General features: G+C 68.2%; 105 protein-coding genes, 1 pseudogene and 6 riboswitches (2 of these 112 only partly in view). Of the genes and pseudogenes, 48 read left to right on the top strand and 58 right to left on the bottom strand.

Annotated features, from left to right (window positions below):
- Window positions 1-376, bottom strand: the 5' portion of a protein-coding gene (locus ACKY0W_RS16995; RefSeq protein ID WP_409435030.1) for a TetR/AcrR family transcriptional regulator. 227 nt of this gene lie to the left of the window's left edge; 376 of the gene's 603 nt are visible here — the first part of the coding sequence; it begins with the start codon at window positions 374-376; the stop codon falls past the left edge of the window.
- Window positions 354-1,208: an oxygenase MpaB family protein gene (locus tag ACKY0W_RS16990; protein WP_409435029.1), complete on the bottom strand. Its 855-nt coding sequence runs from the start codon at window positions 1,206-1,208 to the stop codon at window positions 354-356. The genes ACKY0W_RS16995 and ACKY0W_RS16990 overlap by 23 nt, the downstream gene beginning before the upstream one ends.
- A gap of 195 nt (window positions 1,209-1,403) precedes the next feature.
- Between ACKY0W_RS16990 and ACKY0W_RS16985 the strand changes: the two genes are divergently transcribed.
- Both ACKY0W_RS16985 and ACKY0W_RS16980 read left to right on the top strand, forming a co-directional pair.
- A complete protein-coding gene (locus ACKY0W_RS16985) occupies window positions 1,404-2,117 on the top strand; it encodes a hypothetical protein (RefSeq protein WP_409435028.1) in 714 nt (237 codons plus the stop codon).
- An 11-nt stretch (window positions 2,118-2,128) separates the two neighbouring features.
- Entirely contained in the window at window positions 2,129-3,724 is a 1,596-nt protein-coding gene (locus ACKY0W_RS16980; protein ID WP_409435027.1) for a DNA polymerase Y family protein, read from the top strand.
- A 75-nt stretch (window positions 3,725-3,799) separates the two neighbouring features.
- Here ACKY0W_RS16980 and ACKY0W_RS16975 read toward each other — a convergent pair whose 3' ends face one another.
- From ACKY0W_RS16975 to ACKY0W_RS16960, 4 genes are read right to left on the bottom strand one after another with little or no spacing between them, the layout of a single operon-like run.
- Window positions 3,800-4,816 (bottom strand): nucleoside hydrolase, encoded by a 1,017-nt coding sequence (locus ACKY0W_RS16975; RefSeq protein WP_409435026.1) that lies wholly within the window; start codon window positions 4,814-4,816, stop codon window positions 3,800-3,802.
- A gap of 10 nt (window positions 4,817-4,826) precedes the next feature.
- Window positions 4,827-6,845, bottom strand: coding sequence for an SDR family oxidoreductase (locus ACKY0W_RS16970; RefSeq protein WP_409435025.1), 2,019 nt, complete (start codon window positions 6,843-6,845; stop codon window positions 4,827-4,829).
- 31 nt (window positions 6,846-6,876) lie between these two features.
- On the bottom strand, window positions 6,877-7,542 hold the full coding sequence (locus tag ACKY0W_RS16965) for a TMEM175 family protein (protein WP_409435024.1): 666 nt from the start codon (window positions 7,540-7,542) through the stop codon (window positions 6,877-6,879).
- Window positions 7,543-7,554: 12 nt separating this feature from the next.
- Window positions 7,555-8,271, bottom strand: coding sequence for a histidine phosphatase family protein (locus ACKY0W_RS16960; RefSeq protein WP_409435023.1), 717 nt, complete (start codon window positions 8,269-8,271; stop codon window positions 7,555-7,557).
- Between the two features lie 87 nt (window positions 8,272-8,358).
- On the opposite strand from ACKY0W_RS16960, the gene ACKY0W_RS16955 reads away from it, so the two are divergent.
- Window positions 8,359-9,228: a MaoC/PaaZ C-terminal domain-containing protein gene (locus tag ACKY0W_RS16955; protein ID WP_409435022.1), complete on the top strand. Its 870-nt coding sequence runs from the start codon at window positions 8,359-8,361 to the stop codon at window positions 9,226-9,228.
- A 5-nt stretch (window positions 9,229-9,233) separates the two neighbouring features.
- Here the strand turns inward: ACKY0W_RS16955 and ACKY0W_RS16950 are convergent, their stop codons facing one another.
- Window positions 9,234-10,709, bottom strand: a complete 1,476-nt coding sequence (locus tag ACKY0W_RS16950; protein WP_409435021.1) for an ATP-binding protein — start codon at window positions 10,707-10,709, stop codon at window positions 9,234-9,236.
- Window positions 10,706-11,386 (bottom strand): response regulator transcription factor, encoded by a 681-nt coding sequence (locus ACKY0W_RS16945; protein ID WP_409435020.1) that lies wholly within the window; start codon window positions 11,384-11,386, stop codon window positions 10,706-10,708. The genes ACKY0W_RS16950 and ACKY0W_RS16945 overlap by 4 nt, the downstream gene beginning before the upstream one ends.
- Window positions 11,387-11,805: 419 nt before the next feature.
- Here ACKY0W_RS16945 and ACKY0W_RS16940 point away from each other — a divergent pair, with 419 nt between their 5' ends.
- Window positions 11,806-11,970 (top strand): hypothetical protein, encoded by a 165-nt coding sequence (locus ACKY0W_RS16940; RefSeq protein WP_409435019.1) that lies wholly within the window; start codon window positions 11,806-11,808, stop codon window positions 11,968-11,970.
- Window positions 11,967-12,188: a hypothetical protein gene (locus ACKY0W_RS16935; protein ID WP_409435018.1), complete on the top strand. Its 222-nt coding sequence runs from the start codon at window positions 11,967-11,969 to the stop codon at window positions 12,186-12,188. Before ACKY0W_RS16940 ends, ACKY0W_RS16935 begins: the two co-directional genes overlap by 4 nt.
- Before the next feature lie 12 nt (window positions 12,189-12,200).
- Here the strand turns inward: ACKY0W_RS16935 and otsB are convergent, their stop codons facing one another.
- Window positions 12,201-13,310 carry a trehalose-phosphatase gene (gene otsB, locus ACKY0W_RS16930; RefSeq protein ID WP_409437829.1) on the bottom strand — a complete coding sequence of 370 codons (1,110 nt, stop codon included), beginning with the start codon at window positions 13,308-13,310 and terminating at the stop codon, window positions 12,201-12,203.
- An 88-nt stretch (window positions 13,311-13,398) separates the two neighbouring features.
- Between otsB and ACKY0W_RS16925 the strand changes: the two genes are divergently transcribed.
- Window positions 13,399-14,262, top strand: a complete 864-nt coding sequence (locus ACKY0W_RS16925; protein ID WP_409435017.1) for a universal stress protein — start codon at window positions 13,399-13,401, stop codon at window positions 14,260-14,262.
- Window positions 14,263-14,271: 9 nt separating this feature from the next.
- On the opposite strand, the gene ACKY0W_RS16920 is transcribed toward ACKY0W_RS16925, so the two are convergent.
- Together ACKY0W_RS16920 and ACKY0W_RS16915 are read right to left on the bottom strand one after the other, a co-directional pair.
- On the bottom strand, window positions 14,272-17,172 hold the full coding sequence (locus ACKY0W_RS16920) for an RND family transporter (protein ID WP_409435016.1): 2,901 nt from the start codon (window positions 17,170-17,172) through the stop codon (window positions 14,272-14,274).
- The gene (locus tag ACKY0W_RS16915) at window positions 17,169-17,600 is read right to left on the bottom strand and encodes an MmpS family protein (RefSeq protein ID WP_409435015.1); all 432 of its coding nucleotides are present in this window, start codon (window positions 17,598-17,600) and stop codon (window positions 17,169-17,171) included. Before ACKY0W_RS16915 ends, ACKY0W_RS16920 begins: the two co-directional genes overlap by 4 nt.
- A gap of 113 nt (window positions 17,601-17,713) precedes the next feature.
- Between ACKY0W_RS16915 and ACKY0W_RS16910 the strand changes: the two genes are divergently transcribed.
- Window positions 17,714-20,980, top strand: a complete 3,267-nt coding sequence (locus ACKY0W_RS16910; RefSeq protein ID WP_409437828.1) for an error-prone DNA polymerase — start codon at window positions 17,714-17,716, stop codon at window positions 20,978-20,980.
- A 23-nt stretch (window positions 20,981-21,003) separates the two neighbouring features.
- Complete coding sequence (locus ACKY0W_RS16905) at window positions 21,004-21,651, top strand: nitroreductase family protein (protein ID WP_409435014.1); 648 nt, start codon at window positions 21,004-21,006, stop codon at window positions 21,649-21,651.
- A 61-nt stretch (window positions 21,652-21,712) separates the two neighbouring features.
- On the opposite strand, the gene ACKY0W_RS16900 is transcribed toward ACKY0W_RS16905, so the two are convergent.
- The 4 genes from ACKY0W_RS16900 to ACKY0W_RS16885 all read right to left on the bottom strand — a co-directional run bounded on the left by ACKY0W_RS16900 (window position 21,713) and on the right by ACKY0W_RS16885 (window position 23,964).
- The gene (locus ACKY0W_RS16900) at window positions 21,713-22,195 is read right to left on the bottom strand and encodes a hypothetical protein (RefSeq protein ID WP_409435013.1); all 483 of its coding nucleotides are present in this window, start codon (window positions 22,193-22,195) and stop codon (window positions 21,713-21,715) included.
- Window positions 22,196-22,219: 24 nt separating this feature from the next.
- On the bottom strand, window positions 22,220-22,624 hold the full coding sequence (locus ACKY0W_RS16895) for a hypothetical protein (protein ID WP_409435012.1): 405 nt from the start codon (window positions 22,622-22,624) through the stop codon (window positions 22,220-22,222).
- A 46-nt stretch (window positions 22,625-22,670) separates the two neighbouring features.
- The gene (locus ACKY0W_RS16890; protein ID WP_409437827.1) at window positions 22,671-23,387 is read right to left on the bottom strand and encodes a DUF1326 domain-containing protein; all 717 of its coding nucleotides are present in this window, start codon (window positions 23,385-23,387) and stop codon (window positions 22,671-22,673) included.
- 124 nt (window positions 23,388-23,511) lie between these two features.
- Window positions 23,512-23,964: a tRNA (cytidine(34)-2'-O)-methyltransferase gene (locus ACKY0W_RS16885; protein ID WP_409437826.1), complete on the bottom strand. Its 453-nt coding sequence runs from the start codon at window positions 23,962-23,964 to the stop codon at window positions 23,512-23,514.
- A 271-nt stretch (window positions 23,965-24,235) separates the two neighbouring features.
- Here ACKY0W_RS16885 and ACKY0W_RS16880 point away from each other — a divergent pair, with 271 nt between their 5' ends.
- The 6 genes from ACKY0W_RS16880 to ACKY0W_RS16855 all read left to right on the top strand — a co-directional run bounded on the left by ACKY0W_RS16880 (window position 24,236) and on the right by ACKY0W_RS16855 (window position 29,900).
- Complete coding sequence (locus ACKY0W_RS16880; RefSeq protein WP_409435011.1) at window positions 24,236-24,568, top strand: DUF732 domain-containing protein; 333 nt, start codon at window positions 24,236-24,238, stop codon at window positions 24,566-24,568.
- Between the two features lie 459 nt (window positions 24,569-25,027).
- On the top strand, window positions 25,028-27,880 hold the full coding sequence (locus tag ACKY0W_RS16875) for an ATP-binding protein (protein WP_409435010.1): 2,853 nt from the start codon (window positions 25,028-25,030) through the stop codon (window positions 27,878-27,880).
- Window positions 27,877-28,320, top strand: a complete 444-nt coding sequence (locus ACKY0W_RS16870) for a roadblock/LC7 domain-containing protein (RefSeq protein ID WP_409435009.1) — start codon at window positions 27,877-27,879, stop codon at window positions 28,318-28,320. The genes ACKY0W_RS16875 and ACKY0W_RS16870 overlap by 4 nt, the downstream gene beginning before the upstream one ends.
- 17 nt (window positions 28,321-28,337) lie before the next feature.
- Window positions 28,338-28,745, top strand: coding sequence for a DUF742 domain-containing protein (locus ACKY0W_RS16865; protein ID WP_409437825.1), 408 nt, complete (start codon window positions 28,338-28,340; stop codon window positions 28,743-28,745).
- 55 nt (window positions 28,746-28,800) lie between these two features.
- Window positions 28,801-29,334, top strand: a complete 534-nt coding sequence (locus ACKY0W_RS16860) for an ATP/GTP-binding protein (RefSeq protein WP_046283462.1) — start codon at window positions 28,801-28,803, stop codon at window positions 29,332-29,334.
- Window positions 29,331-29,900 carry a pentapeptide repeat-containing protein gene (locus ACKY0W_RS16855; protein ID WP_409435008.1) on the top strand — a complete coding sequence of 190 codons (570 nt, stop codon included), beginning with the start codon at window positions 29,331-29,333 and terminating at the stop codon, window positions 29,898-29,900. Before ACKY0W_RS16860 ends, ACKY0W_RS16855 begins: the two co-directional genes overlap by 4 nt.
- Window positions 29,901-29,906: 6 nt before the next feature.
- Here ACKY0W_RS16855 and ACKY0W_RS16850 read toward each other — a convergent pair whose 3' ends face one another.
- Window positions 29,907-32,609, bottom strand: coding sequence for an ATP-binding cassette domain-containing protein (locus tag ACKY0W_RS16850; RefSeq protein WP_409435007.1), 2,703 nt, complete (start codon window positions 32,607-32,609; stop codon window positions 29,907-29,909).
- A gap of 11 nt (window positions 32,610-32,620) precedes the next feature.
- Complete coding sequence (locus ACKY0W_RS16845) at window positions 32,621-33,805, bottom strand: NADH:flavin oxidoreductase (protein ID WP_409435006.1); 1,185 nt, start codon at window positions 33,803-33,805, stop codon at window positions 32,621-32,623.
- Window positions 33,806-33,917: 112 nt separating this feature from the next.
- Here ACKY0W_RS16845 and ACKY0W_RS16840 point away from each other — a divergent pair, with 112 nt between their 5' ends.
- The 7 genes from ACKY0W_RS16840 to ACKY0W_RS16810 all read left to right on the top strand — a co-directional run bounded on the left by ACKY0W_RS16840 (window position 33,918) and on the right by ACKY0W_RS16810 (window position 40,152).
- Window positions 33,918-34,766, top strand: coding sequence for a bifunctional methylenetetrahydrofolate dehydrogenase/methenyltetrahydrofolate cyclohydrolase (locus ACKY0W_RS16840; RefSeq protein ID WP_409435005.1), 849 nt, complete (start codon window positions 33,918-33,920; stop codon window positions 34,764-34,766).
- Window positions 34,763-35,053 carry a DUF3017 domain-containing protein gene (locus ACKY0W_RS16835; protein ID WP_409435004.1) on the top strand — a complete coding sequence of 97 codons (291 nt, stop codon included), beginning with the start codon at window positions 34,763-34,765 and terminating at the stop codon, window positions 35,051-35,053. Before ACKY0W_RS16840 ends, ACKY0W_RS16835 begins: the two co-directional genes overlap by 4 nt.
- A 220-nt stretch (window positions 35,054-35,273) precedes the next feature.
- Window positions 35,274-36,164, top strand: a complete 891-nt coding sequence (locus ACKY0W_RS16830) for a cyclopropane mycolic acid synthase family methyltransferase (RefSeq protein ID WP_409435003.1) — start codon at window positions 35,274-35,276, stop codon at window positions 36,162-36,164.
- A 29-nt stretch (window positions 36,165-36,193) separates the two neighbouring features.
- Window positions 36,194-37,054: a cyclopropane mycolic acid synthase family methyltransferase gene (locus ACKY0W_RS16825; protein WP_409435002.1), complete on the top strand. Its 861-nt coding sequence runs from the start codon at window positions 36,194-36,196 to the stop codon at window positions 37,052-37,054.
- A 23-nt stretch (window positions 37,055-37,077) separates the two neighbouring features.
- Window positions 37,078-38,340, top strand: a complete 1,263-nt coding sequence (kasB, locus tag ACKY0W_RS16820; protein ID WP_409435001.1) for a 3-oxoacyl-ACP synthase KasB — start codon at window positions 37,078-37,080, stop codon at window positions 38,338-38,340.
- 40 nt (window positions 38,341-38,380) lie between these two features.
- Window positions 38,381-39,244, top strand: a complete 864-nt coding sequence (locus ACKY0W_RS16815; RefSeq protein WP_409435000.1) for a cyclopropane mycolic acid synthase family methyltransferase — start codon at window positions 38,381-38,383, stop codon at window positions 39,242-39,244.
- An 8-nt stretch (window positions 39,245-39,252) separates the two neighbouring features.
- On the top strand, window positions 39,253-40,152 hold the full coding sequence (locus tag ACKY0W_RS16810) for a cyclopropane mycolic acid synthase family methyltransferase (RefSeq protein ID WP_409434999.1): 900 nt from the start codon (window positions 39,253-39,255) through the stop codon (window positions 40,150-40,152).
- Here ACKY0W_RS16810 and ACKY0W_RS16805 read toward each other — a convergent pair.
- Window positions 40,149-40,586, bottom strand: a complete 438-nt coding sequence (locus tag ACKY0W_RS16805) for a DUF732 domain-containing protein (RefSeq protein ID WP_409434998.1) — start codon at window positions 40,584-40,586, stop codon at window positions 40,149-40,151. The two genes, ACKY0W_RS16810 and ACKY0W_RS16805, sit on opposite strands and share 4 nt — an antisense overlap.
- A 261-nt stretch (window positions 40,587-40,847) precedes the next feature.
- Between ACKY0W_RS16805 and ACKY0W_RS16800 the strand changes: the two genes are divergently transcribed.
- On the top strand, window positions 40,848-43,016 hold the full coding sequence (locus ACKY0W_RS16800; protein ID WP_409434997.1) for a cellulase family glycosylhydrolase: 2,169 nt from the start codon (window positions 40,848-40,850) through the stop codon (window positions 43,014-43,016).
- Window positions 43,017-43,254: 238 nt separating this feature from the next.
- Window positions 43,255-44,757: a PE-PPE domain-containing protein gene (locus ACKY0W_RS16795; protein ID WP_409434996.1), complete on the top strand. Its 1,503-nt coding sequence runs from the start codon at window positions 43,255-43,257 to the stop codon at window positions 44,755-44,757.
- A 35-nt stretch (window positions 44,758-44,792) separates the two neighbouring features.
- Here the strand turns inward: ACKY0W_RS16795 and ACKY0W_RS16790 are convergent, their stop codons facing one another.
- From ACKY0W_RS16790 to ACKY0W_RS16775, 4 genes are all read right to left on the bottom strand, one after another.
- On the bottom strand, window positions 44,793-45,656 hold the full coding sequence (locus ACKY0W_RS16790; RefSeq protein WP_409434995.1) for a cyclopropane mycolic acid synthase family methyltransferase: 864 nt from the start codon (window positions 45,654-45,656) through the stop codon (window positions 44,793-44,795).
- 114 nt (window positions 45,657-45,770) lie between these two features.
- Entirely contained in the window at window positions 45,771-46,523 is a 753-nt protein-coding gene (locus tag ACKY0W_RS16785) for a class I SAM-dependent methyltransferase (protein ID WP_409434994.1), read from the bottom strand.
- Window positions 46,520-47,659, bottom strand: a complete 1,140-nt coding sequence (locus ACKY0W_RS16780; protein WP_409434993.1) for a homoserine O-acetyltransferase — start codon at window positions 47,657-47,659, stop codon at window positions 46,520-46,522. Before ACKY0W_RS16780 ends, ACKY0W_RS16785 begins: the two co-directional genes overlap by 4 nt.
- Window positions 47,660-47,670: 11 nt before the next feature.
- Window positions 47,671-49,011, bottom strand: coding sequence for a bifunctional o-acetylhomoserine/o-acetylserine sulfhydrylase (locus ACKY0W_RS16775; protein ID WP_409434992.1), 1,341 nt, complete (start codon window positions 49,009-49,011; stop codon window positions 47,671-47,673).
- 139 nt (window positions 49,012-49,150) lie between these two features.
- A riboswitch (SAM riboswitch) is annotated at window positions 49,151-49,270 on the bottom strand.
- Between the two features lie 143 nt (window positions 49,271-49,413).
- On the opposite strand from ACKY0W_RS16775, the gene ACKY0W_RS16770 reads away from it, so the two are divergent.
- Entirely contained in the window at window positions 49,414-51,648 is a 2,235-nt protein-coding gene (locus ACKY0W_RS16770) for an NADP-dependent isocitrate dehydrogenase (RefSeq protein WP_409434991.1), read from the top strand.
- 123 nt (window positions 51,649-51,771) lie between these two features.
- A riboswitch (cobalamin riboswitch) is annotated at window positions 51,772-51,923 on the top strand.
- A gap of 54 nt (window positions 51,924-51,977) precedes the next feature.
- Window positions 51,978-53,576, top strand: coding sequence for a PPE domain-containing protein (locus tag ACKY0W_RS16765; protein WP_409434990.1), 1,599 nt, complete (start codon window positions 51,978-51,980; stop codon window positions 53,574-53,576).
- Window positions 53,577-53,590: 14 nt separating this feature from the next.
- Here the strand turns inward: ACKY0W_RS16765 and ACKY0W_RS16760 are convergent, their stop codons facing one another.
- The gene (locus ACKY0W_RS16760) at window positions 53,591-54,247 is read right to left on the bottom strand and encodes a pyridoxamine 5'-phosphate oxidase family protein (protein ID WP_409434989.1); all 657 of its coding nucleotides are present in this window, start codon (window positions 54,245-54,247) and stop codon (window positions 53,591-53,593) included.
- Between the two features lie 40 nt (window positions 54,248-54,287).
- Between ACKY0W_RS16760 and ACKY0W_RS16755 the strand changes: the two genes are divergently transcribed.
- A complete protein-coding gene (locus ACKY0W_RS16755) occupies window positions 54,288-55,595 on the top strand; it encodes an aminotransferase class I/II-fold pyridoxal phosphate-dependent enzyme (RefSeq protein ID WP_409434988.1) in 1,308 nt (435 codons plus the stop codon).
- Window positions 55,596-55,616: 21 nt separating this feature from the next.
- A riboswitch (cobalamin riboswitch) is annotated at window positions 55,617-55,800 on the top strand.
- A gap of 74 nt (window positions 55,801-55,874) precedes the next feature.
- Window positions 55,875-57,605, top strand: a complete 1,731-nt coding sequence (locus tag ACKY0W_RS16750) for a PPE family protein (protein ID WP_409434987.1) — start codon at window positions 55,875-55,877, stop codon at window positions 57,603-57,605.
- Between the two features lie 124 nt (window positions 57,606-57,729).
- Here ACKY0W_RS16750 and ACKY0W_RS16745 read toward each other — a convergent pair whose 3' ends face one another.
- From ACKY0W_RS16745 to ACKY0W_RS16730, 4 genes are read right to left on the bottom strand one after another with little or no spacing between them, the layout of a single operon-like run.
- A complete protein-coding gene (locus ACKY0W_RS16745) occupies window positions 57,730-58,308 on the bottom strand; it encodes a hypothetical protein (protein WP_406757957.1) in 579 nt (192 codons plus the stop codon).
- Between the two features lie 14 nt (window positions 58,309-58,322).
- Window positions 58,323-60,080 (bottom strand): ATP-binding cassette domain-containing protein, encoded by a 1,758-nt coding sequence (locus tag ACKY0W_RS16740; protein WP_409434986.1) that lies wholly within the window; start codon window positions 60,078-60,080, stop codon window positions 58,323-58,325.
- Window positions 60,077-61,117 carry a FecCD family ABC transporter permease gene (locus ACKY0W_RS16735; RefSeq protein WP_409434985.1) on the bottom strand — a complete coding sequence of 347 codons (1,041 nt, stop codon included), beginning with the start codon at window positions 61,115-61,117 and terminating at the stop codon, window positions 60,077-60,079. Before ACKY0W_RS16735 ends, ACKY0W_RS16740 begins: the two co-directional genes overlap by 4 nt.
- Window positions 61,114-62,310, bottom strand: coding sequence for an ABC transporter substrate-binding protein (locus ACKY0W_RS16730; RefSeq protein WP_409434984.1), 1,197 nt, complete (start codon window positions 62,308-62,310; stop codon window positions 61,114-61,116). Before ACKY0W_RS16730 ends, ACKY0W_RS16735 begins: the two co-directional genes overlap by 4 nt.
- A 36-nt stretch (window positions 62,311-62,346) precedes the next feature.
- Window positions 62,347-62,536: riboswitch (cobalamin riboswitch) on the bottom strand.
- Window positions 62,528-62,664, top strand: a riboswitch (cobalamin riboswitch). It overlaps the preceding riboswitch by 9 nt.
- 28 nt (window positions 62,665-62,692) lie before the next feature.
- Between ACKY0W_RS16730 and cobN the strand changes: the two genes are divergently transcribed.
- Genes cobN through ACKY0W_RS16710 form a run of 4 tightly spaced genes read left to right on the top strand, consistent with a single transcriptional unit; the run spans window position 62,693 to window position 69,199 of the window.
- Window positions 62,693-66,283: a cobaltochelatase subunit CobN gene (gene cobN / locus ACKY0W_RS16725; protein ID WP_409434983.1), complete on the top strand. Its 3,591-nt coding sequence runs from the start codon at window positions 62,693-62,695 to the stop codon at window positions 66,281-66,283.
- Complete coding sequence (gene cobF, locus ACKY0W_RS16720) at window positions 66,280-67,017, top strand: precorrin-6A synthase (deacetylating) (RefSeq protein ID WP_409434982.1); 738 nt, start codon at window positions 66,280-66,282, stop codon at window positions 67,015-67,017. Before cobN ends, cobF begins: the two co-directional genes overlap by 4 nt.
- Entirely contained in the window at window positions 67,017-68,468 is a 1,452-nt protein-coding gene (locus tag ACKY0W_RS16715; protein WP_409434981.1) for a cobyric acid synthase, read from the top strand. The genes cobF and ACKY0W_RS16715 overlap by 1 nt, the downstream gene beginning before the upstream one ends.
- Window positions 68,465-69,199, top strand: coding sequence for a cobalt-precorrin-6A reductase (locus tag ACKY0W_RS16710; RefSeq protein WP_409434980.1), 735 nt, complete (start codon window positions 68,465-68,467; stop codon window positions 69,197-69,199). The genes ACKY0W_RS16715 and ACKY0W_RS16710 overlap by 4 nt, the downstream gene beginning before the upstream one ends.
- Here ACKY0W_RS16710 and ACKY0W_RS16705 read toward each other — a convergent pair.
- Entirely contained in the window at window positions 69,185-69,631 is a 447-nt protein-coding gene (locus ACKY0W_RS16705; RefSeq protein ID WP_409434979.1) for a hypothetical protein, read from the bottom strand. The two genes, ACKY0W_RS16710 and ACKY0W_RS16705, sit on opposite strands and share 15 nt — an antisense overlap.
- A gap of 121 nt (window positions 69,632-69,752) precedes the next feature.
- On the opposite strand from ACKY0W_RS16705, the gene ACKY0W_RS16700 reads away from it, so the two are divergent.
- Together ACKY0W_RS16700 and ACKY0W_RS16695 are read left to right on the top strand one after the other, a co-directional pair.
- Window positions 69,753-70,043, top strand: coding sequence for an antibiotic biosynthesis monooxygenase family protein (locus ACKY0W_RS16700; protein ID WP_409434978.1), 291 nt, complete (start codon window positions 69,753-69,755; stop codon window positions 70,041-70,043).
- Between the two features lie 15 nt (window positions 70,044-70,058).
- Window positions 70,059-70,484, top strand: coding sequence for a nitroreductase family deazaflavin-dependent oxidoreductase (locus ACKY0W_RS16695; protein ID WP_409434977.1), 426 nt, complete (start codon window positions 70,059-70,061; stop codon window positions 70,482-70,484).
- Window positions 70,485-70,490: 6 nt separating this feature from the next.
- On the opposite strand, the gene ACKY0W_RS16690 is transcribed toward ACKY0W_RS16695, so the two are convergent.
- Complete coding sequence (locus tag ACKY0W_RS16690) at window positions 70,491-71,870, bottom strand: DUF222 domain-containing protein (RefSeq protein WP_409434976.1); 1,380 nt, start codon at window positions 71,868-71,870, stop codon at window positions 70,491-70,493.
- 111 nt (window positions 71,871-71,981) lie between these two features.
- Here ACKY0W_RS16690 and ACKY0W_RS16685 point away from each other — a divergent pair, with 111 nt between their 5' ends.
- On the top strand, window positions 71,982-72,344 hold the full coding sequence (locus tag ACKY0W_RS16685) for a hypothetical protein (protein ID WP_409434975.1): 363 nt from the start codon (window positions 71,982-71,984) through the stop codon (window positions 72,342-72,344).
- A 5-nt stretch (window positions 72,345-72,349) separates the two neighbouring features.
- Here the strand turns inward: ACKY0W_RS16685 and ACKY0W_RS16680 are convergent, their stop codons facing one another.
- From ACKY0W_RS16680 to ACKY0W_RS16660, 5 genes are read right to left on the bottom strand one after another with little or no spacing between them, the layout of a single operon-like run.
- Window positions 72,350-72,787: a GNAT family N-acetyltransferase gene (locus ACKY0W_RS16680; RefSeq protein ID WP_409434974.1), complete on the bottom strand. Its 438-nt coding sequence runs from the start codon at window positions 72,785-72,787 to the stop codon at window positions 72,350-72,352.
- Between the two features lie 2 nt (window positions 72,788-72,789).
- Window positions 72,790-73,722: a cobalamin biosynthesis protein gene (locus tag ACKY0W_RS16675; protein WP_409434973.1), complete on the bottom strand. Its 933-nt coding sequence runs from the start codon at window positions 73,720-73,722 to the stop codon at window positions 72,790-72,792.
- Entirely contained in the window at window positions 73,719-76,073 is a 2,355-nt protein-coding gene (locus ACKY0W_RS16670) for a cobyrinate a,c-diamide synthase (RefSeq protein ID WP_409434972.1), read from the bottom strand. The genes ACKY0W_RS16675 and ACKY0W_RS16670 overlap by 4 nt, the downstream gene beginning before the upstream one ends.
- 5 nt (window positions 76,074-76,078) lie before the next feature.
- Window positions 76,079-76,693 carry a cob(I)yrinic acid a,c-diamide adenosyltransferase gene (cobO, locus tag ACKY0W_RS16665; protein ID WP_409434971.1) on the bottom strand — a complete coding sequence of 205 codons (615 nt, stop codon included), beginning with the start codon at window positions 76,691-76,693 and terminating at the stop codon, window positions 76,079-76,081.
- Complete coding sequence (locus ACKY0W_RS16660; protein ID WP_409434970.1) at window positions 76,693-78,690, bottom strand: magnesium chelatase subunit D family protein; 1,998 nt, start codon at window positions 78,688-78,690, stop codon at window positions 76,693-76,695. The genes cobO and ACKY0W_RS16660 overlap by 1 nt, the downstream gene beginning before the upstream one ends.
- A 27-nt stretch (window positions 78,691-78,717) precedes the next feature.
- Window positions 78,718-78,866, bottom strand: a riboswitch (cobalamin riboswitch).
- 25 nt (window positions 78,867-78,891) lie between these two features.
- Here ACKY0W_RS16660 and ACKY0W_RS16655 point away from each other — a divergent pair.
- The 3 genes from ACKY0W_RS16655 (at window position 78,892) to ACKY0W_RS16645 (ending at window position 82,020) form a co-directional block, all read left to right on the top strand.
- On the top strand, window positions 78,892-79,689 hold the full coding sequence (locus ACKY0W_RS16655; RefSeq protein ID WP_409434969.1) for a dienelactone hydrolase family protein: 798 nt from the start codon (window positions 78,892-78,894) through the stop codon (window positions 79,687-79,689).
- Window positions 79,690-79,703: 14 nt separating this feature from the next.
- Complete coding sequence (gene cbiE, locus ACKY0W_RS16650; protein ID WP_409434968.1) at window positions 79,704-80,918, top strand: precorrin-6y C5,15-methyltransferase (decarboxylating) subunit CbiE; 1,215 nt, start codon at window positions 79,704-79,706, stop codon at window positions 80,916-80,918.
- A 262-nt stretch (window positions 80,919-81,180) separates the two neighbouring features.
- Entirely contained in the window at window positions 81,181-82,020 is an 840-nt protein-coding gene (locus ACKY0W_RS16645; RefSeq protein WP_409434967.1) for an alpha/beta fold hydrolase, read from the top strand.
- Window positions 82,021-82,164: 144 nt separating this feature from the next.
- On the opposite strand, the gene cobM is transcribed toward ACKY0W_RS16645, so the two are convergent.
- The 6 genes from cobM to ACKY0W_RS16615 form a co-directional block, all read right to left on the bottom strand.
- Window positions 82,165-82,935: a precorrin-4 C(11)-methyltransferase gene (gene cobM / locus ACKY0W_RS16640; protein ID WP_409434966.1), complete on the bottom strand. Its 771-nt coding sequence runs from the start codon at window positions 82,933-82,935 to the stop codon at window positions 82,165-82,167.
- Complete coding sequence (gene cobJ, locus ACKY0W_RS16635) at window positions 82,923-84,431, bottom strand: precorrin-3B C(17)-methyltransferase (RefSeq protein ID WP_409434965.1); 1,509 nt, start codon at window positions 84,429-84,431, stop codon at window positions 82,923-82,925. Before cobJ ends, cobM begins: the two co-directional genes overlap by 13 nt.
- Before the next feature lie 10 nt (window positions 84,432-84,441).
- Window positions 84,442-85,107 (bottom strand): precorrin-8X methylmutase, encoded by a 666-nt coding sequence (locus ACKY0W_RS16630; protein ID WP_409434964.1) that lies wholly within the window; start codon window positions 85,105-85,107, stop codon window positions 84,442-84,444.
- Window positions 85,104-85,946, bottom strand: coding sequence for a nitrite reductase (locus tag ACKY0W_RS16625; protein ID WP_409434963.1), 843 nt, complete (start codon window positions 85,944-85,946; stop codon window positions 85,104-85,106). Before ACKY0W_RS16625 ends, ACKY0W_RS16630 begins: the two co-directional genes overlap by 4 nt.
- A gap of 175 nt (window positions 85,947-86,121) precedes the next feature.
- Window positions 86,122-86,769 (bottom strand): enoyl-CoA hydratase-related protein, encoded by a 648-nt coding sequence (locus tag ACKY0W_RS16620; protein ID WP_409434962.1) that lies wholly within the window; start codon window positions 86,767-86,769, stop codon window positions 86,122-86,124.
- Window positions 86,766-87,377 (bottom strand): TetR/AcrR family transcriptional regulator, encoded by a 612-nt coding sequence (locus tag ACKY0W_RS16615; RefSeq protein ID WP_409434961.1) that lies wholly within the window; start codon window positions 87,375-87,377, stop codon window positions 86,766-86,768. The genes ACKY0W_RS16620 and ACKY0W_RS16615 overlap by 4 nt, the downstream gene beginning before the upstream one ends.
- A gap of 78 nt (window positions 87,378-87,455) precedes the next feature.
- On the opposite strand from ACKY0W_RS16615, the gene trpS reads away from it, so the two are divergent.
- The 3 genes from trpS to ACKY0W_RS16600 all read left to right on the top strand — a co-directional run bounded on the left by trpS (window position 87,456) and on the right by ACKY0W_RS16600 (window position 90,409).
- The gene (trpS, locus tag ACKY0W_RS16610; RefSeq protein WP_409434960.1) at window positions 87,456-88,475 is read left to right on the top strand and encodes a tryptophan--tRNA ligase; all 1,020 of its coding nucleotides are present in this window, start codon (window positions 87,456-87,458) and stop codon (window positions 88,473-88,475) included.
- Window positions 88,472-89,368, top strand: coding sequence for an inner membrane protein YhjD (yhjD, locus tag ACKY0W_RS16605; RefSeq protein ID WP_409434959.1), 897 nt, complete (start codon window positions 88,472-88,474; stop codon window positions 89,366-89,368). Before trpS ends, yhjD begins: the two co-directional genes overlap by 4 nt.
- A gap of 99 nt (window positions 89,369-89,467) precedes the next feature.
- Window positions 89,468-90,409 (top strand): DUF5996 family protein, encoded by a 942-nt coding sequence (locus ACKY0W_RS16600; protein WP_409434958.1) that lies wholly within the window; start codon window positions 89,468-89,470, stop codon window positions 90,407-90,409.
- Between the two features lie 13 nt (window positions 90,410-90,422).
- Here ACKY0W_RS16600 and ACKY0W_RS16595 read toward each other — a convergent pair whose 3' ends face one another.
- The 8 genes from ACKY0W_RS16595 to ACKY0W_RS16560 form a co-directional block, all read right to left on the bottom strand.
- On the bottom strand, window positions 90,423-91,028 hold the full coding sequence (locus ACKY0W_RS16595; RefSeq protein ID WP_409434957.1) for a class I SAM-dependent methyltransferase: 606 nt from the start codon (window positions 91,026-91,028) through the stop codon (window positions 90,423-90,425).
- Window positions 91,025-91,441, bottom strand: coding sequence for a PPOX class F420-dependent oxidoreductase (locus ACKY0W_RS16590; protein ID WP_409434956.1), 417 nt, complete (start codon window positions 91,439-91,441; stop codon window positions 91,025-91,027). The genes ACKY0W_RS16595 and ACKY0W_RS16590 overlap by 4 nt, the downstream gene beginning before the upstream one ends.
- Window positions 91,438-91,908 (bottom strand): MarR family winged helix-turn-helix transcriptional regulator, encoded by a 471-nt coding sequence (locus tag ACKY0W_RS16585; protein WP_409434955.1) that lies wholly within the window; start codon window positions 91,906-91,908, stop codon window positions 91,438-91,440. Before ACKY0W_RS16585 ends, ACKY0W_RS16590 begins: the two co-directional genes overlap by 4 nt.
- A 179-nt stretch (window positions 91,909-92,087) precedes the next feature.
- Window positions 92,088-92,543, bottom strand: a complete 456-nt coding sequence (locus tag ACKY0W_RS16580; protein ID WP_409434954.1) for a carboxymuconolactone decarboxylase family protein — start codon at window positions 92,541-92,543, stop codon at window positions 92,088-92,090.
- Window positions 92,540-92,830 carry a GNAT family N-acetyltransferase gene (locus ACKY0W_RS16575; RefSeq protein ID WP_409434953.1) on the bottom strand — a complete coding sequence of 97 codons (291 nt, stop codon included), beginning with the start codon at window positions 92,828-92,830 and terminating at the stop codon, window positions 92,540-92,542. Before ACKY0W_RS16575 ends, ACKY0W_RS16580 begins: the two co-directional genes overlap by 4 nt.
- Window positions 92,831-92,839: 9 nt before the next feature.
- Window positions 92,840-93,967: an N-acetylglucosamine-6-phosphate deacetylase gene (gene nagA / locus ACKY0W_RS16570; RefSeq protein WP_409434952.1), complete on the bottom strand. Its 1,128-nt coding sequence runs from the start codon at window positions 93,965-93,967 to the stop codon at window positions 92,840-92,842.
- Complete coding sequence (locus ACKY0W_RS16565; RefSeq protein WP_409437824.1) at window positions 93,964-95,382, bottom strand: sugar porter family MFS transporter; 1,419 nt, start codon at window positions 95,380-95,382, stop codon at window positions 93,964-93,966. Before ACKY0W_RS16565 ends, nagA begins: the two co-directional genes overlap by 4 nt.
- A 51-nt stretch (window positions 95,383-95,433) precedes the next feature.
- Window positions 95,434-96,690 (bottom strand): PucR family transcriptional regulator, encoded by a 1,257-nt coding sequence (locus ACKY0W_RS16560; protein ID WP_409434951.1) that lies wholly within the window; start codon window positions 96,688-96,690, stop codon window positions 95,434-95,436.
- Window positions 96,691-96,814: 124 nt separating this feature from the next.
- Here ACKY0W_RS16560 and ACKY0W_RS16555 point away from each other — a divergent pair, with 124 nt between their 5' ends.
- The 3 genes from ACKY0W_RS16555 (at window position 96,815) to ACKY0W_RS16545 (ending at window position 101,479) form a co-directional block, all read left to right on the top strand.
- A complete protein-coding gene (locus tag ACKY0W_RS16555; RefSeq protein ID WP_409434950.1) occupies window positions 96,815-98,323 on the top strand; it encodes a flavin-containing monooxygenase in 1,509 nt (502 codons plus the stop codon).
- Between the two features lie 70 nt (window positions 98,324-98,393).
- Complete coding sequence (locus ACKY0W_RS16550; RefSeq protein ID WP_409434949.1) at window positions 98,394-100,367, top strand: hypothetical protein; 1,974 nt, start codon at window positions 98,394-98,396, stop codon at window positions 100,365-100,367.
- The gene (locus ACKY0W_RS16545; protein WP_409434948.1) at window positions 100,364-101,479 is read left to right on the top strand and encodes an NDMA-dependent alcohol dehydrogenase; all 1,116 of its coding nucleotides are present in this window, start codon (window positions 100,364-100,366) and stop codon (window positions 101,477-101,479) included. The genes ACKY0W_RS16550 and ACKY0W_RS16545 overlap by 4 nt, the downstream gene beginning before the upstream one ends.
- Window positions 101,480-101,483: 4 nt before the next feature.
- On the opposite strand, the gene ACKY0W_RS16540 is transcribed toward ACKY0W_RS16545, so the two are convergent.
- The 3 genes from ACKY0W_RS16540 to ACKY0W_RS16530 form a co-directional block, all read right to left on the bottom strand.
- Entirely contained in the window at window positions 101,484-101,873 is a 390-nt protein-coding gene (locus ACKY0W_RS16540; protein ID WP_409434947.1) for a DUF4345 domain-containing protein, read from the bottom strand.
- Window positions 101,867-103,090 carry a D-alanyl-D-alanine carboxypeptidase family protein gene (locus ACKY0W_RS16535; RefSeq protein ID WP_409434946.1) on the bottom strand — a complete coding sequence of 408 codons (1,224 nt, stop codon included), beginning with the start codon at window positions 103,088-103,090 and terminating at the stop codon, window positions 101,867-101,869. Before ACKY0W_RS16535 ends, ACKY0W_RS16540 begins: the two co-directional genes overlap by 7 nt.
- 81 nt (window positions 103,091-103,171) lie before the next feature.
- Window positions 103,172-104,164: an SMP-30/gluconolactonase/LRE family protein gene (locus tag ACKY0W_RS16530; protein ID WP_409434945.1), complete on the bottom strand. Its 993-nt coding sequence runs from the start codon at window positions 104,162-104,164 to the stop codon at window positions 103,172-103,174.
- A gap of 52 nt (window positions 104,165-104,216) precedes the next feature.
- Here ACKY0W_RS16530 and ACKY0W_RS16525 point away from each other — a divergent pair, with 52 nt between their 5' ends.
- Complete coding sequence (locus ACKY0W_RS16525) at window positions 104,217-105,140, top strand: sigma-70 family RNA polymerase sigma factor (RefSeq protein ID WP_409434944.1); 924 nt, start codon at window positions 104,217-104,219, stop codon at window positions 105,138-105,140.
- A gap of 37 nt (window positions 105,141-105,177) precedes the next feature.
- Window positions 105,178-105,621, top strand: coding sequence for a PPOX class F420-dependent oxidoreductase (locus ACKY0W_RS16520; protein ID WP_409434943.1), 444 nt, complete (start codon window positions 105,178-105,180; stop codon window positions 105,619-105,621).
- Here the strand turns inward: ACKY0W_RS16520 and ACKY0W_RS16515 are convergent.
- The 6 genes and pseudogenes from ACKY0W_RS16515 to sdhC form a co-directional block, all read right to left on the bottom strand.
- Window positions 105,609-106,235 (bottom strand): annotated as a pseudogene (locus ACKY0W_RS16515) (carboxymuconolactone decarboxylase family protein); the annotation flags it as partial. The gene ACKY0W_RS16520 and the pseudogene ACKY0W_RS16515 overlap by 13 nt on opposite strands.
- 94 nt (window positions 106,236-106,329) lie before the next feature.
- Window positions 106,330-107,121, bottom strand: a complete 792-nt coding sequence (locus ACKY0W_RS16510; RefSeq protein WP_409434942.1) for a 3-oxo-5-alpha-steroid 4-dehydrogenase — start codon at window positions 107,119-107,121, stop codon at window positions 106,330-106,332.
- 140 nt (window positions 107,122-107,261) lie between these two features.
- A complete protein-coding gene (locus tag ACKY0W_RS16505) occupies window positions 107,262-108,131 on the bottom strand; it encodes a succinate dehydrogenase iron-sulfur subunit (RefSeq protein ID WP_406758001.1) in 870 nt (289 codons plus the stop codon).
- On the bottom strand, window positions 108,131-109,885 hold the full coding sequence (gene sdhA, locus ACKY0W_RS16500; protein WP_406758002.1) for a succinate dehydrogenase flavoprotein subunit: 1,755 nt from the start codon (window positions 109,883-109,885) through the stop codon (window positions 108,131-108,133). Before sdhA ends, ACKY0W_RS16505 begins: the two co-directional genes overlap by 1 nt.
- A gap of 33 nt (window positions 109,886-109,918) precedes the next feature.
- Entirely contained in the window at window positions 109,919-110,386 is a 468-nt protein-coding gene (locus ACKY0W_RS16495; protein ID WP_409434941.1) for a succinate dehydrogenase hydrophobic membrane anchor subunit, read from the bottom strand.
- On the bottom strand, window positions 110,383-110,817 hold the full coding sequence (gene sdhC, locus ACKY0W_RS16490) for a succinate dehydrogenase, cytochrome b556 subunit (protein ID WP_406758188.1): 435 nt from the start codon (window positions 110,815-110,817) through the stop codon (window positions 110,383-110,385). Before sdhC ends, ACKY0W_RS16495 begins: the two co-directional genes overlap by 4 nt.
- 240 nt (window positions 110,818-111,057) lie before the next feature.
- Between sdhC and ACKY0W_RS16485 the strand changes: the two genes are divergently transcribed.
- The 3 genes from ACKY0W_RS16485 to ACKY0W_RS16475 are packed head-to-tail and all read left to right on the top strand — an operon-like array spanning window position 111,058 to window position 113,844.
- A complete protein-coding gene (locus tag ACKY0W_RS16485; RefSeq protein ID WP_409434940.1) occupies window positions 111,058-111,450 on the top strand; it encodes a cytidine deaminase in 393 nt (130 codons plus the stop codon).
- Window positions 111,447-112,748, top strand: coding sequence for a thymidine phosphorylase (locus ACKY0W_RS16480; RefSeq protein WP_409434939.1), 1,302 nt, complete (start codon window positions 111,447-111,449; stop codon window positions 112,746-112,748). Before ACKY0W_RS16485 ends, ACKY0W_RS16480 begins: the two co-directional genes overlap by 4 nt.
- 7 nt (window positions 112,749-112,755) lie before the next feature.
- Complete coding sequence (locus ACKY0W_RS16475; protein ID WP_409434938.1) at window positions 112,756-113,844, top strand: adenosine deaminase; 1,089 nt, start codon at window positions 112,756-112,758, stop codon at window positions 113,842-113,844.
- A gap of 71 nt (window positions 113,845-113,915) precedes the next feature.
- Here the strand turns inward: ACKY0W_RS16475 and ACKY0W_RS16470 are convergent, their stop codons facing one another.
- Window positions 113,916-113,976 carry the 3' portion of an LGFP repeat-containing protein gene (locus ACKY0W_RS16470; RefSeq protein WP_409434937.1) on the bottom strand. The gene runs 506 nt beyond the window's last position, so 61 of the gene's 567 nt are visible here — the last part of the coding sequence; the start codon falls outside the window, past its right edge — the gene reads right to left on this strand; the stop codon is at window positions 113,916-113,918.

The following is a 113,976-nucleotide window of genomic DNA, read 5'->3' as shown; positions in this document are numbered from 1 at the left end:
CGATCGCGTCGTAGTGCCGTCGGCCCAGTTCCAGGGCCAGTGCCGGCTCGTCGGTGATCATCCGGTTGAGCACCCGATGCCGGCGAAACTGCATGATCGCCGAGGTGAACGCCTCGACATAGTAATTCGATTGGGCGCCAGAGCTTTTCAGCTCGGCCGCGATCTCGTCGTAGAGCGCGGCATTCTCCCGGTCGATGACCGCGGCGACCAGCTCATCGCGGCCGGCGAACCGGCGGTAGATGGTGGTGCGGCTGACCTTGGCGCGGCGAGCGACGTCGTCGAGTGCGACCCGCCGGAAGCCATGCTGCTCGAACTCGACGACCGCGGCATCGAGGATGGCGGTGGTCGCCGAGTCAGTCCCGGGTGTAGCCGGCATAGGCGAATTGGTTGTAGCGCAGTCGCATCGGCAAATGATCCCATGCCCAGTTGACCGGCCGCGACCGACAGGCCGCAGCGAACCGCTGATAGCGACGCTCTTGTCGAGCACTCCACGGCAGGCCCAGTTGGGCACGGGTGCTCGGCGGCATACCGCCGGTGGTGAGAAACGCCGCGAGCGGATTGAAGACCACCGAGATCGCCCGCCACAGCGCCGGCGGCATCCCCTTGGGGCAGGGGAAGCCCTTGGTGACATAGCCGACGCCGTACTTGGCGGTCGGGTGGTCGACGAGAACCTTGTCCAGCATCTGATTCCAGTAGCGCTCGAACTCGGCATAGTCGGCCGGCATCGCCCGGTCGCTGACACCGTAGCGGCGATACCAGGTCTTCGATTCGAGGTAGATCCGCTCCTTGTCGGCGGGGGTCAGCCGCTTGACGAAGGTGTCGGCGAAGTACAGCACCTGCTCGACGAAGGTGGCGTGCGCCCAGAAGTAGGTCTCGGGATCCAGGGCGTGATACCGGCTTCCGTCGGGCATCGTCCCCTTGATGCCACGGTGGAAGTCGCGTACCTGCTGGCCAGGGTTGTCGGACTCGGCGCCGTAGACGGTCATGAAGATCGGCGGCAGGGAACGTTTGATGCGGGCGGCGGTGTCGGTGAAGAACACCGAGTGATCCAGCACGCCCTGGCCGAGTTCGGCGAGCATGTTCTGCAGCACCGCGGGCCGCGGCCCGATCAAGAACATCCGGTTGTCGCCGAAGTAGCGCCACACCAGGGATTGCGGCCCCAACGGCAGGGCGTCGGTAGCCGCGTCGGACTCCACGGATTGGGTCATGCGGAACAGTGTTACATATTTTGAACTATGTACCAACCCTGGTGGCTGACAGCCTTGGCGGCGGTGCTGATGGGGCGCGCGAGGCCGTTGATGCGCCGCCGGGAGATCCGGCTTGACGGTTGTCGGTGGGGGAGTGTTCACTCGGGTCAATCGAACATAGTTTCGAACATATTCGAGTGTTTTCCGGAGGCGATCATGACGGCGGCAGTGGACTTGGGGCAACGTCATAGCTCCGGAGAAAATCGCGCCGACCAGCTGGAACAACTGCGTCGGCAGATGGCGGCGGTGGCGGGCAAGGTGGGTGCGGGCCGGCGGGGGGCCGGACCGTCGGCGGCGACCTCTCCGGCGGCCCCGGCCGCCGACTCGGTGCTGCCGGTCCCGTCGCTGCTGGCCGAGGTGCTGCCCGTCGGACTGCCGCGTGGCACGGTGGCAGTGCTCTCGGGGGCCCGCTCGCTGATGCTGAGCATGGTGGCCACGGTGACGGCGGCCGGGGGTAATGCGGCCATCGTCGGTCAGCCGGACCTCGGGCTGCTGGCCGCATCCGAGATGGGCGCCGATCTGAGCCGGCTCGCGGTGATTCCCGACCCGGGCCACGACCCGGTGGAGGTGGCCGCGGTGCTGATGGACGGCATGGATCTGGTGGTGCTCGGACTGGGCGGCCGATCGGTGCCGCCGGCACGCACCCGGGTGGTGCTGGCCCGCGCCCGTCAGCGGGGCTGTGCCCTGCTGGTCTCCGGCGGCACCTGGCAGGGCGCGGCGCTGCAGCTGGACGCTCGGGTGAGCGGCTACGAGACCGTAGGCGACAAGATGACGGGCTGCGGCGCTATGTCCGGGTTCGGCCGGATCGGCGCGGTGCGGCTCGAGGTTCGGGCTGCCGGACGCGTGGCCGGTCGAACCAGGGCCGGGTAGCGAGTCCTCTCATGGCCGACTCTCGAGTACTGGCGCTGTGGTGCATGGACTGGCCCGCGGTTGCCGCGGCGGCCGCGGCGGGGCTGCCGGCCACCGCACCGATTGCGGTCACCCTGGCCAACCGGGTGATCGCCTGCTCGGCGGGCGCCCGTGCGGCGGGGGTGCGGCGCGGGCTGCGGCGCCGAGAAGCGGCGGCGCGCTGTCCGGCACTGCACGTGGTGGCCGCCGACACCGATCGTGATGCCCGGCTGTTCGAGCCGGTCCTGGCTGCGGTCGACGAACTGATGCCGGCCGCCGAGGTGCTGCGGCCCGGACTGCTGGTGGTGTCGGTGCGCGGTGCGGTGCGGGCCTTCGGCTCCGAGGAGCAAGCCGCCGAACGTCTCGTCGACGCAGTGGCCGCGACCGACGTCGAATGCCAGGTCGGGATCGCCGACGGGCTCTCCACCGCGGTGCTCGCCGCGCGTGCCGGCGCCGTGGTGCCGCCTCGGGGAGACGCCCGGTTCCTGTCGGCACTGTCGATCCGTCAGCTGGCCGCCGAGCCCAGCCTGTCCGGGCCGGGGCGTGACGGCCTGGTCGATTTGTTGTGGCGCTTGGGTATTCGGACCATCGGGCAATTCGCGGCGCTACCTCGTCCGGATGTCACTTCGCGGTTCGGCCCCGACGCGCTCACCGCGCACCGGTTCGCCCGCGCCGAGCCGGAACGTGGGCCGTCCGGGCGGGAACCCACGCCGGATCTCGAGGCCGTGCTGCACTGCGATCCGCCGATCGACCGGGTCGACGCTGCGGCGTTCGCCGGCCGCTCGCTGGCCGGTGTGTTGCACCGGACGCTGATGGCCGCCGGGGTCGGCTGCACCCGGCTGGCCATTCACGCCGTCACCGACACCGGGGAAGAGCTGACCCGGGTGTGGCGGTGCGCCGAGCCGTTGACCGAGGACGCCACCGCGGATCGGGTGCGTTGGCAGCTGGATGGCTGGCTGAACAGCCGCGTCGGCTCCGACCGGCCGACCGGTCCGGTGACGCTGTTGCGGCTGGAGCCGGTGGAGGTGCTCTCGGCGACCGAGGCGCTGCAGTTGCCGCTGTGGGGTGGCCTCGGGGAGGAGGACCGGTTGCGTGCCCGCCGTGCCCTGGTACGGGTGCAGGGCTTGCTCGGCCCCGAAGCGGTGCGGGTGCCGGTGCTCTCCGGCGGCCGCGGGCCCGCGGAGCGCATCACCTTGACCCCGCTGGGGGATGAGCCGGTGCCGCTGGCCGACCCGCGCCAGCCGTGGCCCGGCCGGCTCCCCGAGCCGTCGCCGGCGGTACTGCTCGACGACCCGGTGGAACTGCTTGACGCCGAACGCAATCCGATCCGGGTGACGGGCCGGGGATTCTTCTCTGCCGACCCGGCGTGGCTGGTCGCCCGGGGCCGCGACGATCGGCTGCGCTGGTGGGCCGGCCCCTGGCCGGTCGACGAGCGGTGGTGGGACTCGCAGCGGGAGGGGCCGGGCTCCGGGCGCACCGCCCGGGTTCAGGCGCTGCTGGAGAACGCGTCGGGAAGTGCGGCACCCGGGCAGGCGCTGCTGCTGTGCTACCGGCTGCGGCGGTGGTATCTGGAGGGGGTGTACGAGTGAACCGGGTCAATTGCCCGATCGGAGTCCCCGCGCCGAACGTGTACTCAGGACGAGAAGTCGGCTCCGAAATCGCCCTCAGTACACGTTCGGTGGGAGAGCGCCGGCGAATGCGCTGACCCGCTGCACGAACCGGTCGAAGAACGCCGCCGGGTCGACGCCCACCCCGATCAGCGCGTTGGGCTGTGCGGCATCCCAGTCGGGGATCGTCCTCCCGCGTGTGTCTCCGGGCGCAAGCTCGACCCGCACCGCAGCCGGGCGGGTCGTCACCAGCGTGGGTTCCAGCGCGACCGCCGCGGCCAGCGGGTCGTGCAGATACGCCAGATAGCCGTAGCCGCGCGCCTCGTGTGCCTCGAAATAGAACCGCAGCGCGTCGTTGAGCATCCGGACCATCGGGTTGATGCTTCGCCTCTCCTTCGTCGAGCCTCGCTGAACCGCCGGGTTTATGCGGCGGTTCGGTGCGGCCAGCCGCGCCAGGATCGCCGGCGTGATCGCGATGTGCCGGGTCAGATCCAGGCCGCACACGATCGGGAGCCGTTGCGGTGCAACTGCTCCCCACGCCGTGAACACCTGCGCGGCCGCCTCCGGATCGAATCCGATGTTGAACTCGGCCCAGCCGGACCGGTCACCGGAGAACGCGCCGCCCATGATCACCAGCCGACGCAGCAGTGTGGGCAGTGCGGGTTCGGTCCGCAGTGCCAATGCCAGATTGGTCAGCGGGCCGGTGGCTAATCCGATCAACTGCCCCGGGTGTTCCCGTGCGGCGGCGACCCAGGCTGCGGCGGCGTCGTATCCGGTGAGCTGTCCGGTGCCGGGCGGCAACTCGGCGTACCCCAGCCCCTGCGGCCCGTGGATGTTCTCCGCGGTGTGGGCCGGGCCGTTCAACGGCACTTCGGCGCCCCGCGACACCGGGACTCCGGTCGTCCCGCACAGTTCCAACAACGCCAGGTTGTTGTGGCAGACCTGTTGCACCGCAACGTTTCCGCCGGTCGACGCGATCCCGACAAGTTCGGCATCCGGGCTGGCCAGCAGGTACACCAGTGCGACCGCGTCGTCGACGCCGGTGTCGAAGTCGGCGAAGACGGGCAGCGTCACGAGGGCAGGCTCACCAGTACACGCCCGGAACCAACCGCACCGCCCGCTTGACCGGGCGAGGCACCCGCACCCGCGGGATCGCCCGCGCCGGCCGCTTCGGTCGGCGTCGAGTCGGGTGCGCCGCAACGGCTTCGGTCGGTGTCACGCCGCGCGCGGCGGCCGAGTCCGGATAGCCAAGGTAAAGCTGGTGCAGGATCCGGCGCGACAGCCGGGGTGTGAAGTAGTTGCCGGCCTGGCCCAGCGTGCCCGACGGGGTGTCGATCCGGTCCGGCTTCTCGACCAGGCCGCGTACCACCATGGCCGCCGCGTGTTCGGCGCTGATCGCCCCCATCGGCACCAGTTTTCCGGTCGGCGCGATCATCGGGGTGGCCACCAGCGGCATGTGGATGGTGGTGAACGTGATGTGGTCCGACAGGGTTTCGGTCGACACCACGTCGGCGAACGCGTCCAGCGCCGCCTTGGTGGGCACGTACGCGCTGTACTTGGGGCTGTTCGCCTGTACCCCCACGCTGGAGACGTTGACGACATGCCCGAACCGGCGTTCCCGCCAGTGCGGCAGCAACGCCAGCACCATGCGCACCGCACCGAAGTAGTTGACCGCCATCGTGCGCTCGTAGTCGTGCAGCCGGTCGGTGGAGTTCACCACCGAGCGGCGGATCGACCGGCCGGCGTTGTTGACCAGGTAGTCGACGTGGCCGAATCGGCCCAGGATGTCCTTGACTGTGTGCTCGACCGACGCCGAATCGGTGACGTCGCAGCTGAATGCGTGCGCCTGTCCGCCCTCGGCGCGGATCTCGGCCACCAGCTCGTCGAGGGCGCCGGCGCTGCGGGCCAGCGCGAACACCGTGGCGCCGCGCTCGGCCACGGCGATCGCAGAGGCCCGGCCGATCCCGCTGGACGCCCCGGTGATGATGACGTGCCGCCCGACCAGGGGCCCGGCCGGATCGTCACGGCGGGCGCGGTCGGGATCCAGATGCTGCGCCCAATACCGCCACAGCCCCGGTGCGTAGTCGGCGAACTCGGGCAGCCGGACGCTACCGCCCAGCGCCGCGCGGGTGGCGTCGGCGACGAACGTCGGTCGCAGGTTCACCAGGTCGAGCACCTCGGCGGGAAGGCCCAGCTGGGTGGCCATCATGTTGCGCCACACCCGGGCCAGTCCGCGGACGTTGAGCACCGGCGCCGCCACGGCCCCGGGCAGCGTGGCGCGCAGCGGCGGAAGCCCGGCCTCTCGGGCAACGGCCCGGTAGATGTCGGGCAGCCCGATGGAGCGCGGCGCGGTGAGGTGGAAGGTGCGCCCGTCATATCCGTCGGCGTGCATCAACTCGATCAGCGCATCGACGACGTAGTCGACCGGAACGACGTTGGTGCGTCCGGTGTCCGGCACCGCCATCGGGCTGAGCCGGGGCAGCGCCGCCAGCTTGGCCAGCAGCGGAAAGAAGTAGTACGGCCCGTCGACCTTGTCCATCTCGCCGGTGCGGGAATCACCCACCACCACCGCCGGCCGGTACACCCGGTAGCGCAGTCCCGGTGCCGAGCGCACCAGCGCTTCGGCCTCGAACTTGGTCTGGTGATACGGGGTCGGCAGCTTCTGGCCGATGTCGAAGTCGTCTTCGGTGAACTCGCCGGCGAAGTCGCCGGCCACCGCGATCGACGACACATGCGACAAGGTGGCGTTGAGCCGTCGCGCCAGCCCGATCACCGCGCGAGTGCCCTCGACATTGGCTGCTTGCTGTTCGGCCGCACCGGCGGTGATGTCGTAGATGGCCGCGCAGTGCAGCACGTGATCGATGTCGCCCAGTTCGGCGAGCACCGAGTCGGTCAACCCGAGGTTCTCTTCCGTCAGGTCGCCGACCAGCGGATTCACCCGCTCGTCCCACGCATGTCCGTGCTGAGAGGCCAGGGCTTCGAAGCGGCCCAGCGACGCGCGCCGCACCAGCACCCACACCTGCGCATCGGGACTGTGCTCCAGAATTCGGGCCACCGCTCGCCGTCCAATAAACCCGGTACCGCCGGTAACGACATAACGCATGCGGTCATGGTGGTCGCTCGGGTCGGCTACGTCAATGGTGAGTTGAGTCTCGCCGTCCGATGCCCGGGATATTGATTGCGTAGAACGCCGGCATCACGACGAACACCGCCAGTGCCAGCAGGGGCGACCACACGACGCCGATCGCGCCCGCCACCAGGTAGGCGACGATCCCGGTCATCGACCGGAACCGTTGCGCGGCGAACACGCGCGGATCCGTCTCGTCGGCGGCCAGCCGGTCGGGGCATCGGCCGACCTGGTCGAACAGCAGCAGCCAACTCGCGCACATGGCCGCCAGAATGCCGGCGTACAGGGCCACGGCGGTACGGGCGTCGTGGGCGTCGGCGCCGTCGATGAACGCGCGGGAGAGCACCGCGGTCGGAAAGGGGATGAGCGCCGTGGTGAACAGCAGCGCGATGTTGGCCAGGTGTACGCCCTTGTTGACCTGTTTGATCGCGGTGAACGCCTGGTGGTGGTTGAGCCAGATCACCGCGACGTAGCCGAACGACGCGAGGTAGCCGAGGTAGGCCGGCCACTGCCGGATCAGACCCTCCAGCAGCTGACCGGGGGCGTGCTCGGGTGCCTTGAGGTCGAGCACCAGCAGGGTCACCGCGATCGCGAAGACGCCGTCGCTGAACGCCTCTACGCGTCCGGTGTCGGTCAAACCGGCCGGGGCATCGGAGCCGTCAGACGTGCTCATCGGCGCCTGAGGTCAGAATGCGCGAATTCCGTCCCAATCCAGCAGTTTCCAGCCGGTGGCCGGGTTGCCGGTGATCACCACCTTGCCGAGGTTGGGCAGTGGATGGTCGATCAACAGTTCATCGCGGGGGTTCTTGACATTCATCAGGGTCCACGTCGCGATCGACGCCCCGTGTGCGAACGCCACCGGGTTGGTGTCGCCGGAGTCGTAGATCTGCTGGATCGCGGCGCCGAACTCGTCGTTGAACTGGTTGCCGTCGATCGAGCCGGGGATGGCCGCGGTCCGGTCACCGTGCAGCCATGCCTGCGGGGCAAGCCAATACGCCGAATTGGCCACCGATCGGGGCTTGTCGCCGAACCAGCCGGCGCTGATCTCCCGCAGGCCCGGCAGGATCTGCACCTGCCGGCCGAGTTCGCGGGCCAGCGGGGCGGCGGTCTGCTGAGTGCGCACCATCGACGAGGCGTAGACACCGTCGTGGTGGCCGCGGGAGAGCTGATCTGCGATTTCCTGAGCCTGGACGCGGCCCTTGTCGGTCAGTCCCGGGCCGGGCACCGACGTGTCGAGGATTCCGGCGGCGTTGGCTTCGGATTCCGCGTGCCGGACCAGCGTCAGGGTGATGTTGCGCGGGTGCGGTGTCCCCGAACAGCCGCTGAGCACCACGACCGCGGCCAGCGCCGCCGCCAGCAGTGCGAACAGCGTGCCGGTGCGGTCCCAGATGTGCTTCCCCATGCCGACAGCCTGCCGTGTGGATGGCGCTGACGCGACCGGTTCTGCTGAAATGGTGGGGGCCCATTCGTCCCTGGTGAAGGAGAATCCGTGGCACTGGATCCGACGGCCATTGGCGCGACCGCTGACCCGATGCCGTTCGCATGGACCGAGCGCGACACCATGCTCTACGCGCTCGGGGTCGGCGCCGGAACAGCCGATCTGGCATTCACCACCGAGAACAGTCACGACATCCCGCAGCAGGTGTTGCCCACCTACGCCGTCATCTGCTGCATGGGCTTTGCGGCCGTCGGCAAGATCGGCACGTTCAACCCGGCGCTGCTGTTGCACGGCTCCCAAGAGGTGCGACTGTTCGCCCCGCTGCCGCCCGCCGGAAGCCTGCAGGTGGTGGCCGAGGTGGCTGACATCCAGGACAAGGGCGAGGGCAAGAACGCCGTCGTCATGCTGCGGGCGCGTGGCACCGATTCGAAGACCTCCGAACTGATCGTCGAGACGTTGACCACCCTGGTCATCCGCAAGGCCGGTGGCTTCGGCGGGGAACCCGGGCGACGGGCGGTCGCGCCGCAGATCCCCGACACGCAACCGGATTCACGCGTCGCGTACGCGACCCGGGACGACCAGGCGCTGCTGTATCGGCTTTCCGGCGACCGCAATCCACTGCACAGCGACCCGTGGTTCGCCACCACGCTGGCCGGCTTCCCCAAGCCGATCCTGCACGGGCTGTGCACCTACGGTTTCGCCGGTCGTGCCCTGGTCGCCGAGCTTGGTGGCGGCGACGCCAGCCGGGTGGGCGCCATCTCGGCGCGGTTCACCGACCCGGTGTTCCCGGGGGAGACGCTGACCACCTCGATCTGGCGGACCGAGCCGGGCAAGGCGGTGTTCCGCACCGAGGCGGCCGGTCCCGACGGCGCCAACCCGCGAGTGGTGCTCGACGACGGCGCGGTGGAATACCAGGACTGACGCTTCTAGTCAGCGCTCTCACCGGGTGCCAGGGGCAGGCTGAGCCGGAATGCCGCACCGGTCTGGCTGGGCAGACATTCGAGGCTGCCATGATGCGCCTGTGCCAGTGCTCTGGCGATCGACAGGCCCAGACCGGCTCCGCCGGAGTCGCGATTGCGCGCGTCGTCGAGGCGGACCAGCCGATCGAAGATCCGCTCGCGGTCGGAGTCCGGGACGCCCGGGCCGGTGTCGACGACGGTTACCTCGGCGTTGTGCTTGCGGCGGCCGGTGCGCACGATGATCTCGCCGCCCTGAGGGGCGTGCCGACAGGCGTTGTCCAGCAGGTTGGACAGGATCTGCGCGATGCGTTGCGGGTCGGCATGGACCGGTAGCGGCACGTCCCCGCTGAGGTGAACGTCCAGGTGGGGTGCCAGCATGGCGGCACGGTCGACTTCGGCGGCTGCGATCTCGACTAAGTCAACGTCTTCGCAGCGCAGGGCCACCCCGGCGTCAATGCGCGCGATATCGAGCAGGTCACCGACCAGCCGAGCCGCGCGGCGGGTTTCGCCCGTCAGCAGCGTTGCGAAGCGACGCCGACGCGCGGCGTTTCCGGTGTCGGTGGCGAGCTGCTGTGCCAGCGCCTGTATCCCGGCGATCGGGGTGCGCAACTCGTGTGCGGCGTCGGAGAGGAACCGGCGGGTATTCGCCTCGGCCCGCTGCGCGGCATCCGCGGCTTGGCGGGCGTCACTCTCGGCGGTCTCCAGCGCGTCGAGCATGCTGTCGAACGCGGCGGCAGCCTGCCCGAGCTCGGTTTGCGGCCGATCCGGGCGCAGTCGACGGCCCCGGTCGCCGTGGGCGATCAGCAGCGCCGTCGCGGTCATCCGTTGCAGCGGGGCCAGTGCCTGGGCAGCGGCCAGGCCGACGAGCAACGCGACCAATCCGAGCCCGATCGCGCCGCCCACGAGCAGGTCGTACCGCAGCTCCGAATGGCGCGCCGTGATTCCCGAGGTGTCCGCCACCAGGGTGAGCGTCGAGCCGTCCGGCAGCAGGCGGGTCACCGTGGTGCTGGTCCACTGGCCGGGCGGGGGTGGAGGAGGGGGCCCGCCGAGCGCTGGGTGATGAGGCGGTGGGTGATGAGGCGGTGGTGGGGGTGGAGGTGGCGGCCCCCCGGGCGGGGGCGGGGGGCGATGACGAGGTGGCGGTGGAGGCGGAGGCGCGGGCCGGAGAGTCAGATCGCCGAAGGCAGTGCCGTCCTGGTCGATCACCTGGACGCGGATGTCGTGTCCTTGCAACTGGGTGACGAGAGCTGCGGGACTCACCCCGGCCTCGACCAGATTCGCGGCACGAACAGCGGTGTCGTCGAGCCGCGCCCGGAGGTCACGGCCCAGTTGTGCACCGAGCAGCTGGTCGCCGGCCACGCCGAGCACCACCAACAGTGCAGCGATCACGCCGACCGTGGCCGTAGTCGCCCGCCGGCGCAGCGATGGCGTAGGAGTGCTCATGGACGGGCGGCCGCCAGCCGATAGCCAACACCGCGGACGGTGTGCAGCATTCGAGGGCCGTGGGCCTCCAGTTTGCGGCGAAGACCGCTGACGTAAACCTCGACGAGGTTGGCGTCGTAAGCGTCGTAGCCCCACACTGCCGCCAGGATCCGGTCCTTGCTCACTGTCCGGCCACGCTGTTCGGCGAGATAGCCGAGCAACTTGAGTTCGGTGCCGGTCAGCTCCAGTACTGCACCGGCACGGCTCACTACGCCGGCTTCCAGATCGACCACCAAGTCGCCGACCTGAATCGCAGATGGCACTCGTCCACGCCGTCGTAGCACCGCTGCGATACGGGACAGTAGTTCGGCCAATTCGAATGGCTTGACCACATAGTCGTCCGCGCCGGTGTCCAGCCCGCGCAGGCGGTCGTCGAGTGCATCTTTGGCGGTGAGAAGGATGATGCCGGTGTCGCCGTAGTCGCGCACCACGTCGATCAGGGTGAATCCATCTCGGCCCGGCAGCATCACGTCGAGCACCACCAGGTCCGGGCGGAATGCCGGTAGCACGTCTTCCAGACCGCGCCCGTCGACCCGCCCGCCGCTGACGAATCCGGCGTCGGCGAGCGCCACCACGAGGGTCTCGCGGATCGCGTCGGAATCCTCTACCACCAGCACCCGGGGTGCGCTGTTGTGCACCTTGCCATTGTGACCGCCCGATTACTGAAGCGGGGCTGAGCAAACCGGGCCCAGGCGGATGTTTTCAGCTGCGCTTCAGCGTGGCCTCGCAGCGTGGGGTCTGACAGCAGTGCACGACGACGCACGGAGGAGACCATGACTGAATCCGAACAGGTCGAACCGTCGACCTCGATCCCCAGCCCGACACCCACGCCCGAGGGGCCGGCGCGACGGCTGATCAAGCGACCCTGGTTCGCCACGGTCGCAGCCGGTGTCGGGGGCCTGATCGTCGGCGGATCGGCCGTGGCGGGCTGCGCCGGGCTGATAGGCCTCGGGCCGGGGCCGGTGCCCCCTATGCCGGCGTCGATTGCGGCTCCGGCTCCTCATTGGCCGGCGCCGCCACCCCCTCCGTTGCCGCCGGGACCTCCGCCGGCTCCGGCATGGGGGGCCCCGCCACCTCCGGCGTGGGGACCGCCGCCCCCTCCGGCGTGGAAGGCGCCGCCCCCGCCGGGGCCGGGCACACCGCCGCCGCCTCCGGCGTGGGGACCTCCGCCTCCGGCGGGGCCGGCGGGACCGCCCGGGCCATCGCGGTGATCCGGTCATGATGATGGTGCTTTTGCTCGCGGCGGTGGCTGCCCTGGCCTACTGGCTGGGCACCCACCGCCGGGCAGATGACGACAACCCGGCGGCCTGGCGGCCCTGGCTACTGGTCGTCGGGACGGTGTTGGGTGTCATCGTGCTGGCCAGCCTGCTCACCGGCGGTCCGGGGCCGATCGGCGGCCCCGGACCGCTGTGGGGCCCGGGCCCGATCTTCGGGCCGTGACCGGCGGTGCGCTCAGCCGGCCAGGTGCTTGGCTAACTGCGCGGTGAACTCGGCCGCCTGCGCCGGACTCTCCAGTGCATAGCGCGCCGCGGTCGCGCGGTCGCCGTCGTCGTTGTGCCGCACCACTATTCCGGCGCCCGACAGTTCGGCAACCGCGTCGAATGCGTCCTCGTCGGTGATGTCGTCGCCGAGAAACAGTGGTGCGGCCACCCCGGTCATCCGATCCAGCAGCCAGTGCAGCGTACGGCCCTTGTCCCAGTCGATCTCGGGACGCAGCTCGATCACCTCGCGCCCGGTCGTGACCCGCAGCCCGCGGCGCCGGCCGGTCTCGCGCACCGCCGCCAGTACCTCGCCGACCCGATCCCTGGCGGCGTTGCGGTAGTGCACGGCGACGGCGAAGCGCTTGTGTTCCACCATGATTCCCGGGATCGCGCCGAGTTGCTCGGTGAGCGAGCCGGCCGCGGCGGCCAGCACCAGCACGGCATCGACGGCGGCGTCGTTCTGGTGGTGTGAGCCGTCCGGCCCGATCAGCTCGAAGCCGTGGCTGCCCGCATACCAGATCCCGTCCAGCCCCACCCGGGTCCGCACATCGGCCAGGTCGCGACCGGACAGCACCGCGACCGGGCATTGGGCGGCCAACGCGGCCAACGCATCCACCGCGCCGGCCACCGGCCGGGCCGCGTCGGGATCGTCGACGATGTCTGAGAGGGTCCCGTCGAAGTCGAAGAACACCGCCGGGTGATCGAGGCCGCGCAACTCCGCAGCCGTCATCGCATCCGGCAACGCCGACATCGGCCGGTCGCCGGTTCGCACCTGCACCGCGCTCGCGTCAGCCACCACTGCGTCACCGCCATCGCGCGCCACACTGATCACCAGGGCGAATCCAGCACTGCGAGCGGCGATTACCCCCGATTCGGAGTCGGTGAGCACCACGCAGCGGCCCGGCCGTACCGCTAACCCGGCGGCGGCAGTCACCAGTTCGGCGACGGAACTGTCGGAGCCCACCGCGGCCACCCGCACGCCGGCCTCTCGCAGGCGTTCGGTCAGTGCCGCCGTGTCGGCACCACCGTCGAGCCGCAACAGCACCGCGTCATGCCGGCGCGGGTCGATCGTGACCGACATGCCAACCATGTCCACCACGGTGCCACAGCCGCGCTCCGATTAGCGTAGTAGGGGTCTAGAGAGTTCCCCGAACACAAGGAGAGCCCCGATGTCGTCCACTCCCGGAATCCTGGTCGGTGTCGACGGATCGCCGTCGTCGGTAGCGGCCGTCGACTGGGCGGCGCGTGACGCCGCGCTGCACAACTTGCCGCTCACCCTGGTGCACGTGCTGGCCTCCCCGGTGGTGATGACGTTCCCTGAGACACCGATGCCGCCCGGCTACACCGAGTGGCAGCGTGACCAGGGCGAACACCACCTGCGTGAGGCCGTCGAGATCGCCGAGGCGGCCGGCGCGACGCGGGTCGCCGCCGAGACCGTCGTGGGTTCCACGGTGCCGATGCTGGTGGAGATGAGTCGCGAGGCCGCCCGCCTGGTGGTCGGGTCGCGCGGGCACGGGCGGATGCGCCGGCTGTTGCTCGGCTCGGTCAGCTCGTCGCTGGTGCGTCACGCCCACTGCGCGGTCGTGGTCATTCACGAAGACCATCTGCGTCCCGACACCGCGCCGGTGGTCGTCGGTATCGACGGGTCCCCGGTGTCGGAGGCCGCAACGGCGCTGGCGTTCGAAGAGGCCTCGCTGCGCGGGGTGGAACTGGTCGCGGTGTATGCCTGGCATGACACCGGCCTGATGGACTTCCCCGGCATCGACACCGCGGCGATGGCCTCGGAAGGTGAACTGGCCCTGGCCGAGCGGTTGGCGGGCTGGCGGGAGCGCTACCCCGACGTCACCGTGCGCCGGGTGGTCGTCGATGACCGACCGGCCGACCAACTCGTCGACCAATCCCAGCAGGCTCAGCTGGTGGTGGTGGGAAGCCACGGCCGCGGCGGCTTCACCGGCATGCTGCTGGGCTCGGTCAGCCAGGCGGTGGTGCAGTCGGCGCACACACCGGTGGTCGTCGTCCGCCCGCCGTCATAACGGTCGGCGTCAGCTGACCGACGCCGGCTCGCTCGCCCGTGCCACGGCCTGCTGCGCCACCGGACTCGGCCGCAACGGCACCCGCTGCGGCCACCAGAACCAACGGCCCAGCAGCGCGGCGATCGACGGCGTCATGAACGAGCGGATCACCAGGGTGTCGATGAGCAGACCCAGTCCGATGGTGGAACCCACCTGACCGATCACGCGCAGGTCGGAGACCAGCATCGACATCATGGTGAACGCGAACACCAGACCCGCCGAGGTGACCACGGAACCACTGCCTCCCATGGCGCGGATGATGCCGGTCTTGAGTCCGCCGTGCAGCTCTTCCTTCATCCGGGAGACCAGCAGCAGGTTGTAGTCCGAACCCACCGCCAACAGGATGATCACCGACATCGCCAGCACCATCCAGTGCAGGTCCAGGCCGATGATGTGCTGCCAGATCAGCACCGAGATACCGAACGACGTGCCTAGCGAGAGCAGCACCGTGCCGACGATCACCGCCGAGGCCACCACGGCCCGGGTGATCAGCAGCATGATGATGAAGATCAGGCACAGCGAGGCGATGCCGGCGATGATCAGGTCGTAGGCCGACCCGTCCTTCATGTCCTTGAACATGGCCGCGGTGCCGCCGAGATAGACCTTGGAGCCCTCCAACGGGGTGCCCTTGAGTGCTTCGTGCACGGCGTGCTTGATCGGCGCGATATGCGAGACGCCCTCCGGCGACATCGGGTCGCCCTCATGGCTGATGATGAACCGCACCGCGTGCCCGTCGGGGGACAGGAACATCTTCATGCCGCGCTTGAAGTCGGGGTTGTCGAACGCCTCGGGCGGCAGGTAGAACGAGTCGTCGTTCTTGGAGTCGTCGAACGCCTTGCCCATGGCGTTCTGGCCTTCCATCATCTTCTCCATCTGAAGCTGCAGGCCCTCCATGGTGGACTGCATCTTCAGCTGGGTGGTCCGCATGTTCGACATCGTCTCGATCATCGGCGGCATGATCTCGAGCATCCGCGGGATAAGTCGGTCGAGGTTGTCGATGTCGGGGAGCACCTGTTCGAAGTCCTCGGTCATCTGGTCGAGGCCGTCCATCACGTCGAAGATCGACCGGATCGACCAGCAGATCGGGATGTCGAAGCAGTGCGGCTCCCAGTAGAAGTAGCTGCGCATCGGGCGCCACATGTCGTCGAAGTCGGCGATGGAGTCGCGCATCCGCTGGATGTCATCGAGCATGTGGTGCATCTTGAGGTCCATGCTGTGGGTGGTCTCCGACATCGCGCGGGTGACCTCGAGCATCTGCTTCATGCTCTCGATCGAGACCGCCATGTCGTCGCCCATCTTGAGCATGTTCTTCATGCTGTCGAGCTGGTACTTCATGTTCAGCTGCTGGGTGGTGCCCTGCATGCTCATCGCGAACGGGATCGTGGTGTGCTCGATCGGCGTGCCCAGCGGCCGGGTGATGGTCTGCACCCGCCCGATACCCGGAACCTCGAACACCCGCTTGGCGATTCGGTTGATCACCAGGAAGTCGGCCGGGTTGCGCAGGTCGTGGTCGGTCTCGATCATCAGCAGTTCCGGACTCATCCGGGCCTGGGAGAAGTGCCGGTCCGCGGCTGCGTAGCCGATATTTGCCGGCACGTAGTCCGGCAGATACTGCCGGTCGTTGTAGTTGGTCTTGTACCCCGGCAGCGTGAGCAGGCCGATCAGGCAGACCGCCGTGGTGGCCACCAGCACCGGCCCCGGCCAGCGCACGATCATCGCGCCGATCCGCCGCCAGGTGCGGATTCGCATCGCCCGCTTGGGTTCCAGCATGCCGAAGCGGCTGGCCACCGCAACGACCGCCGAGCCGAAGGTGAGGGCGGCCAGCACGATGACCAACATGCCGATCGCCAGCGGAACGCCCAGCGACTGGAAGTAGGGCAGTCGAGTGAAGTGCAGGCAGAAGGTCGCACCGGCGATGGTCAGACCCGAGCCCAGGATCACGTGCGCGGTGCCGTGATACATGGTGTGGAAGGCCGATTCTTTGTCCTCGCCGAGCGCGCGGGCCTCTTGATAACGGCCCAGCAGGAAGATCGCGTAGTCCGTCGAGGCGGCGATGGCCAGTGTCACCAGCAGGTTCACCGCGAACGTCGACAGGCCGATGATGTTGTAGTAGGCCAACACGGCCACCACACCGCGGGCAGCGCTCAGCTCGAAGACCACCATGCCCAGCACCAACAGCACGGTGCCGATAGAACGGTAGATGGACAGCAACATCGTGATGATCACCACGAACGTCAGCGCGGTGATGATCTTCAGGCTTTTGTCGCCGGCGATGTGCTGATCGGCGTTGAGGGCGGCCCCGCCGGTGACGTAGGCGTGCACCCCCTCGGGCGCCGGAGTGTCGGCGATGATCTGCTGGACGGCCTCGACCGACTCGTTGGCCAGGGTCTCGCCCATGTTTCCGGCCAGATACACCTGAACGTAGGCGGCTTTGCCGTCCGGACTCTGTGACCCCGCCGCGGTCAGCGGGTCGCTCCAGAAGTCCTGGATGTGCTCGACGTGGGTGTGGTCGGCCTCCATCTTGGTGACCAGCTGGTCGTAATACTTGTGCGCGTCGTCGCCGAGCGGCTGGTCGCCTTCGAGGACCACCATCGCCGAGCTGTCCGATTTGAACTCGTCGAACACCTTGCCGATGCGCATCATCGCGATCATCGACGGAGCGTCGCGGGGGGCCATCGAGACCGCGCGCATCTTCCCGACCTCGTCGAGCTGCGGCACGATGACGTTCACCAGGACGGTGATCGCCAACCAGGCCAGGATGATGGGCACCGCGAGCCGGCGGATCCACGCCGGGATACCGCCGCGCTTGGGCGGCGGCTGCGTGGCCGGCAGCGTGTCGGTCGGGGTCTCGTCGCTGGTGTGCTTGCTCATGCGGATTTCACAATGCAGAAGGTCTGGGCGCTCACGGGGCCGGTGGCGATTCTTTCTTCTTTGATGACGCCGTCGATGGTGACGCGGCAGCCGATGGTGGCGCCGTCACCTTGGGCGACGATGTTGGGGCTCACCGCCGGGTTGGTGGTCGACAGGGTCAGCGACCACGGCAGGCTGGCGCCGTCGATCCGCTGCGGGGTGGCATCGAGGTCCAGATAGTTGATGTCGGCGTAGGTGCCGTCCGGGCTGAAGATGTCGTAGACCACGACTTTGGGGTGAAACGGCTTGGTGTCCTCGAACGGGACAGTCCCATTGCCGCTGTCGTCGGCTCCGAAATAGCCGCGGACTCGCTGCACGGTGAACCCCCCTACCGCGACGACTACAACGATGAGCAGGGGTAACCACGCGCGTCTGAGAGCGCCGAACATGAAAGCAGTGGCCCTTTCGCATCGTGCCGGAACTGACACAGATTAGTGCATCAAAGTTCTTTTTCACACCCTTCCCAGGGTGTTTCGCACATATGTTCGATATCTTGGGGGGTGTGGGCTGGGGTAGCGGGCCGCCGAGCTGGGCGGAAATGGAACGTGTTCTAGATGGTAAGCCTCGTCACACCGGTATTGCCGCCGGTGTGTCGACGGATCACGGCTCGTCGTCCCCGCAGGTCGAGTCGCTGCGGCCGGCTGGGCGGACAGTGCCTTATGCCGAGCTGCACGCGCACTCGGCGTACAGCTTTCTGGACGGGGCCAGCAACCCGCAGGAGCTGGTCGCCGAGGCTGCCCGGCTGGGCCTGCGGGCGATCGCGCTGACCGATCACGACGGTTTATACGGGGTGGTGCGGTTCGCTGAGGCGGCGGCCGAGCTGGATATGGCCACCGTCTTCGGCGCCGAGTTGTCGCTGGGGAGGGTGGCGCGCACCGACGACCCGGACCCGCCCGGCCCGCACCTGCTGGTGCTGGCCCGCGGCCCGGAGGGCTACCGGCGGTTGTCGCGACAGATCGCCGCCGCGCACCTGGCCGGCGAGAAGGGCAGGCCGCGTTTCGATCTGGATGCGCTGACCGAGGCGGCGGGCGGGCACTGGCACATCCTGACCGGCTGCCGTAAGGGGCACGTCCGTCACGCGCTGGCCACCGGCGGCCCGGATGCGGCCGCCGCCGCGCTGGCCGATCTGGTGGACCGATTCGGGGCCGGGCGAGTCAGTGTGGAGCTGACCCGGCACTCCGATCCGTGCGACGACGAGCGCAATGCGGCGCTGGCCGGTTTGGCGCCCCGGTTCGGGGTGGGGCTGGTGGCCACCACCGGCGCGCACTTCGCCCGACCGGATCGGGGCCGGCTGGCGATGGCGCTGGGTGCGGTGCGCGCCCGCCAGTCGCTGGACGCCGCCGCCGGCCGGCTGGCTCCGCTGGGCGGCTCGCATCTGCGGTCCGGCGCCGAGATGGCCCGATTGTTCGCGGCGCATCCGGCGGCCGTGCCGGCGGCAGCCGAACTCGGTGAACAGTGCGCCTTTCCGCTGGCGCTGATCGCCCCACGGCTGCCGCCGTTTGCCGTCCCGGACGGTCACACCGAGGACAGCTGGCTGCGGCGGCTGGCCCTGGACGGCGCGGTGGGGCGCTACGGCCCGCCCGGGCGCATGTCGGCCGCTTACGCCCAGATCGAGCGTGAGCTGGAAGTCATTGCCCAGCTTGGTTTTCCCGGATATTTCCTGGTGGTACACGACATCACCCAGTTCTGCCGGCGCAGCGACATCTTGTGCCAGGGCAGGGGATCGGCGGCCAACTCCGCGGTCTGCTACGCCCTCGGTATCACCGCGGTGGATCCGGTGGCCAACGGACTGCTGTTCGAGCGCTTTCTGTCTCCGGCCCGCGACGGCCCGCCCGACATCGACATCGACATCGAGTCGGATGAGCGTGAAAAGGTGATCCAGTACGTCTACGACAAATACGGCCGAGATCACGCCGCCCAGGTGGCCAACGTCATCACCTACCGGGGACGCAGTGCCGTGCGGGACATGGCCCGCGCGCTGGGCTATTCACCGGGACAGCAGGACGCCTGGAGCAAGCAGTTGAGCCGATGGGGCTCGCCCGGCCGGGAGGACTCTGATCTTCAGGGCATCCCCGAACAGGTGATCGAGCTGGCCAACCAGGTCGCCGACCTGCCCAGACATCTGGGCATCCACTCCGGCGGCATGGTGATCTGTGACCGCCCGATCGCCGACGTGTGCCCGGTGGAATGGGCCCGGATGCCTGGACGAAGCGTGCTGCAGTGGGACAAAGACGACTGCGCGGCAATCGGTTTGGTGAAATTCGACCTGCTGGGGCTGGGGATGCTCTCGGCGCTGCACTATGCGATCGACCTGGTGGCGCAGCATTGCGGCGTCAAGGTGGACCTGGCCGCGATCGACCTGTCCGAGCCGGCGGTGTACGAGATGCTGGCGCGCGCCGACACCGTCGGGGTATTTCAGGTGGAATCGCGCGCGCAGATGGCCACCCTGCCGAGGCTGCGCCCACGGGTGTTCTATGACCTGGTGGTGGAGGTGGCGCTGATCCGCCCCGGGCCGATCCAAGGCGGATCGGTGCATCCCTATATTCGCCGCCGCAACGGTATCGACCCGGTGACCTATGAGCATCCGTGCATGGCCAGGGCGCTGGAGAAAACCTTGGGAATTCCGCTGTTTCAAGAACAGTTGATGACGCTGGCGGTGGACTGTGCCGGGTTCACCGCGGGCGAAGCCGACCAACTGCGCCGTGCGATGGGCTCCAAGCGGTCACCGGAGCGGATGCGCCGGTTGCGCGACCGGTTCTACTCCGGCATGGCGCAGTGCCACGGCATCACCGGAGAGGTGGCGATGCGAATCTACGAGAAGCTGGAAGCCTTTGCCAACTACGGATTTCCGGAGAGTCATGCGATGAGCTTCGCATCGCTGGTGTTCTACTCGGCCTGGTTCAAGCTGCACTACCCGGCGGCGTTCTGCGCCGCGCTGCTCCGGGCCCAGCCGATGGGCTTCTATTCTCCGCAGTCGCTGGTCGCCGACGCCCGCCGGCACGGAGTCGTTGTGCATCGCCCAGACGTCAATGCCAGTCTGGCGCACGCCACGCTGGCCGAAGCCGGAACGCAGGTACGGCTGGGGCTGGGTGCCGTCCGTGGCATCGGTACCGACCTCGCCGAGCGGTTGGTGGCCGACCGCGAGGCCCATGGCCCATTCGCTTCGATGCTGGACCTGACTGCGCGGGTTCAACTTTCAGTGCCCCAGACTGAGGCGCTGGCGACGGCCGGCGCGTTCGCCGGTTTCGGCGTGTCACGCCGGGAGGCGCTGTGGACGGCCGGCGCAGCGGCGGGGCAGCGGCCGGACCGGCTGCCCGGGGTGGGGGTCGCGACGCATACCCCGGCCCTGCCCGGGATGAGCGAGATCGAGTTGTCGGCTGCCGACGTTTGGGCCACCGGGGTCTCCTGCGACAGCTTCCCGACCCAGTTCCTGCGCGCCGACCTCGATGCGCTCGGGGTGATTCCGGCCGTGCGGCTGACCGCGGTTCCCGACGGCACCCGGGTGCTGGTGGCCGGGGCGGTGACGCACCGGCAAAGGCCGTCGACCGCTCGGGGGGTCACCTTCGTCAACCTCGAGGACGAGACCGGGATGGTCAACGTGCTGTGCACACCGGGGGTGTGGGCTCGGCATCGACGGCTGGCGCAGACCGCGACGGCACTACTGATCCGCGGACGGGTGCAGAACGCCAGCGGGGCGGTCACCGTGCTGGCCGACCGGCTGGGCGCCCTTGAGTTGACTGTGAGTTCGCGCTCCCGGGACTTTCGGTAGCCGCCGGCGGTAACCTCCAGGCCATGAACCTCAACTTGTCCGCCGACGAAGTCCTGACCACCACCAGATCGGTCCGCAAGCGTCTTGATCTCGACAAGCCGGTTCCCCGCGAGGTGCTGATGGACTGTCTCGAGATCGCCCTGCAGGCACCCACCGGATCCAACGCTCAGGGCTGGCAGTGGATGTTCGTCACCGACCCGGTCAAGAAGCAGGCGCTCGCCGACATCTACCGCGCGAACGCCATGCCGTATCTGAACCGAATGAAGCCGGACTACGGCGAGGGTGACGTGCGCAGTGAGCGGATGGAGTTCGTCAGCGGCTCGGCCAGATATCTGGCCGAGAACCTGCAGGACGTACCGGTGCTGATGATCCCCTGCCTGGAGGGCAAGCCTGAGACGGCGTCGCTGGGGTTCGGCGCATCGTTCTGGGCGTCGCTGTTCCCGGCTGCGTGGAGCTACTGCCTGGCGTTGCGTAACCGTGGACTGGGTTCCTGCTGGACCACCCTGCACCTGCTCGAGGACGGCGAGCAGCAGGCCGCCGACGTCCTCGGCATTCCCTACGAGAAGTACAGCCAGGGTGGACTGTTCCCGATCGCCTACACCAAGGGCACCGACTTCAAGCCGGCCAAGCGGCTGCCGGCCGAGCAGGTGGCGCACTGGGACAGTTGGTGAGGTCCGGGTCTGGGTGCGTATCCCAACCAGGTTCCGGGCCAAGCGAACCCAACACTTATCGTCAACATCCCATGCCGCCCCACGTTGACTGAGCGCCGGTGTGGCCGATGCGGATGACCAGCCACGTCGACACGGCGGCGAATGCCAGAGTGCCTGCTCCGGTGACGGTGATGCCGATGCGACGGATCGCCGGTGACATCGCGCCCACTTCGTCGGCAAACAGTGGGGTATGCAGCGCCCACCACCCGATCATGGCGACGGTGAGCAGCGCGGACCAGAGGACCAGCTGAGCACCTAACGCGGCGTGACGCTGGAGGATCTCACCTCCCATCACCCGTTGCTGGAGCCAGCTGCCGGCCGTCGTGGTCAGCGGGATCGCGATCAGCGTGCCCATAGCGACGACCGACGCGGCGCCACTGATGCGGCGTCGTGCGCCGGGCCAGAGCACGGCAAGTACGGCCAGTAGGGCGGTCACGGGCACCAAGGCCGCGACCAGGTGTGCGAGCAGCGGATGTGCCGGTAGGCCATTGATGGTGTCAAGCACGAGGACTCCCTTTCCGGCCGCGAATCACGGCTTGTCGCAGCACTTCTTGTCCGACTTGTGCATGGGCATGCTCGGCTTCATGGGCTTGTTCGGCCCCATTTCGTCGCGGGGCATCTCGCCGTGCTTCTTCATGTTCGGCCCCATCTCGCCGTGGCCCATCTCGCCGTGCTTCTTCATTCCCGGGCCCATCTCGCCGGCGGGCATCGGCTTGTCGCAGCATGATTCCTCGGGCTCATGGCCGTTGGCTCCGGGTGCATGCATGGCGTGCGACGTCACGGCCGGAGTCTGGCCCAAGGTGAGTGCTCCGGAGGATCCTGCCCAGGCTCCGGTGACGAAGACTGCCACCGCGATGCCGGTGAAGGCCAAGGTGGCGGCAACTCGGCGCTTGTGCTCGCCGAACTTGGTGCTGAGTTTGCGGAAGATTCCCATCGTCTGTTCCTTTCAGTGGTGGTGAAATCGCTTCTTCTACGGTGCTTTAGGTGCCGCAATGGCAGCCTGAACGGCTGTCAACGCCCACACTGTCCTGCTCAGCTCCTGGGCTATCCGCGTGCGGTTGCCAGTCGAAGGGGAAGTGTTTGCTTGAGCCGCCGCGGTATTCGTGGGAGTAGTCGAAACCCTTCGCCTGGTCGCGTTTGACTACGCCCCACGTCGCCACCTGGCCCGGGCCGACCTCCGCGCCTGGTGCGTTGGCGGTGGTGACCCGCCGGTTCGGATCCGACGTCGGGCCCGTGAGCGCCTCGACACGTACGTCGACCTTGCCCGGTATCTCCGCGCGCCAGTACGCCAGATCGTCGGCGGCTTCGAAGGTGATCGGCGCGTACTCGATCTTGTCCAGCGTGCCGATCAGGCTGCCGAATTCGCCCGGCCAACCGCCCTCTTTCCCGGTGAAGATGCGCTCGAGGGCGTAGCGCTGGTCCGTGTCCGCCTTGGCGTCGATGTAGAACATCAATTTCATCGTGGCGTTGGGATCGTCGACCCACATGTTTCCCTCGAACTCACCCAGGGCGATCACGCCCAGGCCGGCGAGTTCAATGTCGCCGTAGTGCCCCTCGTGGATCTGCCAAACCAGGGTGAACAGGCAGTCTCCGTGGGTGGGCTCCTGGGCGAAACTGCACGGGCAGGGCAGTTTGCAGCTGCACACGTCAAACCACTCGCCTCGCAAGTGCCAATCCACTGTTGTCGCCGACGCCATGAGTTCCTCCCTTGGTAAATACCCATAGGGGGTATGGGTATAGGCAGGACGGTACACGGTCTCGCCGAGTGGTGACAAGTGCGTCGGGGAAGCGGCCTCACTCGGAGGCTGGGCTGAAGGGTGACTACACCCCGTCGGCGAACCCGTGCTGGCGCCACGCCTCGTAGACCGCGACGGCGGCGGCGTTCGACAGATTCAGTGACCGCCGCCCGGCCAGCATTGGGATGCGCACTCGCGCGGTGATGTGTGGGTCGGCCAGGGTCGCCTCGTCGAGGCCGGTGGGCTCGGGGCCGAACATCAGCACATCGCCGGGCTGATAACTCACATCGGTGTAGGGGATGTGGGCGCCGGCGGTGAACGCGAACACCCGGGCGTCACCCAGCGCCTCCCATGCCGCCGGCAGCGACGCGTGCACCCGCACCCAAGCCAGATCGTGATAGTCCAAGCCGGCCCGCCGAAGCTTCGGTTCGGACAGGTCGAAACCCATGGGTTCCACCAAATGAAGCTCCGCACCGGTCGCCGCCACCATCCGAATCGCGTTGCCGGTGTTGGGCGGGATGCGGGGCGAATAGAACATCACTTTGAACACAACGGCATCCTCGTATGGCGGCAAGTGGGAAGCGACCGATCTCCGGTCGTCGCGGTACCAGGCAGGCTATGCCCGGTGCGGATTGCCGCGCCGGGCCGGGGCGCCCAGCCGTCGTCAACAAACTCACGCAATGATTGTCCGAAACTGAACTTTGGCTTTCGCTTCGAGATGAATTCTCCAGACAAATCGCGCGCCTTGTCTGGGAGCGGTAATCTCGCACTCCGAACCATAGTGATCACAAAAAGAATAGGGAATCGAAATGCTTTTTGGTAAAGCGGGGGTAGTTGCTCCCATTGCAGCGATAGGACTCTCGGTTGGAGTTCTGACTGCGCCCGCGGCTCACGCCGATGAGCAGACCTTCGTTGACGCGTTGCGCGAAAAGGGTTGGTCGGCAATGAGTTTCGGTGCAACAGGACACCCGTTGGCGCCGGGGCTCATCACGCGTCCGGACGTGGCAATCGCGAACGGTCACGACGTGTGCAACCAGCTGCAGTTGGGGTTGACGCCAGACCAGATGGTTGCAACCACACTCCCGGCTGCTCAGGATAATTATCGGATTTTCATAACAGCCGCGCAGGGGCATTTGTGCTGAGGGGCTAGCGCCTGTTGTTATGGCGCGCCCTTTTCTTTGTGCGGGGCGCTAGAACCCGGCTCGTCGGGTTCTAGCGCCCGCGTTTATTCGGTTGTGTGACGCGACCGCCGGCGCCCCCTGCACGTTCTCGGTGACCTCTGCGAAGTACTCCGGGCGTTGTCCCGCAGGACAACGCCCGGATTGGGGGGTCGGTCATGGCTCGTCGGTCTGTTTGCTCGACCGGAGTTCGCCAAGACACGCGAAGGTCTCGGAAAGTGTTCTGTTCAGTAAAAATTCTGGTCATGCCTGCAGCCGACTGTCATACTCGTCGAATTGCTATGCCGTGAAACGCACCGCAACCCGCTGTGTGGGTGCGATGTCCCCGGAGAGTCCGATGAATGAGGCGCAGACGGTGAATTTCAGCCGAGCGGTCGGCGAATCGGCCGCTGACCGGTGACGCTCTTTGACCACCCAGAAGGGGTGGACCAGGTCCTGGACGAATCGGCCGAGGACGGCCACCAGCCGGAGACTGCGGCGGTAAAACGTCCATCGCGATGGTCGGTACGCAACTGGCCGGTGCGGTGGAAGGTGCTGGCGATCGCGTTGCTGCCGCTGGCGCTGGCCGGGCTCTTCGGTGGGCTGCGGATCTCCAATGCGCTCACCGAGGCCAACCGGCTGCGCCTGGTCGCCGACCGCGCCGAGATGATCCCGGCGGTCACCAATTACATGTCGGCGCTGGGCGACGCGTTGGTGGCCGCATCCTCCGACGGCGATGCCGAGGGTGCCCGAAAGAACTTCGAAAACCGCAAGTACGAGCTCCAGTCCCGGCTGTCGCACACCGATGTGGCGACCGATGTCCGCTCCGGGGTGGAGACGCTGATCGAGCGTGGCCAGGGGCTGTTGAGCTTGGTCTCGACCACCGGTGTGGGCTTGCGCGACGAGGTGACCGGCTACGCGCCGATCCTGCTGACCGCCGAGGACGCCATCAATGGGTCGGTGCGGGTGGACAGCGAGCGGATCCGGGCTCAGACCGAGGGCCTGAGCCGTGCGGTCGGCGCACGGGGCCAGATGATGATGCAGGAACTGCTGGTCAATCGGGGTGGCGAGCTTCCCGATCCCGAGTTGCGCAGCTCGATGATGACGCTGGCCGGTACCGAGCCGTCGACCCTGTTCGGGATGTCCGAGGTGCTCGGTGTGGACTCCCCGGACGCCAAATCGTTGCAACAGCAGCTGGTGACCCGGATGTCGATCATGTCCGACCCCGAACAGGTGCTGCCCAACAATCCGGTGCTGCGCGACTCGATCCGTACCACCGACCAGATCGCCGCCCGGCTGATCAGTGAGAACACCGGTGCGGTCACTGCGGCGGTGGAAGACCGGGCCGCGGACCGGCGCGCCGCCGCCCTGCGCGACATCGTGCTGGTGCTGGCCGCGATCACCGCCACGCTGCTGGCGGTGTGGTTGGTGGCGCGCTCGCTGGTGCGCCCACTGCGCACCCTGCGCGACAGCGCGTTGCAGGTCGCCCACACCGACCTGGAACAGGAGATCGCCCGGCTGCGTGCCGGCGTGCCCGGTTCAGACCGCGACCCCGACCCGCTGCCCGTCTACACCACCGAGGAGGTGGGGCAGGTCGCCCACGCCGTCGACGAGCTACACGCCCAAGCGCTGCTGCTCGCCGGTGACGAGGCACGGTTGCGTCGCCTGGTCAACGAGATGTTCGAGACGATGTCGCGGCGCAACCGATCGCTGGTGGACCAGCAGCTGGCCCTCATCGACCGGTTGGAGCGCAACGAGGACGACCCCGACCGGCTGGAGAGCCTGTTCCGGCTGGACCACCTGGCCGCCCGGATGCGGCGCAACGGCGCGAACCTGCTGGTGCTGGCCGGTGCCCGGGTTCCGCACGAGCGGGGCCGGCCGGTTCCGCTGGCGACCCTGATCAGCGCGGCCGCTTCGGAGGTGGAGGGCTACGACCGGGTGCAGACCGTGCTGGTGCCCGACACCACCGTGATCGGCGGCGCCGCGGCGGATTGCGTGCACCTGCTCGCGGAACTGATCGACAATGCGCTGCGCTATTCGGCGCCGACGGAGCCGGTGCGGGTGGTCGCCGGTTTCGAGAACGACGGCGGGGTAGTGGTCGAGGTCGTCGACGTCGGATTGGGGATGACCGACGCCGACCTGCGAATGGCCAATATGCGGCTGGCGGCCGGCGGTGAGTTCAGTCCGGAGAACGCCCGCCACATGGGCCTTTTCGTGATCTCGCGGCTGGCGGCCCGGCACGAGATCGAGGTTCGGCTCTTCCCGGCGTCGCAGGGATCTCGCGGTATCACCGCCGAGGTGTACTTGCCGCCGCATCTGCTGACCGTCAGGCCCGCCGTGGAGTCCGAGCGATCGCCGATGCTCGCGCCGCCCGTCCAGCCGTATTTCGCCCCGGCCGAGCCGGCGCAGCCCGAACCGGCGCCGTACGAAGCCGAACCGTACGAAGCCGAACCGTACGACTACCAGCCCGAACCCGAGCCCTACCAGTCCTATGAGTCCGCCGAGGACGTCGATACGGCCGAGCCCGGTCCCGTCGTATCGCTGCTGCCGCGGCGCACTCCGGGGTCCAGCGGCATCACCGGTGTGCCCTCAGAAGAGCCGGCACAACCCGAACCGCCAGCACAACCGGCGGCGGCCGAACGCGGACGCCGCGAGCTGCCGCAACCGTGGTGGGAAGCCGAGGAGCAGGGCGGGGGACAGGGAGTCCCGGGCCCGCAGCCGGCGCCCGAACCGATGGCCGAAACATTTGCTCCGGCTGACACGTCAGGGTATTTCGCGGCGCGCTCCCGAGTCGGCGCTACAACTTCCGAGACCACCGAGCCCGAGACCGACTCGATCTACCAGCGGATGCTCTCGGAATCGGTGGGCAATGACCCCAACGAGGCCAGCCTGCGCGCCGACCTGGACTGGCAATCGGTGTGGGACCGGGGTTGGTCGGTAGCCGCCGAAGCGGAGAACGTGCCGGTGGTCGACCACACCGAACACGGCCTGCCGGTCCGTGAACCCGGCGCTCGACTGGTGCCCGGCTCGGCCGTGGAGGAGGAACCGCCGGCGGTGCAGGACAACCCCCATGCCACGGCGGACGATCCGGCTTCCCCGGAACAGCCGGTAACATCGAACGGCGTGCCGCCTGAGCCCGCCCACGAGCAACTGGAACGGGATCCCGCGGCGATCCGCACGTCGATCAGCAGCCACTTCGGCGGGGTGCATGCCGCACGATCGCATTCCCGGGAGAACGGCCGAGACAAAGGCTCAGAAATGGGCTTCGACACCGACCAGGGACAGAACCAGCAATGACTTTCCCAACCGATCCCACCGCAGCGCGCCGTACCGCCGAAAGCTCGTTGGACTGGCTGGTATCCAATTTCGCCCGCGAGGTGCCCGGGGTGTCGCATGCGGTGCTGGTGTCGGTCGACGGTCTGACGGTGGCGGCCAGCGAGCACCTGCCCACCGAGCGGGCCGACCAGTTGGCCGCGGTGGCGTCCGGATTGGCCAGCTTGGCAACCGGGGCGTCGCAGTTGTTCGAAGGCGGCCGGGTACTGCAGTCGGTGGTGGAGATGGAGCACGGCTACCTGCTGCTGATGCGCGTCGGGGACGGCTCGCACCTGGCGACGTTGGCGAGCACGTCCTGCGATATCGGCCAGATCGGATACGAGATGGCGGTTCTGGTGGAACGAGTCGGAGCGGTGGTCCAGTCGTCGCGCCGATCGGCGCCGTCGCGGGGCGGCCACTCGTGAGGTGCCGGTGAATGGTGATGGACATCCCCGAGAGCTGGGCGCGCCCGCAGCCGCCAGAGGCCCTGCACACCCTGGAACCTGAGGCCAATCTGGTCCGCCCGTACACGCTGACCGCCGGGCGGACCCACACCGACGTGCCATTGCCGCTGGAGGCCCCAGTACAGACCCTGCGAGTAGCCCAGCCCAATCAATGGCCGGTCAGCGATCCGCGCGGCCGGATCGTCGAACTGTGCCAGGGCGCGCCGTCGGTCGCCGAGATCTCTGCCCGGCTGAACCTGCCGCTGGGCGTCGCGCGGGTGCTGGTGGGTGATCTGGTCACCTCGGGATACCTTCGAGTACGTGCCACACTGACCGAGGCATCCACCCGGGACGAACGCCGAGACCTGATAGGAAGGACCCTTCGTGGCCTACGAGCGCTCGGATAGGCCCTCGGACAGGTCCTGGGACAGGCCAGCTCCGCGAGACTCGGCGTCGACGAAGATCGTCATCGCCGGCGGATTCGGGGTCGGCAAGACCACGTTCGTCGGTACGGTCTCGGAGATCATGCCGTTGCGCACCGAGGCGCTGGTCACTGATGCTTCGGCCGGTGTCGACGGTCTGGAGGCCACCCCCGACAAGCGGACCACCACGGTGGCGATGGACTTCGGTCGCATCACGCTGGCCGAGGACTTGGTGCTGTATCTGTTCGGTACGCCGGGCCAGCGTCGGTTCTGGTTCATGTGGGACGACCTGGTGCGCGGTGCGATCGGTGCGATCATCCTGGTCGACTGCCGCCGGTTGCAGGACAGCTTCGCCGCGGTGGATTTCTTCGAGCATCGCAATCTGCCGTTCCTGATCGCGGTCAACGAGTTCGACGGCGCGCCGCGTTATCCGGTCGCCGCGGTCCGCAAGGCCCTGGCGCTGGCCGAACACATCCCGGTGATCGCCGTCGACGCGCGCGATCCCCGGTCGGCCCGCGATGCGCTCATCGCGATCAGCGAATACGCGCTGTCCACCCTGGCGCCGCAGGCTTGAGCGATACACACGAGTGGACCGGGCGTGAGTTCACCGGCCACGATTTTCGTGACGCGGACCTGTCGCGGTTGCGCACCGAGCGGGTGGTGTTCGACGAGTGCGACTTCACCGGTGCCGACCTCGGTGAGTCGGTGCATCGCGGATCGGCGTTCCGCAATTGTCGCTTCGAGCGGGCTTCGCTGTGGCATTCCGAGTTCGTCCAGTGCAGCATGCTCGGCTCGCAATTCGTGCAGTGCCGGATGCGGCCGCTGGTGTTCGACGAAGTGGACTTCACCCTGGCCGGGCTCGGCGGTGCTGACCTGCGGGCGGTGGACCTGAGCGGTTGTCGGCTGCGAGAGGCCAACCTGGTGGAGGCAGACCTGCGCAAGGCGGTGCTGCGGGGCGCCGACCTGACCGGCGCCCGGACCGTCGGCACCCGGCTGGACGAGGCGGACCTGCGGGGCGCTCGGGTCGATCCCACGCTGTGGACCACGGCCTCGCTGACCGGCACCCGGATCGACATCGCCCAGGCTCTGACCTATGCCGCCGCCCACGGGCTGCGCCTGGACGGCGGAGAGGACTCGTGAATCCGGCTAGCGCTTGAGCCGGATCTTCCACCACACCAGCACGGTGTAGAACACCGACAGCAGCCCCAGCATCCCCATGTCGAGCAGCCAGATGCCCTTGGTGTGGTCCCACAGGTGGTCTTTGGGGATCTGCGGCACGTTCACCAGCTTGTTGAAGTCGATCGCCGATGCGCCCGCGGCATATCCCCACCGGCCCGGTGTCACCCAGGCGGCCTCCGCCAGCCCGGCGCGCCCGGTCACCGGGATCATGCCGCCGGCCAGCACCAGCTGCGACATGATCGAGACCACCAGCATCGGCATGATCTGCTCGTTGGACTGCGCGAACGCCGACAGGGCCAACCCCAGGACCGCCGAGGCCACACAGGTACCGGCCACGGCCAGGAACAGGTCGAAATTGGCGCTGCCGAACATCACGGCGCCCTGCGTCGGCCCGCCCTTGCCCAGGATCACGATGGTGGTGGCGACCGCCCCCTGCACCGTGGCGAATGCGCAGAACACCGTGACCTTGGCCAGCAGATACGCCACGGTCGACAGGCCCACGGCCTGTTCTCGTTTGAAGATCGGGCGTTCGCCGATCAGATCTCGAATGGTCAGCGCGGTGCCCATGAAGACCGCGCCGATGATGAGCAGCACCATGATGTACTGCGGCTCGGTCGGCGCATCAGGCCCGGGCATCCCGAGCCCACCGTTGCCCTTCACCGTCAGCGACAGTGCGCCCACGATGAAGGGAAGCACGGCCAAGAAGACCGAATAGCCGCGGTCGGAGATGATCAGCCGGACCTGCCGGCGCGCGATCGTCGACAGCTGCTTGCGCAGGCTTTCCGGGGGCGGGCTGCCCAAGTCGGCCGGGGGCGTCGAGGGGACCGCAGCGGCCGGGCCCTTGGGTCCGCCGTCGCGCTCCAGGAATCGCCGGTTGGCTTCGTCCGGGTCGGCCCCGACGTTGGCGAAGATGTCGGCGTAGTTGTCGGCCCCCATCGCCGGAAAGACCTCTTTGGGCGGGCCGGAGAACGCAGTCTTGCCGCCCGGGGCGATCAGCAGAATCTGGTCGCACACGTCGAGGTAGGACACCGAGTGGGTGACCACCATGACCACGCGGCCGGCGTCGGCCAGACCGCGCAGCATCAGCATCACCTGACGGTCCAGGGCAGGGTCCAGCCCCGAGGTCGGCTCGTCGAGCAACAGCAGCGACGGTCCGGTCAGCAGCTCCAGGGCCACCGAGGCGCGCTTGCGCTGGCCGCCGGAGAGCTTGTCCACTCGGGTGTCGGCATGCTTGGTCAGCTCGAGTTCCTCGAGCACCTGCGCCACGGCCTTGTCCCGGTCGGCTTTGCTGCTGTCCGGCGGCAGGCGCAGCTCGGCGGCGTAGCCCAGGGCCTGGTTGACGGTGAGCTGCCGGTGCACCACATCGTCCTGCGGCACCATCCCGATCCGGCTGCGCAACGAGGCGTACTCGGTGTGGATGTTGTGGCCCTCGAAGGTGACCGAGCCGGCGGTGGGCTTGGTGTAGCCGGCGATCAATCGTGACAGCGTCGTCTTGCCGGCACCGGAGCCGCCGATGATCGCGGTCAGGGTGCCCGGGCGGGCCGTCAGCGTGATGTCATTGAGCAGCCGCTTGCCGCCCTCGACGTCGAAGCAGACATCGCGGACTTCCAGGCCACCGGTGCGGCTGGCGGCTTCGGTGCGGCGCAATAGGGTGCCGCCGGTGAATTCCAGGTCGACGTTGCCGATCGTGACCAGGTCGCCTTCGGACAGTATCGCCGAACCGATCCGAACGCCGTTGACGAACGTGCCGTTGATGCTTCGGCTGTCGCGGATCTCGGTGCCCAGCGGCGTAGCGATCAGCATGGCGTGGTGGCGCGAGGCCAGCACGTCGGAGATCACCACGTCGTTGTCGGTGGCACGGCCGATGGTCAGCGCCCCGACCGGTGCGTCCGGCGCGGAGCTGGAGGCCGGCCGCAGGATGTCGATCATGCGGGTGGCGATGTTGCCGACCTCGGGCGGCGTCGCCGACACCGGTGCCATCCGGGTGGAGGGCTGGTGCGGGGGGAACACCTCGGCGGGGGCCACCGGCGGCGCGGGCGGTTGGTAGCCGGGGCGCAATGCCGCATCGGAGGCCGGGCTGGGAGGACCGGACTGATATGCCGGCGGCCGGTGCGGGGCGGGCGGCGGTGGATACGGGGCCGGGCCGGATTGCGGCCGGTAGGGCTGTTGCACGCCGGGGTGCCCGGCCGACCGCAGGTCCGGGTGGTGCCCGAGATCGGGAGCAGCCGCATACGGCGCGGGTTCGGGCGGTGACGGCCAGCCCGACGGCTGTGGCGGCCGGGCCGGACGTGCTATTCCTGGCTGGCCGGGCTGCGGCACCTGAATCGAGACGGTCTGTGGCGGCCGGCCGGCCTGGCCCTGGTGTCGGCCCACCTCGAAGGAGACCCGCGGGCCGTCCGGGTTGCCGAGGTTGACGGCCTGGCCGTCGCGGATATCGACGACGGGAACCCGCTGGCCGTTGACGTAAATGCCGTTCAGGGAGCCGTTGTCGATCCCCAACCACCGACCCTGCTCGAAGCGCAGCAGTAGGTGAGCGCGGGATACCAAGGGATGTGGGATGCGGACGTCAGCCCGCAGGTCGCGCCCGATGACCACGTCGTGGCCTGCGGAGAACGTGCCTTGCGACCCGTCGTGGCGGACGGTCAGCACCGGCGGGGCTGGGTGACTCATTGACGTCAACTCTAGCGAGTTGCGTCCGGGGCGCCCGTAACGACGCAGTGCGTGCGCCGGTAGATGGTCGGCATGCACTGGTTGCAGTGGTTGCACTCCGACAGCGTCGTGGACTCGTCGGCGATCCGGTTGACCAGGTCCGGTTCGGCCAGCAGCGCCCGGGCCATTGCGACGAACTCGAACCCCTCGGCCATCGCCTGATCCATCGTCGCGCGGTTGGTGATGCCGCCCAGCAGGATCAGCGGCAGCGACAGCTCGGCGCGGAACAGCCGGGCGTCATCCAATAGGTAGGCGTCGGTGTAGGGGTATTCGCGCAGGAATCTGTTGCCGGTCATCCGCATGCCCCAGCTCAACGGCGGAGGGAAGACGCTCGCGAATTCTTTCACCGGGGCGTGTCCGCGGAACAGGTACATCGGGTTCACCAGCGAGCTGCCCGCGGTCAGCTCCAACGCGTCCAGGCCGCCGTCGTCCTGCAGCCATTTTGCGGTGGTCAGCGACTCGTCCAGACTGATGCCGCCGCGCACCCCGTCCGACATGCTCAGTTTGGCGGTGATCGCGATCTGTCCGCCCACCGCGCGATGAACGGCCGCCACGATGCCGCGGGCCACCTTGGCCCGGTTGGCCAGCGATCCGCCGAACTCATCGGAGCGGCGGTTGATCAGCGGGCTCAGAAAGGAACTCGCCAGGTAGTTGTGGCCGAGATGGATCTCGACGGCATCGAACCCGGCGTCCACGGCGTAGCGGGCGGCGTCGGCGTGCTGGGCGATGACCTGGTCGATGTCGTCGCGGGTGGCCTTCTTGGCGAAGCGCATGCCGATCGGGTTGAAGAACCGCACCGGGGCCAGGGCGCGGGCCTTGTTGGAGCGTGCGTCGGCGACCGGGCCGGCGTGGCCGATCTGAGCACTGACCAACGCTCCCTCGGCGTGTACCGCGTCCGTGAGTCGGCGCAGGCCGGCGACCGCCTCCGGGCGCATCCACAGCCCGTCGTTGGAGGTGCGACCGCCCTGCGAGACCGCGCAGTAGGCCACGGTGGTCATGCCCACCCCGCCGGCGGCCGGCAGCCGGTGATACTCGATGAGATCGTCTGAGGCCAGTGCACCCGGCGTCCGGTTCTCGAACGTCGCAGCCTTGATGATCCGGTTGCGCAATGTGAGCGGGCCGAGTTTGGCGGGACTGAAGACGTCGGGAACTCCCATAGCGGGAGCCTACAAGTGGCGCGCGGGGAATAGTCGCTCTGTCGCATTGGAAGAGCCGTGCCGTCGCCTCCAACAGGCCGGAACTCGGCGGCGACATGCCACAATGTCCGGCGTGGGTGCGATTACGTTGGACGGCAAGGCCACGCGCGACGAGATCTTCGTCGACCTTCAGGCACGGGTGGCGGCTCTGTCCGCCGCCGGGCGTACGCCCGGTCTGGGCACCATCCTGGTCGGCGACGACCCCGGCTCGCACGCCTACGTGCGCGGCAAGCACGCCGACTGCGCCAAAGTCGGCATCACCTCGATCCGCCGTGACCTGCCCGCGGACTGCAGTCCGGCCCAGCTCAACGACACGATCGACGAGCTGAACGCCAACGACGAGTGCACCGGCTACATCGTGCAGCTGCCGTTGCCCAAACACTTGGACGAGAACGCCGCGCTTGAGCGCGTCGACCCGGCCAAGGATGCGGACGGGCTGCATCCGACCAATCTGGGCCGGCTGGTGCTGGGCACCCCGGCCGCGCTGCCGTGCACCCCGCGCGGCATCGTGCACCTGCTGCGTCGCTACGAGGTGCCGATAGCCGGCGCCCATGTCGTGGTGATCGGACGTGGGGTGACGGTCGGGCGCCCGCTGGGACTGCTGCTGACCCGCCGGTCGGAGAACGCCACCGTCACGCTCTGCCACACCGGGACCCGCAATCTGGCGGAGCTGACCCGCCAGGCCGACATCATCGTCGCCGCGGTTGGGGTGCCGCACATGCTCACCGCCGACATGGTGCGTCCGGGTGCGGCCATCGTCGACGTCGGCGTTTCGCGTACCGACGCCGGACTGGTCGGCGACGTCCACCCCGACGTGTGGGAGGTGGCCGGCCACGTGTCGCCCAACCCCGGTGGGGTGGGTCCGCTGACCCGGGCTTTCCTGCTGACCAACGTCGTGGAAAGAGTCGAGAGCACGCTGTGACCGTCGCCGATGTCCGCCGGGTGATCGCCGCACAGTGGCCGATCCTGCTGGTCGGGCTGATCTTCACGGCGGCGTTCGTGCTGGCCGGAGCGAACTTCTGGCGGCGCGGCGCCCTGCTGATCGGGATCGGGACCGGGGTGGCCGCCGGGCTACGCCTGGTGTTGTCCGAGGACCGGGCTGGGCTGCTGGTGCTGCGGGACCGCGGGCTGGACTTCGCGACCATGACGACAGCGGCGACGGTGATGCTCTACGTGGCCGCGACGATCGACCCGCTCGGGACCAGCTAGCTCGTTTTTGACCGGCCCGACAATTGTTCGGCCGGGTGCGATGACGCGTATTCGCCCATCCCTCAATCGGATCGGGTGCGTGTTTGACGGCCCTGCTGTGGGGGAACCCGTGTGCGGTCGGCCGGTAGCGGCCGGCTGTGTCGGGGAGGGGGCCGTTGCCCGAATTCAGTTCATCGCACAAACAGTCCTTGTGAAGTCGCCTGGTGCAGCGGAGGAACAGATGAGCGACGTCGAATTGATTCCGGATGTCGATCACATTCGGTCGCACTACGACCGGTCCAACGAATTCTTCCGGCTATGGCTGGATCCGACGATGACCTACAGCTGTGCATATTTCGAGCGCGACGACATGACGCTGGAACAGGCTCAGATGGCCAAAGTGGACTTGGCGCTGGGCAAGTTGGGCCTGCGGCCCGGGATGACGCTGCTCGATATCGGTTCTGGCTGGGGCTCCACCATGCGGCGGGCCATCGAGAAGTACGACGTCAACGTCATCGGGCTGACGCTGAGCGAAAACCAAGTGGCTCATTGCGAAGAGAAGTTCGCCGAGATGGACAGCCCGCGGTCGAAACAAGTGCGGTTGCAGGGCTGGGAGCAGTTCGACGAACCGGTAGACCGCATCGTGTCTCTGGGCGCCTTCGAGCATTTTGCCGACGGGGTAGGCACCTACGAGCGCTACGACGACTTCTTCAAGATGTGTTACCAGGTGCTGCCCGATGACGGTGTGATGCTGCTGCATTCCATCGTGGTGCCCTCCGAAGAGGAAGCCGAGCGGATGGGGTTGAAGCGGACGATGAGCCTGCTGCGCTTCATCAGCTTCATCCGTAAAGAGATCTATCCTGGCGGCCGGTTACCGCTGATCTCGATCGTCGACGAGCACGCGACCCGCTGCGGCTTCTCGATCACCCGCCACCAATTGATCGGGTCGAACTATGTACGCACCCTGGACACCTGGGCCAAGGCGCTCGAAGCGCACAAAGACCGGGCGGTTGAGCTCAAGGGCGAGCAGACCTACGAGACGTTCTTGAAGTACCTGACCGGTTGCCGGGAGCTGTTCCGTGACGGTTACACCGACGTCTGCCAATTCACGATGGAAAAGCCAGTGGCATAAGTGAACTCGAAGGGAGCGGGGTGGCGCGGATGACCGATCTCAAGCCGTACTACGAAGAGTCTCAAGCAGCATATGACATCTCCGATGACTTCTTCGCGTTGTTCCTCGATCCGACGATGGCCTACACCTGTGCGTACTTCGAGCGCGACGACATGACCTTGGAGGAAGCGCAGAACGCCAAGTACGACTTGGCATTACGCAAACTCAATCTCGAGCCGGGCATGACGGTGCTGGACGTCGGCTGCGGGTGGGGGGCGGGTCTGGTCCGGGCGGTGACAAGGTTCGACGTGAACGTCATCGGTATCACGCTCAGCCGCAATCATTGCTCACGCAGTGCGGCCATGCTGGCGGCGATCGACACCGAGCGTCATGCGGAGGCTCGCTTGCAGGGCTGGGAGGAGTTTGACGAGAAGGTCGATCGGATCTTCACCATCGAGGCGTTCGACGCGTTCAAGAAGGCCCGCTATGCGGCGTTCTTTGAACGTGCTTACGAGATCCTGCCCGATGACGGCCGAATGTTGTTCCACAGCATCTTCACCTACCCCCAGACCTATTGGCGCGAGCACGGCATCAAGGTGACGATGAGTGACTTGCGCTTTGTCCGATTCCTTGGCAAGGAGATCTTTCCCGGCGGGGAGATGGCAGGCCGAGACGACATCTACGAGTACTCCCAAGGCGCCGGATTTCGTATCCAGGACGCGCTTTTGATGCCGGAGCACTACATCCGGACCTTGGATATGTGGGCGGCCAATCTGCGGAACAACCGCGAACGTGCCATCGCCACTCAGTCCGAGGACGTGTATGAGCGCTACCTGCGTTATCTGACCGGCTGTGCCGATCTCTTCCGCAGAGGAATCAGCAACGTCGGGCAGTTCATCCTGACCAAGTAGCGGTCCGGAAGGGAGGCGCTGGCATGGCTCGACGGACTCGGCTGTCCACCGGGAACGGCCTCCCCGAGGTCGTCGTCACCGGTGTCGCGATGACGACTGCGCTGGCGACGGACGCCGAGGACACCTGGAAGAAGCTGCTGGACGGACAGAGTGGCATCCGTAAGCTCGACGACCCCTTCGTCGAGCGGTTCGACCTCCCGGTACGGATCGGCGGGCATCTGCTCGAGGACTTCGACCACGAGCTGAACCGCAAGGAACTACATCGGCTGTCGTATTTGCAGAAGATGTCGGTCATCCTGGGCCGTCGGGTCTGGGCGAATGCCGGTTCGCCGGAGGTGGATCCCCGGCGATTGCTGGTGTCGATCGGCACCGGGCTCGGCTCACCGGAGGAACTGGTCTGGGGATACCAAGGCATGGTGGAACGCGGCATGAAGTCGGTTTCGCCGCTGGGAGTACAGAAATACATGCCCAACGCGGCGGCCGCTGCCGTCGGGCTGGAACGCGGCGCCAAAGCCGGCGTCTTCACCCCGATTTCGGCATGCGCTTCCGGCGCCGAAGGTATCGCGCAGGCCTGGCGCAATATCGTCTACGACGAAGCCGACATCGCGATCTGCGGCGGAGTCGAGACCAAGATCGAAGCGGTGCCCATCGCCGGATTCGCCGCGATGCGTATCGTGTTGTCCACCCACAACGACGACCCGGCCGGTGCCTGCCAGCCATTCGACGCCGACCGTAGCGGGTTCGTCTTCGGCGAGGCCGGCGCCTTGATGGTCATCGAGACTCTAGAGCACGCAAAAGCGCGTGGCGCAACCATTCTCGGCCGATTGATGGGGGCTGGAATCACCTCGGACGGCCACCACATCGTGGCGCCCGATCCGCAGGGCGAGCGCGCGGGCTACGCGATGACCCGGGCGATGGATCTTGCGGGTCTGGCTCCGACCGATATCGACCACATCAATGCACACGCCACCGGCACCCGGATCGGCGATCTGGCCGAAGCCCAGGCGATCAACAACGCCATGGCCGGGCATCGCGCCGCGGTGTATGCACCGAAATCCGCTCTCGGCCATTCGGTCGGGGCGGTCGGCGCGGTGGAGGCGATTCTGACAGTGCTGGCGCTGCGGGACGGCGTGGTCCCGCCCACGTTGAATCTGCACCGCCTCGATCCGGACATCGATCTGGATGTCGTGGCCGGTGACGTACGGGTGGGGGACTACCGGTACGCGATAAGCAATTCTTTCGGATTCGGTGGCCACAACGTGGCCCTCGCGTTCGGAAAATACTAGAGGGGGGGCGCTTTCGGCGCTGAGCCGAGAGCACATTGTCATGCCGAAAAATCTGACACCACATTTCAAAGACGTGCAGGCACACTACGACCTGTCCGACGAGTTCTTCCAGCTCTTTCTCGACCCGACCCAGACTTACAGCTGTGCCTACTTTGAGCGTGACGACATGACGCTCGAGCAAGCCCAGATCGCCAAGATAGACCTTGCGCTGGGCAAATTGGGCCTGCGACCGGGTATGACGCTGCTTGACGTCGGCTGCGGTTGGGGCGCCACCATGCGGCGTGCCGTCGAAGTCTATGACGTCAACGTCATAGGCCTGACGTTGAGCAGGAACCAGGCCGTGTACGCGGAGGCGATGTTCGCCGGCATGGACAGCACTCGTACCAAGCGAGTGTTGTTGGAGGGCTGGGAGAACTTCGGCGAACCGGTCGATCGGATTGTGTCCATTGGCGCCTTCGAGCATTTCGGCCATGAGCGCTACGCGGACTTCTTCGCCATGGCCCACGACGTCCTACCGGCCGACGGAGTGATGCTGCTGCACACCATCTCGGGGTTGACCCTGCCTCAGATGGCCGACCGCGGGATGCCGCTGACGTTCGCGATGGCCCGGTTCATCAAGTTCATCGCCACCGAGATCTTCCCCGGCGGCCGGCTGCCCACCATCGAGATGGTCGAAGAGCACTCAGCCCGAGCGGGTTTCACCCTGGCCCGAAGGCATTCGCTGCAGCCGCACTACGCCAGGACTCTGGACTGCTGGGCGGCAGCGCTGGAGGGTAACCGGGAAAAGGCCATCGAGATCCAGGGCCAAGAGGTCTATGACCGCTATATGCACTATCTGACCGGTTGTGCCAACGGCTTTCGCACCGGGTATATCGACGTCAACCAGTACACCTTGCTGAAGTAGGTCTGCCGATGACTGACACTCCAGCCGCCAGATCCCTGCGGCCGCATTTCGCCGACGTCCAAGCCCACTACGACCTCTCCGATGACTTCTTCGCGCTGTTCCAGGACCCGACCCGCACCTACAGTTGCGCCTATTTCGAACCACCGGAGCTGTCGCTGGCGCAGGCACAGATCGCCAAGATCGACCTCAACCTCGACAAGCTCGACCTGCAGCCCGGCATGACGCTGCTCGATGTCGGCTGCGGCTGGGGCTCGACGATGAAGCGTGCGCTGGAGAAGTACGACGTCAACGTCATCGGCCTCACCCTGTCGAAGAATCAGCATGCGTATGCGCAGCGGCTACTGGACACCATTGAGACCGATCGCGAGCGCCTGATACTGCTGCACGGGTGGGAAGAGTTCGACCAGCCGGTCGATCGGATAGTTTCCATTGAGGCGTTCGAACACTTCGGCCATGAACGCTATGACGACTTCTTCGCACGGTGTTTCGACATCCTGCCCGCTGACGGGCGAATGACGATTCAGAGCAGCGTGAGCTATCACCCCTACGATCTGAATGCGCGCGGCAAGAAGCTGACGTTCGAGACCGCGCGGTTCATCAAGTTCATCCTCACCGAGATCTTTCCCGGCGGGCGACTGCCCACCACCGACATGATGGTGTCGCACGGGGAGAAAGCCGGTTTCACTGTCCCCGAAGCGCTTTCGCTGCGGCCGCACTACATCAAGACCCTCCAGATCTGGGCCGATGCGTTGGAAGCCAAGAAGGACAGGGCCATCGAGATTCAGTCCGACGAGGTTTACCAGCGCTACCTGAAGTACCTGCGTGGGTGCGAGTACTACTTCATCGACGAGGTCCTCGACGTCAGCCTGGTCAGCTACCTCAAGCCGGTCGCTGCGACGGCCGGCTAGAACCCGGGGATGGCCCCAATGGCCGGGACTGAGCCGGATAAGCCGGGGATACCGACCGACATCCCCGGGATCTGCGGCAGATCCGGCACCTGACCGCTGGCCAGCTGAGACAGCATCTGCGGGCAATAGATCTGTACAGCGATCTCGGTGAACAGCTGCGCCATCTGCGGCGACATGGTGGGCCCGCCACCCAGCCCGGCGACCGGGGCCGCCACGGACGCGGCGGTGCCGGCGGGCTCGGACAGCATCGGGCACACCGACTGGCCGAGTGCCGCCGTCGCGGCCGGGTCGGCGACCGGGATGCCCGCGCCGGCCAGATCGGACAGGAACGAGGTGTCGACAGGGCTCGCCTGCGCCGGTGCCGCGAATCCGGTGACGGCCATCAGGCCTAGGAGCCCCACTCCGGTGCCGGCCTTGATCATGAAGCCTTGCATGCATCCCCCTCGTCGTGTCCGGAGCCGAGCGGTTACCCGGGACGTGTCCGAACGTTCTGGTTGAAATCCTGCATCAAAGCGGTAACACCGGCGAGTCGGCCGGGTCACGGTTTGCCTACGGCGCTGTCTCGCCCTGGCCTATGCCGCGTTTTCGGCACTTTGAGCCGAAACCGACACTCCGACCGCTAGGTTGTTGGAATCATTCATCAAGCACACATGCAACGCTCAGTTTTTATGGGGACGAAGAGAGGCCCACGGCAGATGGCTCGACGTCGCAGCGGCAAGGTCAATGGTCGGGTGGTCGGGCTGGGCGCCGTGGTCGGCTCGGCCTTGGTGTTCGGCGTGGCAGTGCCGGCCCCTGCGAGCGCCGAGATGTTCGACGACATGCTCGAGCAGGCGCTGGCCCCGTTCGTGGACGCGGCAACGCACACCGTGGACTGGTCCGCGCTGTCGAGCCCGGCGGCCTGGGACGCGTTCTTCGATCCGGCGCACTGGAATGATGTCCTGACCGGGATCGCCGGAGCGCCGAGCGTGGGCGCAGCCGATGCGACGGCGTGGCTGCAGCAGCTCATCTACACGCCGCTGCACACCGGGATCGAAAGCTGGATCCATGCCGCCGGACCCACTCCAATCCTGGACGGGCTCAACGAGTTCAGCAGGGCGCTGGGTTGGGGCGCGATGATCGCCGACGGCACGGCAGGAACCGAGGCGCATCACGACGGCGGTGGCGCGGGCTGGCTGTTCGGCGATGGCGGTGCCGGCTGGGACAACACCGCCGGCGGTGGCGGCGGGGCCGGGGGAGCGGCCGGCATGTTCGGCAACGGCGGTGCCGGCGGCGCCGGGGGCGAGGGTGGTTTCGGCGGAAATGGCGGAGACGGCGGTGCCGGCGGCTGGTTGATGGGCGTCGGCGGTGCCGGTGGCGACGCCGGCAACGGGGTCTATGGCGGTGCTGGAAGCTTGCCCGCGCTGGGCGGTGCCGGTGGAGCGGCCGGCATGTTCGGCCTCCACGGCGCGGTCGGGCACTTCGGCACCCTGGCCGGCGCCCCGGACACCGGCCCCTACACCGGCCTGTCCACCGCCGGCGCCTGGATCACCGACAGCGACGGCAAGGTGGTGATCCTGCACGGGGTCAACCAGGTCTACAAGATCGCGCCGTACACCCCGGGTGCCGACGGGTTCGGCGACGATGATGCGGCGTTCCTGGCCGCCAATGGCTTCAACGCCGTTCGGGTAGGAGTGCTCTGGGCCGGAGTGGAGCCGCAGCCGGGCGTGTTCGACGCCGACTACCTCGCCGCGATCAAACAGACCGTGCAAACCCTGGCCGACCACGGCATCTACAGCGTTCTCGACTTCCATCAGGATTTCTACAGCGCGGGCTTCGGCGGTGACGGCGCGCCGGACTGGGCGGTGCTGACCGGTGGGCTGCCCAACCCCGACGTGGGCCAGATCGGCACCTACCTGTTCAACCCCGCGCAGCTGCACGCCTGGGATGCGTTCTGGTCCAACGCCAAAGCCGAAGATGGGATCGGTCTGGCCAATCACTACGCGCGGTCGTGGCAATACGTCGCCGACTACTTCAAGGACGACGCCGGCGTGGCCGGCTACGGCATCATCAACGAGCCGTGGCCGGGCTCGCCGTGGCTGTCGAGCGTGCTGGGAAGCCCGCAGTTCGACGCCCAGACCCTGACGCCGTTCTACAACCAGATGGCCGCGGCGATTCGCTCGGTCGACCCGAACACTCCGGTGCTGTTCGAACCGACTTTCCTGTTCAACACGGCGGTACCGACGTCGTTGGGCGCCGTGGATGATCCGCACGGGATCTTCGCGTTCCACAACTACTGTCTGGCGAATTCGGTGTTCGAGATCGACTTCGGCTGTGGGCTCAACTTCGACATCCTGTTGAACAACGCCGCGACATATGCCGACTCACACAACATTCCGGCGCTGATGACCGAGTTCGGTGCCACCGCCAACGTCAGTGTCATCGCCAATACCCTGCAGCACACCAATCCCTTCCGGTACGGCTGGCTGGAGTGGGCCTATACCGGCGGTGATGTCGCCAGCAGCTCTCCGGAGGGCCAGGCGCTGGTCTTCGACACGAATCTGCCGCCGGTCGGCGACAACGTGGACGCCGCCAAGCTGGCAGCGCTGGCCGAGCCGTACCCGCAGACGATCGCCGGGGTGCCGAACGCCTGGTCGTTCGCGGGTGGGATCTTCCACTTCAGTTACTCCACCGCGATGGCTGACGGCTCGGGCAGCTTCGCCGCCGACGCGCAGACCCGAATCGTGGTGCCGGCTCTGCAGTACCCGAACGGCTATCAGGTGGACGTCATCGGCGGGCACGTGGTGTCGGGACCGGGGTCCTCGGTGTTGGTGATCGCCGCCGACCACGGCGCCACCACCGTCGACGTTCAGGTGAAACCGGCGTAAGGCCGGTGGGCGCCCGGAATTCGGGGCCCGCTGGTCGAACCTTGGCGTTTCCTCTCAGGATGCGGACGGCTACCAACATGAGTCGGATTATGGACATTGGCCCGGAGAAAATGCCTGTTCGGCGGAAGTTTCCACAGTAGAAAGTTTGAATTATTCAGAATTGCTTCAGGTTTTCATCATGTCGGCGTTAAGGTGCTGCGAGCAATTAGCAGTCCCGCGTTCGCTGCCGGAGGTCGCCATGAAGGTCAGCCCCACATTCCACTCCCTGGGCGTTGCGGCAGTGGCCGTGACCAGCGCCGCGGCGGTGGTTGCCTCGCCGGTCATGACGCCGGCCTTGGCGTCCTCGATCGCTGGGGCGCGCACGGTAGTCGCCGACGTGGCGCTGCTCGACAGCGTCGCGCTGGTCATGGGCGGCAGCGGCACCCCGATCCCCGGGACGTGGGACTTTCACTGGGCTGATCAATACCTCTCGCACCTCGGGTACGACGGCTACACCATGCAGGGCGTCTTCACCCCCGAAGGCCTGTACCCGGGCACCGGCGTCAAGAGCCTGCCGCTGGACACCTCGGTCGACCAGGGTGTGCGGATGCTCGACTCGACCATCCGCGATCACATCGCGGCCGGCGACAACCTGGTGGTCTACGGCGTATCGCAGAGCGCTGTCCTCTCCTCGATCGAGATGAACCAGCTGCTCGCCTCCGGAAATGCCCCCGACCCCGACCAGCTGTCTTTCGTCTTGATCGCCAATGAGATGTTCCCCAACGGCGGCCTGCTGTCCCGCTTCGCCATCCCGGACGTTCCGCTGTACATCCCGTCGATGGGAATCGACTTCTACGGGGCCACGCCCGACACCCCGTACGCGACCGATATCTACATCGCCGAATACGACGGCTTCGCCGACTTCCCGCGCTATCCGCTGAACTTCCTGTCGGTGCTCAACGCCGTACTGGGAATCGCGCTGGTGCACGGCCCCGGCTACAGCCGGCCGGACTCCATCGACAGCGCACAGCTGCTGCTGGGCTCCACCAACTACGACGGACCCTTGACACTGCCCGACGGCGCCTCGGCCGCCCTCAACACCGACTACTACATGATCCCGACGGAGATCCTGCCGCTGCTGCAGCCGCTGCTGGGAATCCCGGTGTTGGGCGAGCCGCTCTATGACCTGCTGGAGCCCGTCACCCGGATCCTGGTCGACCTGGGCTACGGCAACGTCGACACCTACGTCGACGGGGAGCTGACTCATGGTGGCTGGGACATGGGTCCGGCGAATGTGCTCACCAACTACGGGGTATTCCCGGATATCGACGTCATGACGCTGCTGAGCTCCCTGTGGCAGGGAGCGCAACACGGATTCGACGACTTCATCTACGACCTCGGGCACCTGTCGCTGGGAGGCCCGGCGGATGCGCTCGGTTCGGGAATGGACTTCGCGCTGCCCAGCCTTCTCGACGTCGTCAACACGTTCTCCAGCGCGGCCTCCACGCTGTATTCGGTGCTGCTGCCGACCGCGGACATCATCAACGCCTTGCTGACCACCATGCCGGCTTATGACATCAGCATGTTCTTCAACGCGTTCGGCAACGGCGACGACCTGCTGACCACACTGACGAACGCCATCGGAATGCCGATCGCGGCCGACGCTGGGCTGATCCCCACAGCCATCGGGTTCGGCCTCTTGAGTGTGATGAGCGCGTTCCAGTCGATCGCCGACGACTTCACCGACCTGTTCAGTGCGTAGTGGGAATCGCCGTCGCGGAAGGGCTTTGGCTAAGGCTATTTGGCCAGCGTGAACTGGTTGATGTCGAAGCGGCCCTCCCGGAATTCCTCCGCGCAGCCGGTCAGGTAACGCATATAGCGCTCGTAGACCTCTGCGGACTGGAGCGCGATGGCCTCACATTCGTGCGCTTCCAACGCCTGCGCCCAGTGGTCGAGGGTCATTGCGTAGTGCTGCTGCAGTGACTGGATGCGGTTCACCGTGAATCCGGCCTTGACGGCGTGCTCTTTGACCAGCGCCACCGACGGCAGCTGGCCGCCGGGGAAGATCTCGGTCATGAGGAAGATCTGAAAGGCGGCCAGTTCGGCCGTCAGCTGCATGCCGTATTCGACTATCTGTTGCGGGGACAAGCCACAAATGGTGTGCAGCATCATCACCCCGTCGCTGGGCAGCGCCCGGTAGGCCATCTCGAAGAAGTCGTCGTAGCGGTCGTAGCCGAAGTGCTCGAACGCCCCGATAGACACGATCCGGTCAACCGGCTCGTCGAACTCCTCCCACCCGGCCAACAGCACCCGTCTGCTGCGCGGGGAGTCCATCGCGGCGAACATCGATTGCACGTGGACGGCCTGGTGCTTGCTCAACGTCAGACCGACCACGTTGACGTCGTACTGTTCGATCGCCCGCTGCATGGTGGCGCCCCAGCCGCAGCCCACGTCGAGCAGCGTCATGCCGGGGCGCAGGCCGAGCTTGCCGAGCGACAGGTCGATCTTGGCGAGTTGGGCTTCCTCGAGCGTCATGTCGTAGTGCCGGAAGTAGGCGCAGCTATAGGTCTGGGTCGGATCCAGGAAGAGCCGAAAGAAGTCATCGGACAGGTCGTAATGGGCTTGGACGTCAGCAAAATGTGGAGTCAGGCGGTGAGTCATGCGGGTTGGCCCTTCGGGCAGCCGGGGCCTTGATGGACGCCAACCGTAGGGCCCCCGGTTCCGGCCGACCGAAGCCGCATACCCGATGTCGGCCGGCATAAACACCTGCCGGTGTTAGGAATCCGAGAGCGTGGCGCGGGCGCACACCGTGATGTAGGGCAGCGCCAGCCCGGTGGACCCGACCAACGCCGGATGGGTGGCCAGTAGGTTGCGGACCTGGTCCAGGGTCTTGGTGCGCACCGCGTCCGGTGAGGTGATGCAGTAGCTGCGGGACGCGACCAGATCGATCAGGGCCTGCGGCGTCAGGTAGTTGGTCCACTCCACCTGATGGCTTTCGATGTCACCGAAGGGCGCGGGCAGGCTCACCCCGGCGTCGACCACGTCGCGGGCATCTTCGCGACCGATGATACTGCCGAGTTCCTTGACCCAGCCCAGCCGCTCATCGCGGGTGTTCCACACCAGCCCCAGCCGGCCGCCGGGGCGCAGCACCCGCACCAGCTCGGGGATGGCCCGGGCAGGGTCGAACCAATGCCAGGCCTGGGCCACCAGCACCGCGTCGACGCTGTTGTCGGGCAGCGGGATCTGCTCGGCCGACCCGAGCAGTGCCGGGGTTCCGGGCAGGGCGGTCGCCAGCACCTCGAGCATCTCGGCGATCGGGTCCACCGCCACCACGTCCAGGCCGCGTTCCACCAGGCGTGCGGTCAGTTTGCCGGTGCCGGCGCCCAGGTCCAGGACGTCGCGGGCGCCCGGTGGCAGCAGCCAGTCGATGGCCTCCGGGGGGTAGGACGGGCGGCCCCGCTCGTAGGCGGCGGCTTGCGATCCGAACGACAGCGAGCGGTCGCGGCGGCCCTGCTCGGACGGGCTCACCGCCGGCGGTCCCGGGCCGAACTTGCCAAGTCCAGGGTCTGGCGGATCAGCTCGCCGACCCGTGCGGTGTCCAGCAGGAAGCCGTCGTGCCCGCAGTCGGAGTCGAGCACCTGCAGTCCCTCGCAGCCGGGCAGCAGCTCGGCCAGCTCGGCCTGCAACCGCAGCGGGTACAGCCGGTCCGAGGTGATCCCGGCGACCACCGCGGGAACCGGGCAGCCGCGCAACGCCGCGGCCACCCCGCCGCGTCCGGCGCCCACGTCGTAGCTGGACAGCGAGTCGCTCAGGGTCACGTAGCTGCCCGCGTCGAACCGCGACACCAGCTTGTCGCCCTGATGTTCCAGGTAGCTCTGCACCGCGTAGCGCCCGCCGTCGGCCGGGTCTTCCCCGTCCTGGGCTGCATTGGCGAATCGCAGGTCCAGCTCGGCCTCGCCGCGGTAGGTCAGGTGCGCGATGCGCCGGGCGATCGCCAGTCCGGCTTCGGGACTGCGGCCGGTGCCGTGGTAGTCGCCGCCCTGCCAGTTCGGGTCGGCCTTGATGGCCGCGATCTGGGTGCTCTGGGTGCCGATCTGGTCGGCGGTGGCCCGAGCGCCGACGGCCAGCAGCAGGCCCGCGCCCACCCGGTCCGGGTGGCCGACCATCCACTCCAGCCCACGGGCGCCACCCATCGAACCGCCCAGCACGGCGGCCACCTCGGTGATCCCCAGCGCAGCCAGCGCGGCGATGTCGGCCTGCACCTGATCGCGAATCGTGATCGCGGGAAACTTTGAGCCCCAAGGCTTCCCGTCGCGAGCCAGCGATCCCGGGCCGGTCGACCCGCGGCAGCCGCCCAGCACATTGGTGGCCACCGCGCACCAGCGGTCGGTGTCGATCGGAGCGCCGGGGCCGATCACCCCGTCCCACCAGCCCGGGGTGGGATGGCCCGGCCCGGCGGGCCCGGTGACGTGGGAATCCCCGGTCAGTGCATGCAGCACCATGACGACGTTGTCGCGCTCGGGCGACAGCTCGCCCCAGCGCTGCACGGCGATGTGGACGTCATCGAGCACCGCGCCGCTCTGCAGCGTCAGCGACCCGATGGCGACCACGCCGGTCTCTCCCTCGGCGGGCAGTAGCTGCCTGGACACGTCGGAGATTGTCACCGGGGACCGCCTCAACGGGCCGCCAGCGCCGACGAGCCGCCGAGCTGTGTCGATGCCGCGGCGAAACCGAGCTCCAGGTCCGCCAGGATGTCCGCGATGCCCTCGATGCCGACCGCCAGCCGAACCAGGCCCGGCGTCACACCGCTGGCCAGCTGCTCTTCGGCGCTGAGCTGGCCGTGCGTCGTCGACGCCGGGTGGATCACCAGCGAACGCACGTCACCGATGTTGGCGACGTGGCTGTGCAGCTTCAGTGCGTCGACGAACGCCTTGCCGGCCTCGATGCCGCCGGGGAGCTCGAACGAGAGCACACCGCCGACACCCTTCGGTGCCAGCTGCTGGGCCAGTGCGTGCCACGGCGAGCTGGCCAGCCCGGCGTAGTTGACGCTCAGCACGTCGTCGCGGGCCTCCAGGAACTCCGCGACCCGCTGGGCGTTCGCGACGTGGCGCTCCACCCGCAGGCTCAGCGTCTCCAGGCCCTGGGCGATCAGGAAGGCATTGAACGGCGAGATCGCAGAGCCCAGGTCGCGCAGCAGTTGCACGCGGGCCTTGAGTGCGAACGCGGGCGCTCCCAGGTCGGCGAAGACCGCGCCGTGGTAGCTCGGGTCGGGTGTGGTGAAACCGGGGTGGCGGCCCTGGGTCCAGTCGAAGGTCCCACCGTCGACGATCACGCCCGCGATCGCCGCGCCGTGCCCGCCCAAGTACTTGGTGGCCGAGTGCACCACGATGTCGGCACCGTGGGCCAGCGGCTGGATCAGGTAGGGGGTCGCCACGGTGTTGTCGACGATCAGCGGCACCCCGTTGTCGTGCGCCACGCCCGACACGCCCGGAATGTCGAGCACGTCGATCTTCGGGTTGGAGATGGTCTCGGCGAAGAAGGCCTTGGTGTTGGGCCGCACCGCCGCCCGCCAGGACTCCAGGTCATCGGGGTCCTCGACGAAGGTGGTCTCGATACCCAGCTTGGTCAGCGAGTAGTGCAGCAGATTGTAGGTGCCGCCGTAGAGCCGCGGGCTGGAGACGATGTGGTCGCCGGCGCCGGCGAGATTGAGGATCGCGAAGGTCGCCGCGGCGGACCCGGAGGCCACCAGCAGCGCCGCGACCCCGCCTTCGAGTGCGGCGATCCGCTGCTCGACGACGTCATTGGTCGGGTTCATGATCCGGGTGTAGATGTTGCCCGGAACCTCCAGCCCGAACAGCTTGGCCGCGTGATCGGTGTTGTCGAACGTGTAGGAGGTGGTCTGGTAAATCGGCAACGCGCGGGCATTGGTGGTCGCGTCGGGAACCTGCCCGGCGTGGACCTGCTTAGTCTCGAACGACCAGTGCGAACTTGGGTCGATGTTGTTGTCGGCGGTCATTGCTGAATGGTTTCCTCGGGTTTGTTGTCGCTGGTGACGAGCGGATTAGGCCTGGGTTCAGCGACAACAGCAACGGGTGAGCGGGCGCAAGGAGGCACGCATCAGGTTCCCCTGTCTACTCGGGGGGCCCGTTGTGGCGGACCCGCGCTTGCCGCGTAGCCGATAGTGGCTACTCAACCCGGTCATCACCCGGGGCACCCCACCGCGGTTGGAGGGTTGCCGGCCAGCAAGCCGGGGCTTCGCGCTGGCACTCATGACCGTCACGCAGCCTATCGCATCCCGTATAGCTGTCGCCACCTGCTCACCGGCGGTGAACGCCGTGGACCGGTACGCGATACTGATGCCGCCGTGTACAACGCGGGACAATCGAACACCTAAGAACCTGACGCCGGGAGAACAGCCATGTGCGCCGACCAGCCGACCATCATCTACACGCTGACTGACGAGGCGCCGCTGTTGGCGACGTACTCGTTCCTGCCGATCGTGCAGGCCTTCACCGGGCCCGCGGGTATCGACGTCCAAGCCAGTGACATCTCGCTTGCGGCCCGCATCCTGGCCGCCTTCCCCGACTGCCTGACCGACGAGCAGCGGGTGCCGGACAACCTGGCCGAACTCGGCCGACTTACCCAGCTGCCGGATACCACGATCATCAAGCTGCCCAACATCAGCGCCTCGGTGCCGCAGCTGGTCTCCGCCATCAAGGAGCTGCAGGGCAAGGGCTTCAAGCTGCCGGACTACCCCGAGGACCCCAAGTCTGAGCAGGAGCGCGACGTTCACGACCGCTATGCCAAGTGCCTGGGTTCTGCAGTGAATCCGGTACTGCGGGAAGGCAACTCGGACCGTCGTGCGCCCAAGGCGGTCAAGGAGTACGCCCGCAAGCACCCGCACAGCATGGGCGAGTGGTCACAGGCCTCGCGCACGCACGTGGCGACCATGAAGCACGGCGACTTCTACCACGGTGAGAAGTCGATGACGCTGGACCGCGACCGCGACGTCAAGATGCAGCTGACGACCAAGAGCGGCAACACGATTGTGCTCAAGGAGAAGGTGTCGCTGCTGGACGGCACGGTCATCGACTCGATGTTCATGAGCGTGGCGGCGCTACGCGAGTTCTACGAGGAGCAGATGGAGGACGCCCGCAAGACCGGCGTGATGTTCTCCCTGCACGTCAAGGCGACCATGATGAAGGTCAGCCACCCGATCGTGTTCGGCCACGCCATCAAGGTGTTCTACAAGGACGCATTCGCCAAGCACCAGAAGCTCTTCGACGACCTGGGCGTCAACGTCAACAACGGCATGGTCGACCTGTACAGCAAGATCGAGACGTTGCCGGCCTCCCAGCGCGACGAGATCATCGAGGACCTGCACGCCTGTCGGGAGCACCGGCCGGAGCTGGCGATGGTGGATTCGGCGCACGGGATCACCAACTTCCACTCGCCCTCGGATGTCATCGTGGACGCCTCGATGCCGGCGATGATCCGGGCCGGCGGCAAGATGTACGGCGCCGATGGACGGACCAAGGACACCAAGGCGGTCAACCCGGAGTCGACGTTCGCCCGGATCTACCAGGAGATCATCAACTTCTGCAAGACTCACGGGCAGTTCGACCCGGCCACCATGGGCACCGTCCCGAACGTCGGGCTGATGGCGCAGAAGGCCGAGGAGTACGGCAGCCACGACAAGACGTTCGAGGTCCCCGAGGCCGGCGTCGCCGACATCGTGGACCTGGCCACCGGTGAGGTGCTGCTGACCCAGAACGTGGAGGCCGGTGACATCTGGCGGCTCTGCACGGTCACCGACGCCGCCATCAGGGACTGGGTGAAACTGGCCGTTCAGCGGGCCCGGGCGTCGGGCATGACGGTGGTGTTCTGGCTGGACACCGAGCGTCCGCACGAGGCCGAGCTGCGCAAGAAGGTCAAGGCCTACCTGTTGGATTACGACACCGAGGGCCTGGAGATCCAGATCATGCCGCAGGTGTGGGCCATGCGGTACACCCTGGAGCGGCTGATCCGCGGACAGGACACCATCGCCGCCACCGGCAACATCCTGCGCGATTACCTAACCGACCTGTTCCCGATCCTGGAGCTGGGCACCAGCGCCAAGATGCTGTCGATCGTGCCGTTGATGGCCGGCGGCGGCATGTACGAGACGGGTGCGGGCGGTTCGGCCCCCAAGCACGTCAAGCAGCTGGTGGAGGAGAACCACCTGCGCTGGGACTCGCTCGGCGAATTCCTGGCGCTGGGTGCCAGCTTCGATGACCTGGGTGCCAAGACCGGCAATTCCCGCGCCAAGATCCTGGGCGAGACGCTGGACTCGGCGATCGGCAAGCTGCTGGATGCCAACCAGAGCCCGTCGCGCAAGACCGGCGAGCTCGACAACCGCGGTAGCCAGTTCTACCTGGCCAAGCACTGGGCGGATGAGCTTGCCGCGCAGACCGAGGACGCCGAGCTGGCCAAGCACTTCGCGGGGCTGGCGAACACGCTGGCCAAGAACGAGGACGTCATCCTGGGTGAGCTGGCCGTGGTGCAGGGCAACGCGGTGGACATCGGTGGTTATTACGCGCCGGACCACGACCTGACCTCGGCGGTGATGCGGCCCAGCCCGACGCTGAACGCCGCGATCGACGCCAAGGACTGAGGTTCCCCGCCGAGTGTGAATCCGCCGACGGAAACGCCGGAGGATCCGTCGTGGATTTCACACTCGGCGGCGCTCAGGGCGCCTAGCGTGCGACAATTCGCTGGTAAGGCGAAGGCGACGTTAGGAATCCGGTGCGAATCCGGCGGTTCAGCCAGGCTCGTCGGAGTTGGCCCGAAGGGTCGGCGAAGGCGAGCCGAAGCTGGGGCCGCCGCTTCAATTCCGGAGCGGTCCCGCCACTGTGATCGGGGGAGTGAACTCGCCCGAGAGCCAGATACTCACGTCGTCGCACCCTCGGTTTGGGGCGGAGCACCCCGAGAGAGCTGGCGATAGTGACCGCGCCGATCTGGATCGCGTCACCTCCGGAAGTCCATTCCACGTTGCTGTCGACCGGTCCTGGGGCAGGCCCGCTGCTGGCGTCGGCGGCGGCGTTGACCACGCTGAGCACCGAGTACGCCGAGATCGCCGACGAGCTGGCAGCGCTGCTGGGTGCGGTGCAGGCCGGGGCGTGGCAGGGCCCGAGCGCCGAAGCCTATGTGGCGGCGAACGTGCCGTATCTGGCCTGGCTGCTGCACGCCGGCATCACCAGCGCGGTGATGGCCGCCCAGCAACAGACCGCGGCCGCCGCCTACAGCTCGGCATTGGCGGCAATGCCGACCCTGGCCGAGCTGGCGGCTAACCACGCCACCCACGCGGTGCTGGTCGCCACCAACTTCTTCGGCGTCAACACCATCCCGATCACGCTCAATGAGGCCGACTACGGCCGGATGTGGTTGCAGGCCGCCACGGTGATGACCACCTATCAGGCCGTCGCGGGCACCGCGGTGGCGTCGAGCCCGCAGACCTCTGCGGCGCCGCAGATCGCCAAGGCGCAGTCCGCCGACGCCAGCCAGCCGCAGCTCCCGCCGGATCGGCAGAACGAGATCATGGAGTGGTTGCAGAACAGTGGCTACGTCGACTTCTACAACAAGGTGCTGCAGCCGATGATCGACCAGCTGGCGAGCAACCCCTTCTTCCAGTCGATGTTCGGCGGGTTCGACCCCTGGCTGCCGGTCCTGGGCAACCCGCTGAGCTTTCTGAGCCCCTACAACCTCGCGTTCGCGATCGGCTATCCGATGGACTTCGGATCGTTCGCCGCCTACCTGTCGCAGACATTCGCATTCATCGGCGCCGATATCGCCGCGGCGTTCGCGTCCGGTAATCCCAGCACCATTGCATTCACGCTGATGTTCGCCGCAGTGGAAGCGGTCGGCACGATCATCACCGACGTGATCGCGCTGCTCAAGACGCTGCTGGAGCAGGCTCTGGTGTTGATTCCGGTGGTGCTGCCGATGCTGACTGCCGCTCTGGCGCCACTGGCCGCGGCACCGTTGGCCGGACTGGCGGGGTTGTCCGGGCTGGCCGCGCTGCATGCCGTTCCGGTGCCGGTGGTTCCGATCATGCCCCCGCCCTTCGCCGGGGTGACGGTGGCTCCCACGCCTCCGGTTCCCGCGCCGGCCCCGGCTCCCGCGCCGGCACCCGCTCTGGCCCCGGCGCCGCCCGGTGCGCCGCCGGCGCCCCCTCCGCCGCCCGCGCCGCCGTTGGCCCCGGGGGACAGTCTGGCCGCCATGTATCTGGTCGCCAGCGCGAGCCAGCAGTCCCGCCGGGCCGCGGGCACCAGTGCGCGTCGACGCAAAGCGCCCGAACCCGACGCCGCCGCGGCACCGGCGGAGGCCGCCGTCGCCGAGGAGAAGACCAAGGCCCGCCGGCGGCGGCGTGTGAAGGCCGACATGCTCGGCCGCGGGTATGAGTACATGGACCTCGAAGACGCCGCGGACGCCGTCGAGCCGAGCGGACTCACCGCCCTTGGCGCCGACGCATTCGGTGGCGGTGCCACCACCCCGATGACGCCGGGCACTTGGATGCCGGAGTACGGCAGGCAGGCGACCTAGGTCATCGCGCTAACTCACCGCGGCCTGCGATAGGACTTCAGGTAGGGCGGCAGCGCGATGGCCGGGTCGAGGTCGGCGGCCGGCTCCGGGCACCCGGCGACCATCCGCAGCGGAACCACGCCCGCCCAGTGCGGCAACGCGATGTCTTCGGGTTCGTCGTTGGGTCCGCCGTCGCGCACTGAGGCGGACACCTTCACCAGGTCGAGGGCCAGCACCGCGGTGGCCGCCAGCTCCCGGCGGTTGGGCGGCCGGGCATCGGCGGCCCGGCCGGGTGCGACGTGATCGAGCAGCGCATCGAGCCCGAGCCGCTTCTCGGCCTCGTCCTGGACCAGGCGGGCGGCGCCGATGACGACCACCGAGCGGTAGGCCATCGAATGGTGTAGCGCCGAGCGGGCCAGCACCAACCCGTCGATCAGGGTGGCGGTGACGCAGACCGGTAGCCCGGTGGGGCCGGCGGCCAGCACCGGGCCGCTGCCGGTGGAGCCATGCAGATACAGCGTCTCGTCGACTCGGGCGTGCGTGGTGGGCAGCACCACCGGATGGCCGTCGCGGGAGTAACCCAGATGGCAGATCAGCGCCTCGTCCAGGATGTGGTGCACGGTGTCGCGGTCGTAGCGGGCCCGTTCCCGATACCGGGTGGGGGTGGTCTGCGGCGTCGGTGCGTAGGACACGAGCTTGCCTCCGTTAATGTACTAGTGCAATATTGGAGTTGTGTCAGTACAATACAGCATTACCGGCGAGGGTGCCGAGGCCATTGCGGCCAGCGTCGAGGAGGGCATCGCGCAAGGTGCGTTGGCGCCGGGGGCCGCGCTGCCACCGATTCGCGGGCTGGCCCAGCAGCTCGGGGTGAATCCGAATACCGTGGCTGCCGCCTACCGGTTGTTGCGAGACCGCGGCGCCGTCGAAAGCTCGGGACGGCGAGGTACCCGGGTGCGCGATCGGCCGGCGACCACACCGCGGTCGCTGCGCGGGCTGGCGGTGCCCCCAGGCGTGCGAGACCTATCGACGGGAAACCCCAATCCGGCGCTGCTGCCCGTAATCACCGCAGCTCCGGGACCCGTTGTGCTCTACGGGAACCCGCCGATCACGCCGGCGCTGGCCGAGCATGCCGCGGCCGAACTGGCCGCCGACGGTGTGCCGGCCGATCACCTGGCGGTCACCTCCGGAGCGCTGGACGGAATCGAGCGGGTGCTCTGCGCCCACCTGCGTCCCGGCGACCGGGTGGCCGTCGAAGATCCGGGGTGGCCCAACCTGCTCGACCTACTCGGTGCGCTGGGCCTCATTCCGGAGCCGGTCGCGGTCGACGACGACGGTCCGCTGCCTGCCGAATTGGCTCGCGCGCTGGGGCGCGGAGTGCGCGCAGTGGTGGTGACCAGCCGTGCTCAGAACCCCACCGGCGCAGCGGTTTCCGCGGATCGTGCGGATGCCCTGCGGGCATTGCTGGACGATTCGGAGGTGCTGCTGGTCGAAGACGACCACGGCGCGGCCATCGCCGGGGTGCCGCTGCACTCGCTGGCAGGCGTGACCCGGCACTGGGCGTTCATTCGGTCGGTGGCCAAGGCGTATGGCCCGGATCTGCGGCTGGCGGTGCTGGCCGGTGACCCGCGCACCGTCGAACGGGTGCAGGGTCGCCAGCGGCTGGGGCCGGGCTGGGTCAGTCACCTGCTGCAGAACCTGTCGGTCGAACTGTGGCGCGACGCCGCGGCGACGCAGCGGGTGGCCGACGCCGAAGCCGCTTACCGTGCGGCCCGCGACGGACTGTGCACGGCACTGGCCGACCGGGGCGTGCTCGCGCACGGCCGTTCCGGGCTCAACGTGTGGATCCCGGTACCCGACGAGGCGGTGGCGATGACGGCGTTGTTCGCCGCGGGCTGGGCCGCGGCGCCGGGGGCGCGGTTCCGGATCCGGGGCGCCCCGGGCCTGCGGATCACCATCGCCGAGTTGGCCCCCGCCGACATCGAACCGCTGGCCGATGCGGTCACCGAAGCGGTGCGCGGCCCCGGCCGCGCCAGCGTGTAGTTGCGCTTTAGGGGCGTTACGCGTCGCAGCGTGCGATAATGCACCGGTACGGCAACGATGGTGCAGGAAGCCGGTGTGAATCCGGCACGGTCCCGCCACTGTGATCGGGGAGCGACCCTCAACTGCCACGGCTCTGATGGAGCTGGAAGGCGAGGCGAGCGTTGATCCGAGAGTCAGGACACTCACATCGTCGCATCCTGCGACCCGGGGCGGTGTACCCCGAGAGAGCTGACAAACTCCCATGTTGCGCCCTTATCGGGTGGCATCCGGTGGTCTGCGATGACTGCGCCGATCTGGATGGCCTCTCCGCCAGAAGTACATTCGACGTCACTGTCGGCCGGCCCGGGTGCCGGTCCCTTGCTGTCATCGGCCGCCGCGTGGAGCGCGCTGAGCACTGAATATGCCGCAATCGCCGACGATCTGACGGCGGTGCTGGGTGCAGTGCAGGCCGGGTCGTGGCAGGGGCCGTCCGCCGAGGCCTTCGTGACCGCCCACGCGCCGTATCTGGCCTGGCTGATGCGCGCCGTCGCCAACAGTGCCGCCACGGCGGCTCAACAGGAGACCGCTGCCGCGGGGTACACCGCCGCGTTGGCGGCGATGCCGACCATGGCCGAGCTGGTCGCCAACCACGTCACGCACGCGGTGCTGGTGGGCACAAACTTCTTCGGCGTCAACACGATTCCGATCGCGTTGAACGAGGCCGACTATGCACGGATGTGGGCGCAGGCCGCCGCCGTGATGACCACCTATCAGGCGGTGGCCGGCGCGGCGGTGGCGACCGCGGCGACGGCTCAGACCGAACCGGCGCCGGTGGTGCTCAAGACACCCGGCAGTGCGGCGGACACCGCGCCGGCGCCACCGCAGTGGTTTCTGGACTTCGCCAAATGGCTAGAAAGCCTGGTCCCGCATCCGCCCTATCCCGACAGCGGCCAGTACCCGCTGTATGCCGAGCTGCAGGAGTTCTTCAACAAGATCGGCTTCACCGGGCTCGCGGATCCGCTGGCCAAGTTCTTCGCCGCCCTGCAGAACGGATCGTCGTTACTGCCACCGCCCGGAGTGCCCGGGTCGTGGCTGGCGTGGACCGGCAACCCGCTGAGCTTCTTCAACCCGGGGAACCTGGCGTACATCTTCTCGGTGCCACTGGACCCGGGGTCCTACTTCGCCTTCACCAGCATCGTCATCATCGACGACCTGATCGCGATCATGTACACGGCCCTGTTCAACCCGCAGGGCCTGGCCCTGGTCATTCCGATGGCCATGGTCGAGATCGTCACCTCGACGATCGGCAACACCATTCAAGCGCTCAACTACCTACTCACCCAGACGATATTGCTGCCGGCGCTGTTACCGGCGCTCGCCGCCACGAGTCTGCTGGCTCCGGCCGGGGTGATCGGCGGTCTGGGCATCGGGGCGCTGGCACATCACGCGGTGGCAGCCGCGGTTCCGCCGCCGGCCCCGCCGCCGCCCGCGCTGACGTTGGCCCAGCCGCCGGCACCGGCCCCCGCGCCGGCTCCGGCGCCTTCACCCGCCCCCGCGCCTTCACCCGCACCGGCAGCCGCCCCTCCGCCGCCCGGTGCGCCGCCGCCGACCCCCGCGGGACCTCCGTCGGTCACGATGCCGGCCTACATGTACATGGTCGGCGGCCTGGACATGGGCGCTCGACGTGGCTCGGGCACCAGCTCCCGCAAGAAGGCGGCGCCGCAGCCGGACAGTGCCGCGGTGCCCGCGGAGGAATCGGCGGAGCAGAAATCGCCGCAGCGGCGCCGGCGCCGGGCCAAGGCCGGCATGCTCGGCCGGGGCTACGAGTACATGGACTTGGAGCCGGATCCGATGGAGCTTGCCGGGGCGGTCGCCTCGAGTAGAGGCGCTGGATCGCAGGGCTTCGCCGGTGCCACCCACCGGGTGACCAGTGCCCGACCGGGCGGGCTGACCGCCCTGGCCGACGATGGTTTCGGCGGTGGTGCGGTCAGCCCGATGATGCCCAACACCTGGCCGATCGAACCCGACTAGCGAAGGCCAGAGCTAACCGCCGGGTCTGTTGCGGCGGTCCAGCTTCGGCTCTCCTTCGTCGAGTCTCGCTAACCGCCGAGTCTGTTGCGGCGGTCCAGCTTCGGCTCTCCTTCGTCGAGTCTCGCTAACCGCCGCAGCGGATCCGATTCCCGCCGCGGTCCAGCGGGTCCGGCCCCAGGCCCAGGTACTTGTCGCGCAGCTTGTCCCACAACTCCAACTGGCCCCACTCGGGCTCGTCGCGCATCTGCTGGTCGTTGGTGAGGAACGGGTTCGGCAGCATCACCGTCATCATCTGCTCGTCGCGCCCGTTGAACAGGCGCACGCCCCACGACTGCGGGTTGCCGTCCTTGCCGATTCGGCGGTACAGCTCGGCCCGCGTGCAGCGGCGAATGCGTCCCAGTTCCGAGCCGCTGGCCCGGTGCTTGCCGATGCACAGGTGGAAGTGCCAGCGGCCGAAATCGATGGTGGCGTAGCCGTCGAGCATGGAGATCTTGCGCGGCGCGCTGGGGGCGGCCACTTCCCAGGCTGCGCCCTCCATGATGATGCCGAACCAGATCTCGTCCCAGTACTCGTCGAAGCACAGGTGCAGCAGATCCAGCAGGCTCTGCTGATCGGTCGGCAGCGGCCAGCGTTGTTCGCGGCCGCGGTCTTCGGTGTCGACGATCGGGGGATCGGCGACGACGGTTCCGGTGTTCTCGGTCATGGGAATCCCTTCCTTCATGGGTTCAGGCGAACCTGGGGCTTGTGGGTCAGTGCGCAGTCGCCGCACAGTCCGCCGCCGGGCGTGCGGTAGAACAGGCAGCAGCTGGCTCGGCGGTAGTCGGTCCCGGAGTCGCTGAAACATACTGCGCCAGAGAGTCGTTCGTCATCGCACATGGTACGTGCGAGATTCCAACTGGGCTGGTCTGCAAGGTCACCGCCGTGATGCCAGCGCAGGGCACGGGCGGCGCCCAGGGCTGCGGAGGCGATATTGCCGCGCAGCAGCCCTTCCGAGATCGGGCCGAGCCGGCGTACCGCGGCGGCCAACGGTTCCAGGTGGCCGGTCAGGATCATGTCGGCCAGCTCCGGCTCCAGGTCGTCGCCCGCCGAAGACCCCTGCCAGGCCGTCGGATTCGGCAGATGCAGCCGGACCGGCCCGCCCGAATCGGTGTACCAGAGCTGGTCGGGATCCAGATCGATCAAGAGTCGATGCTCGGCCAGTCCGCCCAGCCCGACCGACCACAGTCGTGCCGCGAATCCGAGGTAGAAGGTGGACACCGCCACACGAAGATCTGCTGTTCCGATGCGGTCCTGCACTCCGGCGATAGCGTCCGCGAGCAGATCGGGGTCGGTGTAGAGCTGTGTCACCGGATGCCAGTCGGCGTCGTCCGCCATCCCGGTGGAGACCGCGAAATAGGAGCTGACAGCGGATAACTCGGCCAGCGCCGTGATCGTCTGATCCTGGGAGGCGCAGCGGTGGGTGGTCGCAGGCAGGGCGCGCAGTCGCTGCGGCAGGTCGCGTAGCGCCATGACCTGATTGCCGGATGTGGAACGCAGCATGACGGCGGCAGGATCGGTTGCCGTGAGCACGATTTCGGCGGAATCGCCGAGTCCCCAGCCCTCGCGGGACAGCACCCGGGTCAGTGCCGAGCGCAACGGCTCCTCGGCGTCGACCCGGGCGGTGCGCTCGTTGGCGTCCCCGACGAAGGTGAACATGCCGCTGGCCGGGTCGAAGCGCAGTGTGTCGTTGCCGAACATCTCCCCGATGCGCCCGGACACCATCAACTCTTCGCCGACCGTGTCCACCAACGTGCCCGCCGGATCCATCAGCCACACCCGATCGGCTACCCGCAGCGCCAATTCCAGATCGTGGGTGCTCAACACCACCGCCAACTGCTGGTCGCGGGCGAGCTCGCGCAGCAGCCCGAACAGTGCGGCCCGCGAGGACACATCCAGGAACGCGGTCGGCTCGTCGAGGATCAGCAGGCCCGGCTGTTGGGCCAGCGCCCGGGCGGTCAGGACCCGTTGGCATTCGCCGTCGGACAGTTCGGTGGCCGGCCGTGACGCCAGATGCTGGGCGCCGGTCGCCGCCAGCGCCCAGTCGATGATCTCCTCGTCGGCCGGGCGCAGCCGGCCGCCCAGACCCAGGTGTGGGATGCGGCCCAGCCCCACGAGCTCCCGCGCCGACAGTAGGCCCGGATCGACGCGCTCGGTCAGCACCACCGCGACCCGGCGGGCCAGCTCGTCTCGGGGCAGTGCGGTCAGGTCGGTGCCGTCCAGCAGGACACGTCCGCCGAGCGCGGGCTGCAACCCGGCCAGTGTGCGGATCAGGGTGGACTTGCCGGCACCGTTGGGCCCGATCAGCACGGTCAGTTCGCCGCGCCGCGCTTGGGCGGCCAGTCCGGCCGCTACCGTCGTCGACCGGCGCCGGTTGCGGTAGCCGATCGCCAGACCGGCGAGCTCGACAGCCGCCGCTGTCATAGACGCCGGCGTCATGACGGCAACCCCGATCCGCGACGGGCCCGCAACAGCACGGCGATCACCACCGGCGCCCCGACCAGCGCGGTGACCGCATTGATCGGGATGATCAGGTCGCTGCCGGGCACCTGGCTGACGATGCCGCAGCCCAGCGCGGCGACCGCGCCCAGCAGTATCACCGCCGGGACCACCACGCGATGGTCGGAGGTGCCGACCACGATGCGGGCGATGTGCGGCACCACCAGCCCGAGGAACGCGATCGGTCCGCAGAACGCGGTCGTGACACCCGCCAGCAGCGACGCCGAGATGACCGTGACCACCCGGGCCCGGTGCACGTTGATGCCCATCGTCGCCGCGTAACTCTCGCCGAGCAGCAGGGCGTTGAGCGGGCGGATCGTCAGCGCCGCGGTCAGTAGCCCGACCGCCACCAGCGGCAGCAGCAACTCCAGATCGGCCCAGCCGGTTCCGGCGAAACTGCCCAGGCCCCACAGCAGGTACTGCTGCACCCGCTGTGGATCGGAGTACACCATCGCCAGGCTCACCAGCGCGGTGCTGGCCGCACCGATCATCACCCCGATCAGCAGCAGCGTCGCCGCCGAGCGGGTCCACCGCGACAAGACCAGCACCAGCGTGAGCATCGCCGCCGCCCCCAGGGCCGCCGCGATCACTTCCGCGGCGCGGCTGGCTCCGGCCACCGCGGTGGTGAATCCGCCGCCTGCCGCGCCACCGAGCAGCACCACCAGCGCGACGCCGAGGCTGGCACCGGAGCTCACGCCGAGGATGTAGGGGTCGGCGAGGGTGTTGCGGAATAGGGTTTGCAGCTGCAGTCCGGCGACCCCGAGCGCGGACCCGGCGGCCAGCGCGGTGAGCACCCGCGGTAACCGCATGTTCCAGACGATCACCTGCCAGCGCGGGTCGGAGGGCTCGGCGCCGAACAGCACCTGCACGGTGTCGAGCACCGGCACCCGCACCGGCCCGAGCACCAACCCCAGCACGGCCAGCAGAACCACCGCGGCGCTCAGCGCGGTCAATACCAGGGCGATACGTGGCTTCATCGCGACACCCGCCGGTAGAACTCGAATGGATGGTTGGCGGCCAGCGCGGGATGCAGGATCGCGACCAGGTCGCCGAGCAGCAGATCCGGGCGCGCGGTGCCGCGTTCCCAGTAGAGGTTGCCGCCTCCGGGGGTCATCGCCTTGGTCGCCGACCACACGTGGCCGATCCGCAGCGCGGTCAGCTCGCCGTAGCGGCTGTCGCGGGCCACCGCGTCGCCCAGGGTCCGCCAGTCGTCGGTGACCAGCCATACCGGCGCGGTGCCGGCACTGGCGTACACCGACTCGAAGTTCAGTTGCCGGTTTTCGGCGCCGGTGTCCGACAGCCAGGGGTAGGTGCCTCCGGCGTCGGCGACCAGACGCCCCGAATAGCTGTCGCCGGTGGGCATCGACCAGCTGCCCGAATACATGGTGCCGACCAGAACCTCGGCGGGCTTCGCCCCGGCGGCTTGAGCGGCCAGGGCACGGTAACGGTTGCGGATGTCCTGGTAGGTCTGCGCGGCCTGACGTTCGGTCCCGGTCAGCGCGGCGAACACCTTCATCCACTCGGCTCGGCCCAGGGGAGTGGATTCCAGCCATTCGGCGTCGGCCAGTACGGGCAGACCGGCCTCGCGCAGCTTGGGATAGCCGGGATCGTCGATACCTTCGGTGACCAGCAGATCGGGGCCGGCACTGAGCACCCGCTCGACGTTGAGCTGTCCGCCGGGGGCGTACCCGACGATCTCACCGGTCTCGATGCGGGCGCGAATCTGCGGATCGGCGACGGCGGCCGGGCTCGCCACTCCGGTGACCACGCCGGCTTGCCCGAGTTCGGTGATCATCGCCAGGTGCGTCGTCGAGCCCGAGTAGAGGCTGTGTACCGGGACGGTGATCTGTTGGGCGTGGGCCAGTTCGCCGCTCAGTGCCGGTGCGGGCGCACCGCAACGCACCAGTACATAGGACACCGGCTTGCCGCCGAGGTAGGGCCGTTTGACAGTCAGGACCTGGTAGCTGCCGTGGTATTCGAGGACGAAGTTGGTGGCCTCGGTCAGCGTCGACTTGTCGGGAAAATAGTCGGCAGCCGGATCGAAGTCGGTGATGCAGCCGGCGCGCGCCTGCGGGGTGCGGGCTGCGAGTTCGCCAGAGCAGCTGGCCAACGACAGCGCGGTGGCCAGCGCTACCAGGAGCGCAGGAACTACCCGCAACGCACGGGGCATGGGCGTGAGTCAGCTTCCTCGGGGTACACCGCCCCGGTACGCAGGACGCGTTGACGTGAGTCTCCTGGCTCTCGGATCACTGCTTGCCTCGCCTTCCAACCCCACAAGTGGCGGGCCGTGGCTGATGAGGGTCGCTCCCCGATGACAGTGGCGGGACCGCGCCGGATTCACACCGGCTTCCTCAATCGTCATCGCCTTACCGGCGACATTGTTGCATGCCGTGCTGCGTTAGGCTGGCCGCCGTCTCGTGGCGTCAGGAACCCGGTGCGAATCCGGGGCGGTTCCGCCACTGTGAAGGGCCATCGGCGCAGCCGGGCCCGTTAGCCAGATACGGCCACGAGACATCCGACGACGAGGGGCGAGAACCCCGAGGAGGCCCCTGATGGCTGATGCACGCCGTATCGCGCTGTTGTCCACGTCCGACACCGACCTGCTGTCCGCGCGGGCCAGTGGCGCGGCGTACCGGCTCGGCAACCCGGCACGCCACGACATCGAACCGCTGGTGGCCGGCACCGACGTCGTGGTGCTGCGCATCCTGGGGTCGTCGGCCGAGATCGCCGACGAACTGAAGCTGCTGCGCGCGACGGGCCTGCCGCTGGTGGTGCTCGGCGGGGAGCGCTCGCCCAACGCCGAGTTGATGGAGTGCTCGACGGTCCCGATCGGCCTGGCCGCGCAGGCACACGCCTATCTCGCCGAGGGTGGGCCGGCCAATCTCGCGCAGCTGCACGCGTTCTTGTGTGACACGGTGCTGCTCACCGGGGAGGGTTTCGATGAGCCGGCGGTGATCCCGGAGTGGGGTTACGGCAAGCGCGAGTCTGTCGAGGCTCCCGACGCGGTGCGGATCGGGGTGCTCTACTACCGGGCCCATGAGGTCAGCGGCAATGCCGGTTTCGCGCACGCGCTGGCCGACGCCATCGATGGGGTAAAGGTCGCCACCGGGGCGGTCGGGGTGCCGATCTTCGCCGCGTCGCTGCGCAACGCCCCCGATGAGCTGTTTGAGGCGCTGGCGCAGCTCGATGCGGTGGTGGTCTGCATGCTGGCGGCCGGTGGGGCGATGAATGCCACCGCCGGTGTCAGTGCCGGTGACGACGACGGCGCGTGGGACATCGAACGGATCGCGGCGCTGGACATTCCGGTGTTCCAGGGACTGTGCCTGGCGTCGTCGCGCGCGGATTGGGAGGCCAACGACGACGGCGTCAGCCCACTGGATTCGGCCACTCAGATCGCCATCCCGGAATTCGACGGACGAATCATCACGGTTCCGTTCTCCTTTAAGGAGATCGACGACGACGGGCTGCCGCACTACGCCGCCGACCCCGAGCGCTGCGCCCGGGTGGCTGGAGTCGCGGTGAATCACGCTGTGCTGCGCCGCATCCCGAATGCCCAGAAGAAGCTGGCGCTGGTGCTGTCGGCCTACCCCACCAAGCACTCCCGGGTGGGCAACGCCGTCGGCCTGGACACCCCGGTCTCGGCGGTGCGGCTGCTGCGCCGGTTGTCCGACGAGGGCTATGACGTCGGGGACGGCTTCGGGGTGCTGGATGTCGCTGACGAGACGCAGGCAGGGGATCGGCTGATCCACACCCTGATCGAGGCGGGCGGTCAGGACGAGGACTGGCTGTCCGCCGCGCAGCTGGCCGGCGCGCAGGTGCGGGTCACCACGCAGCAGTACGCGCAGTGGACCGCCGAGTTGCCCGACGACCTGCGCGATGCCATGTCAACGGCGTGGGGTCCGGCACCGGGCAAGCTGTTCGTCAACGAGGCCGGCGAGATCGTGCTGGCCTCGCTGCAATCCGGCAACATCGTGCTGATGATCCAGCCGCCCCGCGGATTCGGGGAGAACCCGGTGGCGATCTACCACGACCCGGAGCTGCCGCCGAGCCACCACTACCTGGCCGCGTACCGTTGGCTCGCACATGGTTTCGGTGCGCACGCGGTGATCCACCTGGGCAAACACGGATCGATGGAATGGCTGCCCGGAAAGACCGCGGCGCTGTCTTCGGCCTGCGCCACCGACGCCATGATCGCCGACCTGCCGCTGATCTATCCCTTCCTGGTCAACGACCCGGGTGAGGGTGCCCAGGCCAAACGGCGGGCGCATGCCACGATCGTCGACCACCTGATCCCGCCGATGGCGCGCGCGGAGTCCTACGGCGACATCGCGCGATTGGAGCAGCTGCTCGACGAGTACGGCAACATCGCGACCATGGATCCGGCCAAGCTGCCGGCGATCCGCGGTGAGATCTGGAACCTGATGCGGGCCGCGGAGATGCACCGCGACCTGGGCCTGGACGAGCGGCCCGAGGATGAGGAATTCGACGACTTCCTGCTGCACGTCGACGGCTGGCTCTGTGAGATCAAGGACGCCCAGATCCGCGACGGCCTGCACGTGCTCGGCGGCGCGCCGGCCGGCCCGGAACGGGTGAACCTGGTGCTGGCGATCCTGCGCGCCCCGCAGGTGTGGGGCGGGGTGGACCACGCGGTGCCCGGCTTGCGGGCCGCCTTGGGGCTCAAGGAAGAGTCCGCTGCCGCGGTCGTCGACGAGATCGAGGGCCGCGCCCGCGCATTGGTCGAAGCCATGGAGTCGGCCGGTTGGGAAGCAGGCCTTGCCGACACGCTGCATCCCGACCCCGAGGTCTGCCGGGTGCTGAGATTCGCCGCCACCGAGGTTGTTCCGCGACTGGCCGGCACGTCGGCCGAACTCGACGCGGTGCTGCACGCGCTGGCCGGCGGGTTCGTGCGTCCGGGGCCGAGCGGTTCGCCGCTGCGCGGTCTGGTCAACGTGCTGCCCACCGGGCGCAACTTCTACACCGTCGACCCCCGCGCGGTGCCGTCCCGGCTGGCGTGGCAGACCGGGCAGGCGATGGCCGACTCGCTGGTGCGCCGCTACCTCGACGACACCGGCAGCTATCCGGAGTCGGTCGGGCTGTCGGTGTGGGGAACCTCGGCGATGCGCACCTCGGGCGACGACGTCGCCGAGGTGCTGGCGCTGCTCGGGGTGCGTCCCGAATGGGATGAGGCATCCCGGAGGGTGTCCGGGCTGGCAGTCATCGCACCCGAAGAGCTTGGCCGGCCCAGAATCGATGTGACGGTCCGGATCTCCGGGTTCTTCCGGGACGCCTTCCCGCACGTGGTGGCGATGCTCGACGACGCGGTGCAGATGGTCGCCACCCTCGACGAGCCCGACGACGCGAACTTCGTCGCCGCACACGCCCGCGCCGATCTGGCCGAACACGGGGATCTGCGCCGCGCCACCACCCGGATCTTCGGTTCGGCGCCCGGTTCCTACGGGGCGGGAATCCTGCAGGTGATCGAATCCGGGACCTGGCGTGACGACAAGGACCTGGCGGAGGTCTACACCACCTGGGGCGGGTTCGCCTACGGCCGCGGGCTCGGCGGCGCGCCGGCTGCCGACGACATGCGCACCAACTACCGCCGGATCAAGGTGGCCGCCAAGAACATCGACACCCGAGAGCATGACATCGCCGACTCCGACGACTACTTCGTCTATCACGGCGGCATGATCGCGACCGTGCGTGCCCTGACTGGCGCCGACCCGAAAGCCTATGTGGGCGACTCGACCTCGCCGGATGCGATCCGCACCCGCACGCTGGCCGAAGAGACCGCCCGGGTGTTCCGGGCGCGGGTGGTCAACCCGCGCTGGATCTCCGCGATGCGCCGACACGGTTACAAGGGTGCGTTCGAACTGGCCGCCACCGTCGACTACCTGTTCGGCTTCGACGCCACCGCGGGCGTGGTGCACGACTGGATGTACGAAAAGCTCGCGGCCGAGTACGTCTTAGACCCGCAGACCCGGGAGTTCCTCGACAAATCGAACCCGTGGGCGCTCCACGGAATCGTGGAACGGCTGACCGAGGCCGCCGATCGCGGCCTGTGGGAGCACCCCGACCCGGAGACCCTGGCGGCATTGCGGCAGGCTTACCTAGACGTGGAAGGCGACCTGGAGGACCGGTGAAAGTCTGGATTCTCGGAATCGGCATGGGACCTGCGCACGTCACCGCCGAGGTCGCCAGCGCACTGCGGTCCGCCGACTACGTAGTGGCATCCGAGAAGTCCTCCGACGACGGTCTTTTGGCATTGCGGCGCACCATCGTCGACACCTACGCCCCCTCGACCCCTATCGTCGCGGTCGCCGACCCGGCCCGCGACCGCTCCCCGGGGCTGACCGAGCCCGGCTATGCCCACGCCGTGGCGGACTGGCATGCTGCCCGGGCGCAGCGCTACGCCGACGTGCTGCGGTCCCGCGGCGGCACCGCAGCCTTCCTGGTCTGGGGCGACCCGGCACTGTACGACTCGACCATCCGGATCGTCGAGCGGGTGAAAGCCCTTGGGGTCGAGCTGGATTACGACGTGCTGCCAGGAATCAGCGCCCCGCAACTGCTGGCCGCCCGGCATCGGATCGTGCTGCATGAAGTGGGCCGGCCGGTGCACATCACCACCGGCCGGCGGCTGGCGGAGGCGGTCGCCGCCGGTCAGGACAACATCGTGGCGATGCTCAACCCGGACAGTCTCGATCTGTCCACGGTGGCCGAGTGGACGATCTGGTGGGGCGCCAACCTCGGTGCGGCGGGGGAGCGGCTGGTCACCGGACGGGTTTGTGACGTCGTCGAGGAGATCACGGCCGCCCGCGATGCGGCCCGGGCCGAGGCGGGTTGGGTGATGGATGTGTTCCTGGTGCGGCGAACCTGATGGCGGGCATCCTGATCGCCGGAACCACCAGCGACGCCGGTAAGACGGTGGTGGCCACCGGAGTGTGCCGTGCGCTGGCGCGCCGCGGTGTGCGGGTGGCGCCGTACAAGGCGCAGAACATGTCGAACAACTCCATGGTGTGCGTCAGCGCCGCCGGTGCGACGACGGAGATCGGTCGGGCGCAATGGATTCAGGCCTGCGCTGCGCGGGTCGAACCGGAGCCGGCGATGAACCCGGTACTGCTCAAGCCCGGCAGTGACCAGCAGAGTCATGTGGTGCTCATGGGCCGGCCGTGGGGGACCCTCTCGTCGTCGAACTGGATGCACGGGCGCGCGGAGTTGGCTGCGGCCGCGCACCGTGCCTACGACGATCTCGCCGGGCGCTACGACGTGATTGTCGCAGAGGGAGCAGGAAGCCCGACCGAGATCAATTTGCGCGCCGGCGATTACGTGAACATGGGCCTGGCGCGGCACGCCGGCCTGCCGGTGGTGGTGGTCGGCGATGTGGACCGCGGCGGGGTGTTCGCGGCGTTCTTCGGCACCGTGGCCCTGCTGTCGGCGGAGGATCAGGCATTGGTGGCGGGGTTCATCGTGAACAAATTCCGTGGGCAGCTGCGGTTACTGGAGCCCGGCCTGGCCGATCTGGAGCGCCTCACCGGTCGGCGGGTGTTCGGCACCCTACCGTGGCATCCGGAGCTGTGGCTGGACTCCGAGGACGCGCTGGATTTGGACGGCCGGTGCTCGGGGCGCACCGGGGCGCGACGGGTCGCGGTGATCCGATTGCCGCGGATCAGCAACTTCACCGACTTGGACGCTTTGGGGCTCGAACCCGATCTGGACGTGGTGTTCGCTGCCGACCCGCGTGGGGTGTCCGACGCGGATCTGGTGGTGCTGCCCGGAACCCGGGCAACCATCAGCGATCTGGCCTGGCTGCGTTCACGCGGGATCGATGCCGCGATCGCCGCCCACGCCGCCGCGGGCAAGCCCGTACTAGGGATCTGCGGGGGATTCCAGATGCTGGGCCAGATGATCCGCGATCCCGAGGGAATCGAGGGAGCGCCCGGCGAGGTGCCCGGGCTGGGCCTGTTGGACGTCGAAACATATTTCACGGCAGAGAAAACCCTGCGGCTGTCCGATGGCGGCTACGAGATCCACCACGGCCGGATCAGCCGCGGAGACGTCGCCGATGCGTTTCCCGGCGGGGTCCGCGCCGGCCAGGTTTTCGGCACTATGCGACATGGGTGCTTGGAGGTCGACGCGTTGCGTGCGGCGTTCCTGGCCGACACCCTCGGGCTGGCGCCGTCGCAGGTGTCCTTTCCCGCCGCCCGGGAGCGCCGGCTGGACCTGCTCGGGGATCTGATCGAAGAGCACCTGGACGTCGAGGCGCTGTTGGAGTTGGCGGGCGGCGGCGCGCCGGCGGGGCTGGCGGTCCTACCGCCGGGGGCGCCATGACGCGCGTGCTGCTGCTCGGCGGCACCGCCGAAGCCCGAGCACTCGCCGATCGGCTGGTCGGTGCGGGCGTCGATGTCACGACGTCACTGGCCGGCCGGGTCGCCGATCCCCGGTTGCCGGTCGGAGCGGTGCGGATCGGCGGGTTCGGCGGAATCGCCGGTCTGCGGGCGGTATTGGCCGACTACGACATGGTCGTGGACGCCACCCATCCGTTCGCGACGACGATGTCGGCCAATGCGGCCAGCGCGTGTGCCGCGGCCGGCAGACCACTGCTGCGGCTGGAGCGGCCCGGCTGGTCGCAGCGGGCCGTGCAGTCGTGGCATTGGGCCGACTCACACGAGCAGGCCGCACAGATCGCGGCCCGGCTGGGGCGGCGGCCGGTGCTGACCATCGGGCGCCAGCAGTTGGCGTCATACCTACCGGAGTTGTCCGACGCTGCAGTGCTGGCGCGCGTGGTCGAGCCGCCGTCGATCGACCTGCCGTCCGGCTGGTCGCTGATCAGGGACCGGGGACCCTACGAGCTGCCCGGAGAGCTGGCGCTACTGCGCGATCACCACGCCGACGTCGTCGTCACGAAAGACTCCGGGGGGCAATACACCTGGCCCAAGATGCTGGCCGCCGAGGAACTCGGCCTGCCGGTGGTCATCGTGCGGCGTCCGGCCCGTCCGGCGGGCGTGGCCACGGTGAACGACGTCGAGCGGGCGCTGGCCTGGGTGCTAACCGGCGACTGAGGCGAGCTGCAATGCGGCGCCCGCGGTCAGCAGTGCGGCGACCTTGACCACCTCCAGCCCCGCATAGGCGTAGTGGGCGCGGGAGCGCTCGACGATTCCGCCGGGTGGAGCAGTCTGCGCGGCCAGCACCGCATCCGAGCGGCGGCGCAGCCGGGGCCGGACCACCAGGATCTGCGTGGTCAGCACAGCCACCGCAATGCAGACCCCGGCCAGCGAAATCGGTTCGGGGGGAGCGGTGGCCACCGCCAACACCACTACCGTGGCCAGCACGATCTCCACCGCATTGAGGGCCCGGAACACCAGCCGCCCGATCCCCAGTCCTAGCGGGATGGTGATCCCCGGTGCCCGGAACTTCAGTGGGGCTTCCAGGAACGAGATCGCCAACACCATGCCCAACCAGGCAAAGACCACTGCCGCCGCGAGAGCGCTCACCCCGCCACCTCCAGGAGTATCTGTGTCTATCAGTTGCAGGTAACCTATCTGTGTCATCCGGTAACAGACAAGAGTCTTTAGGCGGTAATCCTGGCCACACGCCGTCGGGCAGACTGGCAGCGTGATTGTGGAACATGGAGTACTGCCCATCCGGCCCGGCAGCGAAGCCGACTTCGAAGCAGCGTTCGCCAAGGCGCGCCCGTTGATCGCCGCCCAGCCCGGATTCCTGGGGATTTCGATGTCCCGGTCGGTCGAGTCGCCGAACCTCTACCTGTTGCTGGTGCAGTGGGAGAACATTGAGGCGCACACCGAGGGGTTTCGGAAGTCGCCGGAATTCGAGCAATGGCGTGTGTTGTTGCACGGTTTCTACGACTCACCGCCGGTGATCGAGCACTTCGTGGGTATCGACTAAAGGAGATGGTCGCCCGTGGACGCACAGCGAACCCTGGAGTTCAACGCCCGTAACATTGCGGAGTTCCGCAGCAGCGGCGGAAAACTCGGCGGACGGTTCGAAGGGGCTCCGGTCCTGTTGCTGACCACCACCGGGGCCAAATCCGGACAGCAGCGCACCAGCCCGATGATGTATCTCCCCGAGGGGAACCGGATCATCGTGTTCGCCTCCAACGAGGGCAAGGACAACCATCCGAGCTGGTATCACAACCTGCGGGCGAATCCCTCGGCGACTGTCGAACTCGGTACCGACACCTTCGCGGTCACTGCTACCGAGATCACCGGTGCCGAACATGACCGGCTCTACGGGATTCAGGCGCAGCGTTACCCGGGTTTCGCCACGTACCGCGAACGAACCCAGCGGGTCATCCCGGTGGTGGAGCTGGTCAGAACGGGCGCCTGACCCTAGCTAGGCCGCCCCTTCGGCGGGTGGGTCGGTGTCGCCTGCGAGGAGTTCGTCGGGGTGGTGGGCATGGTTGATTCGGGGTGGGCTGGTGGTGTCGGTCCAGGCGAGGCGTCCTGATGCGGTGACGGTGGTTTGTTGGCGGCCTTCGCTGGTGTCGGTGTGGTGGGGGGCGCAGGCGAAGTAGAGATTGTCTGCGTTGGTGCGGCCATGGGGGGTCCAGGGTTGGGCGTGGTGGACTTCGCAGTGATAGCCCGGGGCCAGGCAGTTGGGGTGGGTGCAGCCGCGGTCGCGCGCATAACAGATCAACCGCTGGTCGGCGGTCGCGATTCGTTTCTGTCGGCCGAGGTAGAGCGGGCGTTTGGTGTGGTCGTCGAAGACGGCGAGGTAGTGGATCGTCTCGGCGGCCATGGCGATCAGATCTCGCATGGGCAGTCGGGATCCGCCGCCGGTGAGTGCTGGTGGTGGCATTGGGACCGATGGATCGCCTGTGGCCTGGGCGGCTTGATTCAGTTCGGCCAGGGTGGTGGTGACGACGACGGTGACGGGGTGGCCGCGGTGGGTGCCGAGTTTGCCGGAGGCGATGGCGGTGGACATGGCCAGGCGAAAGGCGTCGTGGCAGCGCTGCGCCGGCGTGCGGTCATCACGCCCCTTGGCTCCATCGGGCACATGTCGTCCGGGGCGTACGGCGGCGGCAATGGCTTCGAAGTAGGCGCGGGCTTGGGGGTCGAGGAGTCCGGTCAGTTTGGACATGCCGTCGGGGCCTTGGCGGCCCAGCACGAGGGCGCGGCGTCGTGCGCGGTCGCGGTCGCTGAACAGTCCGTCGGGGTTGAGGTGATCGGCGATGCGTTGTCCGATCTTGGTGACCACCCCGGCATCGACTCCGGTGGCGTGGGAGACCAGGGCGGCTTCGGCCTGCGCGATCTGGGGCGGGGTCACTGATCCGGGCAGGACGTCGACGGCTTGGCAGATCGCGCGAATGTGTTCGTCACCAATCGAACCGGATTCGATCGCGCTGGCTAGGGCCGGGAGTTCGGGCGGGATCGGTGCGCCGGTCAAAGAGCGTCGGGGCCGGATGCGGGCGGCCAGGCGGCAGCGGCGGGTGATCTCACGTGGGGTGATGCGCAGTCGCGTCCACAACGCATTGCGTGCCGCCGCGATGCTTCCTTCTCTATCGGGTGGGTCGGCGAGTTCGCCGAAGATCCGGTACATCAACCCGCGATTGACCCGCTCCTGGTTTTCCAGCCGGTCGGCAAGGTCGATGCGAAAGGTGTTGCCCACCAGATCCGTCGAAGTCGTCCGCAACACCGCATGGGCGGCATCAATGGCATCCAGGGCAGCGCGGATCTGCTCCCGCGCCGCTGGCGCACCCACGACTGTTGCCATACCCCCGACGCTAGAAACCACCCCCGACAAACACGCCGGAAGACAGCCCAGGAAAGGTCGCGGCTGTGGATCAACCCGCAACTGTGGATGAATCCCGTAGCATCGCAACCCATGGTTCGTCATGCCTACGCCCACGATGCGGTCGTGGTGATCGACCCGGGTGGTAGCCCGAATGCGCCCGGCGGAGCCATCACCAAAGCACTGTGCGGCAGCTGGGATCACCAGCCGCCGTGCCCACTAGCGCCCCACCACGTTGCCAATCACCTTGACGGCGAGGAGCTGGTGTTGCGGGTGCTGTTCGCCACAGGAGCCGCCGACGAGCCACGTGTGCGACTCCTGGTCGGTGAAGCGCTTGCTGCCGGCGAGCTGACCGGCCCCGACGGGTTGGTCACGACATGGCGGCTGAAATCGAGCGATGCCAGCGATATCCGGCCGAGCGAGAAGAGCCACGCCGCGGACCTGATGCACACCTGAAGGTGTCAATCCCGGATATGCGCCAGCCGCGACGGCCGTTCCATGTATGTCGCGTCGGGCGCCGCAAAGCCGAATTGCCCATACAACCCGTGCGCGTCAGCGGTGTGCAACGCCCAACGGAAGTCCTGACCCGGGCCCTCGTCGATCATCGTCCGCAGCAATCCCTTGCCGATCTCCTGTCCGCGCTGATCGCGACAGACATAGACGTCAGCCAGGTAGGCGAAGGCGGCACCGTCGGAGACCGCGCGGCAGAAACCGATCATCGCTCCGTCGTCGGCCCGGTAGGCGCCCACCGTGCGCCACGCGCTGTCGAGTTGGCGGTCGAACATGGCGCGGGTGCGGTATTTCGCCCAGTAGGTGTGTTCGACCAGCTCGTTCCAGAGCCAATCCCGATTCACGCGCGCAGCATCGGTCGAGAACTCGACACCATCGGGGGCCGCCACCGCTACCTCCTCATCCGCCCTCGAGCCAGGCACCACGCCACCGCGGTGAGCAGGGCGCCCACGCCCACTCGCCGGGCCAGCCGGGTCGTCCGCGGAATGTCGGACGGCGCAGGCGGTCGACCGTAGCCCATCCGCGCGCGATCTTCACGCCGATTTCCGTAGTAGGTGTTGACCCCGCCGAGTTGCAGCCCCAGCGCCCCGGCGAACGCGGCCTCGACCACCCCGGCATTGGGGCTGGGATGGTGGCGGGCGTCGTGGTGCCACGCCCGCAGTGCGCCGGCGGGGTCGGGCCCCAGGGCGGCGGCCAGTGCCCCGGTCAGCCGGGAGGCCGGCAATCCCAGCAGGTCATCCAATCGTGCTGCGGCCCAGCCGAACCGGTCGTAGCGGGCGTTGCGGTGACCGATCATGGCATCGAGCGTGTTGGCGGCGCGGTGCGCGACCAGACCCGGAACGCCCGCGACCGCTCCCCACACGAACGACGCCACCACCGCGTCGGAGGTGTTCTCCGCCACGGATTCGACGACGGCACGGGCGATCTCGTCGGGTTCCAACGCGCTCGTATCGCGACCGACCAGGTTGCGCACCCGGGTCCTGGCCGACTCCAGTTCGCCGTCGGCCAGGAAGGCGTGCACGGCATCGGCCTCGCGTTCCAGGGAACGGCCGCCAAGCACCGCCCAGGTGGCGAGGGCGGTCAGCGCGGTGCGTGCCCAAGGGTTTCGGGCGAATTGTTCGCCCGCGTACGCCAGGGCGGTGACGCCGCCGACCAAGACCACGACGTGGGCGACCCCGCTGGCTCGATGGTCGCGGTAGATCCGCCGCTCGAGCGCCAGCGCGCACGTCCCGAACCCGGCGACCGGATGCAGTCGCCGCGGATCACCCCAGGCGCGGTCGGCGGCGTAGCCGAGCGCCAATCCGAGTGCCCGGGAAGCAATCATCGGCGGTTACGGTCGAGCACGGCCAGCAACTGATCGGTCAGGTCCGGGGGCCGCACCGCGATCCGCACCCAGCTGTCATCCAGGCCCGGAAAAGTGTCGGCACGGCGCACGGCAATACCGTTCTCGCGCAACACCGCATGCACGCCGCGGCCGACCTGGGCCAGCACGAACGGCGCCGACCCTGCGGCGAATCGCACCCCGCGCGCGGCGAGGCCCCCCTCCAAATGCTGCCGCCAGGACACCAACTGCCGGGCCCGGCGCTCACCCTCGCCCACCGCCCGCTGATCCGAGCAGGCCAGCATGGCGGCCAGCGCCGACGCGGATACTGACCAAGGGATCTGCAGTCGTGCCGCGTCGGCGAGCAGCGTGGGATCGCCGAGCAGATACCCGGCGCGAATGCCGGGGATCGACCAATGCTTGGTCAGGCTACGGCTCACCAGCAGCCCCGAATGCCGCTCCTCGGACAGGGCTTCGGGCTCGCCGGGAATGGCATCGAGGAACGCCTCGTCGACCAATACCACCCGGCCGGGACGGAGCAACTGACGCAGCGTCCGCGCCGGATGCAACACCCCGGTGGGATTGGTCGGATTGCCGATGACGACGAGGTCGGCGTCTTCGGGCACCGCTTCGGGGTGCAGTGCGAAGCCGTCGTCGGCCCGGCACAGCACCGTACCGACGGTGTGTCCGGCGGCGGTCAGCGCGGCATGCGGGCCGGTGTACTGCGGATGCACCACCACCGGGCAGCGCCACGGGCGTAGTCGAGCCACCAGGTCGAAAGCCTCCGACGCGCCCGCGGTGGGCAGCACCTCCGCGGCGGTGCGAGCGTGCCGGGCAGCCAACGCGGCGCGGGCCGCTGACGTTTCGGGGTAGGCCACGGCATCGTCCAGGGAGGCATGCAAGGCGCGCTCGAGCCAGTCCGGGCGCGGCCCGGCATAGACGTTGACCGCGAAATCGAGCAGCCCGGGCCCGGCCTCGACATCGCCGTGATGGTGCAGATCCGGGCCGGTGAAACCGTGCACCGCGTCGGCGAAACGCTGAGCCAGTCCGGGATGCCCGGCCCAATGGGTGTGCAGGTAGGACGCGTGCAGGCTGGCAGAGGCAACGCCGTCCGGTCCGTCGGGAAGCCGCCAGGCCGCGCTGACGGCGTGATCGAAAACGACCTGGGTGCGGTGGAATTCGTGACCGGTGACCTGCTCTCCGGTACGCGCCAGCAGGTTGTCGGCCGCCGCGGTGGCCTCTCGATAACCCAGCGCCAGGCGTGGGGTCATCGCCGCGTGGCCCGGCAGCGCCCCGACCCCGGCGTCCTCACCCACCCGGCGGCATAGGTACGCCAGCCCGCCACACTCGGCGACGGTCGGCACTCCCGCCGCGATCGCCGTCCCCAGCGCACTCAGCAGTGCGGTGTTGGCGCCCAACGGTTCTGCGTAGACCTCCGGGAACCCGCCGCCCAGGTAGATGCCGGCGGTGCCGGCCGGCAGGCAGGTGTCGGTGAGCGGGTCGAAGGTCACCACCTCGCAACCGGCGGCACGCAGCAGCTCGAACGTCTCGGTATAGCCGAACGTGAACGCCCGCCCTGCGGCGACGGCAACCACCGGCCGGCGTCCCGAGGCCGCGGTGATCTGGGCAGCGGGATCCCAGGGGCGGCCGGTCAATTCCGGAGCCTGGCGCGCGACCGCCAACACCGCGTCCACATCCACGTACCGCTCTATCAGCCCGGCAAGTCGAGCCGCCATGGCCGCCGATTCGTCACGCTCGGCCGCCGGCACCAGCCCGAGATGCCGCGACGGAGTCTCCACGCCCGCGTCACGCGGCAACACCCCGAGTACTTCAATGCCGCTCGGGCGCAACGCGGCAACGACCTCATCGGCGTGGCGTGCGCTGCCGGCTTTGTTCAGCACCACCCCCGCGACGCGCACCGCCGGATCGAATCCGGCCAGGCCCGCCACCACCGCCGCATGCGTGCGGGAGGCATGCGAGATATCGGCGACCAGTACCACCGGGGTCGCCGTCAACGCCGCGACATGTGCGGTGGAGGCCTCGCCTCCAGTGCCCAGGCGCCCGTCGAAAAGCCCCATCACGCCTTCGATCACGGCGACATCCGCGCCCGCGGCGCCGTGCACCAGCAACGGCACGATCCGGTCGGCACCGACCAGATACGGATCCAGGTTGCGGGCCGGCCGCCCGGTGGCCAGCGCGTGGTAACCGGGGTCGATGTAGTCCGGGCCGACCTTGTGGCCGCTGACCTGCAGGCCGCGGGCGGACAGCGCCGCCATCGCGCCGACCGCCACCGTGGTCTTGCCGTGCCCGGACGCGGGGGCGGCGATGGCCAGGCGGGGAAGGGAAACGCCCACCACGCTCACCATTCGATGCCGCGCTGACCTTTCTGGCCGGCATCCATCGGGTGCTTGATGTTGCCCATCTCGGTGACCAGGTCGGCGATCTCGATGAGTCGCGGATCGGCGCGCCGGCCGGTGATCACGACGTGCTGGTGGCCCGGCCGGTTGGCCAAGGTCTCCACCACGTCGTCGACGTCCACCCAGCCCCAGGCCATCGGGTAGGTGAACTCGTCGAGGATGTACAGGTCGTGGGTCTGTGCCGCCAGGCGCTCCTTGATCTGGGCCCAGCCCTCGGCGGCGTCGCCGGCGTGGTCCTCCACGCCACCGGCCTTGCGGCTCCACGACCAGCCCGAGCCCATCTTGTGCCACTGCACCGGGCCGCCCTCACCGGTCTCGGTGTGCAGGGCGCCCAGGCGTTCGAGCACGGTTTGTTCGCCGACCCGCCACTTGGCGGATTTCACGAACTGGAAGACCCCGATGTTGAAGCCCTGATTCCAACCGCGCAGTGCCAATCCGAACGCGGCAGTGGACTTCCCCTTGCCGTCGCCGGTGTGCACCATCAGCAGCGGCCGGTTGCGGCGCTGGCGGGTGGTCAGATTGTCATCGGGCACCGTCAACGGTTGTCCCTGCGGCATCAGGCGGCTCCTCTTCCGGTGGCATCGCGGACGACGTCGGTCAGTGTCTCGGCGCTTACCTGCGGCAGCGGAACGTATTCGGCGCGCAAGTGCTCGGCCAGCGTCCGAGCCAGCCCGAGCCGCATCCGACCGTTCTCGCAATCCACCACGACCGCCGAAAATCCCTGGGAAGCAAGATGGTCGGCCGCGAGAAGAGAACGCGGCACCGGGTCGGCGCCGGCGGTTGCCCGGCCGTCTGTCAACACCACCAGCAACGGGCGGCAGGCTGGCTCGCGCAGCCGCTCCCGGCGAATCACCTCGGCGGCCTCCAGCAGGCCTTCGGCCAGTGGGGTGCGGCCGCCGGCAGGCAATTCGTCGAGCCGCACGGCCGCGATCTCCACCGAGCCGGTCGCCGACAACACCAACTCCGCCTTGGTATCCCGGAATGTCACCACCGCCACCCGATCCCGGCGCCGGTAGGCGTCCAGCAGCAGGGACAGGATCGCGGTCTTGACATGGCGCATCCGCTCGGCGGCGGCCATCGACCCGGAGGTGTCGACCACGAACAGCACCAGGTTGGCCTCCCGGCCCTCGCGAACCGCGCGCCGCAGATCGCCGGCCGCCAGGATCATCCGGCCCTGAGCCCGGCCCCGGACGCCCTGATGCGGGGCGGCGGCGCGCAGCGTCTCGAACAGGTGCAGGCCGCCGGAGTTGCCGGACGCGGTGGCGCCCACCCGCCGTCCGGAACTGGTGCGGGCCCTGCTGCGCCGGCCCGCACGTCCTTCACCGACGCCGTCGACAGAGAAAAGTCTTGCCCGGTAAGGGGAGTCGGCGGCCACCGTCGACGTGGAGCCCGGCTGAGAGCGCCCAGACGGCGCCGGACCGCTCTGCTCGGGCGATGGTGCGCCATCGCCGCCGTCCGGTGGCCCTTCGGGTTCGGGACCGTCGGGTCCCGGACCGTCCGGGTCGGGCTCGGGATCGGAATCCTCCGGCGGCAGCAGCTCGTCGAGCTCGGACTCATCGAGACCCGGGGCGTCGAACGGCTTGCGCCGCCGTCGATGCGGCAGGGCCAGCCGGGCGGCGACCCGTAGGTCCTCGATGTTGACCGCGTCGCGCCCCTGCCACGCCGCATGCGCCACCGCGGTGCGGGCACAGACGATGTCGCCGCGCAGACCGTCCACGTCGAACGCCGCGCAGATCTCACCGATCTTGACCAATGCGTCATCGGTGAGCGTCACCTGGGGCAGCAGTTCCTGGGCCTGGCGGATCCGGGCCCGCAGTCCTTCTTCAGCCTCGGCGTAGTTCGTGGCGAAGCCCTCCGGGTCGGCGTCGAACGCCAGCCGCCGCCGAACCGCCTCGGCCCGCAAAACCGGATCACGCGGCGCGGACACCTCGACGGTCAACCCGAACCGGTCGAGCAGTTGGGGACGCAGCTCGCCTTCCTCGGGATTCATCGTCCCGACGATCACGAACCGCGCGGCATGGGTGACCGAGACCGAGTCGCGTTCCACGGTCAGCCGCCCCATCGCCGCGGCGTCCAGCAGCAGGTCCACCAGGTGGTCGGCGAGCAGGTTGACCTCGTCGAGGTAGAGGATGCCGCGGTTGGCGCGGGCCAACAGCCCGGGTTCGAAGTCGACGGTGCCGGCGCTGAGCGCCCGTTCCAGATGGATCGAACCCACCACCCGGTCCTCGGTGGCGCCGACCGGCAGTTCCACCAGACGCACCGGGCGGGTCTCGACGGGGGCGTCGCTGGGGAACGGGCCGTCGGGGGAGAGCGGGTTCGCCTCAGCGGGATCGGAAGAGAACCGATCGCCGGCCAGCACGTCGATGGGCGGCAGCACCTGGGCCAGCGCCCGGACCAGCGTCGACTTGGCGGTGCCCTTCTCGCCGCGAATGAGCACCCCGCCGATGCCGGGGGAGATCGCGCTCAGGACAAGCGCCAGTGCCATGTCGTCGAGGCCGCCCGGGGCATCCGGGTCGCCGCCGAGGACAGCGGGGAAGGGGTACAGCTGTTGCATTGAGGCTCCGCTCGTGTGGCCGACACCTCTGAGTCGGCGACGCGAAGCCGGTATTCGGACTGACCGTGGCGCACCGAGATGCGCCGCGGAACACCGTAGCGGGCCTGCGTCGGAGTCACACCGACTTCCCTGGCGCTTCGCGCCGATACCCTAACACTCGGGGCGCGAGACGCCGACCTGGGCGAAAGGACACCGAAGACAGTGAGTGCACCTGAAGCAGATCTGACCGGATGGGTCGCCGAGCCGTTCACCGGCGGCGAATTCACCCACGACGTATACCGCAAGGGCAAAGGCCCCGGTGTGGTGCTGATCCCGGAGATTCCGGGGATTCACCCCGGGGTGCTGGCGCTGGGAAATCACCTGGTGGACAACGGCTTCACCGTGGCGATTCCCTCGTTGTTCGGCGAGCCGGGTAAGGCGATCACGCCCGGCTACGCACTGACCACGATCAGTCGCGCCTGCGTGACCCGGGAATTCGCCGCGTTCGCCACCGACAAGCAGCGGCCGGTCACCCAGTTCCTGCGGGCGCTGGCCCGCGACCTCAACGAGAAGACCCCTGGCAAGGGCGTCGGGGTGATCGGCCAGTGCTTCACCGGCGGCTTCGCGCTGGCCGCGGCCGTTGACGACGCCGTGCTGGCCCCGGTGCTCAGCCAACCGTCGGTGCCCATTCCGCTGACGCTCAAACAACGCCGCGACCCAGGGCTCTCCGAGGTCGAGCTGGGCGTTGTCGCCGACCGGGCCGCCAAGGACGGCTTGTGCGCGCTCGGCCTGCGGTTCAGCGAGGACAAGATGGCCCCCGGTGACCGCTTCGCGACGCTGAAAGCGCGGCTTGGGGACGCTTTCGAGGTCATCGAGATCGATTCCTCGTCGGGCAACCCGCACGGTCTGTCCCGGATGGCGCACTCGGTGCTCACCGACCAGGTCCGTGAGGTCGACGGCCATCCTGCCTACGAGGCGCGCAAGCGGGTGGTGGAATTCCTCACCGAACGATTGACCTAGTTACGATCGCCGCTGTGCCTGCCCAGCCCAGCCCAGCCGAACGCATCGCCGTAGTGGGCATCGGCGCCGACGGCTGGGCCGGGCTGGGCGGGCCGGTGCGGGAGACCGTGCTGGCGGCCGACGTCGTACTCGGCGCGCCCCGCCAACTGGACCTGCTGCCCGAAGCCGACGGCCAGCGGCGGCTCAAGTGGCCGGTCCCGCTGCACGCCGGGCTGCCGGCGCTGTTCGAGGAACTGGCAGGACAGCGGATCGTGGCGCTGGCATCCGGGGACCCGCTGCTCAGCGGCATCGGCAGCACCCTGATCGCGCTGCTGGGCACCGAGCGAGTGACGGTCGTGCCCGCGATCTCCTCGGTGACCCTGGCTCGCGCCCGGTTGGGCTGGCCGGTGGAGTCCGCCGCGATGATCAGCGTTGTCGGCCGCGACGTGCACGCGGTGCTGCGTGAGCTGGCACCGAACCGGCGGGTGCTGGTGCTGTCGTCGGACGAGCGCACCCCGGGACAGCTGGCCGCACTGCTGTCCGACCGCGGCTACGGAGCGAGTCGGATGGTGGTGCTGGGCGATCTCGGCGGAGCGGCCGAAAGCATGCTGGACACCACCGCCGCAGCCTTTCAAGGCCCGGCACCACGGCTCAATATCGTCGCGCTGGAACTGGCCGGCCCGCCGGCGTACGGCTGGGTGAGCGGCCTACCTGATCAGGCCTACGAGCACGACGGGCAGCTCACCAAACGTGACCTGCGGGCCGCCGCGCTGGCGCGACTGGCCCCGGCCCCCGGGCAGCTGCTGTGGGACGTCGGTGCGGGCGCCGGCTCGGTGGGCATCGAATGGATGCGCGCGCATCCGACCTGCCGCGCCGTCGCGGTTGAGGTGAACGATGCTAGAGCGCAACGCATCTCGGAGAACGCCCGCAACCTCGGTGTTCCCGCGTTGCAGGTGGTCCGCGGCGCGGCCCCGCAGGTGCTGGTGGACCTGCCCACCCCGGATGCGGTGTTCATCGGCGGCGGCTTGAGCCGGCCCGGGGTGCTGACGGCCTGCCTGGCGGCGCTGGCGCCGGGCGGGCGGGTTGTGGCCCACGGTGTCACGCTGGAGACCGAGACTCTGCTGCTGGAGGCCTACCGCGAACACGGCGGCGAGCTGACCCGCATCCAGGTCGAGCACGCCGCACCGCTGGGGTCCTTCACCGGCTGGACACCCGGCCGGGCGGTCACCCAGTGGGCGTTAACGACGTAGTTTCGCCATGATCGGCGTCGGGAAGCTCCCTCCCACTCGATCACGGCTGCGACGCGGGAGTCGGGCTGGCGGCTCGAGTACGTCTGCCCGGTTCGGTCATAACGCGTCGTCGCAGCAACCCGGAGAGCCCCGTCGCGATCGCCAATGCAGTTTCGTTTCCGTGCGGTGGTCACCGTATTTCCATGGCAACTGCGGCAACGTGCTCCGAACAGGTATTCGCTAACTACGACCACGACAAGCCACCGCCGGGGATGCTGGGACGATGAAGCAATTCCGCCGTGGCGAACTTGTTTTTGACGTGGTTGATTCTGGAGCGGCAGACGGTTCGGTCGTCATCCTGTTGCACGGGGCGCCACAATCCAATGCCTCTTGGAAGGCGGTTATCCCACACCTGACGGCCCGGGGTTTTCGCTGCCTGGCGCCAAACCAACGCGGTTACTCGCCGGGGGCGCGGCCTGAACGCCGACGCGACTACCGGATGTCTGAGCTTGTCGACGACGTCCGCGCGCTGATCGACGCAAGCGGCGCCGAGAAGGTGCATCTCGTAGGTCACGATGCTGGCGCTGGTATGGGGTGGGTCTTCGCGGCAAATTACGCAGACCGTCTTCACACCTTCACGGCATTGTCGACGCCCCACCCAACCGCATTCAAAAAGGCGATACTGACAAGCCGACAAGGAATTACATCTTGGTACATCTACTTCTACCAGTTGCCCGGCATTCCTGAGCGGTACTACGTAGGCCGGCGCGGCGACGCTGCACCTTTGGCGCGCTACATGCAGGCGGGCGGACAAACACCTGCGCTGGCTGACCGGGATGCTCGCGCGATGGCCGAACCCGGAGCGCTCACCGCGTCCATGAACTGGTACCGGGCACTTTCATGGTCAGACAAAATTGGCCAGATAACGGTTCCGACCATGTATGTGTGGAGCGACCGCGACAAGTGGGTCCGTGACAAGGCTGCTCGCAACACGGGCCGTTACGTGAGCGGACCGTACCGCTTCGAAGTCCTCCACGGAGTTTCTCACTGGATACCCGAAGAGCAGTCAGACACCGTCGCCGGCCTACTGCTCGAATGGATCGACACCCAATCCTCTGCATGACCCACGCAAAGCCAATCGATTGCCGTCAGGGCGCCCCTGCGCCGAGGTTCTCGGCCTGCCCGCCAGGCGCAACACGGGTTTGCTGATGGCTGGTGGCGTGGGACCACGGCTGTACAAACCGCAAGCCGCTGGCCCATCCGCGCACTAGCAGCCCCGGGGCCGATCCCGCGCGGGGTCATAGAGATGGCTCTCCCCGGCGCACGGATCAGGTAGCTTTGCGAGAGCCCGACCGACCAGGATGACCGCGGCAGACCGCAGGCCCGCTGCCTCGACCGCGTCGGCGATGTCGGTGATCGTTCCGCGCAGCACCAGCTCCTCGGGCTGTGATGCGCGATAGACCACCGCGACCGGGCAGTCTCCGCCGTACTCGGGGGCCAGTTCGGCCATCAGTGCCCGGACGCGGGTGATCGACAGGTGCAACACCAGCGTGGCCTGCGTCGCGGCGAACGCCGACAGCGCTTCGCGTTGCGGCATCGCGGTGGACGCGACTTGAGTTCGGGTCAACACCACCGACTGCGTCACCAGCGGCACCGTGAGCTCACGGCCCAGCGCCGCCGCTGCCGCCGCATACGCCGGCACGCCGGGCGTCACCTCCCACGGCACCCCGGCAGCGTCGAGGCGGCGGGTCTGCTCGAAAAGCGCGCTGTACAACGACGGGTCTCCGGAGACCAGCCGCACCACCGCGCGGCCCGCCCGATGCGCGGTGACCAGCCGGTCGGTGATCGCATCCAGATCCAGGTCGGCGGTGTCGACGAGTTCTGCTGTGCTGGAGCACTGTTCGAGCACTCGCGGATCCAGGTAGCTGCCCGGGTAGAGCACTACGTCGGCGGCGGCCACCAGGCGCGCAGCCCGCACGGTCAGCAGGTCCGCCGCGCCAGGGCCGGCGCCGACGAACTGGACCGCTAACGCACCCATCGCGGCGTCCACACCCGTCCAGCCGTCACCCGTGTCGATGATGCCCCCACCAGGACAAGGCATTTCATGTCGATGGAGTCGGTGTCCAGCTCGCCCAGGGTGGTCACGGTCAGTGCTTCGGACTCCCGGCCGATGTCACGGCCGACGACCACCACGGTCGCCGCGTCCCGGTGTTCCAGCAGCACCTTGCGCGCGATCGCGATCTGGTCGGGCCGGGCACGAGAGGCCGGGTTGTAGATCGCCAGCACCAGATCGGCCTCGGCGATCGCCCGCAGCCGCGACTCGATCACCGACCACGGTTTGAGCCGATCCGACAGGCTCAGCACCGCGAAGTCGGCCCCGATCGGGGCGCCGGCCGCCGCGGCCACCGCCTGTACCGCCGACACTCCGGGCAGCACCCGCACCGAAACATGTTGATATTGCGCATTATCGGCAGCTTCGAACACCGCGGCCGCCATTCCGAACACCCCGGCGTCCCCGCCGGATACCACGGCCACCTTCTCGCCGCGGGCGGCCAGGTCCAGGGCGAAACGGGCCCGGTCCAGCTCGACGGTGTTGCCCGAGGTGTGCCGCTGCAGCCCCTCGCGCTGCGGAACCCGCGCGACGTACGGTCCGTAGCCCACCACGTGGTCGACGGTGGCCAGCGCCGCGGCCGCCTCGCCGGTCAGCCAGCCCTCGGGTCCCGGGCCGAGGCCGATCACGAGCAGCTCGGCGGCCGCGCGCACCGGCGTGGCGACCACGGCGACCTGATCGTCCGGGGTCCGGGAACGCTGCCCATTGCGCGAATCCCCGTCCACGACGATCAGCGACAGATAGGGAACGCTCGCCTCTTCCACCTCGGTGACCGGCAGCCAGCGCTGCTGGGGGTGACTGGCCCGCTCGATGTAGTAGGCGTGCTCGAGGCGGCCGGCGGCGGCCAGCGCGCGACGCACCGCCGGGAAGGTGCGGCCCAGCTTCATGATGATGGCGCCGTCGGTGTCGGCCAGCCGCATCGCCAACTCGTGCTCCGGCAGCGTTCCCGGCAGCACGGTCAGCACGTCGGTCTGGCGCACCAGCGGCATCCCGAGCGCGGCGGTGGCGGCGCTGAACGCCGGCACGCCCGGAATGATCTCGGTGTCGAAGCGCGTCGACAACCGGTCGTGCATGTACATGAACGAGCCGTAGAACAGCGGATCGCCCTCGGTCAGCAGCGCCACCGTGCGACCCGCATCCAGGTGGGCGGCCAGCCGTGTCGCCGAGGCCTCGTAGAAGTCGGCGAGTGCTCCGGCATAGCCGCCGGGGTGATCGGTGACCCCGGTGGTGACCGGGTAGCGCAGCTCCTCCTCGATCACCCCGTCCCGGATCAGGTCGGCGGCGATGGTGCGCGCATAGGACGCCTTGTTGACCCCGGCGTGGTAGGCCACCACGTCGGCGTCGGCGATGATCCGGGCGGCCTTGCGGGTGATCAGCTCCGGGTCGCCGGGGCCCAGGCCCACGCCATAAAAACGGCCGGTCATGCTGTGTCTTTCATTCGGCATCCGAGGCGAGGGCGTTCAACGCCGACGAGGTGATCGCCGAGCCGCCGCGCCGGCCGCGCACCGTCACGTACGGGATGTCGATGCCGTGATCGGCGTGCAGTGCGGCCAACGCGGCTTTGGACTCCGCGGCGCCGATGAAGCCAACCGGGCAGCCGACGATCACCGCCGGGCGCGGCCCGCCGTCGAGGATCAGCTCCAGCAGGTGAAACAGCGCGGTCGGGGCGTTGCCGATCGCGACGACGGCGCTGGCCAGCGCGGGTTCCCACAGCGAGACGGCCGCCGCCGAACGGGTGGTTCCCCACTCCTTCGCCAGGTCCGGGACGCGTTCGTCGCGCAGGTAACAGTGCACCTCGTTGCCGGCGGGCAGCCGCCCGGCGGTCACCCCGACCGCCACCATCCGGGCATCGCAGAGGATGGGCGCCCCGCCGTCGAGTGCAGCCCGGCCGGCGGGCACCGCGTCGGGGTGGATCAGCAGGTCCTTGGCGACGTCGGTCTGTCCGGCACCGTGGATCATCCGCACTGCCAGCCGCTCGGCGCTCGCCGGGATGTGGGACAGGTCGGACTCGCGGCGGATGGTCGCAAACGATTCGACGTAGATGGCCGGTCCGTCGGCGATGTAGTCATAACGCCGAGACGGGCGCGTGGGCCTGCTCACCGATTCGCCTCCTGGGCTTGGGGGATGAAGACACCCTGCCACGGCGTCACCACGAGCTCGGTGTGCTCCACCAGCGACCGCCCATGCCCTGGCGTGAGCACGCCGTCGGGCACGTGCGCGTGGGTGCCGCCGGGCACGCTGCCAAACGGTAACGGACCCGCCGGGGCCGGGACGCGCGGGTCGGCCGCACCGAGCGGCGCCAGCGGCCGGGACAACTCGCGAACGTGCCACGGCGCGTCCGGCCGCCCGCCGCGGGCGGCCTGGAAGGCACCCGCGAGCTCGGCGAGCCGGGCGGCGGCGTCCTCGATGTCGATCACGGCACCCCAGCGCTCGCCGATCCGCAGCTGCGCCGTCGTGGCGTTCAGCGCGACAAGGCCGGCATCGGCGGAGCGACCCAGTAGGTCGCCGCGGCCGTCGTCGAGGACGAACAGGAAGCGGCCGGGCAGCCCGGCGAGCCGTGGATCGGCACACAGCAGCGCGTCCAGTCGCGCCGCTACCGGTCGCAGGTCCGCCCGCCCGCCGGCGTAGCCGGTCTGCGGCGAGACCAGGATGTTGCGGACCAGCTCGTGGCTGCGCGACGGCAACAGCCCGGTCGACTCGCACGCCGCCACCGCGTCGGGAGCGAGCTCACCCCCGTGATCGGCCAGCCCGCGCAGCTGCAGGTTGGCCCGTTTGGTCAGGTAGACCGAACCGTCGGCGAACTCGGCGCTGACCTGCAATAGCCGGGCCAGCGACGCGGCCGGTAGCCGGCCACCGACCAGTCGCAGCCGCACCAGCAACCCGTCGTCGGCCACCCAGGGCCGCAGCACGCCCGGGCACCGATCGGCTCTGGTCCTCATCTGTCACACCCGCCACGTGGGGGGCGGCATGCGGCAGTTGCCCGGCTTGGAGCGACAACACGAGTCCGGTCGTTCGCGCCGGTGCGTGCGGGTTGGGGCACCGCCTGATTGTCGCTCAGAGGCGGGCAACCAGCATGCGCCCGCCCTGCGGTAACGGATGGGACTTGTGAAGGGTCTACCCGCCCAGCGCCGCCACCGCCGGGCCGAACATGCCCGCCTTGATCGCGCCCAGGGTGCCCGAGTCCTTGCCGGCCAGCGGCCGCAGCACCTCGGTCGCGGCCGGGGTCACCGCGCCCTCGGGGGCGGTGGTGTCCACAATGCCGAAGGTCGCGGCATCCACCCCGCCGAACCGGCGGCCGGTGGTCATCGACGCCACCTGAGCCTGCGGAGTGAGCTTGGCCTGGATCAACGCGGTCATCCCCGCGGTGAACGGAATCCGGATGTCGACCTCGGGGAAGCAGAAGAAGCCGCGGTCGGCGCGCATCACCCGGAAGTCGTGGGCGATCGCCAGCATGGCGCCGGCCCCGAACGCGTGGCCGACGACGGCCGCCGCGGTCGGGATCGGCAGTGTCAGCACCCGCGCGAGCAGGGCGTGCACCCGGCCCACGTACCAGTCGGTGCGGTCGCCGTTGGCCATCAGCCAGTCCAGGTCCAGGCCGTTGGTGTAGAACTTGCCGCCCGCGGTGGTCACCAGGCCCTGCGCACCTGCAGCCAGCACGTCGTCGAGTACTCGGTTGATCTCGTCGAGAAAGTCTGGGGAGAAGCGGTTTTCGTCGTCGCCGAGGTCCAGCACGGCAATCTTGTCGTCATAGGACAGGTTCACTTCGAGGGATCCTTTCTAGAGGGTGGACCGACCGACAGGACGGCGCGGACCGCCGCGTGCAGGTGGGACCGGGCGATGGTGCTGCCCAACCGATTACGGCTGAGCACGATAGCGGTGGGCAGATCGACGACGCAGGTGGTGATGGTGTCGACGGCGGCGGCGTCGCGGCGTTCCCACAGGCCGTCCGCAAGCCGGATGAGCAAGCCGACCAGTTCGGCGTCGGCGCCGCGCAGCTGCTTGGCCAGCTCCGGAGACAGGTCGTCGTCGGGCAGTTCATCGCGCCGGATCGCGAACAGCAGCTTGCAGGCGTCGGGATGACGCTGCGCGAATGCCACCGGGGCGTCGGCGGCGGCAACCACGGCTTCGAGTGGGTCCGAGACCGCGTCCACCAGCTCGCCCTGTACCGCGAGGAAGCGCCGGGTGGCCCGCAGCCAGGCGGCGGCGACGAGCCCAGCCCGGGAGCCGAAGCCGTGGTAGACCGCCCCGTTGGAGGCGCCGGTGGCCTCGCCGATCGCGCGAATCGTCACCGCGGCGGGGCCGGACCGCGCGGCAAGTGACTCGACGGCGTCCAGCACCTGCTCGGGGTCGTACACACGCGGGCGGGGCATGGCCGTCACCGTAACAGAGCGGTCGCTCTGTTACCAGGTGCGCTCATCCGGTCCCCGGCGTGACAGGATCGAGCAATCATGAGCACTCCCGGATCCCGTCCCGTCGTATTCTCCGGCGCCCAGCCGACCTCCGACTCGCTGCACCTCGGAAACGCCCTCGGCGCGGTCGCTCAGTGGACCAGCCTCCAGGACGATCACGAGGCGTTCTTCTGCGTCGTCGACCTGCACGCGATCACCGTTCCGCAGGACCCGGCGACGCTGCGCCGTCGCACGCTGGTGACTGCCGCCCAATACCTGGCACTGGGCATCGACCCGACGCGCAGCACCGTCTTCGTGCAGAGCCACGTGCCCGCCCACGCCGAACTCGCCTGGGTGCTGGGCTGTTTCACCGGTTTCGGGCAGGCGTCGCGGATGACGCAGTTCAAGGACAAGTCGCAGAAGCAGGGCGCCGACTCGACCACCGTGGGTCTGTTCACCTATCCGGTGTTGATGGCCGCCGACGTGCTGCTCTACGACACCGAAGTGGTCCCGGTCGGGGAAGACCAGCGCCAGCACCTGGAGCTGGCGCGCGACGTCGCGCAGCGCATCAACGCGCGCTTCCCGGACACCTTCGTCGTCCCCGAGCCGATGATCCCGAAGGCCACCGCCAAGATCTATGACTTGCAGGACCCGACCGCCAAGATGAGCAAGTCCGCGGCCACCGACGCCGGGTTGATCAGCCTGCTCGACGATCCAGCGAAAAGCGCCAAGAAGATCCGCTCGGCGGTCACCGACTCCGAGCGCGAGATCCGCTACGACCCGGAGGCCAAGCCCGGCATCTCCAACCTGCTCACCATTCAGGCCGCCGTCACCGGTTCGGAAGTCGACACGCTGGTGGACGGCTACGCCGGGCGCGGCTACGGCGACCTGAAGAAGGAGACCGCCGAGGCGGTGGCCGAATTCGTCACCCCCATCAAGGCCCGGGTGGATGAGCTGCTCGCCGACCCGGCTGAGCTGGAGGCGGTGCTGGCCGCCGGGGCGAGCCGGGCGCGCGCGGCTGCCGCCGCAACCCTGACGCGGGTGTACGACCGGGTGGGACTGCTTCCTCCGCCGGCATGAGTAAGGCCGTGACCGACCCCTCTAAGCCGGGCGTAATCGACCGGCTGCGGGCCAGGTACGGCTGGTTCGACCACGTGGTGCGGGCCCAAGAGCGCTACGACGACTGCCAGGGAAACTTCTTCGCCGCGGGGATGAGCTACTACACCATCTTCGCGCTGTTCCCGCTGGCGATGGTCGGGTTCTCCATCGGCGGTTTCCTGTTGTCGCGACGGCCCGAGGTGCTCGACGAGATCGAGCGCCGGATCAAGTATTCGATCCCCGGGGAGTTCGGCAACGAGCTCGTCACGCTGATGGACAGCGCGATCTCCTCACGCGCCTCGGTCGGGGTGATCGGCCTGGCGACCGCCGCGTGGGTGGGGCTGACCTGGATGGCCAACCTGCGCGAGGCGCTCTCGGAGATGTGGGAAACCCGTTCGGACAAAAAAGGTTTCGTCTCATCTAAGCTGTCCGACCTGCTCGCGATGGTGTGGGCGCTCGGCGCCATGCTGGTCACCCTCGCACTGACCGCGCTGGCTGATCCGAAGCTGATGCGAAACATCCTGCGCTGGCTGGGGGTCCCCGACTTCACCTTGTTGGGTGGGCTACTGCGCGTTGCGTCGCTGCTGATGGCGGCGACGGTGTCGTGGCTGCTGTTCACCTGGATGATCGCCCGGTTGCCCCGGGAGTCGGTGAGCTTCAACAGCGCCATGGAGGCCGGTGCTATCGCCGCAGTCGGCTACGAACTGTTCAAGCAGGCCGGCTCGGTGTATCTGCAGTCGGTGATCAACGGCCCGGCCGGAGCGGTGTTCGGACCGGTTCTGGGTCTGCTGGTGTTCGCCTACGTCACCGCCCGGCTCATTCTGTTCGCCACCGCGTGGGCGGCGACGTCGGCGGATAACCTGCGCACCGCCTGACGGTGTGATTGGCTCCCGAAAGGGGTAGTAGGCATTGCGGGAGCGGACCGTCTGGTTCCTGCTCCGGCCTGCCCGACTGCTCGTGGAGGGAGGACGATCGTGGCTGACGAATCCGCAAGTACCTGGCCAAGTCTTCGTGTCGAGGACTGGGGTCCGACCCGGGACACCCTGCACATGTGGACCCAGATCGTCGGCAAGGTCCGGTTGGCGCACGCGCCCCTGGTGAACCACTGGTGGCAGGTGACGCTGTACGTCACCCCACGAGGGCTCACCACGTCGGCGATCCCTTACGGCTGCGATGTTTTCGACATCGCATTCGACTTCATCGACCACCAGTTAGTGATCCGAACAAGCTCCGGTGCGACCCGGACCGCGCCGCTGCGGGAGCAGTCGGTGGCGGAGTTCCACGCCACGGTCATGTCGATGCTGGCCGAGTTGGGTCTGCAAACCCGTATCCAGTCGCACCCCAACGAGGTCGAGCCCGCCGTGCCGTTCGCCGAGGACGTCGAGCACGCCTCCTACGACCCGCAGGCCGCCCACCTGTTCTGGCGGCAATTGGTGCAGGCGGACCGCGTGCTGGGCCAGTTCAGGTCGCGCTTCATCGGCAAGGTCAGCCCCGTCCATTTCTTTTGGGGAGCAATGGATCTTGCCTGCACCCGATTCTCGGGCCGACGCGCTCCGACGCACCCCGGTGGGGCACCCAACTGCGGTGACTGGGTAATGGTCGAAGGCTACTCACACGAACTCAGCAGCTGCGGGTTCTGGCCGGGCGGCGGCGCCGAAGGCGGCTTCTATGCCTACGCCTACCCGGCACCCGAGGGCTTCGCCGATCACCCGGTCCGCCCCGCAGAAGCCTTCTACAGCACGCAGATGGGGGAGTACGTGCTGCCCTACGAGGCGGTGCGGCAAGCGCCCGAGCCGGACCGGGTGCTGCTGGACTTTCTGCAAGACACCTATGAAGCGGCGGCGGTGCGCGGCAACTGGGATCGCGCTGCCCTCGAAGCAGATCCGAATCGGTGGCAGCCGCAATCACGCGCCTGAATGGCGCCGGCCGTCACGCCGGGCGGTGGGCAGTCAGCAGGAGGCCGGGCATCTGACCGATCGTGGCGAACAGCGGCGCCGGCCGAACCTCGTCGACAACCCAGCACGTCGAAACCTCTTCGCGCAGCTGCTCTTCGGTGAACTGTGTGGGTGCCGGGCCCTTGTGGTCGGTGAAGGCGCCCGCGGCGAAGGCCAGAATGTAGAACGTCGCGCCCGGAGCCGCCGCGCGGTACATGGCCCGCAGATAGTTCTCCCGCAGTTCGTCGGGCAGAGCGTGCAGCAGTCCGCTGTCGAAGATGGTGGAGAACCGGCCGTCATAGCCTGTCAAGGCGGTGATGTCGGCCGCCGTGAAGGTTGCGGTGGTCAGGGCGCGCTCGGCGGCAGCAGCGGTGGCCGCCGCGACCGCGGTGGGGGACAGGTCGATGCCGACAACGGTATGACCGCGCGCGGCCAAGGCCAGGGACAGTTCGGCGTGACCGCACCCGGCGTCGAGCACGTCATCGCGGACCGTGCCCGGCCGCGCGATCAGCGCCGCGTATTCCGGTTGCGGCGCACCGATGTTCCAGGCGGGCACCTGCGGTTGCCGGTAGGCGTCATCCCAGTTGATCCTGTGTGTCATGGTGTGTTCCTTTCGTCGTCGGTGATGTCGCGGGCACTGGTGCCGGCTGAGTCGAGACCCCAGGCCACGATCCGCCGCGGGGTGATCCGGATGATGTCGCCGGAGAGTCCGTCTTCGGTGCGGCCCGCTCCGGGCAGTGCGGTGGCGATGCCGCGGATCTCGATGCCACGGGCCTGCGGCGGCCTCACCGAGATCACGGTGTCGACGATGAAGGCCACCTGAGGATCCCGGAGCACGTTGCGCCATTTCTGGGTTGTCGAGAGTGCGTGGCCGACGATGTCGATCGTGGCCTGGTCCGGACCGAGGTGGACACTGACCGGTCTGATCTGGGGATCGCCGGCCGGCCCGACGGTGGCCAGCCGACCGATCGATTCATCGCGCAGGTAGGCCAGTTCGGCGGGAGTGAATGTCACGATCGGACCTTTCGTTCGTCGCCGAGCCGGTTACGTAGCCGACTGAAGATGCGCTCGACGCAAGCCAATTCGTCGGAGTCCAAGTCGTCGAGGAACAGCTCGCGAACCGAGCAGGCATGTGCCGGCATCGCCTCCTGGAGGGCCTTCAGGCCGGTGGCGGTGAGCACGGCGCGGTAGCCCCGCCGGTCGTCGGGTGCCGATTCGCGTACGGTCAGCCCGCGTTTGGTCATCGAATCGATCTGGTAGGTGATCCGGCTGCGAGAGAAGACCATCCGATCGGCCAACTCGCTCATGCGCATGCGCTGTTCCGGGGCCCCGGCGAGCAGCATCAGCAGGTGATAGTCGATCAGCGTGAGACCGGTCCGCCCGCGGAGCAGCTCGTCGAGCCGGGTCTCGAGTTGGATGCTGCTCTCGATATAGGCACCCCAGGCCTGCGCCTGCCGGTCGGACAACTGCTGGTCGGACACCGGGCACCTCATCTCGAGAAGTAAGTCGTACGTATTTGGATCAACGATGGCCGAGCAAGTCGCTAACCCTGCTGATCGGCCTTGTTGACACCACCATAGCCCTGCTCGCTAGGTAATTCAAATTTGAACTATATGGGCAAGACTGGCCGGCGATACCCCCAGAGGGGTGACGCGGTTTCCTACTGTTCGGCCCGCACCGGGTAGCGGCTCATGATCGAAACCCGGTTGAACGCGTTGATCGTGATCGCCGCCCAGATCAGCAGCGAGACCTGGTCGTCGGTGAGGTGCTCGCGCAGCAGCGCGTACTCGTCGTCGTCGAGGTGGGTGTCGGAGATCCACGTGACTGCTTCGGCGAGCTCCAGGGCGGCCCGTTCGGTGTCGGAGAACAGCTGCGTGTCCCGCCAGGCCGGCAGCACCGCGATCCGTTGCACGGTGTCACCGGTGTCCAGCAGCGCCTTGCTGTGCATATTCAGGCAGAACGCGCACCCATTGATCTGTGACACCCGCAGATTCACCAGCTCCAGGACCGTCCGCGACAACCCGGCCTCTTCGGCCCGCGCCCGCACCTCCGCTGCGGCGTCCAGGTAGGCCTGGTAGACCGAGGCGGACTGCTTGTTGAGGGGGATCCGCGTCACTGCTCACCAGCCGGGTCGACGAGGTCGGCGAACTCCGGGTGCTTGGTGATGTAGGCCTCCACGAACGAGCAGGTCGGCACCACCCGCTTGCCGGCCGCGCGGGTGTCGGCCAGGGCCGCGCCGATCAGCGTGCCGGCCAGGCCGCGTCCGCCGAAGGCCTTGTCGATCACGGTGTGGTGGAAGATCCGCTGATCGCCGTTTTCGATGTAGTCGGCAAACCCGGCCTGTTCGCCGTCGACGGTGATCTGGTACTGCCGGTTGTCGTGGGTGACGGTCGGTTCGCTCATCACCGCAGCTTAACCGAGCCAGGCGCCGCGCCGCATTACTCGCGAGACCCGCCAATCCCGATCCAGCACAACCAGGTCGGCGTCGCGTCCGGCGGCCAGGACACCGGTGCGATGCAGCCCGAGGGTGTGCGCCGGAGTGGACGAGGTCATGCGCACGGCCGCGGCAATGGCGGCCTCGATACCGATCTCGGCCCCGAGCAGTCGTACCGCGGTCGCGAACAGCCGGTCCATGGTGGCGGTGCTACCGGCGATGGTCGCGCTGCCGCGCAGCCGGGCCACCCCCTCGGTGACGTCAACGTCGAGCCCGCCCAGGGTGAACGCGCCGTCACCGGCGCCGGCGGCGGCCATCGCATCGGTGACCAGCGCGACCCGGTCCGGGCCGGCAGTGGCCACGACGTGCCGGATCACGCCCGCGTGCAGGTGCACGCCGTCGGCGATCAGCTCGACGGTCACCCGAGGATCGGACAGCAGCGCGGGAACCGGGCCCGGCTCGCGATGGTGCAGGGCCCGCATCGCGTTGAACAGGTGCGTGCCGACCGTCGCGCCGGCGTCGACCGCCTCCTGTGTCAGTTCGTAGCCTGCGTCGGTGTGGCCCACGGCCACCACGATTCCCGCATCCACCAAGCGCCGGATAACCGTGATGGCGCCGGGCAGCTCGGGTGCCAGCGTGACCATCCGGATCGTGCCCTCACCGGCGGCCAGCAGCGCGTCGACCTCGGCGTCCTCGGGGGCGCGCAGCGCTCCGCTGTCGTGTGCACCGCAGTGCAACCGGCTCAGCCACGGCCCCTCCAGGTGGATGCCGTCCACCACGCCGCGCCGGACCGCGGCAGCCAGCGTGCGCACCTGGGCCAGCAGGGTTTCCCGGGAGGTGGTCACCAAGCTGGCCAGGCCCGCGGTGGTGCCGTGCGACGCATGCAAGGCGGCCGCCCGGTCCGGATCGTCGGCGTAGGAGACGCCGGCGCCGCCGTGGCAGTGCATGTCGACGAAGCCGGGCACCACCACACAGTCACCGAAATCGGTGTCCGCACGAACCGGCCCAGATCCGCAATCGGCGATCCGCCCACCGGCCACCGCCACCCAGCCCGGCCGGTGCACCCGGCCGTCGAGCACGACGGCGCCGGCGGCGATGACGCTCATGCCGATGCCTCGCTGCCCGGCACCAGGGCCCCTGCGTCCCGGCCGTCCTCGGCTGGCCAGTGTCCGTCGTTCTCCCAGAAGTGCCGGATGTCTTCCAACTGCCGGCCCTTGGTCTCCGGGGCGTAGCGATAGACGAACGCCAGGCCGAGGATCGCCAGGACGCCGAACACCGCGAACGTCCCGGCGCCGCCCAGCGAGGTGAGCATGGTCAGAAACACCGCGGCGACGATCGCGTTGGCCACCAGATCCGAGGTCAACATCGCCGACGCCCCCACCGACCGCATTCGGGCCGGCAGGCTCTCCCCGGCATACACCCAGACCAGTGAACCGAATCCGAACGTGTAGCCGACGGTGAACAGCAGTACCCCGCCGAACTTGACCGCCGTCAGGGCGTTGCCGAACGCGTCACCGGCGGCGAACACCGCGATCAGCAATAGGTTCGCCGCGACCATGGTGGCAATACCGGACAGCAGGATCGGCCGCCGGCCGACCCGGTCGATGATCACCAGCGAGACGACCATTGCCGCCAGGGCGGCGACCTGCACCAGCGCCGGCAGGACCAGCAGTGCGAAATCGCCCTCGAAGCCCATCTTCTCGAACAGCCGCGGGCTGTAGTAGACGATCGCGTTGATCCCGGTGATCTGGATGAAGAAGCCCAGCGTCACCACGAACAGCGTCGCCCGCAGATACGGCGGCCGCAGCATCTCGCGCAGCACGCCGACCCCGCCGGCCTGTTCCTCGGCCAAGGTGCGGTTGATCTCGGCCAGCTCGCGCTGCGCGTCGGCGCCCGGTTCGATGCGCCGCAGGGTGCGTTCCGCGTCGTCGATACGGCCCTTGAGCAGATACCAGCGGGCGGTGTCGGGGATACGTGCCAGCAGTAGGGCGACGAGCACCGCCGGCACCGCGGCCAGGCCCAGCATCGCCCGCCAGTTGCCGGAACCGGCCAGGAGGTAGGCGAACAGGTAGCCGGCGATGATCCCGATCACCGTGGCCACCCCGTAGGTCACCAGCAGTGCGCCGCGGGCGTGGGCCGGCGCCGACTCGGCCACGAACACCGGCACCACCACCACCGATACGCCGATGGTGATACCGAGCAGCAGTCGTGCCACGGTCAGTGTCGACACCGACGTCGACGCCGCCCCCAGCAACGCGAAACCCGCGTAACCCAGCGTCACCACGACCATCGAGCGCTTCCGGCCGATCGCGTTGGCCAGCCACCCGCCGGCCATGGCGCCGGCGATCTCGCCGATCACCGTCGCGGTGGCGATCATCTCCTGCTGGGCTTCGGTCAGCCCGAAATCACGCTCGATGAACAACAGCGCGCCGGCGATATTGGACAGGTCGTAGCCGTAGATGACGCCGACGCTGGCGGCGGCCACTCCCACCAGCAGCGCCAGCGGCGAGGAGCGGCGCAGTTCCTCGAATCGGCCCATGCCGCCCACGGTAGGGGATCGCCTTGCTGGCGATCAGGATCGGGTGAGAACCCGCGGGCCGATCTGGTGGGCGAGTTCGAGCGCGAGCTCTACCGCCAGCCGCCGCGTGCTGGGCGGGTAACCGAGTAGCTCGGTGGCCCGCGCCACCCGCTGCAGCACCGTGTTTCGGTGCGCATGGAGGCGGGCCGCGGCCCGCGGCGCGTTTTCGGCCTCGTCGAGGAACACCCGCAGCGTCTCGCGCAGGCGATCCGCGCTGGAGTTGTCGGCAGCCAACGGGCCGAGTGTGGTGGCCACGAATTCGGCTGCGCGGTCGAGATTCTGGGCGGCCAGTTCGGTGACCTCCAACTCGTCGTAGAGCCCGATCCGGGTCCCGGCGGGATGCGCGGCAAGCACCCGCTGGACAGCCAGGGCTGCGCCGTGGGTGCGGCGGAAACCGCCGATCCCGCGCCGGGCGGGGCCCACCGCGACGCGGATATTGGGATGGATGCGATTGATCGCCTCTTGCAACGCATCCAGGGCCGGCGCGGCGTCACTGCCCAGCCACGCCCACAACGTGGACGTTCCGGCGGGCAGCGTCAGCGGCCGCCGCGCGCCGGCGGCTTGGGCCAGCACACCGGCGGCGGATTCCAGGGCGCCCTGGATCTCGCCGAGCGGGGGAGCCCACAGCACCAGCGCGGTGTGGTGTCGGCCCAACTCATAGCCCAGCTGTTCGCTGGCCCGCCGGCTGTCGATCGGGGCGTCGTCGAGGATCAACCGGATGGTCTCGGCGCGGCGCGCCAGCGCACCGCCGAGCACCTCCTCGCGCTCGCGCTGGGCCTCGGCGATCACGTGACTGACCACGTGGTCGACGTACTCGAACATGCGTTGCGAAGAGGCGTTCAGCAGCTCGATGAGCAGCGGGCCCGGCGGCACGATACGAGCGGCATGCGCCATATAGCGCTGCCAGCCGACGTTCTGTCCGCGCCGGTAGGACTGAAACAACACGTCGAGGCCGATGCCGCGGCGGGCAATGGTCCGGGCGACGTCCAGGGCCTCGGGCGGGACGTCGAAGGGGGCCGGCCGGTCGTCGCGGCGGGCGAACATGGTCATCACCCGGGCGAGGTTGGCGCGGTTGCTCGCCGACATCTCCGCGGTCAGCGCAGCATCAGCGCCCAGGAACGGGCTCAGTTCGATCTCGGCGGCGTCCATCTCCGCGACCAGCTCGTCGATCTCGGACAGCATCATCTCTGCCACGTCGCCCATCAGCGCGGCGACGTCGGAGGGCGGCGGCGAGGCCGGTGAAGAATCCATCCGATGAGTGTGCCACTGCACATATATCTGCGAAAGATCTGAGCGAACGGACATACCGCACCCGGTCGTTGCGACTTTAGCGTGAAGCACGCCACATCCGGAATCCCTCCAGGAGCGAGTCACAGTGACTACCGAGACCACCGCGACGCAGACCGCGGATTACGACGTCCTCGTTGTCGGCGCCGGCATCTCGGGGATCGGCGCGGCCTATCACCTCAAGACTCGCCGGCCGAGCACCTCGTTCGCGATCCTGGATGGCCGGGACTCCATCGGCGGCACGTGGGATCTGTTCCGGTATCCCGGGATTCGCTCCGACTCCGACATGTCCACCTTCGGCTTCGGCTTCGCGCCCTGGACGCACCGCAAGGCGATCGCCGATGGGCCCATCATCATGGACTACCTGCGTCAGGTGGTCGCCGACAACGAGCTGGCCGACCACATCCGATTCGGCTACCGGGTGCTGGCCGCGGACTTCTCCCGGGAACTGGGCCGCTGGAGCGTCACCGCCGAGCACACCGGCAGTGGTGCGACAGCGCGGTTCACCGCACGATTCCTGTTTCTCGGCACCGGCTACTACGACTACGACGAGGGCTTCACTCCCGAGTTCGCCGGGGTCGAGGAGTTCGGCGGCCAGGTCATCCACCCGCAGCACTGGCCGCAGGATCTGGACTACACCGACAAACGGGTGGTCGTGATCGGCAGTGGCGCAACGGCGGTCACGCTGATCCCGGCGATGGCCCCCAAGGCCGGTCACATCACCATGCTGCAGCGCTCGCCGAGTTACGTGTTCTCGATCCCGGCTGAGGACCCCGTCGCCAACATCTTGAACAAGGTGTTGGGCGCACAACGCGCCAACCCGATCATCCGGCGCAAGAACATTCTGCTCAACCGCGGAGTCTTCAAGGCCTGCAAACGCGCGCCGGAGCTGATGCGCCGGCTGCTGATCGCCAATGTGCGTCGCCAACTGCCGAAGAACTTCGATGTGGACACCCACTTCACCCCGCGTTACGACCCGTGGGACCAGCGGCTGTGCATGGTGCCCGACGGTGACCTGTTCAAGGCGATCTCGTCCGGGCGGGCCAGCGTGGTCACCGATGTGATCGACAGGTTCACCCCGACCGGCATCCGGCTGGCCTCGGGCCGTGAGCTGGCTGCCGACCTGGTCGTGACCGCCACCGGGCTCACCATGTCGGCCTTCGGCAAGATCACTCTCAGTGTCGACGGCCAGGCGGTGAATCCCGCTGATACCACGGTCTACAAGTCGATGATGCTGTCCGGGGTGCCGAACCTGGTGTTCGCCTTCGGCTACACCAACATCTCCTGGACCCTCAAAGTCGACCTGGTCTGCGAACACTTCTGCCGGTTGCTCGACCACATGGACGCCCACGGGCATCAGGGCGTTGAACCGGTCCTTGATGACCCGGGCATGCCGCGGATTCCGCTGCTCGACCTGGGATCGGGCTACGTGCAGCGCGGTGTCGCTCACTTCCCGCGCGCCGGCACGGTCGGCCCGTGGACGGCTGAGATGGCCTACGAAAAAGACGTCGAGCGGCTACGCACGGGGCCGGTCGAAGACAGCTCGCTGAAGTTCAGCGCCGACAGGCCGGCCGTGCGCGCATCCGTAGCGAGGTAGCGCTATCGCCACATCACAGCACCCAAACACCAAATCAGATCAGATCGTTCATCACCCTTTGGAGAATCGCATGGCACACATCGCAGTCACCAACTGTTCCACCCTCGTCAACCGGGACGAGCGTCGTCGGCTCTCCCGCCGGCTGGTTCGCGTCGCCAGCGTGGCGGGCAGTATGGCTGCCGGCGGGCTGGCCATGGCGCTGACCGCGCCGCACGCGGCCGCCGAGGCCGCCGCCCTGCAGGGCGCGGTCGCTGCCCTGGAGCAGGCCCAGGCCCAGATCGCGGACTTCGACGCCAACAACCCGCTGTTCGACTTCATCAACCACGGAGCGTCGGATGGCATGCTGCCGCAGTACGTACAGAACATGTCGGCGACCACCCTGTCGATCATCCTGTCCCAGTTCAACGCGGGCACGCTGAAATTCCCTGGCTTGCCGGACTTCCCGCAGATCAACGGGACTGCCTACACGGCGGCCCCGTTCATGTGGAACGCTTCGGGCACCGACCCGCAGTCGTACCTGATCTACGGCAACCCGGACAACCAGTACGGCCTGATGCCGCTGGACCCGAACGGCAGCTACACCATCACGGTGCACCCCGGTGACGGGTCCATCGGCGGCGGGCTGGCCACCTACTCCGGCAGCGTCGTGCAATCGAATTTCGCGCCGATGGCAAGCTTCAGCTTCGCCGACGCGACCCCTAACGCGGACGGCAGCTACACCATCATCGTCAGCGCCACAGACCCCGGTAACGGGGCCAACTGGTTCAGCAGCGCCGGCGCGACCTCGCTGCTGGTGCGAGACACCGTAGGGGACTGGGGCCAGATCCACAACGACGTCCATATCGTCAAAGATGGTGCAGAGCAGAGCGTTCCGTGGCTCAACGATGACCAGATCGGCACCATTCTGGGTATCACCGGCAAGGTGCTGCCCTTGGTGAACATGTCCGACACCTACTACCACCAGATCCAGTACCCGCTGTTGAACGACCCGAACGAGTTCAGCAAGCTCGGCGACACCGCCGCCAACATCCCGGGACTGACCCTGCCGGGTCAGGTCAGCAGCATGGGCAACTTTGCGCTGGAGCCGGGCCAGGCGCTGGTGCTCAAGGTGCCCGAGCTGGAAGCCGACTACCACGGCCTGCAGGTCACCAACGAATGGGGACAATACGTTCCGTTCGCCAGCGTGACGGGCAGCCTGAACAGCACCCAGATCTTCCAGGGCAACGACGGCTACACCTACTACATCCTCAGCGGCGAGAACCCCGGTTACGCGAACTGGGTGAACATCGGCGACCTGACCAATGGTGGTGTCCTGCTGCGCTGGCAGGACGTGTCCGGAACGATCACCAACCCCAACATCGAGACCACCGTGGTGCCGATCTCCGACGTCAAGGACTACCTGCCGGCGGACATGCCGACGGTCACCCCGGAGGAGTACGCGGCGCTGGCCCAGGAGCGGCTGCTCGAGTACGGCTACTCCTTCCACCAGTCGTCGAACATCAACTGGCTCTGGGACAACCTGCAGATCGGCCAGATCAAGGCCGCGATCGGATCGGATACCTTCGACCAGCTGTTCGGCGGCCAGGACTCGGTGCCGTCGATCTTCGACCGGATGGTGTCGGCGGACCTCGGGCCCAACTGGACAAGCGTCTTCAACAATGTGCTGGCCAACCCCGAAGGTGCCTTCAACGCACTGATCAACAACCTGCCGCTGGCGATCAAGGACGTCGAGTTGCCGAGTGTCCTGGCCGGGCTACAACTGCAGCACCTCACCGAGCAAACCCTTGCGGCGATGCAGAATCCGGACTACTGGTCGGACTCGTCGAATCTGCTGTCCAGCTTCAACGCGTTCGGCACCGTCATCAACGACGCACTGTTCGACCCGGCCACCAGCATCACCGCCGGCTTCCTCAACGCGCGCGATGACTTGTCGGTGGGGCTACTGAACGCGACCGACGACACCGAGCTGACCAACACCCTGTGGGCGCAGCTGTCCGAGCTCAACGACACGCTGGCGCAGGCACTGGGCGGTATGGCGCTGTGAGAACCACTGCGGCGGTGTTGCTGGAGCCGGGCAAGCCGTTCGAGATCATGGAACTCGATCTCGACGGCCCCGGCCCGGGAGAGGTGCTGATCCGGTATGTCGCTGCCGGCCTGTGTCATTCGGATCTGCACCTGACCGACGGTGATCTGCCACCGCGGTATCCGATCGTCGGCGGTCACGAGGGCGCGGGAATCATCGAGGACGTCGGTCCCGGGGTGACGAAGGTCGTCCCGGGTGATCACGTGGTGTGTTCGTTCATCCCCAGCTGCGGCACATGCCGCTACTGTGCCACCGGTCGCCAGAGCCTGTGCGACATGGGGGCCACCATTCTGGACGGGTGTATGCCGGACGGCACGTTCCGATTCCGGGCCGGCGGCAAGGAATTCGGTGCCATGTGCATGCTCGGCACGTTCTCGGAGCGAGCCGTCATCTCTGAGCATTCAGTGGTCAAGATCGATGATTGGCTGCCGCTGGAGACCGCGGTGCTGGTGGGCTGCGGGGTGCCCACCGGCTGGGGCGCGGCTACCTACGCCGGCAACGTCCGGCCCGGGGACATCGCGGTGATCTACGGCGTCGGTGGTATCGGGATCAACGCCGTACAGGGCGCGCTGCACTCGGGCGCCAAGTACGTCGTCGTAGTCGACCCAGTGGAGTTCAAGCGCGAGGCGGCGCTGAAATTCGGTGCCAGCCATGCATTCTCATCGGCCGGCGAGGCAGCGGAGAAGGTCCACGAGCTGTCCTGGGGACAGGGTGCCGACCAGGCGATTGTCACGGTCGGCACTGTCGAAGAGGAAGTGATCTCGGCGGCGTTCGACGTCGTCGGCAAGGGTGGGACCGTGATCGTGGTCGGTCTGGCCAGCCCGGAGAAGCTGACGGTCCATGTCTCGGGCATGATGCTGACGCTGATGGAGAAGACCATCAAAGGATCGCTGTTCGGCTCGGCCAACCCGCAGTACGACATCGTGCGGCTGCTGCGGCTCTACGACGCCGGTCAGCTCAACCTCGACGAGCTGGTGACCGCTCGGTACCGGCTCGAGGACGTGAACCAGGGGTATCAGGATCTGCGGGACGGCAAGAACATTCGCGGAATCGTGCTGCATTCCGGAGCGTGATCGTTCAGCGCCCTGGCGGGTGCTCGGCGAGGGTCGCGTACCAATAGGTCAGTGCGGCCGCGGCGAATTCGACGGCGCATGCCGCGGTGAAGGCCGGATGCGGCATGCCCACGTCGGCCATGGACATCAGCCGGGACACCCCGAGCAGCGCCATGGTGGCGGCCAGCAGGCGCACGGCTGAAGCCGGGATCGGGGAGCGCCGAAAGGCCTCGAGGTAGCCGACGCCGAAGCCGATCAACAGGGCTCCGGCTGCGCGGCTCTCGCTGTCCACGGTCGCGTTGACGGTCTGGCCGTCGGGAATGGAATCCAGCGAGAACGCCATCCGGCTGATCCCCAGCGCTATCAGCAGCAGCCCGGTGAGCCAGCCGAATGCGCGCAGAGACTTGATCACCATGCCGAGCCCCGTCCGGGGCGCCGGTTCACCGCCCGGGCGCCCATGATGAGCGCGAACACGACGATCGTTCCGAAAATGCCCACCCCGACGCGCACCGGCACCGTGTCGTCGGACGGGGCCAGCAACATCGCCTGGGGGTTCGCGGCGTCGGCCGGGCTGCGGGGCGCCACCAGCGATGGGTCCGGTTCGATGAGCGTCCCGACCCGGGTGCCGGGCGGGACGGAGAAGCCGTAGTCGAGCAGTTGGGCGGCCTGCTGCCATGGCGGGATCGGCTGCCGGGTGCCGCGCAGCAGCACTGCCACCAGCCGGCGCCCGTCCCGGGTCGCGGCGCCGACGAACGTCTGTCCGGCGTCGTCGGTGTAGCCGGTCTTGCCGCCCAGGGCACCCGGGTAGTTGTAGAGCAGCTGGTTGTCGTTCTCCAGCTGGTATCCGGGGGTATCGCCGTAACCCGGGAAGTCGAAGCTGCGGGTCGCCACGATGTTGGTGAACGCCGGGTTGTTCCAGGCGTAGCGGTAGAACAGCCCGATGTCGTAGGCCGACGTGCTCATGCCCGGCCCGTCCAGCCCGGATGGGGTGGCGGCGCGGGTGTCGCGGCCGCCGAGCCGCGCGGCCAGGGTGTTGATCTTGTGCAGCGCCACATCCCAGCCGCCGAGCTGCATGGCCAGGGCATGTGCGGCGTCGTTGCCCGATCCCATCAGCAGTCCGTGCAGCAACTGGTCGACGGTGAAACGGCCGCCGGGGCCGACGCCAACCCGGGTGCCTTCGGCGTTGGCGTCTTCTTGGGTGCCGGGAACCACCATGTTGGGGTCCAGCTCGTTCAGCGACGCCATCGCGGTCAGCACCTTGATCACGCTGGCGGGCCGGTGCCGGCCGTGCGGGTCGCGGGCAGCGATCACCGCGCCGCTGTCCAGGTCTGCCACCAGCCACGATTCGGCGGAGACCTCGCCGGGCACCGGTGGGGTGTCGGGTGCGGCCACGATCCCGCAGCCGGCCAGCGCCTCGCCGCCGACCGGGGTGGCCGGCACCGGCAGCGGCAACGGGGGAGCACCGGCTTGCGGCACTTCGGAGGCGTCCACCGCGGGAGGGGTGCTGACCTGATACGGGCAGCCGACCGTTCCCGCGCCCCGGCCCGGGGTGGGATCTGCCGTCGCCAGTGGAGCGGAGGCGGCGAGGAAACCCGCGGCCACCAGGGCTGACACCGAGCGCAGAGAAGTCATCGTGTGTGCAGGGTAGGTCACGGGCGCCGCGAAACCGCGGAGCCACGCTGTGGCTGGTGGGGCGCAAGTTACGGCGGGAGGCTACAGCTGGAAGTAGGCCAGACCCGGCCCGGCGATCCTGCCCATCCACAGCCGGCCGTCGGCCTCCACCACGCCCGTGGCCAGTCCGAAGTCGGGGTGTTCGGTGCGGTATTGGGCCAGCACCCGCCCGTCGTCGGCATCGAAGGCGACCACCCACACCACCGGCGTCGGGTCGGGCAGCCAGCGATACGGCAGCAGTCGCCACAACAGCCGGCGCAACACCGGCGCACGCGGGCTCAGCCAGTCGGACAACGCGTTGCGCTCGGAGACCATGGCAACCCAGATGCGTCCGTCGCGCCCGGTGGAGATGTTGTCGGGATGGCCGGGCAGTTCCCGCACCAGCGCAGTGATCGAACCGCGGCGGGGGCCGGTCAGCCAGTACTTGGACAATCGCCGCCCGGTGCTCTCGGCGAACACCACCGCCGACTCGTCAGCGGTCAGCGTCACGCCGTTGGCGAAATGCAATCCCTTCGCCAGCACGCTCACCGTGCCGTCAGGACTGCGTTGCATCAATGACCCGCTGCCGCGAGCCTCGATCACCGAGCCCTTGTAGTGCTCATAGTGGAACCGGCTGGTCGATTCGGTGAAATAGATTGTGCCGTCAGCAGATTCGACGGCATTGGAACAGAACGTCAGCGGCTCTCCGGCCACTTCGCTCACCAGGGTCTCCAGCTGATCGGTCTGCGGGTCATAGCGCAGCAGACCGCGGTGGCTGTCGCAGATCAGCAGCCGGTGATCGCCGGTGAAGGCCAACCCCAAGGGGCGCCCGCCGGTGTCGGTCACCACCCGTGGTGCGCCGCCTGCCGGGTCGACCGCGATGATGCGGCCGTCTTCGACCCCGGTCCAGATGGTGCCGTCGGCTGCCGCGACGACATCCTCGGGAGCGGTACCGGGAATCTTTACGAGTCGCAGTGCCGGGGTGGGATCCGGCGGGGGCAGCGGCCGTGATCGCGGGGGTTGCCAGCGGACGGGGTCGATACGCGGCTTGGCCATTCCTGCATTGTGTCCGACCGGCTGTGCCCGGCACAGGCCTAGGCTGGTGGCGATGACGGCGTCGGTGGAGGACTTCGAGGCGTTGCGGCCTCATCTGCTGGCGGTGGCCTACCGGCTCACCGGCATGTTCGCCGACGCCGAGGACATCGTGCAGGACGCCTGGCTGCGTTTCGACGCCGCCGAGCGTGACCGCATCGTCGACCCGCGGGCCTGGTTGACCACGGTGGTGAGTCGGCTCGGCCTGGACCGGCTGCGTTCGGCGCCGCGCCGCCGCGAGACCTATGCCGGCGAGTGGTTGCCCGAACCGGTGGTGACCGGCGATGACGCGGATCCGTTGTCGGCGGTCGTGGCCGGCGAAGATGCCCGGTTCGCCGCCATGGTGGTGCTGGAGCGGCTGACTCCCGATCAGCGGGTGGCCTTCGTACTGCACGACGGGTTCGCGGTGCCGTTCGGCGAGGTGGCTGAGGTGCTGCACACCACCGAAGCCGCGGCCCGCCAGCTGGCCTCGCGTGCCCGCAAGGCCGTCACTGCTGATCCGCCGCCGCAGCCCGATCCGCGCCACGACGAGGCGGTCGGGTCGCTGATGGCCGCGATGGCAGCCGGTGACCTGGCGGCCGTGGTGGCGCTGTTGCACCCCGACGTGACGTTCACCGGCGACGCGAATCGCCGGGCGCCGACCGCCCCGCGGGTCATCCGCGGTCCCGAGAAGGTGGCCCGGTTCCTGCTCGGCCTGGCACGCCGCTACGGCCCGACCCTGATCACCGCGAACCAACTGGCACTGGTCAACGGCGAACTGGGCGCCTACACGCCGGGCGCGCCCGGGGCCGACGGGTTCCCCGAGCTGATGCCGCGCGTTACAGCGATGACGGTGCGCGACGGGCGGGTGGTGGCGATCTGGGATATCGCCAACCCGGACAAATTCACCGGGTCCCCGCTGCGCCCCGCCAGCCGATCGGAGGAAGAACGTGGCCGCTAGCGTCTCAAAGAATTTGGGTGCGTTGATGTTTCGCGCAATGGACAAAATGCGTCACCGCGACGCCTTTGACATCGGAAAGCCCACCGGTACGGACTTCGCCGGGTTCGACAAGACCCGGCAGATCCTGCTGGTCACGTTCAAACGGTCGGGGGAGGCGATGCCGAGCCCGATCAACCACGGCGTCGATGCCGGAAAGCTTTACGTGCGTACCGACGCATCCACCGGCAAGGTCAAACGAATCCGCAACAACCCGAACGTCGTCGTGGTCCCCAGCAGCCTGCGCGGGAAGCCCGAAGGGCAACCGGTGGCCGCGATCGCCCGGATTCTGCCCGAGTCAGATCATGCTCACGCCGAACGTGCGATCGCCGCCAACTGGAGCCCGGCGATGCGGATCTTCGAGCGCGGTCTGGACAAGGGGAGTGCGGCGGCCGGCCTGCCGATCGCCTACATCGAGATCACTCCGGCGAGTCAGCCTCGTTGATCTTCGGTGGCCCAGGGCACCCGGCAGGAATCTCCGGAGTTGAAGCCCTGCTCGGTGATGCCCAGCGCCGAGTACATCCGGGATCGCATGTTCTCCACCCCGATCTGGTAGGTCAGCTCGATCACCCCGGCGTCACCGAACCGGTGCTGCAGATCGGCGACCTGTTCGTCGGTGACCGAATGGGGGTCGGTGGTCATCGCGTCGGCGTAGGCGATCGCGGCCCGTTCGTCCTCGCTGTACAGCGGGGAGGTCGCGTAGTCGTCGATCTGCTTGAGCCGGTCGGTGTCGATCCCCTCCAGGCGTTGCAGCATGGATCCGAAGTCCACGCACCACGAGCAACCGACGGTGCGGGCGGTCCAGAACACTGCCAGATCCCGCGGGCCGGCGGGCAGCTTGCGCGACGCGGACTGCAACAGGCCCTCATGCACCGCATTGGCCACCAGCAGCCGCGGATGATGCGCGGCGACGGCGAAGGGCTCCGGCACTTCACCGAAGCGCCGCTTGGCGTAGCGGTACATGGCGCGCACCAGCATGTTGGTGCGTTTCGGCGGCAGCGGGTCGATGCGAGGTTTGGTAGTCATACCCCTAAGACGAGCCGGCCCGGAAAAGTGTGACAGCGCCCTTCCCGCGAGTGTGCGTGTTTGTACGGCGACACGCCGCCAAAGCTGTACAACTGTGCACGCTCGCGACATGTGAGCGCCGGGGGTGTCAGACCAGGAAGGGAACCAGCGCCTTGCGGTCGGTGGGGTAGTCGACGAACTTCTCCTGGTACCACTTGTGGGTGCCCAGCGCCCGTGGGATCAGATTGCCCGCGGTGATCAGCAGGATGGCCACGCCGGGCAGCGCCCAGGTCAGGATCGCAAAGCCCGTCCACGCCGTCATCTCGCCCAAGTAGGCCGGGCTGGTGACGAACCGAAAGCCGCCGCCGAACGGGATCCGGTACTCGGCGCCGCCGGGATTGTTCTTGTCGCGCAGGTTGCGCACGATCGACTCGGAGTTGACCAGCAGGGCGAATCCACACAGGTAGACCGCCAGGCCGATCAGGAACCGCGGGTCGGTCAGCCAGTCGGTGCCGTACTGGCCGAAATAGTCGTGGCTGAACAGCGCACCGTTGAGGTAGCCGTGCATGGACGTGACGAGCATGCCCATCACCACCACCGAGATGTTGAAGGTGCTGCGCTTGCCGGGCACTTGGCGGATGGCCAGCGGGAAGAACCAGCCGCGGTTGGCGTAGTGCAGCGCCCAGATGCCGGCCAGCACCAGCGACGTCGGCTCGAAGCGGTGCGGCCCGCTCAGGTAGGCGACCAGAAACACCACGGTCGCCGGGATCTCCATCAACCACCAGCCGAACTTGGGGTTCAAGTTCAACCCGAGCTTCGTCGTCGAGAACCGCCCGTAGGAACTCTGGCCGAAGAAGCCGCCGATGATCACGAACGCCGCGAAGGCGAACGCTGCGGTCAGGACGGTGTCGTAGACGGTGTTGCCGGTGTACCAGTGCATGCTCAGTGTCCTATCACGACGGGCGCGCCGGCGTCACCGCGAGCGTGCACAGTTGTACGGCCGTCGCGGCGTGTCGCCGGGCAAACACGCACGCTCGCGAGCGAGACGTGGCCCCAGCTCGCCCCAGCGGGGCCGGAATGTCAGCGGGCGAACATCAGCGCCCGCTTGACCTCCTGGATCGCCTTGGTGATCTCGATGCCACGGGGGCAGGCATCCGTGCAGTTGAACGTGGTACGGCAGCGCCACACCCCGTCGACCTCGTTGAGGATGTCCAGGCGCTCGGCGGCGGCCTCGTCACGGCTGTCGAAGATGAACCGGTGGGCGTTGACGATCGCGGCCGGCCCGAAGTAGGCGCCCTCGCTCCAGTACACCGGGCAACTCGTGGTGCAGATGGCGCACAGGATGCACTTGGTGGTGTCGTCGTAGCGCGCACGGTCGGTCTGGCTCTGGATGTGCTCGCGGGTGGGGTGGTTGCCCGAGGTGATCAGGTACGGCTTGACCGCCTTGTAGGCATCCATGAACGGTTCCATGTTGACCACGAGGTCTTTTTCCACCGGAAGCCCGCGCAGCGGCTCGATGGTCAGCGTCAGTTCCTTACCCGGCTTCTTGGGCAAGATGTCGCGCATCAGCAGCTTGCAGGCCAACTTGTTGTTGCCGTTGACCCGCACGCCGTCGGAGCCGCACACGCCGTGGGCGCAGGACCGGCGGAAGGTCAGCGTGCCGTCCAGGTAGCTCTTCACGTAGATCAGCAGGTTGAGCAGCCGGTCGGTGGGCAGTGCCGGAACCCGGAAGCTCTGCCAGCCACCGGTGGCGGCGTAGGCGTCGGGGTTCTCCGGGTTGAACCGGGCGATCTTGAGCGTGACCATCTGCGCGCCCTCGGGGATCGCGGGCAGCGGCGGGTCGCCGGCCGGGACAGTGTCGACCAGCGCCGCCGGTGCCGCGCTCGATGGTCCCGGCGAGCAGCATCCGCCCTCGGACGAGCAGCAACCGGAGTCAGCTGAGGAGGACATCAGTACTTCCGTTCCTTCGGTTCGTAGCGGGTCTGCACCACCGGCTTGTAGTCCAGCCGGATGTCGGCGATCAGGTCGGAGCCCTGCTTGTAGGCCATGGTGTGGCGCATGTAGTTGACGTCGTCCCGGTTGGGGTAGTCCTCGCGGGCGTGTCCGCCGCGCGATTCCTGGCGGTTCAACGCACCCAACACGGTGACCTCGGCCAGCTCCAGCAGGAAGCCCAGCTCGATGGCCTCGAGCAGGTCGGAGTTGAAGCGCTTGCCCTTGTCGTGCACGGTGATCCGGGCGTACCGCTCCTTGAGTGCGTGGATGTCGCTCAGCGCCTGCTTGAGGGTCTTTTCGGTGCGGAACACCGCGGCGTTGTTGTCCATCGACTGCTGCAGTGCGCCGCGGATGTCGGCGACCCGCTCGTTGCCGTGCTCGGAGAGGATGTCGGACACCCAGCCGGTCACCATGTCGGCGGGGTTCTCCGGCAGGTCGACGAAGTCGTGCGCGTTGGCGTATTCGGCGGCGGCGATGCCCGCACGGCGGCCGAAGACGTTGATGTCCAGCAGCGAGTTGGTGCCGAGCCGGTTGGCGCCGTGCACCGAGACGCAGGCGCATTCACCGGCGGCGTAGAGGCCCGGCACGGTGTTGGTGTTGTCGCGCAGTACCTGGCCGGTGTTCGTGGTCGGGATGCCGCCCATCACGTAGTGGCAGGTCGGGTAGACCGGCACCAGTTCCTTGACCGGGTCCACGCCCAGGTAGGTGCGGGCGAACTCGGTGATGTCGGGCAGCTTCTCCTCGAGCACCTCTTCGCCGAGGTGACGCACGTCGATGTAGACGTAGTCCTTGTTCGGTCCGGCGCCGCGGCCCTCAAGCACCTCGAGCACCATCGAGCGGGCCACGATGTCGCGCGGGGCCAGGTCGACGATCGTCGGGGCGTAGCGCTCCATGAACCGCTCACCGTCGGCGTTGAGCAACCGGCCGCCTTCGCCGCGGACGGCCTCGGAGATCAGGATGCCCAGGCCGGCCAGGCCGGTCGGGTGGAACTGGTGGAACTCCATGTCCTCGAGCGGGAGCCCCTTGCGGAACACGATGCCCAGGCCGTCGCCGGTCAGGGTGTGCGCATTGGAGGTGGTCTTGTACATCCGGCCCGAGCCGCCGGTGGCGAACACGATGGCCTTGGCGTGGAAGACGTGGATGTCACCGGTCGCCAGCTCGTAGGCGACGATGCCGGTGGCCACCGGGCCCGACGGCGTCTCGGTGAGCACCAGGTCCAGGGCGTAGAACTCGTTGAAGAACTCCACGCCGTGCTTGACGCAGTTTTGGTACAGCGTCTGCAGGATCATGTGGCCGGTCCGGTCGGCGGCGTAACACGCGCGGCGCACCGGGGCCTTGCCGTGATCGCGGGTGTGCCCGCCGAACCGGCGCTGGTCGATACGGCCCTCCGGGGTCCGGGAGAACGGCATGCCCATGTTCTCCAGGTCCAGCACCGCGTCGATGGCCTCCTTGGCCATGATCTCCACGGCGTCCTGGTCGGCCAGGTAGTCGCCGCCCTTGACGGTGTCGAAGGCGTGCCACTCCCAGTTGTCGTCCTCGACGTTGGCCAACGCCGCGCACATGCCGCCCTGGGCCGCGCCGGTGTGGCTGCGCGTGGGGTAGAGCTTGGTCAGGACCGCGGTGCGGGCCCGCGGGGCCGCCTCGACGGCCGCGCGCATCCCGGCGCCGCCGGCACCGACGATCACCACGTCGTATCGATGTTCTTGAATCACCGCGATATCACCCGTTCGCTACCGAATCTGCCGTCAAGAAATGTTCGCGTCGAAGCTCAGCAGCACGTAGCTGCCCAGTGCCAGCGTGAAGACGATCGACACCGCCAGCAGCGCCATCAGCCAGAACCGGCTGCGGGAGCTGCGGGTGTAGTCGCCGATGATCGTGCGCATGCCGTTGCCGCCGTGCAGTTGGGCCAGCCACAACAGGAGCAGGTCCCAGATCTGCCAGAACGGCGAGTGCCAGCGCTCCGCCACGTAGTTGAAGTCGATGCGGTACACGCCGTCCTGCCACATCAGCATCACGAACAGGTGACCGAGCACCAGGAAGATCAAGACGGCACCGGAGAACCGCATGAACAGCCAGGTGTACTTCTCGAAGTTGGGCATCCCGCTGTGCCGCTGCGGCGCACGAGGGTCGCCGAGGCTGGCCGGGCGGTCGCGGTCCAGGCCGCGGACCGGAGCTATCGGGCCCCTGCTGCCTTGTACGTCAATTGTGCTCATAGGAACCGCTCCACCATGTGCATGCCGATCCGAACCACCACCGGAACCATCACCACCAGCCAGATCACGCCGACCGCCACCAGCATCTGGCGGTGCCAGCGGGTGCCCTGCCACCAGAAGTCGATCAGGATCAGCCGGACCCCGTTGAGACCGTGGAACAGCACCGCCGCCACCAGACCCAGCTCCATCAGGCCGACGAGCGGGGTCTTGTAGGTCGCGATCACCTCGGTGTAGGCCTCCGGGCTCACCCGCACCAGGGCCGTGTCGAGCACGTGTACGAACAGGAAGAAGAAAATGGTCGCACCGGTGATCCGGTGTAGCGCGAACGCCCACATCCCCGGGTCACCCTTGTACAGACTCTGCCGCCGGAACCGCGTCCCATCCGTCCGGGTCCTCGGCGTCGCCGCATCCGCGGATGTCGCCGTCATCAGCGCCTCCAAATTTTCTGCAGCGGCCCGCTGCGCCCGGCCTATACCGTGCGTACGGTCGCTCCGCAACGCAATCGCTGTCAACAAACCTCGGCAAGGACTCTAAACCCATCAACAGGTCCGAAACGACCACGCAAAAGTTACTGACGAGTAGCCAGAGCCTGCGGCTACGCTGATTTTTGATCGTTGCCGACGGACGGACGAGGTGATGTGGTGCGCTCGGATCGACAGGAGACCTGTTGAATGTCCCACCAAATCGACTGGGATATGTTGCGGCGCAGCGCAATCAAGGTTTCAGCTAACGCCTACGCGCCGTATTCGGGCCTCCGGGTCGGTGCTGCCGGACTGACCGATGACGGCCGGGTGGTCACCGGCTGCAATGTGGAGAATGTCTCATATGGACTGGGCCTGTGTGCCGAGTGCGCGGTGGTTTGCGGGCTCTACGCGGCCGGCGGCGGGCGGCTGGTGGCGCTCTCCTGCAGCAATTCCGACGGGGCCCTGCTGATGCCGTGCGGTCGGTGCCGCCAGGTGCTGCTCGAACACGGTGGTTCCACACTGCTCATCGACCACCCGGCGGGGGCACGGTCGTTGGCCGAGCTGCTGCCGGAGGCCTTCGGACCAGACGCGCTGCCATGAGCGTGCCGGCCTCCTTCGACGCCCCGACCCTGATCGCCACCAAGCGTGACGGCCACCGGCTGCCCGATGCCGGGATCGACTGGCTGATCGACGCCTACACCGCGGGCGTGGTCGCCGAGGAGCAGATGTCGGCGCTGCTGATGGCGATCTACCTGCGCGGGATGGACGCGGCCGAAACCGTCCGGTGGACCACGGCGATGATCGCCTCGGGGGAACGGATGGACTTCACCGACCTGTGCCGCGGCGGCAAGCCCCTCAAGACCGTGGACAAGCACTCCACCGGCGGGGTCGGCGACAAGATCACCCTGCCGTTGGTTGCCGTCGTTGCCGCCTGCGGAGCTGCGGTACCGAGCGCGTCGGGTCGCGGCCTGGGGCACACCGGCGGCACCTTGGACAAGCTGGAGGCGATACCGGGCTTCGATGTGGCGCTGTCCACCACGCGGCTGCGTGAGCAATTGGCCGGCGTCGGCGCGGCGATCTTCGCCGCCGGCGCTCTGGCACCTGCCGACGCCAAGATCTACGCGTTGCGGGACGTCACCGCCACCGTGGAATCGCTGCCGCTGATCGCCAGCTCGGTGATGAGCAAGAAGCTCGCCGAGGGCACCGGAGCCCTGATCTTGGACGTCAAGGTCGGGTCGGGCGCGTTCATGCGGTCCGCTGAGCAGGCCCGGGAACTGGCCCAGATGATGGTCGGGCTGGGTGCGGCGCACGGCGTGCCGACCCGAGCCCTGCTCACCGACATGAGCGCGCCGCTGGGGTGCGCGGTCGGCAACGCGATCGAGGTGGCTGAAGCCCTCGAGGTGCTGGCGGGCGGCGGCCCGGCCGATGTGGTGGCGCTGACGGTGCGGCTGGCGAGCGAGATGCTGGCGCTGGCCGGCATCGACGGTGTGGACCCGGCGCACACCCTGTCCGACGGCACGGCCATGGACCGATTCACCGCGATGGTGTCCGCCCAGGGCGGGGATCTGGGCGCGCCGTTGCCGGTGGGGGCGTGCAGCGAGACCGTGCCTGCCGATCGGGGCGGCGTCATGGGGCCTATCGACGCGATGGCGGTGGCGGTGGCGTCCTGGCGGCTCGGTGCGGGCCGGTCCAGGCCGGGGGAGCGGGTACAGCACGGGGCGGGGGTGCGGATTCACCGCCGGCCGGGCGACCCGGTGGCGGCCGGCGACACCCTGTTCACGCTGTACACCGATACCCCCGAGCGGCTCGCTCCCGCGTTGGCCGAGCTCGACGGCGGCTACCGCGTCGGCGACACACCGCCGCAGCCGCGTCCCCTGATCATCGAGGCGACCCCATGATGAAGTCATGAGCACACCGGTGAGCCTGGAGACCATCGGGCACGTCCCCAAGGCGCTGCTGCACGATCACCTGGACGGCGGGCTGCGCCCGGCCACCGTTGTCGACATCGCCGGACAGGTCGGCTACGACGGGCTTCCGGAGACCGACCCCGACGAGCTGGCGACCTGGTTCCGAACTCGCTCGCACAGCGGCTCGCTGGAGCGCTATCTCGAACCGTTCAGCCACACCGTGGCCGTGATGCAGACCGCCGAGGCGCTGCACCGCGTGGCCCGAGAATGCGTCGAGGATCTGGCCGCCGACGCCGTCGTCTATGCCGAGGTGCGATTCGCGCCGGAACTGCATATCGAGGGCGGGCTGTCGTTCGACGAGGTGACCGATGCGGTGCTGGCCGGTTTTGCCGACGGTGAGCGTGACGCCGCGGCCACCGGGCGGGAGATCACGGTCCGCTGCCTGGTCACCGCGATGCGCCACGCCGCGCTGTCCCGGGAGATCGCCGAGCTGGCCATCCGGTTCCGGGACAAGGGCGTGGTCGGGTTCGACATCGCCGGCGCCGAGGCCGGCTATCCGCCGAGCCGGCACCTGGATGCGTTCGAGTACATGCGCGACCACAACGCCCGGTTCACCATCCACGCCGGCGAGGCATTCGGGTTGCCCTCCATCCACGAGGCGATCGCATTCTGCGGCGCCGACCGGCTGGGTCACGGGGTGCGGATCACCGACGACATCACCGTCGACGATGACGGCGGCGTGCGGTTGGGGCGGCTGGCGGCGATCCTGCGCGACAAGCGGGTCCCGTTGGAGCTATGCCCGAGCTCCAATGTGCAGACCGGCGCGGTCGACAGCATCGCCGAGCACCCGTTCGATCTGCTGGCCCGCGCCCGGCTGCGAGTGACGATCAACACCGACAACCGGCTGATGAGCGACACCACCATGAGCAAGGAGATGTGGGTGCTGGCCGAGACCTTCGGGTATGGCTGGGCCGATCTGCAGCGATTCACGGTGAACGCGATGAAGTCGGCGTTCATCCCGTTCGATCAGCGGGTGCAGATCATCGAAGAAGTGATCAAGCCGCAATACGCGGTGCTGATCGACTGATTCACGCTGGGAGAAAACCGGCGAAGGCCGGACAATCGCGGTGGCGATTGCCCGGCCTTCGATCCACCGAATCAGTGCTCGGTGACCGTGGCCTCGGCGTCGCCCTGCTTCCAGGTGATGATGCCGTGCTCG

The organism is Mycobacterium sp. SMC-14, from assembly GCF_046250075.1.
Classification (GTDB): Bacteria; Actinomycetota; Actinomycetes; order Mycobacteriales; family Mycobacteriaceae; genus Mycobacterium.
Note: the sequence above shows the minus strand (reverse complement) of the source record. Positions and strands in the feature narration are given on the sequence as shown.

Coding starts and splice junctions, on each gene's coding strand:
- ACKY0W_RS16990 (WP_409435029.1), bottom strand. CDS start 1,208: ATGACCCAATCCGTGGAGTCCGACGCGGCTACCGACGCCCTGCCGTTG.
- ACKY0W_RS16985 (WP_409435028.1), top strand. CDS start 1,404: ATGACGGCGGCAGTGGACTTGGGGCAACGTCATAGCTCCGGAGAAAAT.
- ACKY0W_RS16980 (WP_409435027.1), top strand. CDS start 2,129: ATGGCCGACTCTCGAGTACTGGCGCTGTGGTGCATGGACTGGCCCGCG.
- ACKY0W_RS16970 (WP_409435025.1), bottom strand. CDS start 6,845: ATGCGTTATGTCGTTACCGGCGGTACCGGGTTTATTGGACGGCGAGCG.
- ACKY0W_RS16965 (WP_409435024.1), bottom strand. CDS start 7,542: ATGAGCACGTCTGACGGCTCCGATGCCCCGGCCGGTTTGACCGACACC.
- ACKY0W_RS16960 (WP_409435023.1), bottom strand. CDS start 8,271: ATGGGGAAGCACATCTGGGACCGCACCGGCACGCTGTTCGCACTGCTG.
- ACKY0W_RS16950 (WP_409435021.1), bottom strand. CDS start 10,709: ATGAGCACTCCTACGCCATCGCTGCGCCGGCGGGCGACTACGGCCACG.
- ACKY0W_RS16940 (WP_409435019.1), top strand. CDS start 11,806: ATGGGGGGCCCCGCCACCTCCGGCGTGGGGACCGCCGCCCCCTCCGGC.
- ACKY0W_RS16935 (WP_409435018.1), top strand. CDS start 11,967: ATGATGATGGTGCTTTTGCTCGCGGCGGTGGCTGCCCTGGCCTACTGG.
- otsB (WP_409437829.1), bottom strand. CDS start 13,310: ATGTCGGTCACGATCGACCCGCGCCGGCATGACGCGGTGCTGTTGCGG.
- ACKY0W_RS16925 (WP_409435017.1), top strand. CDS start 13,399: ATGTCGTCCACTCCCGGAATCCTGGTCGGTGTCGACGGATCGCCGTCG.
- ACKY0W_RS16920 (WP_409435016.1), bottom strand. CDS start 17,172: ATGAGCAAGCACACCAGCGACGAGACCCCGACCGACACGCTGCCGGCC.
- ACKY0W_RS16915 (WP_409435015.1), bottom strand. CDS start 17,600: ATGTTCGGCGCTCTCAGACGCGCGTGGTTACCCCTGCTCATCGTTGTA.
- ACKY0W_RS16905 (WP_409435014.1), top strand. CDS start 21,004: ATGAACCTCAACTTGTCCGCCGACGAAGTCCTGACCACCACCAGATCG.
- ACKY0W_RS16895 (WP_409435012.1), bottom strand. CDS start 22,624: ATGGGAATCTTCCGCAAACTCAGCACCAAGTTCGGCGAGCACAAGCGC.
- ACKY0W_RS16890 (WP_409437827.1), bottom strand. CDS start 23,387: ATGGCGTCGGCGACAACAGTGGATTGGCACTTGCGAGGCGAGTGGTTT.
- ACKY0W_RS16885 (WP_409437826.1), bottom strand. CDS start 23,964: ATGTTCTATTCGCCCCGCATCCCGCCCAACACCGGCAACGCGATTCGG.
- ACKY0W_RS16880 (WP_409435011.1), top strand. CDS start 24,236: ATGCTTTTTGGTAAAGCGGGGGTAGTTGCTCCCATTGCAGCGATAGGA.
- ACKY0W_RS16870 (WP_409435009.1), top strand. CDS start 27,877: ATGACTTTCCCAACCGATCCCACCGCAGCGCGCCGTACCGCCGAAAGC.
- ACKY0W_RS16865 (WP_409437825.1), top strand. CDS start 28,338: ATGGACATCCCCGAGAGCTGGGCGCGCCCGCAGCCGCCAGAGGCCCTG.
- ACKY0W_RS16850 (WP_409435007.1), bottom strand. CDS start 32,609: ATGAGTCACCCAGCCCCGCCGGTGCTGACCGTCCGCCACGACGGGTCG.
- ACKY0W_RS16845 (WP_409435006.1), bottom strand. CDS start 33,805: ATGGGAGTTCCCGACGTCTTCAGTCCCGCCAAACTCGGCCCGCTCACA.
- ACKY0W_RS16830 (WP_409435003.1), top strand. CDS start 35,274: ATGAGCGACGTCGAATTGATTCCGGATGTCGATCACATTCGGTCGCAC.
- ACKY0W_RS16825 (WP_409435002.1), top strand. CDS start 36,194: ATGACCGATCTCAAGCCGTACTACGAAGAGTCTCAAGCAGCATATGAC.
- kasB (WP_409435001.1), top strand. CDS start 37,078: ATGGCTCGACGGACTCGGCTGTCCACCGGGAACGGCCTCCCCGAGGTC.
- ACKY0W_RS16815 (WP_409435000.1), top strand. CDS start 38,381: ATGCCGAAAAATCTGACACCACATTTCAAAGACGTGCAGGCACACTAC.
- ACKY0W_RS16810 (WP_409434999.1), top strand. CDS start 39,253: ATGACTGACACTCCAGCCGCCAGATCCCTGCGGCCGCATTTCGCCGAC.
- ACKY0W_RS16805 (WP_409434998.1), bottom strand. CDS start 40,586: ATGCAAGGCTTCATGATCAAGGCCGGCACCGGAGTGGGGCTCCTAGGC.
- ACKY0W_RS16800 (WP_409434997.1), top strand. CDS start 40,848: ATGGCTCGACGTCGCAGCGGCAAGGTCAATGGTCGGGTGGTCGGGCTG.
- ACKY0W_RS16795 (WP_409434996.1), top strand. CDS start 43,255: ATGAAGGTCAGCCCCACATTCCACTCCCTGGGCGTTGCGGCAGTGGCC.
- ACKY0W_RS16790 (WP_409434995.1), bottom strand. CDS start 45,656: ATGACTCACCGCCTGACTCCACATTTTGCTGACGTCCAAGCCCATTAC.
- ACKY0W_RS16775 (WP_409434992.1), bottom strand. CDS start 49,011: ATGACCGCCGACAACAACATCGACCCAAGTTCGCACTGGTCGTTCGAG.
- ACKY0W_RS16770 (WP_409434991.1), top strand. CDS start 49,414: ATGTGCGCCGACCAGCCGACCATCATCTACACGCTGACTGACGAGGCG.
- ACKY0W_RS16750 (WP_409434987.1), top strand. CDS start 55,875: ATGACTGCGCCGATCTGGATGGCCTCTCCGCCAGAAGTACATTCGACG.
- ACKY0W_RS16745 (WP_406757957.1), bottom strand. CDS start 58,308: ATGACCGAGAACACCGGAACCGTCGTCGCCGATCCCCCGATCGTCGAC.
- ACKY0W_RS16740 (WP_409434986.1), bottom strand. CDS start 60,080: ATGACGCCGGCGTCTATGACAGCGGCGGCTGTCGAGCTCGCCGGTCTG.
- ACKY0W_RS16735 (WP_409434985.1), bottom strand. CDS start 61,117: ATGAAGCCACGTATCGCCCTGGTATTGACCGCGCTGAGCGCCGCGGTG.
- ACKY0W_RS16730 (WP_409434984.1), bottom strand. CDS start 62,310: ATGCCCCGTGCGTTGCGGGTAGTTCCTGCGCTCCTGGTAGCGCTGGCC.
- cobN (WP_409434983.1), top strand. CDS start 62,693: ATGGCTGATGCACGCCGTATCGCGCTGTTGTCCACGTCCGACACCGAC.
- ACKY0W_RS16715 (WP_409434981.1), top strand. CDS start 67,017: ATGGCGGGCATCCTGATCGCCGGAACCACCAGCGACGCCGGTAAGACG.
- ACKY0W_RS16710 (WP_409434980.1), top strand. CDS start 68,465: ATGACGCGCGTGCTGCTGCTCGGCGGCACCGCCGAAGCCCGAGCACTC.
- ACKY0W_RS16690 (WP_409434976.1), bottom strand. CDS start 71,870: ATGGCAACAGTCGTGGGTGCGCCAGCGGCGCGGGAGCAGATCCGCGCT.
- ACKY0W_RS16685 (WP_409434975.1), top strand. CDS start 71,982: ATGGTTCGTCATGCCTACGCCCACGATGCGGTCGTGGTGATCGACCCG.
- ACKY0W_RS16675 (WP_409434973.1), bottom strand. CDS start 73,722: ATGATTGCTTCCCGGGCACTCGGATTGGCGCTCGGCTACGCCGCCGAC.
- cobO (WP_409434971.1), bottom strand. CDS start 76,693: ATGCCGCAGGGACAACCGTTGACGGTGCCCGATGACAATCTGACCACC.
- ACKY0W_RS16660 (WP_409434970.1), bottom strand. CDS start 78,690: ATGCAACAGCTGTACCCCTTCCCCGCTGTCCTCGGCGGCGACCCGGAT.
- ACKY0W_RS16645 (WP_409434967.1), top strand. CDS start 81,181: ATGAAGCAATTCCGCCGTGGCGAACTTGTTTTTGACGTGGTTGATTCT.
- cobM (WP_409434966.1), bottom strand. CDS start 82,935: ATGGGTGCGTTAGCGGTCCAGTTCGTCGGCGCCGGCCCTGGCGCGGCG.
- cobJ (WP_409434965.1), bottom strand. CDS start 84,431: ATGACCGGCCGTTTTTATGGCGTGGGCCTGGGCCCCGGCGACCCGGAG.
- ACKY0W_RS16625 (WP_409434963.1), bottom strand. CDS start 85,946: ATGAGGACCAGAGCCGATCGGTGCCCGGGCGTGCTGCGGCCCTGGGTG.
- ACKY0W_RS16615 (WP_409434961.1), bottom strand. CDS start 87,377: ATGCCCCGCCCGCGTGTGTACGACCCCGAGCAGGTGCTGGACGCCGTC.
- trpS (WP_409434960.1), top strand. CDS start 87,456: ATGAGCACTCCCGGATCCCGTCCCGTCGTATTCTCCGGCGCCCAGCCG.
- yhjD (WP_409434959.1), top strand. CDS start 88,472: ATGAGTAAGGCCGTGACCGACCCCTCTAAGCCGGGCGTAATCGACCGG.
- ACKY0W_RS16595 (WP_409434957.1), bottom strand. CDS start 91,028: ATGACACACAGGATCAACTGGGATGACGCCTACCGGCAACCGCAGGTG.
- ACKY0W_RS16575 (WP_409434953.1), bottom strand. CDS start 92,830: ATGAGCGAACCGACCGTCACCCACGACAACCGGCAGTACCAGATCACC.
- nagA (WP_409434952.1), bottom strand. CDS start 93,967: ATGAGCGTCATCGCCGCCGGCGCCGTCGTGCTCGACGGCCGGGTGCAC.
- ACKY0W_RS16560 (WP_409434951.1), bottom strand. CDS start 96,690: ATGGATTCTTCACCGGCCTCGCCGCCGCCCTCCGACGTCGCCGCGCTG.
- ACKY0W_RS16550 (WP_409434949.1), top strand. CDS start 98,394: ATGGCACACATCGCAGTCACCAACTGTTCCACCCTCGTCAACCGGGAC.
- ACKY0W_RS16540 (WP_409434947.1), bottom strand. CDS start 101,873: ATGGTGATCAAGTCTCTGCGCGCATTCGGCTGGCTCACCGGGCTGCTG.
- ACKY0W_RS16535 (WP_409434946.1), bottom strand. CDS start 103,090: ATGACTTCTCTGCGCTCGGTGTCAGCCCTGGTGGCCGCGGGTTTCCTC.
- ACKY0W_RS16530 (WP_409434945.1), bottom strand. CDS start 104,164: ATGGCCAAGCCGCGTATCGACCCCGTCCGCTGGCAACCCCCGCGATCA.
- ACKY0W_RS16525 (WP_409434944.1), top strand. CDS start 104,217: ATGACGGCGTCGGTGGAGGACTTCGAGGCGTTGCGGCCTCATCTGCTG.
- ACKY0W_RS16520 (WP_409434943.1), top strand. CDS start 105,178: ATGGACAAAATGCGTCACCGCGACGCCTTTGACATCGGAAAGCCCACC.
- ACKY0W_RS16510 (WP_409434942.1), bottom strand. CDS start 107,121: ATGCACTGGTACACCGGCAACACCGTCTACGACACCGTCCTGACCGCA.
- ACKY0W_RS16505 (WP_406758001.1), bottom strand. CDS start 108,131: ATGTCCTCCTCAGCTGACTCCGGTTGCTGCTCGTCCGAGGGCGGATGC.
- ACKY0W_RS16495 (WP_409434941.1), bottom strand. CDS start 110,386: ATGAGCACAATTGACGTACAAGGCAGCAGGGGCCCGATAGCTCCGGTC.
- ACKY0W_RS16485 (WP_409434940.1), top strand. CDS start 111,058: ATGTCCCACCAAATCGACTGGGATATGTTGCGGCGCAGCGCAATCAAG.
- ACKY0W_RS16480 (WP_409434939.1), top strand. CDS start 111,447: ATGAGCGTGCCGGCCTCCTTCGACGCCCCGACCCTGATCGCCACCAAG.
- ACKY0W_RS16475 (WP_409434938.1), top strand. CDS start 112,756: ATGAGCACACCGGTGAGCCTGGAGACCATCGGGCACGTCCCCAAGGCG.